At 73.4% G+C, this 110199-nt stretch carries 110 protein-coding genes, 1 tRNA gene and 1 riboswitch (2 of these 112 cut by a window edge); of the genes, 48 read left to right on the forward strand and 63 right to left on the reverse strand.

The window, feature by feature from the left end; translation table 11 throughout:
• A protein-coding gene (locus ACGFXC_RS28905; RefSeq protein ID WP_393717608.1) for a DNA repair helicase XPB crosses the window boundary here: on the forward strand, positions 1-1599 show its 3' portion. The gene continues 45 nt to the left of window position 1, outside the view; 1599 of the gene's 1644 nt are visible here — the last part of the coding sequence; its start codon lies beyond the left edge, outside the window; it ends in the stop codon at positions 1597-1599.
• Here the strand turns inward: ACGFXC_RS28905 and ACGFXC_RS28910 are convergent.
• Both ACGFXC_RS28910 and ACGFXC_RS28915 read right to left on the reverse strand, forming a co-directional pair.
• On the reverse strand, positions 1565-2446 hold the full coding sequence (locus ACGFXC_RS28910) for a glycosyltransferase family 87 protein (RefSeq protein ID WP_393717610.1): 882 nt from the start codon (positions 2444-2446) through the stop codon (positions 1565-1567). The genes ACGFXC_RS28905 and ACGFXC_RS28910 overlap by 35 nt on opposite strands.
• A gap of 65 nt (positions 2447-2511) precedes the next feature.
• A complete protein-coding gene (locus ACGFXC_RS28915) occupies positions 2512-2697 on the reverse strand; it encodes a hypothetical protein (RefSeq protein WP_393717612.1) in 186 nt (61 codons plus the stop codon).
• Positions 2698-3105: 408 nt separating this feature from the next.
• Here ACGFXC_RS28915 and ACGFXC_RS28920 point away from each other — a divergent pair, with 408 nt between their 5' ends.
• A complete protein-coding gene (locus tag ACGFXC_RS28920; RefSeq protein WP_393717833.1) occupies positions 3106-5079 on the forward strand; it encodes a HelD family protein in 1974 nt (657 codons plus the stop codon).
• A 424-nt stretch (positions 5080-5503) separates the two neighbouring features.
• Here ACGFXC_RS28920 and ACGFXC_RS28925 read toward each other — a convergent pair whose 3' ends face one another.
• Positions 5504-6190 (reverse strand): copper homeostasis protein CutC, encoded by a 687-nt coding sequence (locus ACGFXC_RS28925; RefSeq protein WP_393717613.1) that lies wholly within the window; start codon positions 6188-6190, stop codon positions 5504-5506.
• Between the two features lie 120 nt (positions 6191-6310).
• Between ACGFXC_RS28925 and ACGFXC_RS28930 the strand changes: the two genes are divergently transcribed.
• Both ACGFXC_RS28930 and ACGFXC_RS28935 read left to right on the forward strand, forming a co-directional pair.
• The gene (locus ACGFXC_RS28930; protein WP_393717615.1) at positions 6311-6976 is read left to right on the forward strand and encodes a hypothetical protein; all 666 of its coding nucleotides are present in this window, start codon (positions 6311-6313) and stop codon (positions 6974-6976) included.
• 119 nt (positions 6977-7095) lie between these two features.
• Positions 7096-8316 carry a Cmx/CmrA family chloramphenicol efflux MFS transporter gene (locus ACGFXC_RS28935; protein ID WP_393717835.1) on the forward strand — a complete coding sequence of 407 codons (1221 nt, stop codon included), beginning with the start codon at positions 7096-7098 and terminating at the stop codon, positions 8314-8316.
• A gap of 22 nt (positions 8317-8338) precedes the next feature.
• Here ACGFXC_RS28935 and ACGFXC_RS28940 read toward each other — a convergent pair whose 3' ends face one another.
• The gene (locus ACGFXC_RS28940; RefSeq protein WP_393717617.1) at positions 8339-8605 is read right to left on the reverse strand and encodes a DUF4031 domain-containing protein; all 267 of its coding nucleotides are present in this window, start codon (positions 8603-8605) and stop codon (positions 8339-8341) included.
• Between the two features lie 7 nt (positions 8606-8612).
• Positions 8613-8990: a hypothetical protein gene (locus ACGFXC_RS28945; protein WP_393717619.1), complete on the reverse strand. Its 378-nt coding sequence runs from the start codon at positions 8988-8990 to the stop codon at positions 8613-8615.
• 253 nt (positions 8991-9243) lie between these two features.
• Here ACGFXC_RS28945 and ACGFXC_RS28950 point away from each other — a divergent pair, with 253 nt between their 5' ends.
• From ACGFXC_RS28950 to ACGFXC_RS28960, 3 genes are read left to right on the forward strand one after another with little or no spacing between them, the layout of a single operon-like run.
• Positions 9244-10092, forward strand: a complete 849-nt coding sequence (locus ACGFXC_RS28950; RefSeq protein ID WP_393717621.1) for a MurR/RpiR family transcriptional regulator — start codon at positions 9244-9246, stop codon at positions 10090-10092.
• A gap of 11 nt (positions 10093-10103) precedes the next feature.
• The gene (gene murQ, locus ACGFXC_RS28955; RefSeq protein ID WP_393717623.1) at positions 10104-11087 is read left to right on the forward strand and encodes an N-acetylmuramic acid 6-phosphate etherase; all 984 of its coding nucleotides are present in this window, start codon (positions 10104-10106) and stop codon (positions 11085-11087) included.
• 39 nt (positions 11088-11126) lie between these two features.
• On the forward strand, positions 11127-12614 hold the full coding sequence (locus ACGFXC_RS28960) for a PTS transporter subunit EIIC (RefSeq protein WP_393717625.1): 1488 nt from the start codon (positions 11127-11129) through the stop codon (positions 12612-12614).
• A gap of 40 nt (positions 12615-12654) precedes the next feature.
• On the opposite strand, the gene ACGFXC_RS28965 is transcribed toward ACGFXC_RS28960, so the two are convergent.
• From ACGFXC_RS28965 to thrC, 9 genes are all read right to left on the reverse strand, one after another.
• Positions 12655-13968: a lipase family protein gene (locus tag ACGFXC_RS28965; protein WP_393717627.1), complete on the reverse strand. Its 1314-nt coding sequence runs from the start codon at positions 13966-13968 to the stop codon at positions 12655-12657.
• Between the two features lie 155 nt (positions 13969-14123).
• Positions 14124-15308 (reverse strand): S8 family serine peptidase, encoded by a 1185-nt coding sequence (locus tag ACGFXC_RS28970; protein WP_393717629.1) that lies wholly within the window; start codon positions 15306-15308, stop codon positions 14124-14126.
• A gap of 269 nt (positions 15309-15577) precedes the next feature.
• The gene (locus ACGFXC_RS28975) at positions 15578-17074 is read right to left on the reverse strand and encodes an alanine/glycine:cation symporter family protein (RefSeq protein ID WP_393717631.1); all 1497 of its coding nucleotides are present in this window, start codon (positions 17072-17074) and stop codon (positions 15578-15580) included.
• 88 nt (positions 17075-17162) lie between these two features.
• Positions 17163-17900, reverse strand: a complete 738-nt coding sequence (locus tag ACGFXC_RS28980; RefSeq protein WP_393717633.1) for a beta-glucanase — start codon at positions 17898-17900, stop codon at positions 17163-17165.
• 42 nt (positions 17901-17942) lie between these two features.
• Positions 17943-18566: a phosphoribosylanthranilate isomerase gene (locus ACGFXC_RS28985; RefSeq protein WP_393717635.1), complete on the reverse strand. Its 624-nt coding sequence runs from the start codon at positions 18564-18566 to the stop codon at positions 17943-17945.
• A 152-nt stretch (positions 18567-18718) separates the two neighbouring features.
• Positions 18719-20341 (reverse strand): chaperonin GroEL, encoded by a 1623-nt coding sequence (gene groL / locus ACGFXC_RS28990; protein WP_393717637.1) that lies wholly within the window; start codon positions 20339-20341, stop codon positions 18719-18721.
• 325 nt (positions 20342-20666) lie between these two features.
• Positions 20667-20873, reverse strand: a complete 207-nt coding sequence (locus ACGFXC_RS28995; protein WP_008743607.1) for a cold-shock protein — start codon at positions 20871-20873, stop codon at positions 20667-20669.
• A gap of 403 nt (positions 20874-21276) precedes the next feature.
• Positions 21277-21552 (reverse strand): MoaD/ThiS family protein, encoded by a 276-nt coding sequence (locus tag ACGFXC_RS29000; RefSeq protein ID WP_393717639.1) that lies wholly within the window; start codon positions 21550-21552, stop codon positions 21277-21279.
• A gap of 34 nt (positions 21553-21586) precedes the next feature.
• Complete coding sequence (gene thrC / locus ACGFXC_RS29005) at positions 21587-22876, reverse strand: threonine synthase (RefSeq protein WP_393717641.1); 1290 nt, start codon at positions 22874-22876, stop codon at positions 21587-21589.
• Between the two features lie 17 nt (positions 22877-22893).
• Positions 22894-23051: riboswitch (SAM riboswitch) on the reverse strand.
• Between the two features lie 195 nt (positions 23052-23246).
• Between thrC and ACGFXC_RS29010 the strand changes: the two genes are divergently transcribed.
• Together ACGFXC_RS29010 and ACGFXC_RS29015 are read left to right on the forward strand one after the other, a co-directional pair.
• Positions 23247-24197 (forward strand): glucosyl-3-phosphoglycerate synthase, encoded by a 951-nt coding sequence (locus ACGFXC_RS29010; RefSeq protein ID WP_393717643.1) that lies wholly within the window; start codon positions 23247-23249, stop codon positions 24195-24197.
• A gap of 62 nt (positions 24198-24259) precedes the next feature.
• Positions 24260-25729: a trehalose-6-phosphate synthase gene (locus tag ACGFXC_RS29015; protein WP_393717645.1), complete on the forward strand. Its 1470-nt coding sequence runs from the start codon at positions 24260-24262 to the stop codon at positions 25727-25729.
• On the opposite strand, the gene ACGFXC_RS29020 is transcribed toward ACGFXC_RS29015, so the two are convergent.
• Complete coding sequence (locus tag ACGFXC_RS29020) at positions 25702-26448, reverse strand: hypothetical protein (protein WP_393717647.1); 747 nt, start codon at positions 26446-26448, stop codon at positions 25702-25704. The two genes, ACGFXC_RS29015 and ACGFXC_RS29020, sit on opposite strands and share 28 nt — an antisense overlap.
• Positions 26449-26540: 92 nt before the next feature.
• On the opposite strand from ACGFXC_RS29020, the gene ACGFXC_RS29025 reads away from it, so the two are divergent.
• Positions 26541-27164 (forward strand): TetR/AcrR family transcriptional regulator, encoded by a 624-nt coding sequence (locus ACGFXC_RS29025; protein ID WP_393717649.1) that lies wholly within the window; start codon positions 26541-26543, stop codon positions 27162-27164.
• A 30-nt stretch (positions 27165-27194) separates the two neighbouring features.
• Here ACGFXC_RS29025 and otsB read toward each other — a convergent pair whose 3' ends face one another.
• From otsB to ACGFXC_RS29040, 3 genes are all read right to left on the reverse strand, one after another.
• Positions 27195-28052, reverse strand: a complete 858-nt coding sequence (gene otsB, locus ACGFXC_RS29030; protein WP_393717651.1) for a trehalose-phosphatase — start codon at positions 28050-28052, stop codon at positions 27195-27197.
• Between the two features lie 54 nt (positions 28053-28106).
• On the reverse strand, positions 28107-28343 hold the full coding sequence (locus ACGFXC_RS29035) for a DUF3263 domain-containing protein (protein ID WP_393717653.1): 237 nt from the start codon (positions 28341-28343) through the stop codon (positions 28107-28109).
• Positions 28344-28421: 78 nt separating this feature from the next.
• A complete protein-coding gene (locus ACGFXC_RS29040; RefSeq protein ID WP_393717655.1) occupies positions 28422-29726 on the reverse strand; it encodes an extracellular solute-binding protein in 1305 nt (434 codons plus the stop codon).
• A 211-nt stretch (positions 29727-29937) separates the two neighbouring features.
• On the opposite strand from ACGFXC_RS29040, the gene ACGFXC_RS29045 reads away from it, so the two are divergent.
• The 3 genes from ACGFXC_RS29045 (at position 29938) to ACGFXC_RS29055 (ending at position 33040) form a co-directional block, all read left to right on the forward strand.
• Positions 29938-30870, forward strand: a complete 933-nt coding sequence (locus ACGFXC_RS29045; RefSeq protein ID WP_393717837.1) for an ROK family protein — start codon at positions 29938-29940, stop codon at positions 30868-30870.
• On the forward strand, positions 30870-32021 hold the full coding sequence (gene nagA, locus ACGFXC_RS29050) for an N-acetylglucosamine-6-phosphate deacetylase (protein WP_393717657.1): 1152 nt from the start codon (positions 30870-30872) through the stop codon (positions 32019-32021). The genes ACGFXC_RS29045 and nagA overlap by 1 nt, the downstream gene beginning before the upstream one ends.
• 101 nt (positions 32022-32122) lie before the next feature.
• Complete coding sequence (locus ACGFXC_RS29055) at positions 32123-33040, forward strand: 1-phosphofructokinase family hexose kinase (protein ID WP_393717659.1); 918 nt, start codon at positions 32123-32125, stop codon at positions 33038-33040.
• Positions 33041-33059: 19 nt separating this feature from the next.
• Here ACGFXC_RS29055 and ACGFXC_RS29060 read toward each other — a convergent pair whose 3' ends face one another.
• Both ACGFXC_RS29060 and cdgB read right to left on the reverse strand, forming a co-directional pair.
• The gene (locus tag ACGFXC_RS29060; RefSeq protein WP_393717660.1) at positions 33060-34082 is read right to left on the reverse strand and encodes a CBM35 domain-containing protein; all 1023 of its coding nucleotides are present in this window, start codon (positions 34080-34082) and stop codon (positions 33060-33062) included.
• A gap of 68 nt (positions 34083-34150) precedes the next feature.
• Positions 34151-35878, reverse strand: coding sequence for a diguanylate cyclase CdgB (cdgB, locus tag ACGFXC_RS29065; RefSeq protein ID WP_393717662.1), 1728 nt, complete (start codon positions 35876-35878; stop codon positions 34151-34153).
• Positions 35879-36181: 303 nt separating this feature from the next.
• Here cdgB and ACGFXC_RS29070 point away from each other — a divergent pair, with 303 nt between their 5' ends.
• Positions 36182-36760 carry a flavin reductase family protein gene (locus ACGFXC_RS29070; protein WP_393717663.1) on the forward strand — a complete coding sequence of 193 codons (579 nt, stop codon included), beginning with the start codon at positions 36182-36184 and terminating at the stop codon, positions 36758-36760.
• A gap of 51 nt (positions 36761-36811) precedes the next feature.
• Here ACGFXC_RS29070 and arfB read toward each other — a convergent pair whose 3' ends face one another.
• Positions 36812-37237 carry an alternative ribosome rescue aminoacyl-tRNA hydrolase ArfB gene (gene arfB / locus ACGFXC_RS29075; protein ID WP_393717665.1) on the reverse strand — a complete coding sequence of 142 codons (426 nt, stop codon included), beginning with the start codon at positions 37235-37237 and terminating at the stop codon, positions 36812-36814.
• Positions 37238-37400: 163 nt separating this feature from the next.
• On the opposite strand from arfB, the gene ACGFXC_RS29080 reads away from it, so the two are divergent.
• Positions 37401-37976 carry a TerD family protein gene (locus ACGFXC_RS29080; protein ID WP_385314362.1) on the forward strand — a complete coding sequence of 192 codons (576 nt, stop codon included), beginning with the start codon at positions 37401-37403 and terminating at the stop codon, positions 37974-37976.
• 79 nt (positions 37977-38055) lie between these two features.
• Positions 38056-38571, forward strand: coding sequence for a GNAT family N-acetyltransferase (locus tag ACGFXC_RS29085; protein WP_393717667.1), 516 nt, complete (start codon positions 38056-38058; stop codon positions 38569-38571).
• A gap of 19 nt (positions 38572-38590) precedes the next feature.
• Here the strand turns inward: ACGFXC_RS29085 and ACGFXC_RS29090 are convergent, their stop codons facing one another.
• Together ACGFXC_RS29090 and ACGFXC_RS29095 are read right to left on the reverse strand one after the other, a co-directional pair.
• Positions 38591-40018: a M1 family metallopeptidase gene (locus ACGFXC_RS29090; protein ID WP_393717669.1), complete on the reverse strand. Its 1428-nt coding sequence runs from the start codon at positions 40016-40018 to the stop codon at positions 38591-38593.
• Between the two features lie 129 nt (positions 40019-40147).
• Positions 40148-40693 carry a heme-binding protein gene (locus ACGFXC_RS29095; RefSeq protein WP_393717671.1) on the reverse strand — a complete coding sequence of 182 codons (546 nt, stop codon included), beginning with the start codon at positions 40691-40693 and terminating at the stop codon, positions 40148-40150.
• Between the two features lie 1169 nt (positions 40694-41862).
• Here ACGFXC_RS29095 and ACGFXC_RS29100 point away from each other — a divergent pair.
• The 4 genes from ACGFXC_RS29100 to ACGFXC_RS29115 all read left to right on the forward strand — a co-directional run bounded on the left by ACGFXC_RS29100 (position 41863) and on the right by ACGFXC_RS29115 (position 45758).
• A complete protein-coding gene (locus ACGFXC_RS29100; RefSeq protein ID WP_393717839.1) occupies positions 41863-43011 on the forward strand; it encodes a sensor histidine kinase in 1149 nt (382 codons plus the stop codon).
• Positions 43008-43631, forward strand: a complete 624-nt coding sequence (locus ACGFXC_RS29105) for a response regulator (RefSeq protein WP_393717673.1) — start codon at positions 43008-43010, stop codon at positions 43629-43631. The genes ACGFXC_RS29100 and ACGFXC_RS29105 overlap by 4 nt, the downstream gene beginning before the upstream one ends.
• Before the next feature lie 471 nt (positions 43632-44102).
• Positions 44103-45173 carry a M4 family metallopeptidase gene (locus ACGFXC_RS29110; RefSeq protein WP_393717675.1) on the forward strand — a complete coding sequence of 357 codons (1071 nt, stop codon included), beginning with the start codon at positions 44103-44105 and terminating at the stop codon, positions 45171-45173.
• A gap of 81 nt (positions 45174-45254) precedes the next feature.
• Positions 45255-45758, forward strand: coding sequence for a hypothetical protein (locus ACGFXC_RS29115; protein ID WP_393717677.1), 504 nt, complete (start codon positions 45255-45257; stop codon positions 45756-45758).
• 57 nt (positions 45759-45815) lie between these two features.
• Here the strand turns inward: ACGFXC_RS29115 and ACGFXC_RS29120 are convergent, their stop codons facing one another.
• Entirely contained in the window at positions 45816-46538 is a 723-nt protein-coding gene (locus tag ACGFXC_RS29120; protein WP_393717679.1) for a pentapeptide repeat-containing protein, read from the reverse strand.
• 88 nt (positions 46539-46626) lie between these two features.
• Here ACGFXC_RS29120 and ACGFXC_RS29125 point away from each other — a divergent pair, with 88 nt between their 5' ends.
• Both ACGFXC_RS29125 and ACGFXC_RS29130 read left to right on the forward strand, forming a co-directional pair.
• Positions 46627-47619 carry a zinc-binding dehydrogenase gene (locus ACGFXC_RS29125; RefSeq protein ID WP_393717841.1) on the forward strand — a complete coding sequence of 331 codons (993 nt, stop codon included), beginning with the start codon at positions 46627-46629 and terminating at the stop codon, positions 47617-47619.
• Between the two features lie 50 nt (positions 47620-47669).
• Entirely contained in the window at positions 47670-48149 is a 480-nt protein-coding gene (locus ACGFXC_RS29130) for a hypothetical protein (protein WP_393717681.1), read from the forward strand.
• 253 nt (positions 48150-48402) lie between these two features.
• Here the strand turns inward: ACGFXC_RS29130 and ACGFXC_RS29135 are convergent, their stop codons facing one another.
• The gene (locus ACGFXC_RS29135; protein ID WP_393717683.1) at positions 48403-49293 is read right to left on the reverse strand and encodes an aminoglycoside phosphotransferase family protein; all 891 of its coding nucleotides are present in this window, start codon (positions 49291-49293) and stop codon (positions 48403-48405) included.
• Positions 49294-49311: 18 nt separating this feature from the next.
• The gene (locus tag ACGFXC_RS29140; RefSeq protein ID WP_393717685.1) at positions 49312-50007 is read right to left on the reverse strand and encodes a DsbA family protein; all 696 of its coding nucleotides are present in this window, start codon (positions 50005-50007) and stop codon (positions 49312-49314) included.
• 213 nt (positions 50008-50220) lie between these two features.
• On the opposite strand from ACGFXC_RS29140, the gene ACGFXC_RS29145 reads away from it, so the two are divergent.
• Positions 50221-51600: an NAD(P)/FAD-dependent oxidoreductase gene (locus ACGFXC_RS29145; protein ID WP_393717687.1), complete on the forward strand. Its 1380-nt coding sequence runs from the start codon at positions 50221-50223 to the stop codon at positions 51598-51600.
• A gap of 82 nt (positions 51601-51682) precedes the next feature.
• On the opposite strand, the gene ACGFXC_RS29150 is transcribed toward ACGFXC_RS29145, so the two are convergent.
• Positions 51683-51757 (reverse strand) — tRNA-Thr (locus ACGFXC_RS29150).
• Between the two features lie 208 nt (positions 51758-51965).
• On the opposite strand from ACGFXC_RS29150, the gene ACGFXC_RS29155 reads away from it, so the two are divergent.
• From ACGFXC_RS29155 to ACGFXC_RS29165, 3 genes are all read left to right on the forward strand, one after another.
• Entirely contained in the window at positions 51966-53060 is a 1095-nt protein-coding gene (locus ACGFXC_RS29155; RefSeq protein WP_393717689.1) for an ABC transporter ATP-binding protein, read from the forward strand.
• Positions 53061-53277: 217 nt separating this feature from the next.
• Positions 53278-53691 carry a hypothetical protein gene (locus tag ACGFXC_RS29160; RefSeq protein ID WP_393717691.1) on the forward strand — a complete coding sequence of 138 codons (414 nt, stop codon included), beginning with the start codon at positions 53278-53280 and terminating at the stop codon, positions 53689-53691.
• 53 nt (positions 53692-53744) lie between these two features.
• On the forward strand, positions 53745-54578 hold the full coding sequence (locus tag ACGFXC_RS29165) for an NDP-sugar synthase (RefSeq protein WP_393717693.1): 834 nt from the start codon (positions 53745-53747) through the stop codon (positions 54576-54578).
• 128 nt (positions 54579-54706) lie between these two features.
• Here the strand turns inward: ACGFXC_RS29165 and ACGFXC_RS29170 are convergent, their stop codons facing one another.
• The 6 genes from ACGFXC_RS29170 to ACGFXC_RS29195 all read right to left on the reverse strand — a co-directional run bounded on the left by ACGFXC_RS29170 (position 54707) and on the right by ACGFXC_RS29195 (position 61157).
• A complete protein-coding gene (locus tag ACGFXC_RS29170; RefSeq protein WP_393717695.1) occupies positions 54707-56245 on the reverse strand; it encodes a DoxX family membrane protein in 1539 nt (512 codons plus the stop codon).
• A 172-nt stretch (positions 56246-56417) separates the two neighbouring features.
• Positions 56418-57389: a 23S rRNA (guanosine(2251)-2'-O)-methyltransferase RlmB gene (gene rlmB / locus ACGFXC_RS29175; RefSeq protein WP_393717697.1), complete on the reverse strand. Its 972-nt coding sequence runs from the start codon at positions 57387-57389 to the stop codon at positions 56418-56420.
• Between the two features lie 113 nt (positions 57390-57502).
• Positions 57503-58906, reverse strand: coding sequence for a cysteine--tRNA ligase (gene cysS / locus ACGFXC_RS29180; RefSeq protein ID WP_393717699.1), 1404 nt, complete (start codon positions 58904-58906; stop codon positions 57503-57505).
• A 225-nt stretch (positions 58907-59131) separates the two neighbouring features.
• Complete coding sequence (gene ispF / locus ACGFXC_RS29185; RefSeq protein ID WP_393717701.1) at positions 59132-59638, reverse strand: 2-C-methyl-D-erythritol 2,4-cyclodiphosphate synthase; 507 nt, start codon at positions 59636-59638, stop codon at positions 59132-59134.
• Positions 59628-60374 (reverse strand): 2-C-methyl-D-erythritol 4-phosphate cytidylyltransferase, encoded by a 747-nt coding sequence (gene ispD / locus ACGFXC_RS29190; protein ID WP_393717703.1) that lies wholly within the window; start codon positions 60372-60374, stop codon positions 59628-59630. The genes ispF and ispD overlap by 11 nt, the downstream gene beginning before the upstream one ends.
• A gap of 300 nt (positions 60375-60674) precedes the next feature.
• The gene (locus ACGFXC_RS29195; RefSeq protein ID WP_003953493.1) at positions 60675-61157 is read right to left on the reverse strand and encodes a CarD family transcriptional regulator; all 483 of its coding nucleotides are present in this window, start codon (positions 61155-61157) and stop codon (positions 60675-60677) included.
• Positions 61158-61711: 554 nt separating this feature from the next.
• On the opposite strand from ACGFXC_RS29195, the gene ACGFXC_RS29200 reads away from it, so the two are divergent.
• Entirely contained in the window at positions 61712-62380 is a 669-nt protein-coding gene (locus tag ACGFXC_RS29200) for a DUF461 domain-containing protein (protein ID WP_393717705.1), read from the forward strand.
• 116 nt (positions 62381-62496) lie between these two features.
• Here ACGFXC_RS29200 and ACGFXC_RS29205 read toward each other — a convergent pair whose 3' ends face one another.
• Complete coding sequence (locus tag ACGFXC_RS29205; protein WP_042813788.1) at positions 62497-63177, reverse strand: response regulator transcription factor; 681 nt, start codon at positions 63175-63177, stop codon at positions 62497-62499.
• Positions 63174-64412: a sensor histidine kinase gene (locus tag ACGFXC_RS29210; protein ID WP_393717707.1), complete on the reverse strand. Its 1239-nt coding sequence runs from the start codon at positions 64410-64412 to the stop codon at positions 63174-63176. Before ACGFXC_RS29210 ends, ACGFXC_RS29205 begins: the two co-directional genes overlap by 4 nt.
• A 195-nt stretch (positions 64413-64607) precedes the next feature.
• On the opposite strand from ACGFXC_RS29210, the gene phoU reads away from it, so the two are divergent.
• Together phoU and ACGFXC_RS29220 are read left to right on the forward strand one after the other, a co-directional pair.
• The gene (gene phoU / locus ACGFXC_RS29215; protein ID WP_351825640.1) at positions 64608-65285 is read left to right on the forward strand and encodes a phosphate signaling complex protein PhoU; all 678 of its coding nucleotides are present in this window, start codon (positions 64608-64610) and stop codon (positions 65283-65285) included.
• A gap of 140 nt (positions 65286-65425) precedes the next feature.
• Positions 65426-65578 (forward strand): hypothetical protein, encoded by a 153-nt coding sequence (locus ACGFXC_RS29220; protein WP_351825638.1) that lies wholly within the window; start codon positions 65426-65428, stop codon positions 65576-65578.
• Positions 65579-65663: 85 nt separating this feature from the next.
• On the opposite strand, the gene ACGFXC_RS29225 is transcribed toward ACGFXC_RS29220, so the two are convergent.
• Together ACGFXC_RS29225 and ACGFXC_RS29230 are read right to left on the reverse strand one after the other, a co-directional pair.
• Positions 65664-66122 (reverse strand): hypothetical protein, encoded by a 459-nt coding sequence (locus ACGFXC_RS29225; protein ID WP_393717710.1) that lies wholly within the window; start codon positions 66120-66122, stop codon positions 65664-65666.
• Positions 66123-66368: 246 nt separating this feature from the next.
• Positions 66369-67127 carry a phosphoglyceromutase gene (locus ACGFXC_RS29230; RefSeq protein WP_393717712.1) on the reverse strand — a complete coding sequence of 253 codons (759 nt, stop codon included), beginning with the start codon at positions 67125-67127 and terminating at the stop codon, positions 66369-66371.
• Positions 67128-67289: 162 nt separating this feature from the next.
• Here ACGFXC_RS29230 and ACGFXC_RS29235 point away from each other — a divergent pair, with 162 nt between their 5' ends.
• A complete protein-coding gene (locus tag ACGFXC_RS29235) occupies positions 67290-68618 on the forward strand; it encodes an MDR family MFS transporter (RefSeq protein WP_393717714.1) in 1329 nt (442 codons plus the stop codon).
• A gap of 49 nt (positions 68619-68667) precedes the next feature.
• On the opposite strand, the gene ACGFXC_RS29240 is transcribed toward ACGFXC_RS29235, so the two are convergent.
• Together ACGFXC_RS29240 and mshA are read right to left on the reverse strand one after the other, a co-directional pair.
• A complete protein-coding gene (locus ACGFXC_RS29240; protein WP_393717716.1) occupies positions 68668-69162 on the reverse strand; it encodes a YbjN domain-containing protein in 495 nt (164 codons plus the stop codon).
• The gene (gene mshA / locus ACGFXC_RS29245; protein ID WP_393717718.1) at positions 69155-70537 is read right to left on the reverse strand and encodes a D-inositol-3-phosphate glycosyltransferase; all 1383 of its coding nucleotides are present in this window, start codon (positions 70535-70537) and stop codon (positions 69155-69157) included. The genes ACGFXC_RS29240 and mshA overlap by 8 nt, the downstream gene beginning before the upstream one ends.
• 213 nt (positions 70538-70750) lie before the next feature.
• On the opposite strand from mshA, the gene ACGFXC_RS29250 reads away from it, so the two are divergent.
• From ACGFXC_RS29250 to ACGFXC_RS29260, 3 genes are all read left to right on the forward strand, one after another.
• Positions 70751-71563: a class I SAM-dependent methyltransferase gene (locus ACGFXC_RS29250; RefSeq protein WP_393717720.1), complete on the forward strand. Its 813-nt coding sequence runs from the start codon at positions 70751-70753 to the stop codon at positions 71561-71563.
• Between the two features lie 214 nt (positions 71564-71777).
• Positions 71778-72890 (forward strand): NlpC/P60 family protein, encoded by a 1113-nt coding sequence (locus ACGFXC_RS29255; protein WP_393717722.1) that lies wholly within the window; start codon positions 71778-71780, stop codon positions 72888-72890.
• Positions 72891-73120: 230 nt separating this feature from the next.
• Positions 73121-74455, forward strand: coding sequence for a PP2C family protein-serine/threonine phosphatase (locus ACGFXC_RS29260; protein WP_393717724.1), 1335 nt, complete (start codon positions 73121-73123; stop codon positions 74453-74455).
• Positions 74456-74476: 21 nt separating this feature from the next.
• Here the strand turns inward: ACGFXC_RS29260 and ACGFXC_RS29265 are convergent, their stop codons facing one another.
• The 3 genes from ACGFXC_RS29265 to ACGFXC_RS29275 form a co-directional block, all read right to left on the reverse strand.
• The gene (locus ACGFXC_RS29265) at positions 74477-74812 is read right to left on the reverse strand and encodes a DUF2516 family protein (RefSeq protein WP_351825624.1); all 336 of its coding nucleotides are present in this window, start codon (positions 74810-74812) and stop codon (positions 74477-74479) included.
• A gap of 115 nt (positions 74813-74927) precedes the next feature.
• Positions 74928-75530 carry a hypothetical protein gene (locus ACGFXC_RS29270; RefSeq protein ID WP_393717726.1) on the reverse strand — a complete coding sequence of 201 codons (603 nt, stop codon included), beginning with the start codon at positions 75528-75530 and terminating at the stop codon, positions 74928-74930.
• A gap of 23 nt (positions 75531-75553) precedes the next feature.
• Positions 75554-75976 (reverse strand): helix-turn-helix domain-containing protein, encoded by a 423-nt coding sequence (locus tag ACGFXC_RS29275; RefSeq protein ID WP_393717728.1) that lies wholly within the window; start codon positions 75974-75976, stop codon positions 75554-75556.
• 191 nt (positions 75977-76167) lie between these two features.
• On the opposite strand from ACGFXC_RS29275, the gene ACGFXC_RS29280 reads away from it, so the two are divergent.
• Positions 76168-76506: a DoxX family protein gene (locus ACGFXC_RS29280; RefSeq protein ID WP_393717730.1), complete on the forward strand. Its 339-nt coding sequence runs from the start codon at positions 76168-76170 to the stop codon at positions 76504-76506.
• Between the two features lie 28 nt (positions 76507-76534).
• Here ACGFXC_RS29280 and ACGFXC_RS29285 read toward each other — a convergent pair whose 3' ends face one another.
• The 4 genes from ACGFXC_RS29285 to ACGFXC_RS29300 all read right to left on the reverse strand — a co-directional run bounded on the left by ACGFXC_RS29285 (position 76535) and on the right by ACGFXC_RS29300 (position 80214).
• Positions 76535-77464, reverse strand: coding sequence for a sigma-70 family RNA polymerase sigma factor (locus ACGFXC_RS29285; protein ID WP_393717732.1), 930 nt, complete (start codon positions 77462-77464; stop codon positions 76535-76537).
• Positions 77461-78255, reverse strand: a complete 795-nt coding sequence (locus tag ACGFXC_RS29290; protein WP_393717734.1) for a putative protein N(5)-glutamine methyltransferase — start codon at positions 78253-78255, stop codon at positions 77461-77463. Before ACGFXC_RS29290 ends, ACGFXC_RS29285 begins: the two co-directional genes overlap by 4 nt.
• Before the next feature lie 27 nt (positions 78256-78282).
• Positions 78283-79527 carry a GNAT family N-acetyltransferase gene (locus ACGFXC_RS29295; protein ID WP_393717736.1) on the reverse strand — a complete coding sequence of 415 codons (1245 nt, stop codon included), beginning with the start codon at positions 79525-79527 and terminating at the stop codon, positions 78283-78285.
• Between the two features lie 69 nt (positions 79528-79596).
• Complete coding sequence (locus tag ACGFXC_RS29300; protein WP_393717738.1) at positions 79597-80214, reverse strand: AmfC protein; 618 nt, start codon at positions 80212-80214, stop codon at positions 79597-79599.
• A 132-nt stretch (positions 80215-80346) separates the two neighbouring features.
• Between ACGFXC_RS29300 and dtd the strand changes: the two genes are divergently transcribed.
• The gene (gene dtd, locus ACGFXC_RS29305) at positions 80347-80772 is read left to right on the forward strand and encodes a D-aminoacyl-tRNA deacylase (protein ID WP_393717740.1); all 426 of its coding nucleotides are present in this window, start codon (positions 80347-80349) and stop codon (positions 80770-80772) included.
• 9 nt (positions 80773-80781) lie between these two features.
• Here dtd and ACGFXC_RS29310 read toward each other — a convergent pair whose 3' ends face one another.
• From ACGFXC_RS29310 to ACGFXC_RS29370, 13 genes are all read right to left on the reverse strand, one after another.
• The gene (locus tag ACGFXC_RS29310; protein ID WP_393717742.1) at positions 80782-81750 is read right to left on the reverse strand and encodes a YgfZ/GcvT domain-containing protein; all 969 of its coding nucleotides are present in this window, start codon (positions 81748-81750) and stop codon (positions 80782-80784) included.
• A 33-nt stretch (positions 81751-81783) separates the two neighbouring features.
• Entirely contained in the window at positions 81784-82209 is a 426-nt protein-coding gene (locus ACGFXC_RS29315; protein WP_393717744.1) for a Fur family transcriptional regulator, read from the reverse strand.
• Between the two features lie 67 nt (positions 82210-82276).
• The gene (locus ACGFXC_RS29320; RefSeq protein ID WP_393717746.1) at positions 82277-82849 is read right to left on the reverse strand and encodes an FABP family protein; all 573 of its coding nucleotides are present in this window, start codon (positions 82847-82849) and stop codon (positions 82277-82279) included.
• 283 nt (positions 82850-83132) lie between these two features.
• Positions 83133-83942, reverse strand: a complete 810-nt coding sequence (locus tag ACGFXC_RS29325; RefSeq protein WP_393717748.1) for a hypothetical protein — start codon at positions 83940-83942, stop codon at positions 83133-83135.
• Positions 83939-84760, reverse strand: coding sequence for a hypothetical protein (locus ACGFXC_RS29330; protein WP_393717749.1), 822 nt, complete (start codon positions 84758-84760; stop codon positions 83939-83941). The genes ACGFXC_RS29325 and ACGFXC_RS29330 overlap by 4 nt, the downstream gene beginning before the upstream one ends.
• On the reverse strand, positions 84757-85509 hold the full coding sequence (locus ACGFXC_RS29335) for a hypothetical protein (RefSeq protein WP_393717750.1): 753 nt from the start codon (positions 85507-85509) through the stop codon (positions 84757-84759). The genes ACGFXC_RS29330 and ACGFXC_RS29335 overlap by 4 nt, the downstream gene beginning before the upstream one ends.
• 115 nt (positions 85510-85624) lie before the next feature.
• Positions 85625-85888, reverse strand: a complete 264-nt coding sequence (locus ACGFXC_RS29340) for a DUF3099 domain-containing protein (RefSeq protein WP_393717751.1) — start codon at positions 85886-85888, stop codon at positions 85625-85627.
• Between the two features lie 132 nt (positions 85889-86020).
• Positions 86021-86311, reverse strand: coding sequence for a DUF1416 domain-containing protein (locus tag ACGFXC_RS29345; protein ID WP_351831391.1), 291 nt, complete (start codon positions 86309-86311; stop codon positions 86021-86023).
• Positions 86312-86348: 37 nt separating this feature from the next.
• Positions 86349-87194, reverse strand: a complete 846-nt coding sequence (locus ACGFXC_RS29350) for a sulfurtransferase (protein WP_393717754.1) — start codon at positions 87192-87194, stop codon at positions 86349-86351.
• Between the two features lie 203 nt (positions 87195-87397).
• Positions 87398-87487, reverse strand: coding sequence for an Ms5788A family Cys-rich leader peptide (locus ACGFXC_RS29355; RefSeq protein ID WP_350875872.1), 90 nt, complete (start codon positions 87485-87487; stop codon positions 87398-87400).
• Between the two features lie 155 nt (positions 87488-87642).
• Positions 87643-88359 (reverse strand): DUF2993 domain-containing protein, encoded by a 717-nt coding sequence (locus ACGFXC_RS29360; protein ID WP_393717756.1) that lies wholly within the window; start codon positions 88357-88359, stop codon positions 87643-87645.
• A 65-nt stretch (positions 88360-88424) separates the two neighbouring features.
• Entirely contained in the window at positions 88425-90065 is a 1641-nt protein-coding gene (locus ACGFXC_RS29365) for a hypothetical protein (protein WP_393717758.1), read from the reverse strand.
• Positions 90066-90075: 10 nt separating this feature from the next.
• A complete protein-coding gene (locus ACGFXC_RS29370; RefSeq protein WP_393717760.1) occupies positions 90076-90330 on the reverse strand; it encodes a MoaD/ThiS family protein in 255 nt (84 codons plus the stop codon).
• Between the two features lie 473 nt (positions 90331-90803).
• Here ACGFXC_RS29370 and ACGFXC_RS29375 point away from each other — a divergent pair, with 473 nt between their 5' ends.
• Positions 90804-91649, forward strand: coding sequence for a response regulator transcription factor (locus ACGFXC_RS29375; RefSeq protein WP_393717762.1), 846 nt, complete (start codon positions 90804-90806; stop codon positions 91647-91649).
• A gap of 24 nt (positions 91650-91673) precedes the next feature.
• Positions 91674-92696 carry a LacI family DNA-binding transcriptional regulator gene (locus tag ACGFXC_RS29380; RefSeq protein ID WP_393717764.1) on the forward strand — a complete coding sequence of 341 codons (1023 nt, stop codon included), beginning with the start codon at positions 91674-91676 and terminating at the stop codon, positions 92694-92696.
• Positions 92697-92712: 16 nt separating this feature from the next.
• Here ACGFXC_RS29380 and ACGFXC_RS29385 read toward each other — a convergent pair whose 3' ends face one another.
• Positions 92713-93207 carry a hypothetical protein gene (locus ACGFXC_RS29385; RefSeq protein WP_393717766.1) on the reverse strand — a complete coding sequence of 165 codons (495 nt, stop codon included), beginning with the start codon at positions 93205-93207 and terminating at the stop codon, positions 92713-92715.
• A gap of 114 nt (positions 93208-93321) precedes the next feature.
• Here ACGFXC_RS29385 and ACGFXC_RS29390 point away from each other — a divergent pair, with 114 nt between their 5' ends.
• From ACGFXC_RS29390 to ACGFXC_RS29400, 3 genes are all read left to right on the forward strand, one after another.
• Entirely contained in the window at positions 93322-94587 is a 1266-nt protein-coding gene (locus ACGFXC_RS29390; protein ID WP_393717768.1) for a S1C family serine protease, read from the forward strand.
• Positions 94588-94761: 174 nt separating this feature from the next.
• Entirely contained in the window at positions 94762-95496 is a 735-nt protein-coding gene (locus tag ACGFXC_RS29395; RefSeq protein WP_393717770.1) for a response regulator transcription factor, read from the forward strand.
• Positions 95493-96935 carry a sensor histidine kinase gene (locus ACGFXC_RS29400; RefSeq protein WP_393717771.1) on the forward strand — a complete coding sequence of 481 codons (1443 nt, stop codon included), beginning with the start codon at positions 95493-95495 and terminating at the stop codon, positions 96933-96935. Before ACGFXC_RS29395 ends, ACGFXC_RS29400 begins: the two co-directional genes overlap by 4 nt.
• On the opposite strand, the gene ACGFXC_RS29405 is transcribed toward ACGFXC_RS29400, so the two are convergent.
• Both ACGFXC_RS29405 and ACGFXC_RS29410 read right to left on the reverse strand, forming a co-directional pair.
• Positions 96915-97799 carry a phosphatidylinositol-specific phospholipase C gene (locus ACGFXC_RS29405; protein WP_393717773.1) on the reverse strand — a complete coding sequence of 295 codons (885 nt, stop codon included), beginning with the start codon at positions 97797-97799 and terminating at the stop codon, positions 96915-96917. The two genes, ACGFXC_RS29400 and ACGFXC_RS29405, sit on opposite strands and share 21 nt — an antisense overlap.
• 64 nt (positions 97800-97863) lie before the next feature.
• Positions 97864-98451 carry a TetR/AcrR family transcriptional regulator gene (locus ACGFXC_RS29410; RefSeq protein WP_393717775.1) on the reverse strand — a complete coding sequence of 196 codons (588 nt, stop codon included), beginning with the start codon at positions 98449-98451 and terminating at the stop codon, positions 97864-97866.
• A 143-nt stretch (positions 98452-98594) separates the two neighbouring features.
• Between ACGFXC_RS29410 and ACGFXC_RS29415 the strand changes: the two genes are divergently transcribed.
• A complete protein-coding gene (locus ACGFXC_RS29415; RefSeq protein WP_393717777.1) occupies positions 98595-99374 on the forward strand; it encodes an alpha/beta fold hydrolase in 780 nt (259 codons plus the stop codon).
• Between the two features lie 70 nt (positions 99375-99444).
• Here ACGFXC_RS29415 and ACGFXC_RS29420 read toward each other — a convergent pair whose 3' ends face one another.
• The gene (locus ACGFXC_RS29420; protein WP_393717779.1) at positions 99445-101256 is read right to left on the reverse strand and encodes a bifunctional metallophosphatase/5'-nucleotidase; all 1812 of its coding nucleotides are present in this window, start codon (positions 101254-101256) and stop codon (positions 99445-99447) included.
• A gap of 295 nt (positions 101257-101551) precedes the next feature.
• Between ACGFXC_RS29420 and mshD the strand changes: the two genes are divergently transcribed.
• The 7 genes from mshD to pstA all read left to right on the forward strand — a co-directional run.
• Complete coding sequence (gene mshD, locus ACGFXC_RS29425; RefSeq protein ID WP_393717781.1) at positions 101552-102481, forward strand: mycothiol synthase; 930 nt, start codon at positions 101552-101554, stop codon at positions 102479-102481.
• A gap of 158 nt (positions 102482-102639) precedes the next feature.
• The gene (locus ACGFXC_RS29430) at positions 102640-103155 is read left to right on the forward strand and encodes a DUF4232 domain-containing protein (RefSeq protein WP_393717783.1); all 516 of its coding nucleotides are present in this window, start codon (positions 102640-102642) and stop codon (positions 103153-103155) included.
• Between the two features lie 261 nt (positions 103156-103416).
• Positions 103417-105741 carry an RNA degradosome polyphosphate kinase gene (locus ACGFXC_RS29435; protein ID WP_393717785.1) on the forward strand — a complete coding sequence of 775 codons (2325 nt, stop codon included), beginning with the start codon at positions 103417-103419 and terminating at the stop codon, positions 105739-105741.
• Entirely contained in the window at positions 105722-106657 is a 936-nt protein-coding gene (locus ACGFXC_RS29440; protein ID WP_393717787.1) for a CHAD domain-containing protein, read from the forward strand. The genes ACGFXC_RS29435 and ACGFXC_RS29440 overlap by 20 nt, the downstream gene beginning before the upstream one ends.
• A 684-nt stretch (positions 106658-107341) precedes the next feature.
• Positions 107342-108484 carry a phosphate ABC transporter substrate-binding protein PstS gene (gene pstS / locus ACGFXC_RS29445; RefSeq protein WP_393717789.1) on the forward strand — a complete coding sequence of 381 codons (1143 nt, stop codon included), beginning with the start codon at positions 107342-107344 and terminating at the stop codon, positions 108482-108484.
• Between the two features lie 126 nt (positions 108485-108610).
• Positions 108611-109600, forward strand: coding sequence for a phosphate ABC transporter permease subunit PstC (gene pstC, locus ACGFXC_RS29450; RefSeq protein ID WP_393717791.1), 990 nt, complete (start codon positions 108611-108613; stop codon positions 109598-109600).
• Positions 109600-110199 carry the 5' portion of a phosphate ABC transporter permease PstA gene (pstA, locus tag ACGFXC_RS29455; protein ID WP_393717792.1) on the forward strand. Its footprint extends 483 nt past the window's final position, so 600 of the gene's 1083 nt are visible here — the first part of the coding sequence; the start codon lies at positions 109600-109602; its stop codon lies beyond the right edge, outside the window. Before pstC ends, pstA begins: the two co-directional genes overlap by 1 nt.

Genomic DNA, 110199 nt, shown 5'->3' on the forward strand with positions numbered 1-110199 from the left:
GAGGTCGACCACGAGCTCGCCGGGGCCGCGCGGCGGGCCATCGCGCCCTTCGCCGAGCTGGAGCGGGCGCCCGAGCACATCCACACCTACCGGATCACCCCGCTCGGACTGTGGAACGCGCGGGCAGCCGGGCACGACGCCGAGCAGGTCGTCGACGCGCTCGTGGAGTTCTCCCGGTACCCCGTCCCGCACGCGCTGCTCGTCGACGTCGCCGAGACGATGGCCCGCTACGGGCGGCTCACCCTGTCCAAGCACCCCGTCCACGGGCTGGTGCTGACCAGCACCGACCGGCCGGTGCTGGAGGAGATCCTGCGGTCCAAGCGGATCACCCCGCTGGTCGGGGCGCGGCTGGACCCCGACACGGTCGCCGTGCACCCCTCCGAGCGCGGGCAGATCAAGCAGACCCTGCTCAAGCTGGGCTGGCCCGCCGAGGACCTCGCCGGGTACGTGGACGGCGAGGCCCACGCGATCGACCTGGTCGAGGACGGCTGGGCGCTGCGCCCCTACCAGCAGCAGGCCGTCGAGGGCTTCTGGCACGGCGGTTCCGGAGTGGTCGTGCTGCCCTGCGGCGCGGGCAAGACGCTGGTCGGCGCCGGGGCGATGGCCATGGCGAAGGCGACCACGCTGATCCTGGTGACGAACACCGTCTCGGCCCGGCAGTGGAAGCACGAGCTGATCAAGCGGACCACGCTGACGGAGGAGGAGATCGGCGAGTACTCCGGCACCCGCAAGGAGATCCGGCCCGTCACGATCGCCACCTACCAGGTGCTGACGACCAAGCGGAAGGGCGTCTACCCGCACCTGGAGCTCTTCGACTCCAGGGACTGGGGCCTGATCCTCTACGACGAGGTCCACCTGCTGCCCGCGCCGGTCTTCAAGTTCACCGCCGACCTCCAGGCCCGCCGCCGGCTCGGTCTGACCGCGACCCTGGTGCGCGAGGACGGCCGGGAGTCGGACGTCTTCTCCCTGATCGGGCCGAAGCGGTTCGACGCCCCGTGGAAGGAGATCGAGGCGCAGGGCTACATCGCGCCCGCCGACTGCGTCGAGGTCCGCGTCAACCTCACCGACTCGGAGCGCCTCGCGTACGCGACCGCCGAGACCGAGGAGAAGTACCGCTTCTGCGCGACGACCGCGACGAAGCGCAAGGTCACCGAGGCGCTGGTGCGCAAGCACCAGGGCGAGCAGACCCTCGTCATCGGCCAGTACATCGACCAGCTCGACGAGCTGGGCGAGCACCTGGACGCGCCCGTCATCAAGGGCGAGACCTCCAACGCGCAGCGCGAGAAGCTCTTCAACGCCTTCCGCGAGGGCGAGATCAGCGTGCTGGTGGTCTCGAAGGTGGCGAACTTCTCCATCGACCTGCCCGAGGCGACCGTCGCCATCCAGGTGTCCGGCACCTTCGGCTCCCGGCAGGAGGAGGCGCAGCGCCTGGGCCGGGTGCTGCGTCCCAAGGCGGACGGTCACGAGGCGCGGTTCTACTCGGTGGTCGCGCGCGACACCATCGACCAGGACTTCGCCGCGCACCGGCAGCGCTTCCTCGCCGAGCAGGGCTACGCCTACCGGATCATGGACGCCGACGAGCTGCTGGCGAGCGACTGACCGGACGGCCGGCCCCCTGCTCCAGGGGCGGCCGGGGCGCGGGAACCCCTCCCTCGGCGGGCGGCGGGGTGCGCGGTCCCGTTCCCGGGCGGCCGGGGACGGGACCGGGATCGCGGCCGGGGCGCCGGGCGAGCGCCCCGGCCAGCACGGACAGCAGGGGTACGCACCACACCCACAGGTGCGACCGGTCCAGCAGCAGGGCGGGCCCGGTCGCCGGGAGGTGGCGGGCCCAGAAGTCCGCGGAGGCCTGCGGCAGGACGAGCAGGCCGAGCAGGGCGGTCCCGGCGAATCCGGCCAGCGCGGTCAGCCCGGCCCGGACGCGGCCGGTCACCAGCAGGTACGGGACGAAGACGGCCGGGGTCAGCGTGATCCCGGCGGCGACGCCCAGCGCGAAGCCCTTGCCGAGCGCGAAGCGCGGCCGGCCCAGGTCCCAGAGGGCGAGGCAGGCCAGCGCCAGGTTGATCTGGCCGGGCAGCGGGCTCTGGAACAGCGGCTCCAGCCAGAGCCCGGCGATGGTCAGGGCGAGCACTCCGCCCGGCCGGGCCCGCAGCCGGCCCAGCCGGCAGGAGAGCAGGATCAGCAGGGCGAGCAGGCAGCCGGTCCCGAGGACGAGGACGGCCTTGAGCACGGCGGCCGGCAGCCAGGAGGCCGGCGTGAGAAGGATCGCGGCGAACGGCGGGTAGGCGGCGGGCGGCTGCCACTCGGCCCCGGAGAATTCGCGCAGCAGGGCATCGGCGGCCGGGATGCGCCAGACGACGCACAGCACGCCCAGCACCAGCAGCGAGCCCGTGACCAGCACTCCGACCAGGGGCGACGGCGAGCGGCGGGGAGCGGGGCTGCGGGTCACGCGCGTGACCCTAGTGGATCAGCACCCGGCCGGCACCGGGATCAGGCCACGCGCCGGGGCGCCGGTCAGCGGCGTATGACGCCCGCGTCCTCGGAGTACTCGCCCAGGACGACCACGCTCACGGCGGTCGCGGTGAAGACCTTGGCGGCGCGCAGCACATCGCCGAACCGGTAGCGCGGACGGGTTGCGGAGGTTGCGGTGGCGCCGCTCGGGCGGCCGCCCTGGATCGGGGTGAAGGTTGCGGTGCTCATGTATCCATGGTGCGTTCGGCGGCCCGGATCCACATCGCCCTGCGGACGGAACCGCACGGCCCCCGGCCTCCTCCTCCCGGCCCATGCGGACCCCTACGGGCACCCCTGAGGTCTGACACCCCCCGGTATGACACCCGTACGGAGGTCCCTGCCGCCCCGGGACCCGCGCCCGGTATTCCGTTCGCGGGGAGCGGCCCCGCTGACTACAATCTCCGCTCTTGCCGCCTCCCGTCGCCCCATCGGGGAGAGCCTCCCGCCGGACGGAAACCGGCGGGCATCCGTTGCCGCACAGCTGGAGGCAGTCCCGTGCCCGCGCACGCCCCCGACACCACCCCCGACGCCGCCGCGACCGGCCCCCTGGACCGCGAACGGGCCCACCTGAGCGCCTCGCGCTCCGCCCTGCGCGCGATGCGCGAGGACGTGGAGGCCCTCGACATCCGCGACGTCACCGCGAACTGGGTCAACGCGGCCGTCCTGCAGGCCCAGATCGACGACCGCATCAAGGCCCTCGCCGACCTCTCCCACACCCCGCTCTTCTTCGGCCGCCTCGACTACCTGCACGCCCCGGGCGCGGAGCTGGCCGAGGGCGCCGGCGGCGAGCAGTTCTACATCGGCCGCCGCCACGTCCACGACGGCGACGGCGACCCCATGGTCATCGACTGGCGCGCGCCCGTCTCGCAGCCCTTCTACCGCGCCTCCAAGAAGGACCCGCAGGACATCGCCCTGCGCCGGCGCTTCGGCTACACGGCCGGCGAGCTGACGGCCTACGAGGACGAGCACCTCAGCGATCCCGCCGAATCGGCCGCCGTCAGCAAGCTCCTCCAGCAGGAGATCGAGCGTCCCCGCGTCGGCCCCATGCGCGACATCGTCGCGACGATCCAGCCCGAGCAGGACGAGATCGTCCGCTCCGGACTGTCCGGATCCGTCTGCGTCCAGGGCGGCCCCGGCACCGGGAAGACGGCCGTCGGCCTGCACCGCGTCGCCTACCTGCTGTACGCGCACCGCGAGCGGCTCGCCCGCACCGGCACGCTGGTCATCGGCCCGAACCGGTCCTTCCTCCACTACATCGAGCAGGTCCTGCCGGCCCTGGGCGAGCTGGAGGTGAAGCAGGCCACCGTCGACGACCTCGTCGCCCGCGAGGGCCTGGAGGTGCGCGGCACCGACACCGCGCCGACCGCGGTGATCAAGGGCGACGCCCGGATGGCCACGGTCCTGCGCCGCGCGGTCCGCTCCCACGTCACCGAGCCGTCCGAGCCCCTCGTGGTGGTCCGCGGCTCGCGCCGCTGGCGCGTCCCGGCGTACGAGCTCGCCGAGATCGTCGCCGAACTCCAGAACCGCGAGATCCGCTACGGGGCGGCCCGCGACGCCCTCCCGCAGCGCATCGCGCACACCGTCCTCGTCCGCATGGAACAGGCGGGGGAGGCGCCCGACGACCGGGTGCAGGACGCGGTGGCGCGCAACGCCGCGGTGAAGGCGGCCGTCAAGGCGGTCTGGCCGCTGCTGGAGCCGGCGAAGCTGGTCCTGCGCCTGCTGTCCGACCCGGAGTTCCTGGCCGCGCACGCGGACGGCGTCCTCACCGCCGACGAGCAGCGGCTCCTGCTGTGGCCCAAGCCCTTCCGCGGCGTGAAGGCGGCGAAGTGGTCGGCGGCGGACCTGGTCCTGATCGACGAGGCGGCGGACCTGGTGGAGCGCACCCCCTCGCTGGGCCACGTCGTGGTCGACGAGGCCCAGGACCTGTCCCCGATGCAGTACCGGGCCGTGGGCCGGCGCTGCACGACCGGCTCGGCGACGGTCCTCGGCGACCTCGCGCAGGGCACCACCCCGTGGGCCACCCGCAGCTGGGACGAGGCGCTGGCGCACCTGGGCAAGCCGGAGGCGGTGCTGGAGGAGCTGACCGCGGGCTTCCGCGTACCGCGCGAGGTGATCGCGTACGCGTCCCGGCTGCTGCCGGCCATCTCCCCGGGGCTGGCCCCGGTCTCCTCGGTCCGTGAAACGCCGGGGTCCCTGGTGGTGAAGGAGTCGGGGGACCTGACGGCCGACGTCGTCGCCGCCTGCCGGGACTCCCTCGCGCACGAGGGCTCGATCGGCCTGATCGCGGCGGACGCCCGGATCCCCGGCCTCGCCGAGGCCCTGCTGGCGGCGGGACTGCCGTACCTGGCGCCCGGCGAGGAGACGACGGCGCACGCGCGGCTGACGCTGGTGCCGGCCTCGCTGGCGAAGGGCCTGGAGTACGACTACGTGGTGCTGGACGAGCCCGCCGCGATCGTCTCCGGCGAACCGGACGAACGCACCGGCCTGCGCCGCCTCTACGTCTGCCTCACCCGCGCCGTCTCGGGCCTGACGGCCCTGCACACGGCCCCCCTCCCACCCGCCCTGGCCTGACCGGCGGCAGTCACAGCCCCGCGCCCGGCCCCGGGCCCGGGGCCGGCCACAGGCCCGGGCCGGGCACGGGCCTGCCACAGGCCCAGACCGGACACACGCCCGGACCGGACACGGGGCCGGCCACACGCCCGGACCGGACGCGGGGCCGGACTCCCGGGCCTTCGGGCCGGGCCGGGGCCAGGCACGCGCCCGAGCACGGGGCCAGGGCCGGACACAAGCCGGGGCCGGACACGGCCCCGAGCCGGGCACGAGGCCGGACTCCCGGGCCTTCGGGCCGGGCACGCGCCCGGACACGGGACCGGACACGGGACCGGGCCGGACACGGGACCGGGCCGGACACGGGACCGGGCCGGACACGGGACCGGGCCGGATACGGGACCGGGCCGGGCACGGTCTGCGCGCCGGGCGGACCGCCGGAGACTGCCTAGGCCAGCGCCTCGCGCCACCGCGCCACCGCCGCCGCCGAGACCGGCCGGCCCCAGCCGTCGGGCCGCGCCGCGCCGCCGATGTGGAAGGCGTCGACGCCCGCCGCGCGCAGCTGCGGCAGGTGCGCGAGGGTCAGCCCGCCGCCGACCAGGATCCGTGCCCCGTACCCCGGCTCGCCCGACCGCGCGGCCTCCGCCAGCAGCACGGGCAGCCCGTCGGCGACTCCGGCCGCCGACCCCGCCGTCAGGTAGGTGTCCAGCCCCGGCAGGTCCGCCAGGGCCTTGCGCAGCTGGTCCCGGTCCGCGGCCCGGTCGACGGCCCGGTGGAAGGTCCACCGGCAGCCTTCGAGCTCCGCGACGAGCGCCTCGACGGCCGCCAGGTCGGGGCTGCCGTCCGGGTTCAGGAACCCGAGGACGAACTCGGTCGCCCCCTCGGCCCGCAGTTCCCGCGCCGTCGCGGCCAGTCCGGAGACGTCACCGGCGGCGAACCCGTCCGTCCTGCGGAGCATCACGCGCAGCGGGATGTCGACCGCGGCCCTGATCGCCGCGAAGGTCTCGCGCGAGGGGCTGAGCCCGTCGGCGGCCATGTCGGTGACCAGTTCGAGTCGGTCCGCCCCACCGGCCTGTGCGGCGACCGCGTCCTGCACGTCGAGGGCGATCACCTCCAGGAGCGCACGATTGCTCATTCGATGCCGTCCTTATGTTCCGGTTGTTCGGGTATGGAAAATAGGTCTAGTCCAATATTCAGGGTACGGGCCCGCACCCGCCCTTCACCAGCGACATCACGCCACCCCCACAATGTGCGCATGAACACAGACCCCGCGCACCGCGACACCACCGGTCTGCACGCCCGCTGGCGGGCGACCGTCACCGCCGCCGGCGCGAGTGCGGACCTCGACCCCGGCCCCTACGCCGACCGCCTCCTGGCCGCCTGGGCCGAGCCCCAGCGCCGCTACCACACCACCGGCCACCTCGCCGACGTCCTGGCCCGGGCCGACGAGCTCGCCCCGCACGCCGCCGACCCCAGCGCCGTCGAGCTCGCCGCCTGGTTCCACGACGCCGTCTACCGTCCCGACCGCTCCGAGAACGAGGAGCGCAGCGCCGCCCTCGCCGAGCGCGCCCTCCCCGAGCTCGGCATCGGCCCCGCCCGCACCGCCGAGGTGGCCCGCCTGGTGCGGCTCACCGTCACCCACGACCCCGCCCCCGGCGACACCAACGGCGAGGCCCTGTGCGACGCCGACCTCGCCGTCCTGGCCGGCTCCCCGCAGCGGTACGCCGCCTACGCCGCCGCCGTCCGCGCCGAGTACGCCTTCGTGCCCGACGAGGACTTCCGGGCCGGGCGGGCCGCCGTACTGCGCCAGCTCCTCGGACTGCCCCGGCTCTTCCGGACCCCGTACGGCGCCGCCCACTGGGAAGCCCCGGCCCGCCACAACCTCGCCGCCGAGCTCGACGCCCTGACCGCCCGGCCCTGAGCGCCCGGCCCGGCCCGACCCGGCCCGGCCCGACCTGACATACGACGGCCCGTCCGGGAATGCGTCCGCGTTCGCGGTGGTTTGTGAATGTCATGCCCGCAGCTTCCGCACGCCCCCGCATGCCCGTGGCCGTCTACATACTCGGCCTGTCCGTCTTCGCGCTCGGCACCAGTGAGTTCATGCTCTCCGGGCTCCTGCCGCCGATCGCCGAGGACATGGGCGTCACGATCCCGCAGGCGGGGCTGCTGATATCCGCGTTCGCGATCGGCATGGTCGTCGGCGCCCCGCTGCTGGCCGTCGCCACCCTGCGCCTGCCGCGCCGCACCACCCTGATCGCGCTGATCACCCTCTTCGGCCTCGGGCAGGTCGCGGGCGCGCTGGCCCCCTCGTACGGGCTGCTCTTCGCCTCCCGCGTGGTCTCGGCCCTCGCCTGCGCCGGGTTCTGGGCCGTCGGCGCGGCCGTCGCCATCGCCATGGTCGACAAGGACCAGCGGGCCCGCGCCATGGCCGTGATGATCGGCGGCCTCTCCATCGCCAACGTCCTCGGCGTTCCGGCGGGCGCCTTCCTCGGCGAGCAGTTCGGCTGGCGGGCCGCCTTCTGGTCGGTCGGCGTGGCCTCGGCCATCGCCCTGGCCGGGATCCTGGCGCTGATCCCCAAGATCCCGCTGCCCGCCGAGAAGCCCCGCCTGGGACGCGAGCTGCGCATCTACCGCGACGGCCAGGTGTGGCTGGCGATCGGCATCACGGCGCTCGCCGCGGGCGGCGTCTTCTGCGCCTTCAGCTACCTGTCCCCGCTGCTCACCGACGTGGCCGGGCTGGACTCGGGGTGGGTGCCGTGGATCCTCGCGCTGTTCGGCGCGGGCGCCCTGGTGGGCACCACCGTCGGCGGCCGGATCGCGGACGCGCACCTCTTCGGGGTGATGCTCTGGGGCATCACCGCCTCCACGCTCTTCCTCGCCGCGCTGGCGCTGCTGGCCTCCGTACAGGTGGCCGCCGTCGCCCTGTCGTTCCTGCTCGGCGTCTCGGCGTTCGCCACCGCCCCGGCCCTCAACGCCCGCATGTTCAACGTCGCCGGAGCCGCCCCCACCCTCGCCGGAGCCACCACCACCGCCGCCTTCAACCTGGGCAACACCGGCGGCCCCTGGCTCGGCGGCACCGTCATCGACTCGGGCCACGGCTTCGTCAGCCCCGCCTGGGCGGGCGGCGCCATGACCCTGGCCGCCCTCGCCCTCACCGTGATCGCCCTGCGCCTGGACCGCCGTACGCGGCCCCGCGCGACCCGCGTGATCGCCTCGGGCTCCGCCGCCCCGGCCCCCGCCCCGCAGCCGGCCGAGGCGTAGCCCCCGGCCCGGGCCGCCCCGCTCAGGCCGGGCGGCCCTTGGGCCGGCGCAGCCCCGCGTCCGTCAGCCGCCGCACCAGCTCCTTGCTGCCGATCTCCACCGCGCCCGCCCCGACCGCGTCCGCGTACCGGTGCGCGGGCACGTCGTAGTGGTCCCGCTCGAAGGCCCGCGCCGGGCAGCCGATGGCCGCCGCGAAGGCGTGCAGTTCCTCGTACGAGACGTCGCTGACCAGGTGCGACCACATGCGGCCGTGCCCGGGCCAGACCGGCGGGTCGATGTAGAGCGTCACGGGCGGCTCACCGGCCCGGGTGGAAGACGGGCCCGAGTCCCCCGACGGCCGCCACCCGCACGCCCGCCTCCGAGCACACCCAGTGCGGATCGGGCCCCAGCTCGGGCTCCACGTCCAGCGCGTGCGGCTCGCCGTGCCCGCACACCGGGCACAGCGGCCAGCGCCCGTACTTCTCCAGCAGGGCGTCCTTCACGTCCTGCGCGACGAGTCCGGCGAGGTAGTCGACGCCCTCGGGCCACTGCTCCACCCACCACCGGCGGTGGGTGACGGAGTCCTCGACGAGGGAGACGACGTCGGCGTCGGCGACCTCACCCGCGGCGAGATCGGCGAGAACGAGTGCGCGGGCGACGTGCAGCGCCTGTTCCAGGGGGGTCGGGGTGTCCATGGCCTCATTGTGGACCCGCACCCCCCGGCCGGCGAAGACCCCCTTCCCCGGGGCCGAAGGTCCCGGGGAACACGGGCCCCATGGCGTCTTGACCGACCGCCCCGCCTGAAAATAGGTTTCAGGCGTGAGGAAGAACGCGAAGGAAATTTTCAGCGCCGCGGGAACGGGCCCGGCCTCCGCCCCCGCGGACCGACCGGCTCCCACCCCCGCCCCCGCCGCCCTGCGCGCCCGCGTGCGCAGCCTCGGGCCGTCCATGACCCCCTCCGTGCAGGCCGTCGCCGAAGCCGTGGCCTCCGATCCGGCCGGCTGCGCCCAGCTCACCGTCTCCGCCCTCGCCGAGCACACCGGCACCAGCGAGGCCACCGTCGTGCGCACCGCCCGCCTCCTCGGCTATCCCGGCTACCGCGACCTGCGCCTGGCCCTCGCCGCGCTCGCCGCGCAGCAGGAGTCGGGCGCGGCCCCCGCCGTGACCGTCGACATAGCCGTCGACGACCCGCTCGCCGACGTCGTCGCCAAGCTGGCCCACGAGGAGGCGCAGACCCTCGCCGACACCGCCGCCGGGCTCGACCTGACCCAGCTGTCCGGCGCCGTCGGCGCCCTCGCCGCGGCCCGCCGCACCGACATCTACGGCGTCGGCGCCTCCGGGCTCGTCGGCCAGGACCTGGCGCAGAAGCTGCTGCGCATCGGCCTGATCGCGCACGCCCACAACGACCCGCACCTCGCCGTCACCAACGCCGTCCTGCTGCGCCCCGGGGACGTCGCCGTCGCCGTCACCCACTCCGGCAGCACCGGCGACGTCATCGAGCCGCTGCGGCACGCCTTCGAGCGCGGCGCGACGACCATCGCCGTCACCGGCCGCCCCGCCAGCCCCGTCTCCCACTACGCCGACTTCGTCCTGGCCACCTCCGCCGCCCGCGAGACGCAGCTGCGCCCGGCCGCCATGTCGAGCCGCACCAGTCAGCTCCTCGTCGTCGACTGCCTGTTCGTCGGCGTCGCGCAGCGGACGTACGAGACCGCCGCCCCCGCCCTGGCCTCCTCCTACGAGGCCCTCGCCCCCCGGCACTCCGCCACCGCCCCCACCAGCAAGCGCACGACCCGCTAGGAGCACCGCCCATGACCGCGTACGCCGCCCTCCGCGCCCAGCTCGACACGCTCACCACCGAGGCGTTCCGCCCCGAGCTGGCGGAGATCGACCGGCTGTCCACCCTGGAGATCGCCCGCCTCATGAACGCCGAGGACGCCACCGTCCCGGCCGCCGTCGCGGGGCAGCTGGAGACGATCGCCGCCGCCGTCGACGGGATCACCGTACGCATGGCCCGCGGCGGCCGGCTCGTCTACGCGGGCGCCGGCACCGCGGGCCGGATGGGCGTCCTGGACGCCAGCGAGTGCCCGCCCACCTTCAACACCGACCCGGCGCGGGTCGTCGGCCTGATCGCGGGCGGCCCCTCCGCCATGGTCAAGGCCGTCGAGGGCGCCGAGGACTCCGCGGAACTGGCCGCCGAGGACCTCGCCGCGCTGGGCATCGGCCCCGACGACACCGTCATCGGCATCTCCGCCTCCGGCCGCACCCCGTACGCGATCGGCGCGGTCGAGGCCGCCCGCGCCCGCGGCGCGCTGACCGTCGGACTGTCCTGCAACCCCGGTTCCGCGCTGGCCGCCGCGGCCGAGCACGGCATCGAGGTCGTCGTCGGCCCCGAGCTGCTGACCGGCTCGACCCGGCTGAAGGCGGGCACCGCGCAGAAGCTCGTACTGAACCTCATCTCGACGGTGACGATGATCCGCCTCGGCAAGACGTACGGGAACCTCATGGTCGACGTCCGCGCCTCCAACGAGAAGCTGCGCGCCCGCTCCCGCCGCATCGTCGCGCTCGCCACCGGGGCCCCCGACGCGGAGATCGAGGCCGCGCTCACCGCTACCGGCGGCGAGGTGAAGGACGCCATCCTCGTCATCCTGGGCGGCGTCGACGGCCGAGCCGCGGCCCGCCTGCTCACCGCCGCCGACGGCCACCTCCGCGCCGCCCTCGCCCAGGCCCAGGCCCCGGCCGGAGCCGCGGACGGTGGCCCGGCCGCCGCCACCGCCGCCCCCGGCTCCCGCTGACCCGCCCGCATCCCGCCCCCTACCCAAGGCGACACCACCATGTCCACTGACAAGAACCGCGCCACAGCCGCCGCGATCCTTCCTCTGGTCGGCGGTCCGGACAACATCACCTCCATCGCGCACTGCATGACCCGCCTGCGGATCGGCCTGCGCGACCGCACCCTCGTCCAGGAGGAGGCCCTCAAGGCGGTCCCCGCGGTCATGGGCGTCGTCGAGGACGACACGTACCAGATCGTCCTCGGCCCGGGCAGCGTCGCCCGCGTCACCCCCGAGTTCGAAGCCCTCGTCGAGGAGGGCCGCTCGGCGGCTCCGAAGCCGGTCACCGCCGAGGAGCTCGCGGCGCAGGGCGCGGCCCTCAAGGACGCCCGGAAGGCGAAGAACTCCACCCCCTTCAAGCTGTTCCTGCGGCGCATCGCGAACATCTTCGTCCCGCTGATCCCCGCGCTCATCGGCTGCGGCATCCTCGCCGGCCTGAACGGCCTGCTCACCAACCTGGGCTGGCTGCCCGCGCTCGTCCCGGCGCTCGCCGCGATGGCCTCCGGGTTCATGTCCCTGATCGCCGTCTTCGTCGGCTACAACACGGCGAAGGAGTTCGGCGGCACCGCGATCCTCGGCGGCGCGGTCGCCGCGATCATCGTCTTCCCCGGCGTCGCGAAGATCGACGCGTTCGGGCAGCAGCTGTCCCCCGGCCAGGGCGGCGTCCTCGGCGCGCTCGCCGCGGCCCTGCTCGCCGTCCAGGTCGAGAAGTGGTGCCGCAAGTGGGTCCCCGAGGCGCTGGACGTCCTCGTCACCCCCACCCTCACGGTGCTGGTCTCCGGCCTCGTCACCCTCTTCGGCCTGATGTTCGTCGCCGGTGAGGTCTCCACCGCCATCGGCACCTTCGCCAACTGGCTGCTCGCCACCGGTGGCGCCTTCGCCGGACTCGTCCTCGGCGGGCTGTTCCTCCCGCTGGTCATGCTGGGCCTGCACCAGGCCCTCATCCCGATCCACACCACCTTGATCGAGCAGTCCGGCTACACGGTCCTGCTGCCCATCCTCGCCATGGCGGGCGCGGGCCAGGTCGGCGCCGCCATCGCCGTCTACCTGCGGCTGCCCCGCAACGGTTCGCTGCGCGCCACCATCAAGTCCGCGCTGCCCGCCGGGTTCCTGGGCGTCGGCGAACCGCTCATCTACGGCGTCTCCCTGCCGCTGGGCCGCCCCTTCATCACCGCCTGCGCGGGCGGCGCGGCGGGCGGCGCCTTCGTCGGCCTCTGCAACCAGCTGGGCGTGAGCTTCGGTTCGACGGCCATCGGCCCCTCCGGCTGGGCGCTGTTCCCGCTGCTGGACGGCAGTGCCGGGATGGGCGTGACCGTCGCCGTCTACGCGGGCGGGCTCGCGACCGGCTACCTCGTCGGCTTCGCCGCGACCTACTTCTTCGGCTTCACCCGGCAGATGCTGGAGGACCTCAACACCGATGCCGAGCCCGGCCCGGCCGGCGGAGCCGGGGCCGGCGCCGCCGGACCGGCGAAGGAGCCGGTGCCGGCGTAGCCGTGGCCGGCGCGCCGGGCCGCCCCCGCGGCCCGGCGCCTCAGCAGTTGGACGGCGCCGTACGGCCCGCGAAGCGGTCCGCGATCCAGGTCAGGTACTCGCTCCGGGCCACGAACGGGATCGTCTGGTGCGTAGCGCCCTGGTACTTCGTGTACTGGACGGGCTGGCTGAAGCCGCAGGCCCGCTTCACGTACTCCGTCGTCGAGTTCGGGTTGATGACGGTGTCGGCCGTCCCCTGCATGACGAGGACCGGCGCCACCCCCGGCGCGTAGCCCGGGGTGTTCTCGTGGAAGCGCTCGTACCAGGCCCGCGGCACCTCCAGCACCGGCTTGAAGAGGGTGCCGAGCTGTCCGGCGTTGCCCACGTTGTTCTGGATGACGTCGGAGAAGTGCTCGATGCACGCCACCCCGTCACCCTGGAGGGCGTCCAGTCCGGCCGGCCTCAGCACGTCCGGGGCGCGCAGCTCCGGATAGGCGGCGAGGAAGCCCCGGTAGACGTTGACGCGCAGCGCCGCCTGGTGGGAGGGGGAGGTGGCGTCGGTGGGGCCGGGCAGCACCAGCCCCTCGAACTCCGGCCCGATGTCGGCGGCGGGGGCCAGCCCGGCGACGCCGACCAGCCTGGTCTCCGGGGTGTACCGGCGCACGTTCTGGCCGATGAACATCGCCGCGCCGCCGCCCTGCGACCAGCCCAGCACCGCGGTCTTGTCGTTGGCGTGCGCCAGCTCGATGTGGCGGGCGGCGCGCACGGAGTCCAGGACGTTGCGGGATTCGGTGGCCCCGACGACGTACTGGTGCACGCCGGGGGTGCCGAGGCCCTGGTAGTCGGTGCCGACGACGACGTCGCCCGCCGCGAGGAGGTCGGTGAGCGCCGGGACGCCGACGTCGATGCCCCACGGGCTCCCGTACGTGAAGTAGTCGACCAGGTCGACCGCCGGGTCCGGCACGGCGGAGGGGGCGCACTCGCGCGGTCCGCCGACGGTGCCGTGTGCCCAGGCCACCACGTTGCGGCCCTGGCGCGGCGCCGCCCGGTCGGGCCAGGCGACGATGCCGGACACGGCGACGGGCCTGCCGTCGCCGAGGGTGGAGAGGTAGAGGATCCGGCAGGCGCGGGCACCGCCGGGGGCCTGCACGCGGCGGGCCCAGATCAGGTCGCCGTGCTCGCCCTCGGGCAGCGGCGACGGCGGGTCGTAGAACCGCTCGCCCTCGGGCCCGAGCGGTACGCCCGGCGCGCACTCGGCCCGGCCCCGGCCGCCGTCCGGGTTCCCGGCGGGGGCGGCCGTGGCGGCGGTGCCGCACCAGCCCAGTACGAGGGCCGCCGCCACGGCCGCGGCGATCCCCGATACCCGTCGTCTCATCCTCGGTCCCGTCCCTTCGTCGGCCGATGTGCTCGGCGCCGGAGCAGAGACTAGGGAGATTCACCCCATTTGTCACACATGATGATGTTTCATATGTGCGGTGTCGCACGGCCGCCGGGCCGCGCGGCACCGCACCCGGGCGCCGGGGCCGGAGCTCAGAGACCGTTGGTGAACAGCAGCTGGTTCGGGCTGTTGTCGCTCAGGTTCTCGATGACGTCCTTCGTGGACTTGTCCGAGAGGAAGTTGTGGATCTCGGCCGGGAGGGCACTGGGGTGCTCGGCCTTGTAGAGGGCCGCCACACCGGCGACGTGCGGCGCGGCCATCGACGTGCCGTTCATGACCGTGCTGCCGCCGCCGAGCTTCGCGGAGGTGATCTCCTGGCCCGGGGCGTAGATGTCGAGGCACTCGCCCCAGTTGGAGAAGTCCGTCTCCTCGTCGAAGCGGTTGGTCGCGCCGACCGTCACCACGCGCGCGGCGGAGGCGGGCGAGACCCGGCAGGCGTCCCGGTTGTCGTTGCCCGCCGCGATGACCGGCAGCACGCCCCGGTCGGACACGGCCGTCACGGCGGCGTTCACGGACTCCAGCCGGTCCCCGCCCAGGGAGGCGTTCAGGACCGCCGGCTGGTGGGCGTTGCGCGCCACCCAGTCGAAGCCCGCGATGATCCCCGACCAGGCGCCCCGGCCGTCACAGCCGAGGACGCGGACGCTGACCAGGCTCGCCTTGCGCGCCACCCCGTACGTCGCGCCGCCGACCGTGCCCGCGACGTGCGTGCCGTGACCGTTGCAGTCCGCCCCGCCCCGGCCGTCACCGATCGCGTCGAACCCGCGCACCGCGCGGCCCCCGAAGTCGGGGTGCGCGAAGTCGATGCCGGTGTCGACGATGTACGCCGTCACCCCCTGGCCGCTGCCGTGGGCGCTGAAGTTGTTGTCGAGCGGCAGGAAACGCTGGTCGATCCGGTCCAGCCCCCACGAGTGGGCGGGCGACATCGCGCCGGCCTCCTTCTGCGGGGCCGGCGGGGCGCTCACCCGCGCGTCCTGGTCCACGGAGAGCACGCCGTACGCCTCACGGACGGCCTTCAGCTGCTTGTCGCCGAGGTTCGCGGCGAACCCGTTGATCGCTTCGCCGTAGGTGAACTTCGGCGCCAGGCCCAGCGTCTTCGCGAACTCCGCCGGACGGAAGGACTTGGCCAGCGTGACGATGTAGCTGCCCGGAATGGCGTTCGCGGAGGTGTGCAGCGGTGCCGGGGTGGGCTCCGGAGTGTCGGCGGAGGCCGTACCGGCCGCCACGGGGGTCAGGGCGAGGACGGCGGCGGTGGTCAGGCGCGCGGCGAACAGACGCATGGGGGAGCTCCCTGAAGTGCGTGTGGATCGGCGTGGGTGAGCCGCACCCGTCACCGGGGAACGGGTCCCGGGGGGGGCGCGGCCCTCCGCTTCATCGGGTTCCTTGCGGAGCCGACTTGAGCCGCCCACCGCCGCCTGGCCGACCCCCCGCCGCCGCCGGGCCCGGTCCGCCGCGCGCACTGCGGAAACGTCTCTTCAGCTCCGGCGCCCCACGCGGGGCCACCGCACGCACTCCCGCCAAGTCCACCCGTACGGGCGACCGGTGCGCGCTACGCCGACGGCGCCGACCGCGCCCCGGCGCCCGCCCCGACGGCCCCGGCCCCCGCCCCCGCCCCGGCCGCCGGGGCCCGGACCGGGTCCCAGCACTGGACCCCCCGCAGGCCGGGCATCCGGTCCCGGGTGAAGACGGGGTCCAGACCGGCCCGGCGCTGGACCAGGTAGTCCTCCAGCAGCCGGAAGGCGATGGCCGACAGCGGCAGGATCGCGAGCAGGTTGACCAGCGCCATCAGCCCCATGAAGACGTCCGCGATGTTCCACACCACCGACACCGAGCCGAGCGAGCCGAGGACGACCGCCGCGAGCACGAGCACCCGGTAGCCGGGCAGGACCCAGCGCCTGCGGGTGATGAACTGGATGTTGGTCTCGCCGTAGTAGTAGTTCCCGACCATCGAGCTGAAGGCCAGCATGAAGACGACCACCGTCAGCACGTGCCCGGCCCACGCCCCGAGGGAGCCGCCGAGCGCGGTCTGCGTGAGGTCCGCGCCCTGCCGGCCGGACAGCTCCGGGTTGGTCACCAGCACGATGAAGGCGGTCATCGTGCAGACGAGGAGGGTGTCGAAGAAGACGCCGAGGGACTGCACCAGCCCCTGCTTCACCGGGTGCGAGACCTCGGCCGCCGCGCCCGCGTTCGGGGCGGAACCCAGACCCGCCTCGTTGGAGAACATCCCGCGCCGGATGCCCTGCTGCACCGCCGCCCCGAGACCGCCCGCCGCCAGCTCGCGCAGCCCGAAGGCGCCGCCCACGATGTCGGCGATGACGCGCGGGAACTCGGTGATGTTGAGCAGCACCACGGTGACGCCGAGCAGCAGGTAGACCACGGCCATCACCGGGACCAGCACGGTGGTCACCGAGGAGATCCGCCGGACCCCGCCGAACACGGCGAACCCCAGCAGCGCCGCGAGCAGCACGCCGGCCGCCGGACCGAACCAGGCCGTGCCGGCCTCCGGGAGGGAGCCCGCCGCGACGGACGTGATGGTGTTGGCCTGCACCGCGTTGAAGACGAAGCCGAAGGTGAGGGTGATCGTCACCGCGAAGAGCACGCCGAGCCAGCGCTTCCCGAGGGCCCGCTGCATGTAGTAGGCCGGTCCGCCCCGGTAGGCGCCGGTGGCGCCCCGGACCTTGTACAGCTGGGCGAGGGTCGACTCCACGAAGGCGGAGGCGGCGCCGATCACCGCCATCACCCACATCCAGAACACCGCGCCCGCGCCGCCCAGCGTGATGGCCGTCGCGACACCGGCGATGTTGCCGGTGCCGACGCGGGCCGCCGCCGAGATGGTGAACGCCCCGAACGAGGACACCTGCTTGCGGCCGTCGGCGCGCGGCGGGGTCTTCTCCTTCACCACGCGGAACATCTCGGGCAGCAGGCGCAGCTGCACACCGCGGGACCGGACCGTGAAGTACAGGCCGGCACCGACCACCAGCGGGATCAGCAGGTAGGTCCAGAGGTGGTCGTTGACGGTGACGACCAGGGTGTCCAGGGTGTCCATGCACCGAAGTCTCCCGGGGCCGAAGGCCCCCCGACAGGGACCTTGGTCCGCTCCGGCCGGGCCCGAAGGCCCCCGTGCGCGCCGCCCGTCAGGCCCGCAGCACCCGCAGCCGGGACACCTCGTAGGACATGCGGGTCAGCTCCGGGCCGGGCGCCGGGTGGTAACGGCCCGCGGACACCGAGAGGTTGACGATGAGGTACGCGTACCAGCCGCGCCCGACGCCCCGCCGGTCGGCGAAGACGCGCCTGCCGTTGACCCACCAGACGACGGAGCTGCGGCCGAACTCCACCTTCAGGTCCACCCAGGCACCGGGCCGGACCGACGGATCGCGGTGGTAGCGGTGCGCCTCGCGGACGTGGTTGGACAGCTCCAGCAGGTCGGGGTTGTCGGGGTGGTACTCGAAGACGTCGATCTCCTGGCCGCCGTCGCGCCAGGTCCAGATCGCGGGCCAGGCCCCCGTCTCCAGCGGCAGCCGCACCCGGGCCTCCAGCACGTCACCGGTGCGGACGGTGAACCCCTGGTCGCTGCCCTCGGTGGTCAGCAGCCCGGTGTCCCAGTCGCCGTCGGGGCGCAGGGTGGCCAGGAAGGTCCCGCCGCGGCTGTAGGCGGGGTCGTCGGTGAGGTGGTCGAGCTTGTTGTCGCCCGGGTTGACCGGGCCGCCGTCGGGATAGGCCCAGGAGCGGCCGGCCACCCACTGGGCGGTCGAGGTGAAGTCGGCGGTGAAGACGGGGCTGAGGCGCGGGGCGAGCACGGGCAGGCCCCCGCCGCCCCCGGGGGCGAGGCGGCGGGTCAGGCGCCGCAGCCATCCGAGCGTTTCCGGTTCCATGGGGCGGTTCTGCCCGCCCGGCGGCGCCCCACACCGCCGTTCTCACTGAGAGTAATCGTACGATCGCGCTGCGGCGATGAAGGCGCGGATCAGCTCGGGGGACTTCACCCCGCGTTCGGCCTCGACCCCGCTGGAGACGTCGACCCCCCAGGCGCGGGTCGCGGCGAGGGCCTCCCGGACCGTGTCCGGGGTGAGGCCGCCGGCCAGCAGCCAGCGCCCCTCGGGGGCCGTGAACTGCGCCGACCCCCAGTTCCAGGGCTTTCCGGAGCCCGGGTCGGGGGCGTCGAGCAGGAGCAGATCCTCGCCGTACTCGCCGCAGCGCCGGACGTGCTCGGCGGTGGCCCGCAGCAGGGTGCGCCCGGGGGCGCGCAGGGTCGTGTAGTACGCGGGTTCTTCGTCCCCGTGCAGCTGTACGCCGCGCACGCCACTCTCCTCGGTGAGCCGGCGCACCTCCTCGACGTCCTGGCCGCGGAACACTCCGACGGTCAGCACGCCCTCGGGCACCCGGGCCACCAGGTCGCGGGCGGCACCGGCCCCGATGGTCCGGGGGCTGGCGGCGGCGAACACGAACCCGACGGCGTCGGCCCCGGCCGCCACGGCCACGTCGACGTCCCGCGCGGTCTTCAGCCCACAGATCTTGACGAACGGTCCACTGCTTGCAGTCATGCTCCGAGTCTTCCAAACCGGTCCCCATCGCGGCGATACGTCCCGCCCACCGGGCACCCGGCCCGCGGCCCGGGCCCGCCGGGAACGCCCGAGGGCGGCACCCCGGTCGGGGTGCCGCCCTCGTTCGAGAACAGCCGATCAGCCGGGGCCGATCAGAAGTCCATGTCACCGCCCGGCATGCCGCCGCCCGCGGGGGCACCGGCCTTCTCGGGCTTGTCGGCGATGACGGCCTCGGTCGTCAGGAACAGCGCGGCGATCGACGCGGCGTTCTGCAGCGCGGAGCGCGTGACCTTCGCCGGGTCGATGATGCCCTCGGCGATCATGTCGACGTACTCGCCGGTCGCGGCGTTCAGACCGTGGCCGACGGCCAGGTTGCGCACCTTCTCGACGACGACGCCACCCTCGAGACCACCGTTGACGGCGATCTGCTTGAGCGGGGCCTCCAGCGCGAGCTTGACGGCGTTGGCGCCGGTCGCCTCGTCGCCGGTGAGCTCGAGCTTCTCGAAGACCGAGGAGGCCTGGAGCAGGGCCACGCCACCACCGGCGACGATGCCCTCCTCGACGGCCGCCTTCGCGTTGCGGACGGCGTCCTCGATGCGGTGCTTGCGCTCCTTGAGCTCGACCTCGGTCGCGGCGCCGGCCTTGATGACGGCCACGCCGCCGGCCAGCTTCGCGAGGCGCTCCTGGAGCTTCTCGCGGTCGTAGTCCGAGTCGGAGTTCTCGATCTCGGCGCGGATCTGGTTGACGCGGCCCTGGACCTGGTCGCTGTCACCGGAGCCGTCGACGATGGTCGTCTCGTCCTTGGTGATGACGACCTTGCGGGCGCGGCCGAGCAGGTCGAGACCGGCGTTCTCCAGCTTGAGGCCGACCTCCTCGGAGATGACGGTGCCGCCCGTGAGGATGGCGATGTCGCCGAGCATGGCCTTGCGGCGGTCGCCGAAGCCCGGGGCCTTGACCGCGACGGACTTGAAGGTGCCGCGGATCTTGTTGACGACCAGGGTCGACAGGGCCTCGCCCTCGACGTCCTCGGCGATGATCAGCAGCGGCTTGCCGGACTGCATGACCTTCTCCAGGAGCGGCAGCAGGTCCTTGACCGAGCCGATCTTGGAGTTGACGATCAGGATGTACGGGTCGTCGAGGGACGCCTCCATACGCTCCATGTCGGTGGCGAAGTACGCCGAGATGTAGCCCTTGTCGAAGCGCATGCCCTCGGTGAGCTCGAGCTCCAGACCGAAGGTCTGCGACTCCTCGACGGTGATGACGCCTTCCTTGCCGACCTTGTCCATGGCCTCGGCGATGAGCTCGCCGATCTGGGTGTCGGCGGCGGAGATGGAGGCCGTGGAAGCGATCTGCTCCTTGGTCTCGACGTCCTTGGCCTGCGCCAGCAGGGCGGCGGAGACGGCCTCGACGGCCTTCTCGATACCGCGCTTGAGGGCCATCGGGTTGGCACCGGCGGCCACGTTGCGCAGGCCCTCGCGGACGAGCGCCTGGGCGAGAACGGTGGCGGTGGTCGTACCGTCGCCGGCGACGTCGTCCGTCTTCTTGGCGACTTCCTTGACCAGCTCGGCGCCGATCTTCTCGTACGGGTCCTCGAGCTCGATCTCCTTGGCGATGGAGACGCCGTCGTTGGTGATCGTGGGGGCGCCCCACTTCTTCTCAAGGACGACGTTGCGACCCTTGGGGCCAAGGGTGACCTTGACGGCGTCGGCGAGCTGGTTCATGCCACGCTCGAGACCGCGCCGGGCCTCCTCGTTGAACGCAATGATCTTGGCCATCTGAAGTGGTCCTCCCGGACAGGGGTGGATTGCTCCGGACCGCGCCCGCGCCCGCGACGGACGGCCTGCGGAGCCGGCGGTTCCTTCCCGCCGGACCCGTCGGGCCTCACCGACCCGGTCCTCGTCTTTAGTAGCACTCTCACCTGGAGAGTGCTAACGCCAATGATTAGCACTCGACCCCCGCGAGTGCAAGCGGCTCCGGATGATCCGGGACGGCTTCCGGCCGTGCGGCGGGGCCGCACAACGCACGAGGGGCCCGCATCCCGTGTCCGGGATGTGGGCCCCTCGTGGTGTCTGTGCGTCGGTGGTCGATCGCGCTGGGGACTCAGCCGGCAGCGAGCTTGACCATGTCCGCCTGCGGACCCTTCTGGCCCTGCGAGATCTCGAACTCGACCCGCTGACCCTCTTCAAGGGTGCGGTACCCGTCCATCTGGATGGCGCTGTAGTGGACGAACACATCCGCACCACCGTCGACCGCGATGAAGCCGTAGCCCTTCTCCGCGTTGAACCACTTGACGGTGCCCTGAGCCATGCCTAACTCCCCTATTACTGGCCCTTGCGCGGGTCCGCACTTCGCGGACCCGGGTCAGAAGTTGCGCCGGAACGCCTCGACCGCGGCTGAATGTATCCGCACCGGTGCTGTCTGCGACAGGTCATTCCGACGAGAATTCTGGACACCGGGAAACATTGAAATAGAGTGAAAATTTGGCATATTGCCGGGCAACTCGGGCCCGGCAATCCTCGCCAAAGACCCAAAGGGCGCACCCATGTTGACTCAATGTCAACCCTCGCCGGCCCCGTTCATATGCGGCGGGCAAGAACGGCGGAGGGGACTTCCCCAACCTTACCGCGCCCAATCAAGCAGAATTGCCCCCTCCGCTTATGAGCGGAGGGGGCAATTCACTTTACGTCCGGCGCCCGGAGGGGCAGGAGCGTCAGCCGCCCGCGACGGCCGGGATGATCGAGACGCCGGCGCCGTCGGGCGTCGCCGCCTCCAGGCCGCCCTCGAAGCGCACGTCGTCGTCGTTGACGTAGACGTTCACGAAGCGGCGCAGCTTGCCCTGGTCGTCCAGGACCCGGGCGGCGATGCCGGGGTGGCTGCGCTCCAGGGACTCGATGACCTCGGCCAGGGTCGCGCCCTCGGCCGGGACCTCGGCGACGCCGCCGGTGTAGGTGCGCAGGATGGTGGGGATGCGGACGTTGACGCTCATGGCGCTACCGCCTTTCCGGGATGCGGGGGAAGGGTCAGGCCAGGCCGGCGGCGCGGAACGCGTCCAGGCTGGGGCGGATGGTGGCGCTCTGGCCGCTGTCGGCGGCCACCGCCTCCAGGGTCTTGAGGCCGTCACCGGTGTTCAGGATCACGGTGGTCAGCGACGGGTCGAGCTGCCCGTTCTCGATGAGCTTCTTCGTCACGCCGACGGTCACGCCGCCCGCGGTCTCGGCGAAGATGCCCTCGGTCTGCGCCAGGACCTTGATGGCCTCGACGACCTGGGTGTCGTCGACGTCCTCGACGTAGCCGCCGGTGCGCCGCGCGATGTCCAGGACGTACGGGCCGTCCGCCGGGTTGCCGATGGCGAGGGACTTGGCGATGGTGTCCGGCTTCTGCGGGCGGACCACGTCGTGCCCGGCCTTGAAGGCGGTGGACACCGGGGAGCAGCCCTCGGCCTGGGCGCCGAAGATCTTGTACGGCTTGTCCTCGACCAGACCGAGCTTGATCAGCTCCTGCAGACCCTTGTCGATCTTCGTCAGCTGGGAGCCGGACGCGATCGGGATGACGATCTGGTCGGGCAGCCGCCAGCCGAGCTGCTCGCAGATCTCGTACGCCAGGGTCTTGGAGCCCTCGCCGTAGTAGGGGCGCAGGTTGACGTTGACGAAGCCCCAGCCCTCGCCCAGCGGGTCGCCGATGAGCTCGGAGCAGAAGCGGTTGACGTCGTCGTAGTTGCCCTCGATGCCGACCAGGTCGCCACCGTAGACACCGGCCATGACGACCTTGCCCTGCTCCAGGTCGTGCGGGATGAACACGCAGGAGCGGAAACCGGCGCGGGCGGCCGCGGCGCCGACGGCGCCGGCCAGGTTGCCGGTGGAGGAGCAGGAGAGGGTGGTGAAGCCGAAGGCGCGGGCCGCCTCGACGGCGATGGCCACGACGCGGTCCTTGAAGGAGTGCGTCGGGTTGCCCGAGTCGTCCTTGACGTAGAGCTTGCCGGTGACGCCCAGCTCCTTGGCCAGGTTCGCCGCGTCCACGAGCTTGGTGAAGCCGGGGTTCAGGCTGGGCTTGGAGGCCACGTCCGCGGGGACGGGCAGCAGCGGTGCGTAGCGCCAGATGTTGTCCGGACCGGCCTCGATGGCCGCGCGCAGGGCCTCCGGGTCGCCGAGCGGCAGGTCGTAGGCGACTTCGAGCGGGCCGAAACACTCGACGCAGGCGAAGACGGGACCGAGCTCGAAGCGGGTTCCGCACTCGCGGCAGGAAAGGCCGGTGGCGGGTCCGAGATCGACGGATCCGAGGTTGGCGGAAGTGGCGACAGTCTGTGCAGCCATGACGGCGAGGCCCTTTCTCCTCATCTTCCCCATGGCGCACTTCGCCATGAGACGGAATTGGCACCTTCCCGAGCCGGGGACCTCGCGGGAGTGCGTCGAAAACGCATCGCGAGAACCGACTGGAGGGTTGCCGGGGCTTCAACGGGCCGTGTCCCTCTGCCCCTCTGGATGAGCGGTATGGCACCGGCACACGCGCTCTATGGCGCGCCGGTGCGTTTGTGCGCGGGGACCCCCGGCATGCGGTGGTCCTTCGCGTTGTTCAAGACTGTAACCGAAGGCCCGGGTGGTTGAGACAGCCGTCCGAACGGCGAGATGGATCACATTTCGCCCCAAAACAACGAGTGACGCCGACAGGCAGGGAGTGCTGAGAGTGCTGGATGAGGTGGAGCGCTGGCTGGCAGACCGCTCCTGGTCCGCCGCCGACCGACCGCTCGACCAGCTGCTCGACCGGAAACGGGCGGCCGGGACGACGGTCAGCGTGGTGCTGCCCGCGCTCGACGAGGAGGCCACGGTCGGGCAGATCGTCGAGGTGATCCGGCGCGATCTCGTCGACGGCCTCGCGACCCCCCTGGTGGACGAGCTGGTCGTGGTCGACTCCGGGTCCGTCGACCGTACGGCGCAGGTGGCCGCCGAGGCCGGCGCCCGGGTCGTGCACCGGGACGCGATCCTGCCGCGGATCCCGGCGCTGCCCGGCAAGGGCGAGGTGCTGTGGCGCTCGCTGCTCGCGACGACGGGCGACGTCGTCTGCTTCGTCGACGCCGACCTGCGGGACTTCTCCGCGTCCTTCGTCTCCGGGATCGTCGGGCCGCTGCTGACCGATCCGCAGGTGCAGTTCGTCAAGGCCATGTACGACCGCCCGCTCGGCGACGCCCCGGGCCAGGGCGGTCGGGTCACCGAGCTGGTGGCCCGCCCGCTGCTGAACCTGAACTGGCCGCAGCTGGCCGGGTTCGTCCAGCCGCTGGGCGGCGAGTACGCCGTACGGCGCTCGCTGCTGGAGCGGCTGCCCTTCCCCGTCGGCTACGGCGTCGAGCTGGGCCTGCTGGTGGACGCGCTGCACACGGTCGGCCTCGACGCGCTGGCCCAGGTCGACGTCGGGGTCCGGCTGCACCGGCACCAGGACGGGCGGGCGCTGGGCCGGATGGCCGCCGCGATCTACCGCACGGCCCAGCTGCGGCTCTCGCGCGCGCACCTCGTACGCCCCGAGCTGACGCAGTTCGAGCGGGGGCCGGACGGGTTCGTGCCGCGCACCTACCCGGTGGACACCGAGGAGCGGCCGCCGATGGCCTCGATCGCCGAGTACGCGCGCAGCCGGGTGGCCTGAGCGGCCGGAGATGTGGCGTACGGCTCGGTTTGAGCCGGGGCGGGCCGGGCTAGGTTCGCGGCATGGCTTCTCAGGTACTCGTCGCCGCGAACCGCGGCCCGCTCTCGTACGCCCTCTCCGACGACGGCACGCTCAGCGCCCGGCGCGGCGGTGGCGGGCTCGTCTCCGGCCTGTCGGCGGCCCTCGCGAAGCAGCCGGAGGCCCTCTGGATCTGCGCCGCGCTCTCGGACGCGGACCGGGAGGCGGTGCGCCGGGGGACCTCCGAGCCCGGCGTCCGGATGCTGGACATCGATCCCGCGACCTACGACGGCGCGTACAACGGCATCGCCAACTCGGTGCTGTGGTTCACCCACCACCACCTCTACGACGTCCCGCGCGAGCCGGTCTTCGACGCGGCGTTCCGCCGCCACTGGGAGGCGTACACCGCCTACAACCGGGCCTTCGCCGGGGCGCTGGCCGAGGAGGCCGCCGAGGGCGCCCGCGTCCTGGTGCAGGACTACCACCTGGCGCTGGTCCCGGGGCAGCTGCGCGAGCTGCGCCCCGACCTGCGGATCGCGCACTTCACGCACACGCCCTGGGCGTCGCCGGAGTTCATGGAGATGCTCCCGGACGACGTCCGCTCCGAGCTGGTGTGGGGCATGCTCGGCGCGGACCAGCTGGGCTTCCACGCCCGGCGCTGGTCGGAGAACTTCATCGCGGGGGCGCACGCGAACGACGCGACCGGGGTCGCGGAGCCGTCCCCGGCCCCCGGCGCCGGCCGGGAGGGCGGGGTGGCGCACCGCAGGAAGCGCGCCGACGGCGGCGGGGACGGGCCGGAGCGGTTCACCGAGGTCCGCCGGTATCCGCTCGGCGTGGACGCGGAGGACCTGCGGGCGCTCGCGCACCGGCCGGCCGTGGACGACAAGCTGGCGGCGCTGCGGGCGGAGACCGAGGGCCGCCTGACGATCGTCCGCGTGGACCGCACCGAGCTGTCGAAGAACATCCTGCGCGGCCTGCTGGCCTACCGGGAGCTGCTCACCACGCACCCCGAGTGGCGCGAACGGGTGGTGCACCTGGCCTCCGCGTACCCGTCGCGGCAGGACCTCAAGGCCTACCGGGACTACACGGCCTCGGTGCGGGAGCTGGCGGCGGAGATCAACGAGGAGTTCGGGACGGCCCACTGGCAGCCGGTGCTGGTCTCCGTCGAGGACGACTTCGCGCGGTCCCTCGCCGCGTACCGGATGGCGGACGTGGCGCTGGTCAACCCGGTGCGGGACGGCATGAACCTGGTCGCGAAGGAGATCCCGGTGGTCTCGCAGGAGGGCTGCGCGCTGGTGCTGTCGACCGGGGCGGGCGCCTACGAGGAGCTGAAGGACGACGCCGTCACGGTGAACCCGTACGACGTCAGCGCGACGGCCCGGGCCCTGCACGAGGCCCTGGCGATGCCCCGCGAGGAGCGGGCGGAGCGCACGAAGCGGCTGGCGGCGGCGGCGACGGCGCTGCCCCCGGCGGCCTGGTTCGAGGCTCAGCTGGAGGCGCTGGCGGGGGCCTGAGCGGAGGAGCCGGCGGCGGGGGCGGGGGCGGCGGCGGGGGCGGTGGTGGGGCGTCCCGGCAGGCACAGGGCGAGGGCGCCCAGTACGAAGCCGTAGCAGGAGACCAGGCCGTGGCCGTTGGCCTGGGCGAACCAGAGCGCGAGGCCGAGGACGGGCACGCCGGCGGCGAGCAGCAGCTCCTTGCCGGCCGCCGCGTCCGCGGTCCCGGCGCGGCGGGCCCGCAGGGCGCGCACCAGGAGGGCGGCTGCGAGGGTGGCACCGAGGAAGTAGGTGGCGCCCGAGCTGCCGGCGAAGTTGCGGGGATCGGCGTCGTGGTGGCCGCCGAGGCCGAGCAGCGCGTCGGCGCGTTCCGGCAGCAGGACGCCGGCGAGGAAGAGGACGAGGGTGCGGGGCCCGCCCCAGTACCAGTCGGCCAGGGCCGCCACGGCGGCGAGGGTGGCGATGTTCCACGCGCCGCCGAGCAGGCCGCCGTTCTGCATGAAGACGGCGGTGACGACCCGCCACCACCCGTTCTTCGCGGGGTCGTCGTCGAGCGCGTCCATGGCACCGGACCAGCACAGCTGCGCGAGGACCCCGGCGAGGGCGAGGGCGGTCAGGCCCACCGCCGCCCAGGGGACGCGGCGGCCGCGCAGCGTGCCGCGGCCGAGCAGCTCCAGGCCGCCGTTGAACATGATCACCATCAATGCCGCCGTGGTCGCGTTGAACACGAGTGCGCCCATCGCCGCCACCCCCCTCCGGTCGTCGTGGGATGACAGTAGCGCCACCGGAGCAGACTTTCAAACAGTGTTAGAAAAACCCGTAGACTGGTCCCGTGAAGCTGACGAAGGAACGCATCATCGACGCGGGCATGGCGGAGTTCGCCGAGTCCGGCTACCAGGGCCTGTCCATGCGGCGGGTGGCGCAACGGCTCGACGCGAAGGCGGGCAGCCTCTACTACCACGTGCCCGGCAAGGCCGACCTGGTCCGGCTGATGGCCGACCGGGTGGCCCGCGAGGCCTACGACGCGGGGACCGCCGCGCTGGCCGCGCTGGACCCGGGCGCGGGCTGGCAGGAGCGGGTGGAGGCACAGACCGGGACGCTGCGCGCGGGCATCCGGCGGCACGCCGGGGGCGCGGTGATGTTCGCGGACAGCCCGAAGGTGCTCAGCACCGGGGCGCTCGCGGTGATGGAACGGCTGCTGGAGACCCTGCGCGCGGCGGGCGTCCCGGACGGGCCGGCGGCCGTGGGCGCCGACACCCTGCTCAGCCACCTCACGGGCTACGTGCTCCAGGAGCAGAGCCAGTCACCGGCGGCGCAGGCCGGCCCGGAGCAGGGCGCCGCGCTGGTGGCGCGCTTCCCGCTGACCGTGGCGGCCGCGTCGGCCTACGGGGAGGACGAGAAGTTCCTGCTCGGCGTCCGCCTGATCTGCGCGGGCCTGGCCGCGCAGATCCCCTAGGGGCTGTCGCGCGACGGCCCGCCGCGCGGGCTACTCCTGCGGCAGGGCGGCGGCCAGCCGGGCGAGGAAGGCGGTGACGGCGGCCGGGCCCGGCAGGACCAGGTCGGCGCGGGAGGCGAGTTCGGGGACCTCCGCCGAGCCGCTGCACACCAGCAGCCCGGGCAGGCCGTCGGTGCGGCGCTTCTCGACGGCCGCGAACGCCGCGAGGTCACCGAGGTCGTCGCCCGCGTACAGCACCGCCTCGGCGCCGCGTTCCTCCAGGAACGCGTTCAGGGCGACGCCCTTGTCCATGCCCGGCGGGCGCAGTTCCAGGACGGCCCGGCCCGGCTCGACCATCAGTCCGTGCCGGGCGGCGAGCTCCGCGAGGGGCTCCCGCAGGGCCTCGAACGCGGCCTCCGGGTTCTCGGCCCGGCGGGTGTGGACGGCCAGCGCCCGGCCCTTCTCCTCGATCCAGGTCCCGCGCCACGCTCCGATCGCGTCGAGGAACCCCGGCAGCTCGGCCCGTACGGCGGCCACGCCGGGATGTTCGGCGGGCGCGTGCACCAGGCCGGAGACGGCGTCCCAGCGCTCGGCCCCGTAGTGGCCGAGGACCACGAGGTGTTCGAGCCCGGGCACTCCGGCGAAGCCGCCGTAGCGGACGGCGACCCCGGCCGGGCGGCCGGTGACGACGGCGACCGCCTCGACCCGGGGGGCCAGCGCGGCGAGCGCCGGTACGGCGTCCGCGTGGGCCCGGGCCTGGTCGGGGTCGGCGACGATGTCGGCGAGCGTGCCGTCGAAGTCCAGGGCGACGACGGCCCTGCGCGGCGCACGCAGGAGGGCTTCGAGTCCCTCGCGTCCGGCCGCGGTGGCGGGCACGGGCATCGGCAGGTCGTGCGGATGGCTCCCCATACCGACGACCCTACCGGCGCCGCCCCGGCGCGCCCACCCCTTCCCGGGGAGCGGCTACCTGCGGGCCCGCTGGGCCGCGCGGATGCGGCGGAGCCGGTTGACCGTGCCCGGGGCGTGGGCGAGCGCCCGCGGATCGTCCATCAGGGCGTTGAGCAGCTGGTAGTACCGGACGGGGGTGAGGCCGAGGCCCTCCCGTATCGCCCGCTCCTTGGCGCCGGGCCCGGGCCAGGTTCGTCCCTCGTACGCGAGCACGGCGGCCTCCGTGGCCGTCAGCAGCCCGTCGTCCGTCATACGGCCAGATTAACGCCGCGCACCGACAGCCGCCGGGGGCTCCCCGGGCGGGCCCGGCGGGGCGCGCCCGGGGAGCCGTCAGCGCTCGTTGTCGGCCTTCCGCGCGGTCGACGCGATGTCCTCCAGCACCTTCGCGGGCTGGCCGCCCGGCTGTACGACCTTCCCGATGTTCTGCTTGACGTCCTCGCTGACCCCGGCCCAGGACTTCTTGCCGACCGGGTAGAGGCGGGCGGTCGGCAGGGCGGTCAGGAAGGTCTTCAGCTGGGCCGCCGAGCCGCCGCTGGCGGCCTCCATGGCCCGGTAGCCGCTGGTGGTGACCGGCAGCAGGTCGTACTTGTTGGTGAAGGCGGTCACGTTCTTCGCGGAGTACAGGTGGTCCAGGAACTTCCCGGACTCGGCCTTGTGGCCGTTCTTGAAGGCCATCACCCAGTCCGCGACGCCCATCGCGGAGTGGTCGGTGCCGTCCACGGTCGGCATGGGCACCATGGCGAACTTCACGCCCTTGCCGGCGGCCTGCTTGATCAGCGTGGGGTGGCCGTTGAGCATGCCGACCTCGCCGCGGGTGAAGGCGTCGAAGGCGGCCTGGCGGTCCAGCTTGCCGGGCTCGACCGGGCCGGTCAGGCCCTGCCCGACCATCTTGTCGCGCAGGAACTCGAAGGACTTCACGTTCTCCGGGGAGTCGATCGCGTACGCCTCCTCGTTGTCGGTGTAGCCGCCGCCGCCCGCCAGCATCCACATCATCGACTCGGCCTGGGCCTCCTCGCGGCCCAGCGGCACCGCCATGGGGGTGGGCACGCCCGCGGCCTTGAGCTTCTTGGCGGCCGCCTCCAGGTCCGCCCAGCTCTTGGGCTGCCAGGACCCCGAGCCGTCCTTGGGGATGACCCCGGCGTCCCCGAGCAGCTTCGTGTTGTAGAAGAGCAGCCGGGTGCTGGCCACGAAGGGCATGCCGTACTGGACCCGCTTGACCTTGCCCGCGTCGGCGAGCGGCCCGAGGAAGTCGGCCTCGGTGGTGACGGAGAGCAGCTCGTCGGCGGTGTAGAGCTTGCCGGCCTCGGCGTAGTCGGCGTAGGCGCCGATCTGGGCGATGTCGGGGGCCTTGCCCTCCTTGACCATCGCGGCGACCTTGGCGTCGACCTCGGACCAGGAGTAGACGCTGACCTCGACGTGGACGCCCGGGTTGTCCTTCTCGAAGGACGCGGCGAGGTCCTTCCAGTAGGCCTCGGAGGAATTCTGCGGATTGTCGCCGTAGTCGGCCGCCACGACCCGGAGGGTCACCTCGTTGTCACCACCGAGACCCGGGACGGCTCCGCAGCCCGTCAGCGTCACGGTGGTCAGGCACAGCGCGGCCCCGGTTGCGGCCAGGCTCAGGTAACGGCCCTTCACGGTTCTCGATCCACCCCTTGTTGTACGTACGATGCGACGTAAGGTCTACACCACTTTGGCGACTGCACCACATCCCGCGGCGGCCCCGCGCCGGGACTGTGTCCGGACCGTGTCCGGGCCCGGGTCCCGAATTTGTATGGCAGCGCAACAATCCCCCCCAATGGACTAGACCTTTCCCTCCCGAGCACGCGAGACTGTCTCTGTGAAACCCGTGAAACACGTCATCGCCCTCGATGTGGGCGGCACCGGGATGAAGGCCGCCCTCATCGCCGAGGACGGCACCCTGCTGCACGAGGCGCGCCGCGCCACCGGCCGCGAGCGGGGCCCCGAGGCCGTCGTCGAGACGATCCTGGACTTCGCCGCCGAACTGCTGCGGCTGGGCCCGGAGCGCTTCGGCGCGGCCGCCTCGGCCGCCGGAGTGGCCGTCCCCGGCATCGTCGACGCCGAACGGGGCACCGCCGTCTACGCCGCCAACCTCGGCTGGCGCGACGTACCGCTGCGCGACCTGCTCGGCGCCCGCCTCGGCGGCATCCCCGTCGCCCTCGGCCACGACGTGCGCACCGGCGGCCTCGCCGAGGGCCGCATCGGCGCCGGGCGGGGCGCCGACCGCTTCCTGTTCGTCCCGCTGGGCACCGGCATCGCCGGAGCCATCGGCATCGCCGGCCGCATCGAGGCGGGCGCCCACGGCTACGCGGGAGAGATCGGCCACATCGTGGTCCGCCCGGGCGGACCCGCCTGCGGCTGCGGCCAGCACGGCTGCCTGGAGACCCTGGCCTCGGCCTCCGCCGTCTCCCGCGCCTGGGCCGCCGCCTCCGGCGACCCCGGGGCCGACGCCGCCGACTGCGCCAAGGCCGTCGAGTCCGGTGACGCGCGCGCCCGCGAGGTGTGGCTCGCCGCCATCGGCGCGCTCGCCGACGGGCTCGTCACCGCGATCACCCTGCTGGACCCGCGCACCCTGATCATCGGTGGCGGGCTGGCCGAGGCGGGGGAAACCTTGTTCACACCACTTCGGACGGCCGTCGAGGAGCGCGTGACGTTCCAGCGGCTGCCCGAGATCCTTCCGGCCGCCCTCGGGGACACCGCCGGATGCCTGGGCGCAGGGCTGCTCGCCTGGGACCTACTCGCCACGGAGGTACCTGCCTGATGTCCGGAAGCGCACACAGCACCGTTCTCTCCGGCGCCCGGGTGGTGCTGCCCACCGGGACCGTCGCGGGCGGACGGGTGATCGTCGAGGGCGACCGCATCGCGGGCAGCGCCCACGAGGGCGCCGAGGTCGTCGACCTGTCCGGGCACTGGATCGTCCCCGGCTTCGTGGACATGCACAACCACGGCGGCGGCGGAGCCTCCTTCACCTCCGGCACCGCCGAGGAGGTCCTCCGGGGCGTACGGACCCACCGCGAGCACGGCACCACCACCCTCATCGCCTCCACCGTCACCGGCGACCTGGACGAACTGGCCCGGCGCGCCGCCCTGCTCGCCGAGCTCACCCAGCAGGGCGAGATCGCCGGCATCCACTTCGAGGGCCCCTTCATCAACCCCTGCCGCAAGGGCGCCCACAAGGAGGACCTGCTCCGCGACCCCGACCCGGCCGAGGTCCGCAAGCTGGTCGACGCCGCGCACGGCGCCGCCCGCATGGTCACCCTCGCGACCGAGCTCCCGGGCGGCCTGGACTCCGTACGGCTGCTGGCCGAACACGGGGTCATCGCCGCGATCGGCCACACGGACTCCACGTACGAACAGACGCGCCAGGCCATCGACGCGGGCGCCACCGTCGCCACCCACCTCTACAACGCGATGCCCGGCCTGGAACACCGCGCGCCCGGCCCGATCGCCGCGCTGCTGGAGGACGAACGGGTCACCGTCGAGCTGATCAACGACGGCACCCACCTGCACCCGGCGATGCTGGAGCTGGCCTTCCACCACGCGGGCGCCCACCGCGTCGCCCTGATCACCGACGCCATGGACGCGGCCGGCTTCGGCGACGGCACCTACCACCTCGGCCCGCTGGAGGTGGAGGTCAAGGACGGCGTCGCCCGGCTCGTGGAGGGCGGCTCCATCGCCGGCTCCACCCTGACCCTGGACACCGCGTTCAAGCGGTCGGTGACGGTGGACCGGCTCCCGGTGGAATCCGTCGTGCAGGCCATCTCGGCCAACCCCGCGAAGCTGATCGGCCTCTACGACCAGGTCGGCTCGCTGGAACCCGGCAAGTACGCCGACCTGGTCGTCCTCGACGCCGCGTTCGACGTCAAGGGCGTCATGCGGCGCGGCGAATGGATCGTCAACCCGCTGTCCTGAGCGGCCTTCCGGCTGGACGGCGACGCCGGCGGGCCCTCGGGACTGGGCCCGCCGCCCGCTTTTTGGCATGATCCCGGCATTCACCGAGACCGGGGCTGGCCATGATCCTCACCGTGACGCTCAACACCGCACTCGACGTCACCCACCGGGTGCCGCGACTGCTCCCGCACGCCTCCCACCGGGTCACCGGCGTCGCCGAACGCCCGGGCGGCAAGGGCCTGAACGTCGCCCGCGTGCTCGGCACGCTCGGCCACCCGGTGACGGCCACGGGCTTCGCGGGCGGACCGTCCGGCGCGCTCGTACGCGAACTCCTGCGCGCCGCCCCCGGGGTCACCGACGCCCTGCTCCCCTGCGCGGACCGCACCCGGCGCACCCTGGCCGTCGTCGACGAAACCACCGGCGACACCACCCAGTTCAACGAACCCGGCCCGCAGATCACCGCCGCCGAATGGGCCGCCTTCCAGGCCCGCTACGCCGAACTCCTCACCGGAGCCCGCGCGGTGGCGCTGTGCGGCAGCCTGCCCCCGGGCGTGCCGGTCGGCGCCTACGCCGTCCTCGTACGGGCGGCCCGCGCGGCCGGCGTCCCCGTGCTCCTCGACACCGGCGGCGAAGCCCTGCGCCGCGGGGTCGCCGCCCGGCCGGAGATCATCAAGCCGAACGCCGCCGAACTGGCGGAGCTCACCGGCTCCCGCGACCCGCTCCCCGCCACCCGCGACGCCCGCCGCCGGGGCGCCCGCGCGGTGGTCACCTCGCTCGGCCCGGCCGGACTCCTCGCCGCCACCCCCGAGGGCACCTGGCAGGCCGTCCCGCCCCGCCGCCTGGCCGGCAACCCCACCGGCGCCGGCGACTCCGCGGTGGCGGGCCTGCTGTCCGCCCTGACGGAGGGGCTCGACTGGCCGGCCGCCCTCACCCGCGCCACGGCCCTGTCGGCCGCCACGGTCCACGCCCCGACGGCGGGCGAATTCGACCCCCGCACCTACGCGGAGGTACGGGGGTCGGTTCAGGTCACGCCGCTCTAGGCGGTGGCGCCGGGCGGGATCAGCCCTGTTCGAGCCAGAGCTGGTCGATGTTGATCTCGCACTGGTTGCCCGTCTCGCACGAGATCTTGACGCTGTTGGTGCCCTTCTTCAGGTCCACCAGCGAGTAGGTGTTCGTCCAGCCCTTGTCCCACTCGCCCGGCTTGGCGAGGGCGAAGTTCTTCATGTTTATCGGGCGGGTCTGCTTGTCGCCGTTGACCGTCAGCGTGGTGCTGGCGTCCTTGCCCGGCACGCCGTAGGTCATCTTCAGCTTGTACTTCCCGGAGGCCGGGACGTCCAGCGTCCAGGTCACGGCCGCGCCGGTCTGGTTGAAGTTGCCGACGTACTGGCCGCCCGAACTCTTCGCGCCCGGCACCCCGGTCATCAGCGTGGCACCGCCCGTGAGGGCCATGCCGGAGCCGGAGGCGTCGGCCTTGGGCAGCGGCGTCTGCGAGGGCCGCGGGGAGCTGCTCGGTTCCGCGGAGCCCTCGGGCTGCTGCGGCGCCGGGGTCTGCTGGCCCTGCTGGCCCGCCTGGTCCTTCTTCTTGTCGTCGCCGTCATTGCCGAAGGCGAGCGCCGCGCCGATGCCGATCGCGACCGCCGCGACCACGGCCACCGCCGCGATCAGCAGCCCCTTGCGGCTGGACCCGCCGCCCCCGCCGCCGGCGTGACCGCCGCGGCCGCCCGGGAGCGGGACCTGCTGGGTGTACTGCTGCTGCGCGGGCACGCCGTAGCCGCCCGCCTGCAGCGCCTCGGGGGCCTGGTACTGGGCCTGGTACGCGGCCTGCTGCTGGGGAACCTGTCCCCGCTGGCCGCCGTAGGTCCGCTCGCCGACCGTACGCACCTGGTTGTACGAGGTACGGGGGACGCCGGGCTGCGCGCCGGCCTGACCACCGCCCGTCGGGCCCGGGTAGCCGTATCCACCGCCCGAGGCGGTCGGGGCGGCACCGGCGGCCTGGCCGTCCGCGTAGAGGTAGCCGAACGGATCGTCGTCCTCGGGCTGGTTCGCCCCACCGTGCGGGCCGTTGTTCGCGGGCGTCGTCATCGCAGGTCACTCCTTTCGACCCACGGGAGCCTACCCCGAACACGTGCGCCCACGGGCGGCCGATCAGACTACCCGGCCCGCCGGTGCGCCTTGGAACGGGACCTTTTCTCGATGTACATCCGCTGGTCGGCGGAGCGCAGCACCTCGTCCGCGGACATCCCGCAGCTGGCCCAGCCGATCCCGAAACTCGCCCCTACGCGGACCGCGCGCCCGTCCACGCGGATCGGCGGGATGATCGCGCCGCGCAGCCGTACGGCGAGGTCGGCGGCGTCGGCCGCGCCCAGTCCGTCGGCGAGGACGACGAACTCGTCACCACCCAGCCGGGCGACGGTGTCACCGTCCCTGACGCAGGTCGTGAGCCTGCGGGCGACCTCGATCAGGACGGCGTCGCCGGTGTGGTGCCCGAACCGGTCGTTGATCGACTTGAAGCCGTCGAGGTCGCAGAAGAGGACCGCGAGCCCCTTCGTCCCGTCGTCGACGTCCGTGGCGGGCGCCACGGTGTGCACGTGGTGGTCGTACGGGCCGTCCGCGTGGGCCGTGAAGGCCCCCGCGAACTCGAAGGACTCCGGCCCCGGCGCCGTCCCGGCAACGGGACGGCCGTGGTCGGGGCCCTCGTGGCCGCCGGGCCGAAAGCCGTGCTCGCCCGCACCACCCCCCGCCTCCGGCCGCGGTTCGAAGGCCGCGTCGAGCGCCTCGACGGCCGTGGCCCGCACCGACTGGGGCCGCCGGCACAGCCGGGCGCCGAGCCGGGAGCGCAGTTCGGCGCTGTTGGGCAGGCCGGTGAGGGAGTCGTGGCTGGCCCGGTGCGCGAGCTGGAGCTCGTGCCGCTTGCGCTCCTCGATGTCCTCGACGTGCGTGAGCAGGAAGCGCGGTCCGTCGGCGGCGTCCGCGACGACCGAGTTGCGCAGCGAGACCCAGACGTACGTGCCGTCGCGCCGCCCCAGGCGCAGCTCGGCCCGGCCGCCCTCGGCGGAGGTCCGCAGCAGGGTGCCGATGTCCTCGGGGTGGACGAGGTCGGAGAAGGAGTAGCGGCGCAGCACCGAGGCGGGCCGGCCCAGCAGCCGGCACAGGGCGTCGTTGGTGCGCAGCAGCCGGCCGTGCTGGTCCCCGCCCATTTCGGCGATGGCCATCCCGCTGGGGGCGTATTCGAAGGCCTGGCGAAACGACTCTTCGCTGGCCCGCAGCGCCTGCTGCTCGCGTTCCAGCCGGACGAGGGCCCGCTGCATGTTCGCCCGCAGCCGCGCGTTGCTGATCGCAATCGCGGCTTGGAAGGCGTACATCTGGAGCGCTTCGCGCCCCCACGCACCGGGCCGGCGGCCGTTGCGCGGTCTGTCCACCGAAATGACACCCAGAAGTTCCCCGGCCGTCGCATACATCGGGGCGTACAGCCGGTCCTCGGGGTGCCACTCGTCTTCGAAGCGCGGGTCGGGGCCGTCGGTGTGCCACTGGGGCACGTCGTCCTCGATCAGGACCCAGCCCTCGGTGTGCGGGATGAAGCGCAGGCCGTCCCAGTCCTCGCCCATCGTCAGCCGGCGGTCCCAGGAGGGACGGGAACCGACGCGGCCGGTGATCAGGGCCTCCGCGGCCGGGTCGCCGGCGAAGGCGGCGACGACGAGGTCCCCGTCAGGACGTACGAGGTTGACACAGGCGAGTTCGTAGCCGAGGCCGCGCACGATGCCGTCCACGACGGTCTGCAGGGTGTCCGCCAGGCTGCGCGCGGTGTTGAGCTCGGCCACCACCTGGTGCAGCTGCCGCAGGGTCGCAAGACGGACGTACGGCTCCGACTCGGTCTCCATTGCTCGCTCTCCCCGAGACCTCGACAGCAACTCCAGGTTTGTCATCGGCGTTTCGTTGCGGTGTCCCGTCCACTGAATCACAGTGAGCTGTGCGGCAGGTACACAGGGTCAACAAATCTTGCTCTCTGTGACTCAAGTCACATGAGATGAATAACGAGGCACTCTGGACGGGCCGTTGAGTGGGAGCGCTCCCCCCTCTTCCCGTGAGCAAACGATACGCCCGGGCCTAGTCCCGGGGGCGGGGACGCGGCTCGGACCAGCGCCCGATGTGCGCCGCACGGGCGCACAACTAGCGTTCGGACCGTGCCGAAGACGACCCTGACGACTCCCGTGACCCCCGTACCGTCCGCCACCCCCCATGCTGAGGGGGTGAGCAACGACGAGTTCCGCGCCGCCATGTCCCGGCTGGCCGCGGGAGTGTGCCTGATCACCGCGCATGAGCCCGCGTCGACCGCCGACGGGCCGCGCGGCGAGGACGTCGGCATGACGGCCACCGCCTTCATGTCCGTCTCGCTGGACCCGCCGCTGGTGCTGGCCAGCCTGCGCGAGGGCTCGCGGATGGACGACCTGCTCGCGGAGCAGCCGCTGTGGGCGGTCTCCGTCCTCGCGGACTCCCAGCTCCAGATCGCCGGGCGCTTCGCCATGAAGAACCGGATCAGCGACCGGCTGCTGTTCGAGGGCCTGCCCCGGGTACGGGGACCGGTCAGCGGGGCACCGCTGCTGACGGGGGCGCTGGCCACGCTGGAGTGCCGTACCGAGTCCCGCGTCGAGGCGGGCGACCACACGCTGGTCATCGGCCGGGTCCTGAGCGCCGCCGTGCCGGCCCCGGACGCACCGCCGCTGACGTACTTCCGCGGCCGCTACCGCCACCTCGCGCCGTAGCGGGGCAGGGCGGCCGGGGGCTGCCGGCCGGGGCTGCCGGGCCGGGCGGGGCTACCAGTCGCGGCCGGTACGGCCCCGCTTCGTCTCGCCGCGGGCCTTCTTCTCCCGCAGCCGGCGCTCGTTGATGCCCCGGGGGATCTTCGTGGCCCGGCGCGCCTTCGGCGGCGGGGCCGTGGCCTCCGCCAGCAGCGAGGCCAGCCTGACCAGGGCCATCTCCCGGTTGCGCAGCTGCGAGCGGTGCTCCGAGGCCCGTACCGTCACCACCCCGTCCACCAGCCGGGACGCCAGCCGCTCCAGCGCCCGCGCCTTCCACACCTCGGGCAGCGCCTTGGTCGCCGCCACGTCGAACAGCAGCTCCGCCCGCGAGTCCGAGGTGTTCACGTGCTGGCCGCCCGGCCCGGAGGAACGCGAGAAGCGCCAGGCGAGCTCCCCCTCGGGGAGCACGACCGAACCGCGGATGACATGGGGACCAGGCATGCCCCTATGATCGGCCCCCGCCGACGCCCCCGTCACCCCGATTTCGGGCCCGCCGCCGGCCCCGCGGAACCTACCGGCCCCCTCCCCGCGTTATGGAGGTCAGCAGTAACTTGGCCACGACCACGCAGCGCGGTCATGTGACGAAGAAGGGACACCAGTCAAAATGGCAGTAAGCCTGTCCAAGGGCGGCAACGTCTCGCTTTCCAAGGAGGCCCCCGGCCTCAGCGCCGTCACGGTCGGCCTCGGCTGGGACACCCGCACCACCACCGGCGTCGACTTCGACCTGGACGCCTCGGCCATCGCGGTCAACGCGACCGGCAAGGTCGTCTCCGACGGCCACTTCGTGTTCTTCAACAACAAGACCACCCCGGACGGCACCATCGTCCACACCGGTGACAACCGCACCGGCGAGGGCGCGGGCGACGACGAGGCCATCAACGTCAACCTCGCCGGCCTGCCCGCCGACGTGGACAAGATCGTCTTCCCGGTCTCGATCTACGACGCCGAGTCCCGCAGCCAGAACTTCGGCCAGGTCCGCAACGCCTACATCCGCGTCGTGAACCAGGCCGGCGGCGCCGAGATCGCCCGCTACGACCTCTCCGAGGACGCCGCCACCGAGACCGCCATGGTCTTCGGCGAGCTCTACCGCAACGGCGCCGAGTGGAAGTTCCGCGCGGTCGGCCAGGGCTACGCCTCCGGCCTCACCGGCATCGCCCAGGACTTCGGCGTCAACGTCTGAGACCCCCGTCCGGCGGCCCGCCGCTGGTGAAGCCCCCCTCCCCGTGGCCGGGGAGGGGGGCTTCGCTACCGTTCGACGGGTGATCCTCCAACCGCTCGTCCCCGTGGACGGCGCCCTGCCCGGCCCGGTCCTCACCGAGGTCGCCACCCTCTACGCGACGAACCGCGCGTTCTTCGAACTGAGCGGCGACTTCCCCGACCCGGCCCGCATCACCGTCGAACAGGTCGCGGCCGCGCTCGCCGACGAACTCGCCACCGACGGCTCCGAAGTCCTGCTGGCCCGCTCCGCCGGCCGCCTCGTCGGACTCGCCGTCACCCTCGCCCACCACCCGGACCCGGCCGCCGCCGACCCGGACCCGTGGATCGGCCTGCTCCTGATCGACTCCACCGCGCAGCGCACCGGCCACGGCCGCACCGTGGCCACCCTCGTCGAGGACCGCTTCCGCGCGGCGGGCCGCACCGGCCTGCGCATCGCCGTACTGGAGGGCAACGCCTCCGGCCTCGCCTTCTGGCGGGCCCAGGGCTACACCCTGCTGCGCCGCGCCCCGGACCGCGAACACGGCCGTCCCTGCCAGGTGATGCGCAAGGCCCTCTGACCCCGCGGGCCCCGGTCGCTCAGCCGGCGGCGGGGGCGAGGGCGGGGCGGCCTTCCCCGTACAGCCAGACGTCCCACACCCCGCGCAGGTCGTGGCCCGTGCGCCGCTGCGCGTAGGCGGTGAAGTCGGCCGTGCTCGCGTTCCCGTGCCGGTGGTCGGCGGCCCAGCCGCGCAGCAGGTCGAAGAACTTCGCGTCGCCCACCTCCTGCCGGATCCGGTGCAGGACCATCGCCCCCCGGTAGTACACCGGGTCGTCGGAGATCTGGCCCGGCCCGGGCGGGGAGGCGGGCGCGAAGGCGTCCCAGTCGCCGTCGGCGTGCGGGTCGACCGCGGTGTCACCGGCCAGGAAGGCGTCGAAGCGGCGCTGCGCGCTCACCCCGCCCCGGTCCTCCGCCCACAGCCACTCGGCGTACGTCGCGAAGCCCTCGTTGAGCCACATGTCCTTCCAGGACTTCGGCGAGACCGAGTCGCCGAACCACTGGTGCGCCATCTCGTGCAGGACCAGCTCCTCGTCGGGCGCGCCCGAGTAGACCGGCTTCGTCTGCGTCTCCAGGGCGTAGGTGAGGGTCTGCGGCGGCATCACGATCGCACCGGCCGTCCCGAAGGGGTAGGGGCCGAACTTCGCGCTCCCCCACTCCACGATCTCCCCCAGCCGCGCCAGCGCGGGCGCGCTGCCCGCGACCTCCCCGGGGGCGACGGCGTCGTAGACGGCGACGCCCGAGGCGGTCCGGCCGGTCGTCACCTTGAACTTCCCGACGGCGACGGTGGCGAGGTAGCTCGCCATCGGCTCGGCGCTGTGCCACGCGAACTCGGTCTGTCCGTCCGCCACTTCCCGCCGGGAGCGCAGCTCGCCGTTGGACACGGCCTCGTAGCCGTCCGGGACGGTGACGGTGATGTCGTACGTGGCCTTGTCACCGGGGTGGTGGTTGCCGGGGAACCAGCCCATCGACCCCACCGGCTCACCGACGGCGACCGCGCCGTCCGGGCCCGCGATCCAGCCCTCCTTGGAGCCGTCCGGATCGATGACGGGCTTCGGGCGTCCGGAGTAGTCGATCTCCGTACGGAAGACCTCGCCCTTCCTCAGGTCCTTGGCCGGGCGGACCGTCAGCTCGTTCCCGGTCCGGTTGAAGCGGGCCCCGGCGCCCTGCACGTCCACGCCCTCGACCTTGAGGCCGCTCAGGTCGAGGTTGAAGGAGCTGAGCCCCTGCTCGGCGCGGGCGGTGATGACCGCCGTGGCGTGCAGCAGCCCGTCGGCGGGGTCGTAGGCCAGGTCGAGGTCGTAGTGCTCGACCTGGTACCCGCCGTTGCCCGCCCGGGGGAAGTACGGGTCCCGCACCCCGGACGCCCCGGGCCGCCCCTGCACCGTGGCTCCCGTACACCCCGCGGTGAGGCCGAGGAGCAGGGCGAGCACGGGGGCGGCGAGACGGACGAGGGCACGGTGTTCCACGCCCCCGATCCTAAGCGGGCCCCCTGGAGGAGGGGTGGTGCACGGCGTGGGCGGGACGGCCGCCGGTGCGGCCGCCCCGCCCACGGGACTGCGGAGCTCCTGCGGAGCTCCTGCGGAGCTCCTGCGGGACTACTTGCCGAGGGCGTCGGCGCCGGCCTTGGCGAACTTCTCGTCCAGGTCGCCGCTCGGGGCGCCCGCCACGCCGACGCCCGCCACCGGGGCGCCCTTGGCCTGCACCGGGACGCCGCCACCGAGGAAGAGGGTGCCGGGGATGTCCTTCAGGTTCGGGGTCTGCGCGAGGCGGCCCACGAGCACCGAGGTCGGGGCGTTCCAGGACACGGCGGTGAAGGCCTTGCGCTCGGCCGACTCGTAGGACTGCGGGCCCGCGCCGTCGCCGCGCAGGGTGACGATGGTGTTGCCGTTGCGGTCCACCACGGCGACGGTCACCTTCTGGTTCTCCTTCGCCGCCGCCTGGAGCGCGGCCTGCGCGGCGCGGGTGGCGGCGTCGACGGTGAGGTGCGTCGAGGTGGTGAAGTTCCGGTCGTCGTCCTTCTTCGCGGCCGCCTGGACGGGAGCGGAGGCCGGGGTGGCGCTCGCGCTGACGGCACCGAAGGTACCGGCGCCGAGGGCGAGGGCGAGGGCGGTACCGGTGAGGACGCGGGTACGGGTGTTCATGGCTGCTGCTCCTGAGGGTCGTCGGTCGGTCGTCGGCTCGACTCGCTGCTCCAAGCCTCCGCCGAGATCCGCCCCCGCCCCGTCCCCGTACCGGCTCCCGCCGCCGACCGCACCGGCTGACCCGGGGGTCAACCGATCGGCCGATGCGGTGGCCCTGGCCGGGCGGTTCTCCTGGGACCACCCCACCCCCGCCGGCCCGGCCCGCCCACCGACCCCAGTCCCGGCACCCCCAACCGAACCACCCGGACCGACGGGCCCATGCGGACCGACCGGCCCGTGCGGACCGACCGGACCGTGCCGGCCCACCGGGGGCCGTGCGGACCGACCGGGCCGTGCCGGCCCACCGGACCGTGCGGACCGACCGGACCATGCCGACCCGCAGACCGTGCGGGCCAACCCGACCGGGCACGGACCGTGCGGACCGGCCAAGCCGTGCAGGCCAACCAGACCACGCAGGCCGTGCGGCCATGCGGGCAGTGCGGGCCGACTGGGCCAGACCGGCTCACCGGGCCGTGCGGACCGACCGGACCGTGCCAGCCCACCGGACCGTGCGGACCGACCAGAGCGACCGGACCGACCGGACCGTGCAGGCCAGCCCAACCGGGCACGGACCGTGCGGACCGACCGGACCGTGCCGGCCCACCGGACCGTGCGGACCGACCAGAGCGACCGGACCGACCGGACCGTGCGGGCCAACCCGACCGGGCACGGGCCGTGCGGACCGGCCAAGCCGTGCAGGACGACCAGGCCCTACGGGCCGCGCGCGCCGACCGAGCCCGGCGGTTCGTACGGGCCGCACGGCCGACCGGGTCGGCTGGGCCGAGCAGGCCCACCAAGCCGGGCGGGTCCGACCGGACGGGGCAGGCCCTACGACCCGCGCAGGTCCGGGCCGGCCGACAGGGCCTGCGCGGGCCACACGGCCGGGCGGGCCAGCGCGGGCCGGCCGGGCCTGCGCGGGTCGTACGACCAAGCCCGTACCGGGCCGGGCAGGCCCAGGCGGCACGGTCCGTCCAGGCCGGGCGACCCGCCCGGGTCGGGCCCGGGCGACGGCCCGGCCCGGGCAGCGGCAAAATGGACATCGCCCCCACCACCCCAGGAGTCCCGCCGTGAGCCACCCCCCGCGGCCCCGCCCGACCGCCTCGGACGACACCCGCACGCTGGCCACCGTCATGCACACGGCGTTCTTCCTGCTCCTCGGCGCCTCCGTGGCGCGCTTCCTCCTGCGCCACCCCGGCGAACCCCGCACCCCCTGGGTCATCGCCCTCAGCATCGCCCTCGCCCTGCTCTACGTCCTCGGCCCCGCCGTCGGCGCCACCCGTACCCCGCCCACCGCACCCGCCCCCACCACCCTGCGCCGCAGGCTCTGGCTCGGGCTCGTCGTCGCCACCTGGGTGGTCCTCGTCGTCCTCGCGCCGAGCTTCGCGTGGTGCGCCGTCCCCCTCTTCTTCACCGCCCTGCGCACCCTGCGCCCCCGCGCCGCCGTGGTCCTCGTCGCGCTGCTCACCGTCTTCGTCGTCGCCGCCCAGCTGCGGCTCTCCACCGCCTTCGACCCCAACCTCCTCCTCGCCCCGCCCGCCGTGGCCGCCCTCGCCACCGCCGTCTTCGTCCACATGGAACGCCAGGCCCAGGAGCAGCGCGCCCTCATCGACGACCTGATCCGCACCCGCCGCGAACTCGCCGCCACCGAACGCCGCGAGGGCACCCTCGCCGAACGGCAGCGGCTGTCCATGGAGATCCACGACACCCTGGCCCAGCACCTGTCGAGCCAGCAGATGCTGCTCCAGGCCGCCGACCGGACCTGGGAGAGCGACCCCGGCACCGCCCGCTCGCACGTCCGCACCGCCACCGGCATCGCCGCCCGCGGCCTCGCCGAGGCGCGCCGGCTCGTCCACGACCTGGCGCCGCCCGAACTGGAGAACGGCGCCGGCCTGCCCGACGCGCTGCGCGCCCTGGACGCGGGCCCGGACATCGAGGTCCGCTTCCACCTGGAGGGCGCCCCGGCCCCGCTGCCCGACCGCGCCGAATCGGCCCTCCTGCGCATCGCGCAGGGCGCCCTGGCCAACATCCGCGAGCACTCCGGCGCCCGGACCGCCGCGCTGACCCTGAGCTTCCTCGGCGACCAGGTCGTCCTGGACGTCGCGGACGACGGCGACGGCTTCACCGAGTCCCGCACCGCCCCCGGCGCCCCCGAACGCGGCCACGGCCTCCCCGCCATGCGCGCCCGCGTGCGCCAGCTCGGCGGAACCCTGACCATCGAATCCACCCCGGGCGAGGGCACCGTGCTCTCGGCCGCGATCCCCCTGGAGCCCACGGGATGACGACGATCCTCCTCTGCGACGACCACGTGGTGGTGCGCGCGGGACTCCTCGCGCTGCTCGGCAGCGAACCGGACATCGAGGTGCTCGGCGAGGCGGGCAGCGGCGAGGAGGCCGTCGCGCTGGCGGCGAAGCTCCGCCCGGACGTGGTGCTGATGGACCTCCAGCTGGGCGAGGGCATCGACGGCGTCGAGGCCACCCGGCGCATCACGGCCCTGCCGGAGCCGCCGCACGTCCTGGTCCTCACCACGTACGACACGGACGCCGACATCACCCGGGCCATCGGCGCGGGCGCCACCGGCTACCTCCTGAAGGCGGAACGGCCCGAGGAACTCTTCGCCGCCATCCACTCGGCGGCGGCGGGCCGCACCACCCTCTCCCCGCCCGTCGCCAGCCGGGTGATGGCCCACATGCGCGGCACCCGGCCCACGCTGACGGACCGCGAGCTGGACATCCTGGGCCAGCTGGCCCGCGGCCTCGGCAACCGCGACATCGCCCGCGCGCTCTTCATCAGCGAAGCCACGGTCAAGACCCACCTGGGCCGCATCTACGACAAGCTCGGCGTCGACACCCGCGCGGGCGCGGTGGCCGTGGCCAAGGAACAACGCCTGCTCCCGTCCTGACGCACCCCTCGCCCCCGGCCCCGGCGGGCCTCCATCGGCTTCGCGCCGCTGCGCCGGACTCCGTCCCCCGGCCCCCCGCCCCCGGCCGGGCCCGTGTGCGCCGCTGCGCGGGGCGGGGTCCCCTGTCCGCCCTTCCACCGTTCCCCGGGCTCCGCCCGGACCCGTCACCACACGGCGCTCCGCGCCCGCGCCTCAAACGCCGGCGAGGCTGAAAGGCCCACACTCCACCCCCGCCGGCGTTCGCGGCGCGGCGTCCGGGGCGGAGCCCCGGGAACCGGGCGCAGCCACGACAGCCGCCCCCGACCGGCACCACCACCCCCGCCGGCGTTCGCGGCGCGGGCCGGCCCGGGGGTTGGCGGGATCCGGACACGCAGGCCCGGTCTTCGGACAACCCCGCGTCGCAGCCCTGCCGCACCCGCCACCCCCGATGGCACGCTCTCTCGCGCCACCCCCCACCCCGAAGGAGCCCCCGTGACCCCCCGCCCCGGCCGGACGGCCGCCACCATCGCCGCCGCAGCCCTCTTACTCGGCGCCACCCTCGCCGCCGGCACGGCCACCGCGGCCCCCACCGCCACCGGCACCGGCCGCAGCCAGTACTCCGGCACCGTCCCCCTCGGCACCACCCCCTCGGGCGCCACCTACCAGCTCCGCGACCCCGCCCGCGGCAACCAGCGCACCCTCGACGCCCTCAACCAGACCACCGGCCCCGGAGTCCTCTTCACCGACGCCGACAACACCTGGGGCACCGGCAACCCCGCCAACCGCCAGACCGCAGCCGTCGACGTCCACTACGCCACCGCCGTGACCTGGGACTTCTACCGTGCCGCCTTCAACCGCGACGGCGTCCGCGGCGACGGCGCCGGCACCACCTCGCGCGTCCACTACGGCAACAACTTCGGCAACGCCTTCTGGAGCGACGGCTGCGCCTGCGTCTCGTACGGCGACGGCGCCACCCCCGGCCGGCCGCCGACCTCCCTCGACGTCGTCGGCCACGAGCTCGCCCACGGCCTGACCTCCGCCACCGCCGGTCTCCTCTACAGCGGCGAACCCGGCGGCCTCAACGAGGGCACCTCCGACATCCTGGCCACCGCCGGAGAGTTCTTCGCCCAGAACAAGTCCGACCCCGGCGACTACCTCCTCGGCGAGCGGGTCTACGACGGCCCGCCCCGCCGCATGGACCGCCCGAGCGCCGACGGCAGCTCCCGCGACTACTGGTCCGCCGACCTCGCCACCCTCGACCCGCACGCCTCCTCCGGCCCCGCCCGCCACTTCTACTACCTGCTGGCCGAAGGCAGCGGCCCCAAGGTCATCAACGGAACCGCGTACGACTCCCCCACCTACGACGGCTCCAAGCTCCTCGGCATCGGCCGCGACAAGGCCACCCAGATCTGGTACCGGGCCCTGACCCTGCACATGCGGTCCACCACCGACTACGCCGCGGCCCGAACCGCCACCCTCCAGGCCGCCGTCGAGCTCTACGGTGCCGCCGGCCCCGAGGTCACCCGCGTCGCCGCCGCCTGGAAGGCCGTCAACGTGGGCTGACCCGGGCGGCCCCGTGCCGACCCGGGCCGGTCCGGCGGCCCCCGGCGCCGGGAGGGGCGCACCCGTGACACCATCAAGGACGTGCTCGACATCGGCTACTCCCTCTCCCGGCGCTTCCCGGACCCCCCGCAGACCGACTACCGCTCCGCGGACGTCCGGACCCTGCGCCACGACCTCTTCTGCGGCGACGTCTACCTCGCCGACACCGACAAGGACCGGGAAGTGTCCACAGCCTGGGGATGGGTCCCGGTGCTCGACTTCGCCTGGGCCCTGTGCGACATCGTCGAGCAGCTCGACGCGGACCCCCGCGGCAGCCGTTCCGCCCACCGCCAGTACGCCGAGCTCGACTTCACCGAGTCCGCCGACCGCATGCTCTTCGAGCGCCGCTTCGGCTGGGTCGACATCGAGGCCGACTGGATGGCGCCCGAGGAGGAGCCGCTGACCTTCGGCCACCGGCTGCTGCGCCGCGAGGCCCGCGACTTCCTCCACGACCTCATCGCCGATCTCATCGACATGCACGACGGCCTCGCCGACAACCCCGTCATCTGGACGCTCCAGTCCCGCTTCCCCCGCGTCCCCGCCTGACCCCGAAAACCAAGGAACCCGGCAACCAAGGAACCCGGGAACCCGGCAGGCCCGCCGCTACCCCACCACCCGCACCCCCAGCTGCGCCGCCAGCGCCGGAGCCAGCTCGAACAGCTGGGCAGGGCTGATCACCGCCCCCGCCAGGGCCTCCACCCCGCGCGCGATCCCCAGCTCCGAAGCCTCCCGCAGGTCGACGTCCGTCATCCGGGCCCCGGTGAAGTCGGCGCCCCGCACCACGCACCCCCGGAACTCCACCCGCTCCAGCACCGCGCCCCCGAAGTCCGGCTCCACCAGCACGCAGCCCTCGAAGACCACGTCCTTCAGCCGGGCCGACCGCAGGTTCAGGTAGTCGATCTTCCCGCCCCGTACGAGGACCCGCTCCAGCACCGCCCCGTGCAGCTGCACCCCGCCCAGGCGCGGCTCCAGCAGCTCCACGTCCCGCAGCGAGGCCCCCGACAGGTCCGTACCCACCCCGCGGACCCCGTCCAGCAGCGAGTCCAGCACCCGCGCCTTCGCCAGCCCGGCCTCGTCCAGCGCGCACCGGCGCAGCGCGCAGTCCATGAAGCGCGCTCCCACGCCCTCCTGCCCGGCCAGGTCGAGGTCGGCGAACTCCAGCCCGTCGTAGTCCCCGTCCGGCTCCAGTTCACCGCCCTCCCACGCCACCAGCCCCGGCAGCCGCACCTGCGGCCGCCGCGCCGCCTTCACCGCCGACGCCGCATCCGCCGTCCGCCCAACTGCCCGCCCCGCCGTCGCCCGCTGCCGCTCGTTCCGTGTCGCCATCCCCCCATCGTGGCGCACGGCGGTGACAACGGCGGCCCGCCCTTGACCTCAACCCCGCTTCAGGTCCGAGGCTTGCCGCATGGACACCATGCGCGCCATCCGCCTGCACGCCTTCGGCCCCGCCGAGAACCTCTCGTACGAGACGACCCCCCGCCCCGTCCCCGCCCCCGGCCAGGTCCGCATCGCCGTCGCCGCGGCCGGCGTCCACCTCCTCGACGTCAGCCTCCGCAACGGCGTCGAGGGACCCCCCGCCCCCCTCCCGGAGCTCCCGACCACCCCCGGCCGCGAGGTCGCCGGCACCGTCGACGCCGTCGGCCCCGGCACCGATCCCGCCTGGCTCGGCCGCTCCGTCGTCGCCCACCTCGGCTTCGCCCCCGGGGGTTACGCCGACTGCGCCGTCACCGACGCCGCCCGCCTGCACCCGGTCCCCGAGGGCCTCGACCACGCCCAGGCCGTCGCCATGATCGGCACCGGCCGCACGACCCTCGGCATCCTCCAGTTCGCCGGCCTCGGCCCCGGCTCCACCGCCCTGATCACCGCCGCCGCCGGCGGGATCGGCACCCTGCTCGTCCAGTACGCCAAGAACGCCGGCGCCACCGTCGTCGCCCTCGCCGGAAGCCCCGCGAAATGCGCCCTGGCCATGGCGAACGGCGCCGACCTCGCCGTCGACTACACCACCGCCGACTGGGCCGGCGCCGTCCGCGCCCACCACCCCGACGGCGTCGGCGTCCTCTTCGACTCCGTCGGCGGGGCCACCGCCCGCAGCGCCCTGGGCCTGCTCGCCCCCGGCGGCCGCCACCTCGTCTACGGCTGGTCGGGCGGCCCGCTCGACCTGACCGACGCCGAACGCGACGGCCTCGCCGCCCGCGGCATCACCAGCCGGAGCGTCCTCGGCCCCGCCATGCTCGAAGCCGTCGGCGCCCCGGACCCGCTCCGCGTCCTGGAGACCCGCGCCCTCGCCGAAGCCGCCGCCGGCCGGCTGCGCCCCGCCGTGCGCCGCTACCCGCTGGCCGAAGCCGCGGCCGCCCACCGCGCCCTCGAAACCCGCGCCACCACCGGCAAAGTCGTCCTGGAGCCCTAGACCCCGGCATTCCCCGAACCAGCGCCGTGTTCATGCCCCCGGTGTCATAGTTGGATCTTGTGTGGACAACTCTTGCGCCGCTCGTCGGCGTTCTGCTCGGCGGGGTCATGTCGATGCTGGGGCAGCGCTCGGCAGGACGTGCCTTGGAGCGCGGCGAGGCACGCCGCAGTGTTCGTGAACTTGCCGAGGCGCGCCGCAATGAACGTCTCACCCACCTCATCGGATTTCTGTCCGCGGTACAGGAAGCCGAACGAGTCGCGGTGGATCGGTATCACCACAACCTGGCTGACGAGCAGTGGCAGGCCCGGGCAAGGCAGGTCCTCGACAGGATGTGGGTGACGCAGAAGACGATCCACGTGCTGTGCGCGTCCGAGGTCAGCGAAGCGGCACGGAGCCTCGCGTTCGCCGTGCAGGAGGTGATCAGGAAGGGCCCCGAAGATCCTGGGGAGCCGCAGGATGAGAAGGTCTGGGCGCACATACGTCCGAGCCGACAGGCATTCCTCGATCTCGTGCGCGGCCAGCTCAGTTGAAACCCCGGGGAGGGATTCGGCAGCTGCCGTGAGCGGCTGCCGGGGCGGGCCTCGCATCCGTCGAGGAGCCCGCGAAGCGGATGACGCTCGCCGCACGATGAAGGGCGGAGCCGGTGCTGCTCGTCCCGGGGCAGCACGCCACCCGACAGGCCCCTTGGTCCATCGACCAGCTGATCACGGTCACTTCGGAATGTGGCGGGCCCGCACCCGGCGCCACCGCCCCGGCGCGGTCCGACCGCGCTCCCCGCCCGCCTCACCTCCCCAGCAGCACCCCGGCCACCGCCACTTCCGGCTGCGGCAGCCGCGCCTGTCCGTCGTCCAGCTCCCACAGGCAGTTCTGCACCACCCGCCCCAGCGTCCACGCCCGGGCCCGCTCCCGGTCCAGCCCCACGACCTCCGCCAGCAGATCGAAGCGCCATCCCACGTCCCCCTCCCGGAACGCGTTGACCAGCGAGGGCAGCAGCTCGAACCCCGGGTCCCCCGACAGCGGCTTCGGATCGATCGCCAGCCACGGCTCCCGCGCCCCGGCCAGCACGTTGCCGAAGTGCAGGTCCCAGTGCAGCAACCGGTCCCCCGGCTCCCCCGCCACCTCCGCCAGCGCCGCCGCGCAGTCCCGCAGCAGCCGCCGCTCCCCCGCGTCCCCCAGCCGCCCCACCGCCTCCGGGACCCGCGCCAGCATCCCCGCCGCGACCTCGCCCAGTCCCCGCAGCCCTTCCGGTGCCCGGACCGCCGTCAGCCGCGCCAGCAACTCCCCCACCACCAGCACCGCGGCGCGCGCGTCCCGCTCCGCGAGCGCCGAGAGGTGGCGCCCCGCGTCCAGCCGCTCCAGCAGCAGCGTCCCCGTCGGCCCGTCCCACTCCAGCAGCCGTACGCACCCGCGCCCGTCCCAGGCCCGCAGCGCGAGCGGCTCCCCCGCGGTCTCCTCGTCCGCCGCCAGCAGCTTCAACGCCGCCTCCGTGCCGTCCGCCCGCACCACCGGCAGCACCAGGGCCGTCATCCCGTGCATCGCCGGGCCCGTCACCCGCAGCCCCCACCGCTCCAGGAACTCCGCCACCCGCACCGGCAGTCCCTCGATGAACTCCCGCCCCGCCACACCCCCGTACCGCAGCTGTACCTCGACCAGGCCGTACGGAATCTCCACCATGGCGCCGACCCTACGCAGCTACCCCCCGATCCCCGCCCCACCGAGGACCCGCGCGAACGCGGCCGCGTCGAACATCGACCCGTCCTTCGCCCCGACCGGCTTCCCGTCCACCAGCACCGCCGGCGTCCCCTCCATCCCGGTCGCCTCGAAGGCCCGCTCGGCCTCCCCGGCCCACCCCGTGTACGTCCCCTCCGCGACGGCCCGGTCGAAGGCGGCCCCGCGCAGTCCCGGCACCCGGTCGGCGATCCGCAGCAGCAGCTCGTCGGTGAACTTGCCCTTCGGCTGGCTCGCGAAGACCGCCGCCTGGTACTCCGCGAACTTCCCGGCGTCCACCGACGCCCGCAGCGCGTTCACCGCCCTGACGGAACCGCTCGCCCCGCCGCGGTCCAGGAACGAGGCCAGCAGGTACTCGATCCGCACCTTCCCGGCGTCCGCCAGCTTCAGCAGGGTCTCCCCGCCCGCGGCCTCGAACTTCGCGCAGTAGCCGCACCGCGGATCCACCAGCACCTGCACCGTGCGCGGCGCCCCCGGCCGGCCCACGACCACCTTCGCCCCGTCCACGACGGCCGGCAGCTCCGCGAGCCGGTCCGCGATCGGGCTCGTCCGCACCTCGGCGGCGGCCGCGTCCGTACCCGCCCCCGACCCGGACGTCCCGCCCGCCCCGCAGCCGGCCACCGCTCCGCCCAGCAGCGCCGCCGCCGCGACCGCCGCCACGAGCCGTCCCGCGCGCCCCGCCCTCCGTACGCCCACTCCCACCGGAAACCCTCTCCATCAACCACTCATACACCACAAAATCACACAAACACTCTCCGCCACCCTATGCGCGCGCCACCTCCCGCACAGGGGCCATAGGGCCTGTCAACGGCCCCCGGGACACGACACCCCGCCCCTGGACACCCCGCGAAGACCCCGTGTAGCAACTCCCCCATGACGATCAACGGCGGTATCTCCTTCTGGTACGCGACCGACCCCACCGCTCCCCGGCCACCGCGCACCCCCCTCACCACCGACGCCACGGCAGACGTCGTCATCGTCGGCGGCGGCTACACCGGCCTGTGGACGGCGTACTACCTCAAGCGCGCCGCCCCCGACCTCCGCGTCACCGTCCTGGAGCAGAAGTTCTGCGGCTACGGCGCCTCGGGCCGCAACGGCGGCTGGCTCTACAACGGCATCGCCGGCCGCGACCGCTACGCCGCCCGCCACGGCCACCAGGCGGCCCAGCGCCTCCAGCGGGCCATGAACGAGACCGTCACCGAGGTCATCAAGACCGCCGCCGCCGAACACATCGACGCCGACGTCCACCAGGGCGGCGTCCTCGAAGTCGCCCGCACCCCCGCACAGCTCACCCGTCTCAAGGCCTTCCACGCCGCCGAAACCGGCTTCGGCGAGAGCGACCGCGTCCTGCACGACGCCGCCGGCACCCGCGCCCTCATCGACATCGCCGACGCCGTCGGCTCCAGCTGGACCCCGCACGGCGCCCGCATCCACCCCCTCAAGCTGGTCCGCGGCCTCGCGGCCGCCTGCGAACGCCTCGGCGTGGTGATCCACGAATCCACCCCCGTCACGGAACTCGCCCCGCGCCGCGCCGTCACCCCCTACGGCACCGTCCGCGCCCCGTACGTCCTGCGCTGCACGGAGGGCTTCACCGCCGCCCTCAAGGGCCAGCGGCGCACCTGGCTCCCGATGAACTCCTCGATGATCGCCACGGCCCCGCTGCCGCCGTCCGCCTGGGAGTCGCTGAACTGGTCGGGCTCCACGCTCCTCGGCGACATGGCCCACGCCTACATGTACGCCCAGCGCACCGCCGACGGCCGCATCGCGATCGGCGGCCGGGGGGTCCCGTACCGCTTCGGCTCGCGCACCGACCACGACGGCCGCACCCAGCCGGCCACCGTCACGGCCCTCACCGACCTGCTCTTCTCCTTCTTCCCCCAGCTCACCGGCACGCCGATCACCCACGCCTGGTCGGGCGTCCTCGGCGTCCCCCGCGACTGGTGCGCCACCGTCACCCTGGACGCCACCACGGGACTCGGCTGGGCGGGCGGCTACGTCGGCTCCGGCGTGGCCACCGCCAACCTCGCGGCCCGCACCCTGCGCGACCTCGTCCTCGGCGAGAGCACCGAACTGACCGGCCTCCCCTGGGTCCAGCACCGCGTCCGGCGCTGGGAGCCCGAGCCCCTGCGCTGGCTCGGCGTACACGCCCTCTACGCCGCCTACCGCGAGGCCGACCGCCGCGAAGCGGCCACCCACCGCCCCACGACCACCCCCCTGGCCCGCCTGGCCGACCGCATCTCAGGCCGCACCTGACCCACCGCCCACCCCGCGCGGGACCCCCCTCCGCACACGCCGAAGGCCCCGGACCAAAAGGATCCGGGGCCTTCGCGCGCGGAGCCCCCTGTCGGATTCGAACCGACGACCTACGCATTACAAGTGCGTTGCTCTGGCCGGACTGAGCTAAGGAGGCGGGGCCGCACTCACTCTACACAGCGCTCGATTCGGGGGGCCATCACGTTCCGGGCCCCCCGGAAGGGGGGCGGCGGGGGGATCCGGGGGCTCCGGGGGCTGACAGGAGGCGTCCCGGCGGGTAGCGTCGGGCCCAGTCCGGTCAACTGGACTAGACCTTCCACTCGGATCGTCCGGCACGTTCCTGCCGGTAGAAGGGATACACCACCATGGCTTCTGTCACCTTCGACAAGGCGACCCGCCTCTACCCGGGCGGCGACAAGCCCGCCGTCGACCAGCTGGAGCTGGAGATCGAGGACGGCGAGTTCCTCGTCCTCGTCGGCCCCTCCGGCTGCGGCAAGTCCACTTCCCTGCGCATGCTCGCGGGCCTGGAGGACGTCAACGGCGGCGCCATCCGCATCGGTGACCGCGACGTCACGCACCTGCCGCCCAAGGACCGGGACATCGCGATGGTGTTCCAGAACTACGCGCTGTACCCGCACATGACCGTCGCCGACAACATGGGCTTCGCGCTCAAGATCGCCGGTGAGGACAAGGCCACCATCCGCCGCAAGGTGGAGGAGGCGGCCAAGATGCTCGACCTCACCCAGTACCTGGACCGCAAGCCCAAGGCGCTCTCCGGCGGTCAGCGCCAGCGCGTGGCGATGGGCCGCGCCATCGTCCGCAAGCCGCAGGTCTTCCTCATGGACGAGCCGCTGTCGAACCTCGACGCCAAGCTCCGCGTGTCGACCCGCACGCAGATCGCCGCGCTCCAGCGCGACCTCGGCATCACCACCGTCTACGTCACCCACGACCAGGTCGAGGCCATGACGATGGGCGACCGCGTGGCCGTCCTCAAGGACGGTCTGCTCCAGCAGGTCGACACCCCGCGCAACATGTACGACCGGCCGGCGAACCTCTTCGTGGCCGGGTTCATCGGCTCGCCCGCCATGAACCTCGTCGAGGTGCCGATCACCGACGGCGGCGTGAAGTTCGGCGAGAGCGTCGTCCCGGTGTCGCGCGAGGCGTTGTCCGCCGCCGCCGACGCGGGCGACCGTACGGTCACCGTCGGCGTCCGCCCCGAGCACTTCGACATCGGTGACACCGGCGGCCTCTCCGTCACCGTCAACGTCGTCGAGGAACTGGGCGCGGACGGCTACGTCTACGGCAGCACCACGCTCGGCCTGGAGAAGGCGACGCAGGACATCGTGGTGCGCGTCGGCGGGCGTCAGGTGCCCGAAAAGGGAGCGACCCTGCACGTGGTGCCGCGCGCCGACGAGATCCACGTGTTCTCGACCTCCTCGGGCGTACGACTGTCCCGCTGAGGTTTCGGACCGGCGCGCCGCGAACGCGCGCGAGGAGGGGCGTCCCGCCAAGGGGCGCCCCTTCCGCGCGAGTTGCCCACGGCCTCCGCACGAACCCCGGCAGACCGGTCCATTCGGCCGCACCCGTCAACCCCGGATTCGAAAAGCCACGTCGAACCGTCCCCCGACCGGGTGACTAAATGTCGCCAAATCCTCACCGAGCGCTACTCTCGCCCTCGTGACCCACACTGCCCGCCGTATCGGCCGTTCCCTCGCCCTGGTCCTGCCCGTCGTCCTGGTCCTGTCCGGAACCCTCGCGGTCACCATGGTCCCGTGGGCGGACAATTCCCCTTCCCAGATCCTGACCGCCTCCGCCGAGGACGTCTCGGTCCCCGCGAAGCCGCGCGCCGCACAGGACGTGCTGCGCGAAAAGCTGCTCGGTGAAATCCGGCAGGGCGAGGACCCGGGCGACGTCCTGACGCACCTCCAGCAGGAGGTCGACAAGCGGCCCTCCCTCGCCGAGCACTGCGTGGGCATCGCGCGGGCGTTGGGCCGGGCGGCCGTGGACGCCTACGGGCCGACGAAGGCGCAGTCCTTCGCGCGTCCGGTGTGCGACACGGCGTACGCGTCCGGCGTCGCCTCGATGGGCTGACGTCCGCCGCGCCTGCCTCCGCCGGGGCAGGGGCCGTCCTTACGCTGACGGCCATGAGCGACGTTCCCCCCGCACCGCCCGTACCGCCCGCATCCCCCGCACCCCCCGTACCGCCCGCATCCGCCCCGTCCGCCGCTTCGGCCCAACCCACCGACCGCGCAGCCGCGTTCCCCGCACCGCCCGCCCAGGCCGTCGTCCTGGCGGGCGGCCAGGGTTCGCGGCTGCGGCCGTATACGGACGACCGCCCCAAGCCGATGGTGGAGATCCCGGGAACGGGGCTGCCGATCATCGGGCACCAGCTGGCCTGGCTGGCCGCGGAGGGGGTCACCGACGCCGTCGTCTCCTGCGGGCACCTCGCGGAGGTGCTCCAGGAGTGGCTGGCCGGGGCCTCCTTGCCGCTGCGGGTGACGACGGTGGTGGAGGAGGAACCGCTGGGACGCGGCGGCGGCCTCAAGTACGCCGCCCGGCACCTGCCTTGCGCCGACCGGCCGTGGTACGCGACCAACGGCGACGTGTGGACGCGGTTCCCGCTGCGCGAGATGGCCGCCTTCCACGAGGAGCGGGGCGCGCTGGCGACGCTGGCACTGGCGCGGCCGCGGATGCCGTGGGGGGTGGTGGAGACGAACGAGTTCGGGCAGGTGCTGGACTTCATCGAGGCACCGCCGTCGCCGTACCCGGTGAACGCGGGGGTCTACGTCTTCGCTCCCGAATTCACCCCGCTGCTGCCGGACTTGGGGGACCACGAGCGGACCACGTTCCCGCACCTGGCGCGCGAGCGGCGGCTGGCGGGCTTCCCGCTGCCGCAGGGGGCCTACTGGCGGGCGATCGACACGGCGAAGGACCTGACCGAGGCGGCCCGGGAGTTGGCGGCCCAGAACCCCGCCTGAGCCACCCTTCCCGCCCCCGGTACGCCTCCTCGCGCCCCGGTACGCCGGAGGGCCCGGCGCGCTCGTGGCGTGCCGGGCCCTCGGGGCGGATGCGGGACGGTCAGCGGTCGGCGGTCAACGGTCAGCGGTCAGCCGAGGAGCCCGCCGACGAGGCCGGGCTTCTTGGCCGGGGTGTCCCCGCCGCCGCCCCGGTTCCCGGAGGAGGAGGCGGGCGGCTGCTGCGGGCTGGACTGCTTGGGGGCGCTGCTGCGCGGGGTCTGGCCGCTGCCGCCGCCCCTGGTGGAGGTGCTGGGGGCCCCGGAGCCGGTGCCGGCGCTCTCCCGGGCGGTGGTTCCGCCGCCGGTGCGGGAGGGCTTCGCGGCGGGACTGGCGGAGGCGGTGGCGGAGGGACTGGCCTGCTTCGAGGGCTGCTGGCGGGCGGGCTGCCCGGGCTGCTTGGCGGGGGCCTGCGGCAGCGGGCTGCCGGGCAGGTAGTTGCTCGGGGCCTGGCCGGGGCCGGGCACGGTGACGACGGTGCTGGAGCGGACGGCCCCGCCGAGGAGGGAGCCGATGATCAGGGTGAGCCCGCAGACGACGGTGGCCATCACGGCACCGCGCCGCAGGACCCGGCGGCGCAGCCGCCAGACCTCGCTGCGCGGCCCGAGGGTGCGCCAGGCTTCGCCGGCGAGGCGTCCGTCGAGGGAGTAGACCGGGGCCCCGGCGATGATCAGCGGGCTCCAGGCGGCCAGGTAGATGATGTCGGGGGCGTCGTAGGCGGGGACGGTCTTCCAGCTCACCGTCATCAGGAGCGCGGCGGAGAGCAGGGCCCCGATGCAGGCGGCGAAGCGCTGCCACAGGCCGAAGACCGTCAGGACGCCCACGATGACCTGGAGGAAGGCCACGCTGAGCCCGGCCCCCACCGGGTGGGCGAGGGCGAAGTCGCGCAGCGGTTCGGCCAGCGCCCAGGGGTGCAGGGTCTGGAGCCAGGTGACCATGGAGCCGCGTTCGCCGCCGTCGAAGTAGACGGGGTCGCAGAGCTTGCCCATGCCCGCGTAGACGGAGATGAAGCCGAGGAAGACGCGCAGCGGGAGCAGCACGACCCCGAGGTTCATCCGGCGGCCGGGGTAGTAGGAGGCCTGGGCCCGCGGGTCGGCCGGTCCGCGCCGGGCGTCGGGGCCCGTCTCGGGGCCGGAGTAGCGGCCCCCGTCGTACTCGTCGTGGGGCAGGTCGCGCACGGCGGCGAGGGAGCGGGTCTCGTCCGGGTCGCCGTAGCTGCGCTGGCCGATGACGGTCGGGGTGGCGAGGGTGTCGTCGGCGAGGTCGTTGGCCAGGTCGACCCGGGGGATGGTCTGGGTGGTGCCGCCGTCGTACTCGTCGTGTCCGCGGCCGGCCTCCCGCACGGCCTGGAGGAGCCCGCCCATGGCCGCGGCGTCGCCGGGGGCGGCCTTGCCGCTCCAGACGACGGGGGCCCGGCGGCGGGTGGCTCCGGCGGCGGCGACCACGGCGGCGCCGAGTACGGGTGCGCGGCCGGGGGCATTCGCGGGCTTGGAACGCGCGCTCGGGCTCGGTGCGAGCCGCACGCGGAAGCTGGCGTGGTTGACGATGACCTGTGCGGGGTCGCACGGCACCTTGACCATGCTCAGCGCGGGCTGGTCGTCGAACCCTGACGTTCTGGTGTCCACACTCATCTAACCGAGTGATGGGTGTTTAGGACACTGCCTTGACAGCAGGGATCTGTCCGAGACCCGTCAAGATCAAGTCACCCCGCCCGGAGGGGGCGGGGTGACACGCTCACGGGTCACGTCCGATGAGCCAAGTGGATCAAGCGGACCGCACCGCCGTGCGGGCGGCCCGTACGGATCAGACGCGGCCGGCGTCGGCGCGGCGGCGGGCGGCCTCGTACAGGACGACGCCCGCGGCGACACCGGCGTTCAGCGACTCGGCGCCGCCCGGCATCGGGATGCGGACGAGGTAGTCGCAGTTCTCGCCGACGAGGCGGCCGAGGCCCTTGCCCTCGGAGCCGACGACGATGACGACCGGCCCGGCCAGCTCGGCGAGGTCGTTGACCGTGTGCGTGCCCTCGGCGGCGAGGCCGACGATGGTGATGCCGGCCTTCTTGTAGTCCTGGAGGGCGCGGGTCAGGTTGGTGACGCGGGAGACCGGGGTGCGGGCGGCGGTGCCGGCCGAGGTCTTCCAGGCACCGGCGGTCATGCCGGCGGCGCGGCGCTCGGGGATGACCACCCCGTGCCCGCCGAAGGCGGAGACGGAACGGACGATCGCGCCGAGGTTGCGCGGGTCGGTGACCCCGTCGAGGGCCACGATCAGCGGGTCCTCGCCGTTGTCGTACGCGGCGGCCGTGAGGTCCTCCGGGTGCGCGTACTCGTAGGGCGGGACCTGGAGGACCAGGCCCTGGTGGTTGAGCCCGTTGGTCATGCGGTCGAGCTCGGGGCGCGGGGCTTCCATCAGGTTGATGTTGCCGCGCTCGCCGGCGAGCTTGAGGGCCTCGCGGACGCGCTCGTCGTTGTCGATGAACTGCTGGACGTAGAGGGTGGTGGCGGGGACGCCGTCGCGCAGGGCCTCGAAGACCGGGTTGCGGCCGACGACCATCTCGCTCGTGCCCTTGACGCCGCCGCGGCGCGGGGCCGGGCGGCGCTTGGCGGCCTGGCGGGCCATCGCGTTGCTGATGCGGTTGGCCTTGTGCTTCTTGCGGTCCTCGGCCTTGGGCGTGGGGCCCTTGCCCTCCAGGCCCTTGCGCCGCTGGCCACCGCTGCCGACCGTGGCGCCCTTCTTGTTGGACGTGCGGCGGTTCCTGCGCTGGCTGTTCCCGGCCATGACCTCTACCTGTTTTCGTTGGTGCTGCGATATGTACGTATGAAGAGTGTGCCGCCCGGATCGCCGGGCGGCACAGTCGGACTGCTCCGGCGGGCCCTGTCGGTCGTACGCGCCTAGCGCGGGCCGAGGGTCCAGCGGGGTCCGGTGGGGCTGTCCTCGATGACCAGGCCGGACTGCTGGAGCTGGTCGCGGATGGCGTCGGCGGTGGCCCAGTCCTTGCGGGTCCGGGCCGATTCGCGCTGCTCCAGGACCAGGCGCACGAGGGTGTCGACGGCGCCGTGGAGGTCCTCGCCCCGGTCGGCGGCCTCCCCGGCCCAGTGCGGGTCGAGCGGGTCCAGGCCGAGCACGCCCAGCATGGCCCGTACCTCCGAGAGGCGGGCGATGGCGCCGTCCTTGTCGTCGGCGGCCAGCGCGCTGTTGCCCTGGCGGACGGTGGTGTGGACGATGGCGAGCGCCTGCGGGACGCCCAGGTCGTCGTCCATCGCCTCGGCGAAGGCCGGCGGCACCTCGCCCGCGGGCTCGACGGGGCCGCCCGCCTTCTCGATGACGCGCTGGTAGAAGCCCTCGATGCGGGCGAAGGCGGACTCCGCCTCGCGCAGGGCCTCCTCGCTGTACTCGATCATCGAGCGGTAGTGGGGGGTGCCGAGGTAGTAGCGCAGGACGATCGGGCGCCACTGCTTGACCATCTCGGAGACGAGCACCGAGTTGCCGAGCGACTTGGACATCTTCTCGCCGGACATGGTGACCCAGGCGTTGTGCACCCAGTACTTCGCGAACTCGTCGCCGAAGGCCTTGGCCTGGGCGATCTCGTTCTCGTGGTGCGGGAAGATCAGGTCGAGGCCGCCGCCGTGGATGTCGAAGGCCTCGCCGAGGTACTTGTGCGCCATCGCGGAGCATTCGAGGTGCCAGCCGGGACGGCCGCGGCCCCAGGGGGTCTCCCAGGAGGGCTCGCCGGGCTTGACGGACTTCCACATCGCGAAGTCGCGCGGGTCGCGCTTGCCGGTCTCGCCGGTGGACTCCGGCTGGCGGATGTTGTCGAGCTCCTGGCGGGAGAGCGAGAGGTAGCCCGGGAAGGACTTCACGTCGAAGTAGACGTTGCCCTCGGAGGCGTAGGCGTGCCCGCGCTCGATGAGCCCGCGCATCATCTCGATCATCTCGGGGACGTGGCCGGTGGCACGCGGCTCGTAGCTGGGCCGCAGGCAGCCGAGCGCGTCGTACCCGGTGTTGAAGGCCAGCTCGTTGTCGTAGCCGATGGACCACCACGGGCGGCCCTGGTCGGCGGACTTGGCGATGATCTTGTCGTCGATGTCCGTGACGTTGCGGATGAAGGTGACGTCGTAGCCGCGGTGGGCGAACCAGCGGCGCATGATGTCGAAGTTGAGGCCGGACCGGATGTGCCCGATGTGCGGGGCGGCCTGCACGGTCGCGCCACAGAGGTAGATCGAGACGCAGCCCGGAACGAGCGGGGTGAAGTCACGGATCTGCCGGGCGCTGGTGTCGTACAGGCGAATAGTCACGGCATCCAGGGTAGTGGGCCTCTAGCAGTGCCCCGCGACCCTTTCGGCACCCGGGGCCGGGTTTGTTGCCGGCGGGTCCCGCGACGGGGTCCCGTACGGGCGGTTTTCCCGTTGTGGCCGCCGCGCGGAGGGGCCGGCCCTCGACCGCCCCGCGAGGCTCCCCCGGCCCGCCCCCGACGCCGGGACCGGGCCGCGCTCGCGGCTCCCGGTCCCGGACCGGGCGCGTCAGGCGCGGTAGACGAGGGCCGTGGCGATGGCGGCCAGCCCTTCGGCGCGGCCGGTCAGGCCCAGCCCGTCGGTGGTGGTGCCGGAGACGGAGACGGGGGCGCCCGCCGCGGCAGCGAGCGCCTTCTGCGCTTCTTCGCGCCGCTTGCCGACCTTCGGGCGCACGCCGATCACCTGGACCGCGATGTTGCCGATCTCGAAGCCCCCGGCGCGCACGATCCGGGCCGCTTCCGCCAGCAGGGTGACCCCGGAGGCGCCGGACCACTCGGGGCGCGAGGTGCCGAAGTGGGCACCGAGGTCGCCGAGGCCGGCGGCGGAGAAGAGCGCGTCACAGGCGGCGTGGGCGGCGACGTCCCCGTCGGAGTGCCCGGCGAGGCCGTCCTCGCCCTCCCACAGCAGCCCGGCGCACCACAGCTCGCGCCCGGCCTCGAAGGCGTGCACGTCGGTGCCGATCCCGACGAGCGGCATCGTCGGCGCCCCGGCGGAACCTGCGGAACTAGTAGGCATCGGTGGCCCTCCTGCGGGCGAGTACGGCCTCGGCGAGGACCAGGTCGAGCGGACGGGTGACCTTGAAGGCCTCTTCGTGGCCCGGGACGACCACGACGGTGACGCCGGTGCGTTCCACCATGCCGGCGTCGTCGGTGGCGCCGTCGCCGCTCACCGCGATGGCCGCGTGCGCGCGCAGCAGCGTCGCGAGGTCGAAGCCCTGCGGGGTCTGCACGGCGCGCAGCCGGGCCCGCTCGGGCGTGGCGACGACCGGCTCGGGCTCGCCGGGCGCGCCGGGCTCGACCTCCTTGACGGTGTCGGCCAGCGGCAGGGCGGGGACGACGGCGGGGGCGCCGCCGCGCACGGCCTCGATGACGGAGTCGACGGTCTCGACCGGTACGAGCGGGCGGGCCGCGTCGTGGATCAGTACGGAGGTGACGTCGGCGGGGAGCGCGTCCAGACCGGCCCGTACGGACTCCTGGCGGGTCTCCCCGCCGGGGACGACCAGGATCTGCGTGCGGTCGGGCAGGGCGTGCTCGTCGAGCAGGTTGCGCACCTCGGCGGCGCCGTCGGGCGGGGCCACGAGGACGACGAGGGAGACCGCACGGGAGCGGGCCATGGCCCGGACCGCGTGGATCAGCATCGGTGTCCCGCCGAGGGCCCGCAGGGCCTTGGGGGCACCGGGGCCGAGGCGTACCCCGCGGCCGGCGGCCGGGATCACCGCGGCGGTGCGGTGGGGGCGCGTTGGGTCAGACATCAGTAGGAGCTCCGGGCCAGGTTTGTGACTTCGGCCCACATGGGTATGGCCTGAAGGGTGCCGGGTGCGACGCCCTCGCCCCTTCCGTGACGACCGGTCGAGCCGGCTGCCCGGACCCGGCACGCCAGGTGGTGGGGATGCGGACCCAGTGGTGGGGAAGCGGATCCAAGTGGTGGGGAAGCGGATCTACGGGTCCAAAGAACATGGGTGCAGACATGCCGCAGCGCCCGGCAACAGCCCTCTCGTGGAGGAGAGGGCTTGTCATCGGGCACCGCGGCACACTGTGGTTCGGTTCGGGCGTCAGGACGCGAGAACCTCGTCGAGGAGGGCCTCGGCCTTGTCCTCGTTGGTGTTTTCGGCGAGCGCGAGCTCGCTCACCAGAATCTGGCGCGCCTTCGCGAGCATGCGCTTCTCACCCGCGGAAAGCCCGCGCTCACGCTCACGACGCCACAGGTCACGCACCACTTCGGCGACCTTGATGACATCGCCAGAAGCGAGCTTCTCCAGATTTGCCTTGTAGCGCCGGGACCAGTTCGTCGGCTCTTCTGCGTACGGTGCGCGGAGCACCTCGAAGACCCGGTCCAGCCCGTCCTGGCCGACTACGTCGCGAACACCGACGAACTCCGCATTGTCCGCAGGCACACGAACCGTCAGGTCGCCCTGGGCGACCTTGAGCACCAAGTAGGTCTTGTCCACGCCTTTGATCTGGCGAGTTTCGATGGCCTCGATCAGCGCGGCCCCGTGATGGGGATAGACCACGGTGTCGCCAACCTTGAACGTCATGTGACAGGTACCCCTTCCGTGGCTATCCAGGGTAACACGAGAACTGACTGTTATGAATGGCGTTTTCGCAGGTCAGGGCACATCTCGGGGCTTGACAACAGCGACACGATCGTGCTGCGAAGGGCTTCCGGAAGGGGGTATTCGCAGGTCGGAGCCGCTGCGCGGACCAGCCGAATCGACCACGCTACACCTGGCGAAGGAGCTCACGAGTGTGACGTACGTCCCGTTTTGCCGGGTTGAGACGCCCGAAACCCGCGTACTCCGTTCGACTGGCGGGCACCCGTACGGAGCGGGTTCCGGCCCAATCCCGAATTGATCACCGGACGGCGTTCGAGGGAATCCCGGAATTGATCACCGGGAGGCGTCCGGCGGGTTATGCGAATGCAAGATCGCGGGAGCGCCGCAGCCGGGCGCACCCGCTGCGGAGGGTCGGGTGCGGGGGCGGGGCGGCGGCTCGGTAACCTAAGCGCGCTGACACACCCTTAGGGCGGCTTTACCTCGGCCGTCCCGAGAGCCCACCCTCCTGTCCGTACGTCCTAGGAGTTGCCGCAGCCGTGAGCCGCAGCCTTCGACGCGGCGCCCTCGCCGCTACCGCCGTCGTGTTCTCGATCGCCTCGCTCGCCGCGTGCGGTGCCGGCAACGACGCGCAGACTCTAGAGATCAAGCCGGACAACGCCGCCGTCACCAAGGGCGACATCAAGGTCCAGAACGCTCTGGTGATCACCCAGGGCGAGAAGGGCAAGAAGGGCCCGGCCGCGGTCTCCGCGACCCTCTTCAACGCCGGCGACGCGCCGCAGACCCTGGACGGGATCACCCTCGCGGGTGGCAAGTCCAAGGTCGTCCTGAAGGGCGCCGAGGGCTCCGGCAAGGTCACCGTGCCCGCCGGCGGCTCCGTGGTACTGGGCGGCAAGGGCAACGCCTCCGCCGTGATCGAGGGCGGCAGCTCCGCCGTCGAGCCCGGCAACGCGCAGGAGGTCGTCTTCCAGCTGAGCCGCACCGGGGACGTCGGCATCGCCGCCTTCGTCGTCCCGGCCGCGGGCATGTACGCCGGTTTCGGCCCGACCGAGGCCCCGGCCCCCGCGGCCGCGAGCCCCTCGGGCTCCCCGTCCGGCACGCCGTCGGGCTCCCCGTCCGGTTCCCCCTCGGGCGCCCCCTCGGGCGCCGCGGGCGCGAGCCCGTCGGGCACGCCGTCCGGCTCCGCGTCGCACGGCGCCGGCCACTGACACAGGGCGCAGACGCAGGACGCACCGACTGAGGGAGGGCCCCGACCGCACGCGGTCGGGGCCCTCCCTTCATGTCCGGGGCCGAAGGCCCGGGCGGACGCCCGGGCCGAGGCGGCTTACGGCTCGAACTTGTAGCCGAGGCCGCGCACCGTGACCAGGTAGCGCGGGGCGCCCGGGTCCGGCTCGATCTTGGCGCGCAGGCGCTTGACGTGGACGTCGAGGGTCTTGGTGTCGCCGACGTAGTCCGCGCCCCAGACCCGGTCGATCAGCTGCATGCGGGTGAGCACGCGGCCGGCGTTGCGCAGGAGCATCTCCAGCAGGTCGAACTCCTTCAGCGGGAGGTCCACCTTGGCGCCGCCGACGGTGACCACGTGCCGGTCCACGTCCATCCGTACCGGACCGGCCTCCAGCGCCGCCGGGGTGACCTCCTCCGGCTCGCCGCGGCGGCGCAGGACCGCGCGGATGCGGGCGACCAGCTCGCGGGAGGAGAAGGGCTTGGTGACGTAGTCGTCGGCTCCTATCTCCAGCCCGACGACCTTGTCGATCTCGCTGTCCTTGGCGGTCACCATGATCACGGGGACGTTGGAGCGGCCGCGCAGCTGCCGGCAGACCTCGGTGCCCGGCAGGCCGGGCAGCATCAGGTCCAGCAGGACGAGGTCGGCGCCGTTGCGCTCGAACTCGTCGAGCCCGTCGGGCCCCGTCGCGGCGATCGCGACCTCGAAGCCTTCCTTGCGGAGCATGTAGGACAGGGCGTCGCTGAAGGATTCCTCATCCTCGACGACGAGCACTCGGGTCACGGAAGGACCTCCGGGGCAGGGATGACTGGTTCTGGGTCAAGCGGGGGTGGGGCGGTTGCGGGGGTCTTCGCCGGCGCCGGCGCGGCCGCCTCGGGGAGCTTCAGGGTGAACGTGGAGCCCTGGCCCTCCGAGCTCCATACGGACACCTCCCCGCCGTGCGAGGCCGCCACGTGCTTCACGATCGCCAGGCCGAGCCCGGTTCCTCCCGTGGCGCGGGAACGGGCCGGGTCGACCCGGTAGAAGCGCTCGAAGACGCGCTCGCGGTCCTTCTCCGGGATGCCGATGCCCTGGTCGGTCACGGCTATCTCGATCAAGTCTCCCCCCGGCGCGGCCACCCGGCGCGCGGCGATGCCGACGCGGGTGCGGGCCGGGCTGTAGTTGACGGCGTTCTCCACCAGGTTGCCGAGGGCGGCCGCCAGCTGCCCGCGGTGACCCCATACCCGCAGGTCGGCGGTGCCGCCGGCGGCCATGGTGATCTGCTTGGAGGTCGCCGTGTGGCGGCACCGGTCGATCGCCTCGGCCACGAGGGTGTCCACCCGTACGGGCTCGGCGTCCTCCAGGGCCTCGTCGTTCTGCACCCGGGAGAGGTCGATCAGCTCCTGCACGAGGTTGATCAGGCGGGTGGACTCGATCTGCATCCGGCCCGCGAAGCGGGTGACCGCCTCGGGGTCGTCGCAGGCGTCCATGACGGCCTCCGAGAGCAGGGAGATCGCTCCCACCGGCGTCTTCAGCTCGTGCGACACGTTCGCGACGAAGTCGCGGCGGACCGCCTCGATGCGGCGGGCCTCCGTGAGGTCCTCGACGAGCAGGAGCACCAGACGGGAGCCGAGCGGTGCGACGCGGGCGGAGACCGCGAGGGCCTCGCCGCGGCCGGTGCCGCGCCGGGGCAGGTCGAGCTCGATCTGGCGTATCTCGCCGTCCCGGCGGGTGTCGCGGGCCATGTGGAGCATGGGCTCCACGGCCAGCTTGCCGCCGCGGACCAGGCCGAGGGCATATGCCGCCGAGCTGGCCTTGACCACGGCGTCGCCCTCGTCGAGGACGACGGCGGAGGAGCGGAGCACGGAGAGGACCGTGTCCACTCCGGGCGGGAGCACCGCGTTGATGTCGGGGCGCATGGAGCTCCGGGTGGGGCGGGCCTGGTCGCGCTCGCTCCAGCGGAACGCCAGCATGGCGATCACACCGGTGCACAAACCGGCGATCGCTGCAGCTGCGGCGACCGCCGCGTTCACGTCCATGCGTCCAGGTTAAGCAGGGTCGAGGACACTTCCACAGCCGTTCGGGTGGCAGCCCGAACACTCGTCGCCCAGAGTTCACCCTGGCGACGGGGTTGATTCACTTGTGATGCCGGAGTCGGACGCCTCTGCGTCCGAACGTGTAAACGTGGGGCAATCGGCCACGCAGTAGCGAGTAGCAGGCAAGAGAGGGACACCATGCGCGACGCGTACCACGAGGAACTGGACTCGATCGGAGAAAGCCTGGTCGAGATGGCCCGGCTCGTAGGTTCCGCGATCGGGCGGGCGACGACCTCCATGCTGGACGCCGACCTGAAGCTGGCGGAGAGCGTCATCGCCGCCGACCAGAAGGTGGACGACCTCCAGCACGACCTGGAGGCCCGTGCCATCGCGCTGCTGGCCCGCCAGCAGCCGGTCGCGACCGACCTGCGCATCGTGGTGACCTCGCTGCGGATGAGCGCCGACCTGGAGCGCTCCGGCGACCTGGCGCAGCACGTGGCGAAGCTGGCGCGGCTGCGCTTCCCGGACACGGCCGTGCCGCGCGACCTGCACGCGACGATCCTGGAGATGGGACAGCTGGCGCAGCGCCTGATGGCGAAGGCCGCCGAGGTCATCATCACGAAGGACGTGGACCTGGCGCTCCAGCTGGAGCAGGACGACGACGAGATGGACCAGCTGCACCGCACGCTGTTCCAGCACCTGATGGACGACCGCTGGAAGCACGGCATCGAGACCGCCGTCGACGTGACCCTGCTGGGCCGCTACTACGAGCGCTTCGCCGACCACGCGGTGTCGGTGGCCAAGCGCGTGGTGTACCTGGTGACGGGTGAGCACGCGGACGAGCTCCAGCAGCCGACGCAGGTCGACGGCGTCTGAGGGCGCCCGCGGGGCCCGCGGGCGGCGGGGGCGCCGACGAGCCCCAATGCGCCGTTGACGCGCCGGTGTGGCTGGGCATGAATGAGGCGGGGGCGCTCCGTCTGCAGGGCGTCCCGTACGTGCGCCCACGAGGAGGATCCATGCCCGATTCCCCCGTCCCGCTCACCCCGGAACAGGAGCAGCAGCAGTCCCGGCCGGAGCCCCTGCGACTCCCGCTGCTCGCGGCCTGCGGCTGCGGTTCCGGCTGCGGCTGCGGCTGCCAGTCCGGTGCCCCCTGCCAGTGCGGCGGCTGACCCCGCCCCCGGAAGCACGCCCGAAGGGCCCCGCCCGGCCGATCCGGTCCGGCGGGGCCCTTCGCCGTGTGCGGGTCCGTGCCGGTCAGTCGCCGGTGTTGGTGGCCCAGACCGGCTGGTTGTTGCTGTTGTAGACGACGACGTTGCCGTCGTCCTGGACGGACAGGTAGTGGCCCTTGTGCCAGGTGCCGGCGGCCCAGACGGGGTTGCCGTTGCCGTCGTAGACGACGAAGTTGCCGTCCTCCTGGAAGACGGCGCTGCTGGCCTTGGGCCAGACGCCCGGCGCCTGCCAGGCCGCGTGGCCGTCCTTGTAGAGGACGAAGTTGCCGTCGCCCTGGACGCGCAGGACGGTCCGGCCGTTGCCGGAGGTCCAGGCCTGGTTCTTGTGGAGGGTGGAGCCGCCGTAGAAGTGGGCGTCGCTGCGGGCGGCGGAGGCCGCGGCGGCGGGCGCGGACGCGGCGTCGGCGGCCGGGACGGAAGCGAGGACGGGCAGGAGCGCGAGGGCGAGCGCGGGGAGGCCGCGCCGCACGAAGTGCTTGATCATGACACGGAGTTGTAGCCGGGCCGCGTGCCGGCCGGACAGCGCAGAAACGAAGCACTCACCCGTCCGGCCCACCACCTTCAGTGCCGAAACGCCACTGCGCCCCCACCCAGCCCCACCCTCCCCCACCCCAAACCAACGATTTCCCCCCACCCCGACCCAAAACCGCCCCCACCCCCACTCGGGCAGCGAAAAGCCCCCCGTCCGCCGGGAAGCGGCGGGCGGGGGGCTTCGGCGTGGGTGGGGTGGTTACTTCTTGCCCTGGTTCTTGACGGCTTCGATGGCGGCCGCGGCGGCGGTCGGGTCGAGGTAGGTGCCGCCCGGGTTCAGGGGCTTGAAGGAGGCGTCCAGTTCGTACGCGAGCGGGATGCCGGTGGGGATGTTGAGGCCCGCGATGTCGGCGTCGGAGATGCCGTCCAGGTGCTTGACCAGCGCGCGCAGGGAGTTGCCGTGCGCGGCGACCAGGACGGTGCGGCCCGCGAGGAGGTCGGGGACGATGCCGTCGTACCAGTACGGGAGCATGCGGACGACGACGTCCTTCAGGCACTCCGTGCGGGGGCGGAGCTCCGGCGGGATCGTCGCGTAGCGCGGGTCACCGGACTGGGAGTACTCGGTGCCGTCCTCGAGGGCCGGCGGCGGGGTGTCGTAGGAGCGGCGCCACAGCATGAACTGCTCCTCGCCGAACTCGGCGAGGGTCTGGGCCTTGTCCTTGCCCTGGAGGGCGCCGTAGTGGCGCTCGTTCAGGCGCCAGGAGCGGTGGACCGGGATCCAGTGGCGGTCGGCGGCCTCCAGCGCGAGCTGGGAGGTGCGGATCGCGCGCTTCTGGAGGGACGTGTGGACCACGTCGGGGAGGAGGTCGGCGTCCTTCAGGAGTTCGCCACCGCGGACTGCCTCCTTCTCGCCCTTCTCGTTGAGATTGACGTCCACCCAGCCGGTGAACAGGTTCTTCGCGTTCCACTCGCTCTCGCCGTGACGGAGGAGGATCAGCTTGTACGGTGCGTCGGCCATGCGTACGAGCCTAATGGACGGCCCGGGGCGCTCGCGCGCGGTGCGGGACGGGCCCGAGGGACCTTCGATTGACGTCCGGCGTCAATCCAGTGGCGGTGGCGGGGGCGTCCTCGTAACGTGCGGGAAGCAGCAGAGACGCTTACACCGCCGGGGGGATTCCTTATGTCCGTTGCCAGTATGAGACGGGCCGCCCGGGAGAGCGTGTCGGGTCTGCCGAGTGCCTTCTGGTGGCTGTGGGCGAGCACGCTCGTCAACCGGCTCGGGGCCTTCGTCGCCACATTCATGACCTTGTACCTGACCCTGGACCGGGGCTACTCGGCCTCCTTCGCGGGACTCGTGGTCGCCCTGCACGGGCTGGGCGGCGTGGTGTCCTCGCTGGTGGCCGGGGTGATGACCGACCGGCTGGGGCGGCGGCCGACGATGCTGGCCGCGAACGTGTCGACGGGCCTGTCGGTGGCGCTGCTGGGCTTCATGGAGCATCCGGCGGCGATCGCGGCGGTGGCCCTGCTGGTGGGCATGACCTCGAACGCCTCGCGGCCGGCGGTCTCCGCGATGATGGCGGACATCGTCCGGCCGGAGGACCGGGTACGGGCCTTCGCGCTGAACTACTGGGCCATCAACCTCGGCTTCGCGATCAGCTCGGCGGTGGCGGGCCTGGTGGCGGAGTACAGCTACCTGGCCGGTTTCCTCGGCGAGGCGGCGCTGACCCTGCTCTGCGCGGTGCTGGTGTTCCTGAAGCTGCCGGAGTCGCGGCCGGTGAAGGACGCGGCCGCGGAGGCGGCGGCCGGGCCCGAGGTCCGGCTGGGGACGGTGCTGCGGGACGGGCGGTTCATGGGCGTCGTCGGGCTTTCGTTCCTGATCTCGCTGATCTTCACGCAGGGCTCGGTGGGGCTGCCGGTCGCGATGGGCGCGGCGGGCTTCTCGCCCGGTGACTACGGGCTGGTCGTCGCGGTGAACGGGGTCCTGATCGTGGCCCTGCAGATCCCCGTGACGCGGTTCATCGAGCACCGGGACCCGCAGAAGCTGCTGGTGGTCTCGGCGCTGCTGGCCGGGTACGGGTTCGCGATGACGGCCTTCGCCGGGCCGCTGTGGGCGTACGCGCTGACCGTGCTGGTGTGGACGCTGGCGGAGATCGTGAACTCCCCGACGCAGATGGGACTGGTGGCGCGGCTGTCGCCGGTGCACGGGCGCGGGCGCTACCAGGGGATGTACACCATGTCCTGGGCGGTGGCCGCGCTGGTGGCGCCGCTGATGGCCGGCTTCGTGATCGACCACCTGGGCGCGGCCTGGCTGTGGGCGGCGACGGGGGTCCTGGGGACGATGGCGGCGCTGGGGTACTGGCTGCTGATGCGGGGGCTGCCGGCGAGCGGGCCGGGAACGGCGGTGCTCAGCGGCAGCGGCAGCGGCGGCGCACCGGCCACCGCGGAAGCGGAAGCGAAGCCGGTGGCGGCGGCAGCGGTGGCGGCCGGCGCGCGGCCGGTGGAGGCCTGAGCGGAGCCCGCGGGGGCGGCCGGGCAGGTCCCGGCGCCCGTCCGGCGCGTCAGGACGACGGGCGCGTCAGGTGCTTGAACGCGTCCAGGTTGCGGGTGGACTCGCCGCGCGAGACGCGCCAGTCGTACTCGCGCCGGATGGCGCCGGCGAAGCCGAGCTCCAGCAGGGTGTTGAAGGCGCCGTCCGCCGCTTCCAGGACGGTGCCCAGCAGCCGGTCGAGGTCCTCCGGGGTGATGACGGACAGCGGCAGCCGGGCCGTGAGGTAGACGTCGCCGAGCGGGTCGACGGCGTAGGCCATTCCGTAGAGCTTGAGGTTGCGCTCCAGCAGCCAGCGGTGGACGCCCGGCTCGTTCTCGTCGGGATGGCGGATGACGAAGGCGTTCACCGAGAGGGAGTGGCGGCCGATGCGGAGCGAGCAGGTGGTGCTCAGCTTGCGGGTGCCGGGGAGCTGGACGACGTAACTGCCCGGCTCGGGGCTCTCCCAGCTCAGCTCGGCGCCGGCCAGCGTGGACTCGATGATCGCGGCGGTGTCAGCGTCAGCCATGGTGGGAGCGTACGCGACGGCGGTGATCGTGCATGGCTGCGGTGTACACGTCAGCCGTGCCGCTGGCGGCGGTGTCCCAGCCGAAGAACTGCGCGTGCCGCGCGGCCTCGGCGCCCATGCGGTCGGTGAGGCCGGGTTCGTCCACGAAGCGGCGCAGTTCGCGCGCGTAGTCCACCGGGTCGTGGCCGGGTACGAGGATGCCCGTCACCCCGTCGTTGACGGCGACGGGCAGGCCGCCGACCGAGGCGGCGAGGACCGGCGTGGCGGTGGCCTGGGCCTCGATCGCGACGAGCCCGAAGGACTCGCTGTAGGACGGCATGACCAGGACGGACGCGGCCCGGAACCAGTCGGCGAGCGCGTCCTGCCCCACCGGCGGGTGGAAGTGCACGAGGTCGGCGATGCCGAGCCGGGCGGCGAGCTTCTGCAGCCCCTCGGGCTTGGCGAGGCCGCTGCCGCTGGGGCCGCCGACGACGGGGACGAAGAGGCGGGAGCGCAGCGAGGGGTCGCGGTCGACCAGTTCGGCGACGGCGCGCAGCAGGATGTCGGGGGCCTTGAGGGGCTGGATGCGGCCCGCGAAGAGCGGGATCACGGCGTCCCGGGGCAGGCCGAGGCGGGCACGGGCGGCGGCGCGGCCGTCGCCCGCGGTGAAGCGGTCGAGGTTCACGCCGGGGTGGACGACGGCGACCTTGCCGGGGTCGGCCTCGTAGTGGCGCACGAGCTCGTCGGCCTCTTCGGCGGTGTTGGCGATGAGCCGGTCGGCGGCGACGACGATCTGGGTCTCGCCGATGACGCGGGCGGCCGGCTCGGGGGCGTCGCCCTCGGCGAGGGAGGCGTTCTTGACCTTGGCCATGGTGTGCATGGCGTGGACGAGCGGGACGCCCCAGCGTTCGGCGGCGAGCCAGCCGACGTGGCCGGAGAGCCAGTAGTGGGAGTGGACGAGGTCGTAGTAGCCGGGGCGGTGGCCGGCCCAGGCCTGCATGACGCCGTGGGTGAAGGCGCACAGCTGGGCCGGGAGCTCCTCCTTGGCGAGGCCTTCGTACGGGCCCGCGTCCACGTGCCGTACGAGGACCCCGGGCGCGAGCTCGACGACGGGCGGCAGCCCGCCGGTGGTCGCGCGGGTGAAGATCTCGACCTCGATGTTGATCGCGGCGAGGCGCTTGGCGAGCTCGACGATGTAGACGTTCATGCCGCCGGCGTCGCCGGTGCCGGGCTGGTGCAGCGGTGAGGTGTGCACGCTGAGCATGGCCACGCGGCGCGGCTTGCGGTGGTGGCCGACGGCCGGCAGGCGCAGCCGGGGCTGGTCGTGGCGGGGTCCGCGGGCAGCGGCGATGCGGCCGCTGATGCTGCCGCCGAGACGGGACACGTACTGGCTCAAGGGAGCTGTTCCTCTCGCTCGGATCGCGTCGCTGTGATCGCGTGGACGACGGGCTGGGCAGCGCACACGGGGTGGCATGGCTGCGGGAGCGCGGTCGGCGCCCTGCTAGGAGTGCAACCCGGATGGCGGTCCCGCGCATTCCGGGGAAGCGGAACTTCCTGGTCGGAAGACCGGTTTTTTATCTTGCCGGGCCCGTCGGCATACGCTCGGCGCATGGTCTCCCGCAGCGCTCAGCCGCCCCCGAAGCGCCCTGTCGGCACCGTGACGCGCGGGACCACCAACCCGAACCGGCTGCGGCGCATGGACCGCTGGATCGCCGCCGCGCACGGGGCCCGGCTGCGCCGGGAGGAGGCGCCGGTCGCGGTGGACCTCGGGTACGGGGCGGCGCCCTGGACGGCGGTGGAGCTGCTGGCGCGACTGCGGGAGGCGGCCCCGGGGGTGCGGGTGGTCGGCATCGAGATCGAGCCGGCGCGGGTGGCGGGGGCGAAGCCGTACGAACGGGACGGGCTGAGCTTCCGGCACGGCGGTTTCGAGGTGCCGCTGGACGGCGGGCAGCGGCCGGCCCTGATCCGGGCGGCGAACGTGCTGCGGCAGTACGACGAGGAGCGGGTCGCGGAGGTGTGGCAGCTGCTGTGCGCGCGGCTGGCGCCGGGCGGGCTGCTGGTCGAGGGGACGTGCGACGAGATCGGGCGCCGGCACGTGTGGGTGGCACTGGGGCCCGAGGGGCCTCGGACGGTGACCTTCGCGACCCGGCTCGGTTCGCTGGAGCGGCCCTCGGACCTGGCGGAGCGGCTGCCGAAGGCGCTGATCCACCGGAACGTGCCGGGCGAGCCGGTGCACGCGTTCCTGCGCGACTTCGACCGGGCGTGGGCGGCGGCGGCCCCGTACGCCTCGTACGGGGCGCGGCAGCGCTGGATCCGGACGGCGCGGGCCCTGGCGGGCGACTGGCCGCTGGCGGACGGGCCGGTGCGCTGGCGGCAGGGGGAACTGACCGTGCGCTGGGAGGCGTTGCGCCCGGCGGGATGAAACTCGGGGAACGGGGAACCGGTTGCGGGGGATGACCGTTGAGTCGTCAGGGGTGGGCGAGACGTGGGCGGTCGGGACCGGGGGCGGCATCCGCAGGGTGTTGGAATTCACCGAGTCGTGGCACCATCCCGGAGACAGTGCCAAGTTACTGATGAATAGTCAGATCTGATGCCGGATGGGGCGTCGGATGTGACTCGGGGCGCCTGGGGGAGCCATGGGGACCGCGAAGCGAGCGTCGTCGCGCGTGCAGGGAGTGTCCGCGCTGGCGCTGTTGTGCGCGATGGCGGTACTGACGGCCCCCGGGCTCGCCGCGGGCAGTGCGTTCGCCGCTCCGGGCACGCCGGCCGGTCCGGCGGCCCCGGCCGCTCCGGCGCCCGCGCCGGAGCCGGAGGGCAAGTCCCTGGAGCAGGTCCGCAAGGAGATCGAGGACCTCTACCGGCAGGCCGGCACCGCGACGGACGCGTACAACCTCGCGGTGGGCGAGACGAAGGCGCAGTCCGAGCGGATCGTGGAGATCGCCAAGCTGGTGGTGGCGGGCCAGGACCGGATCACGGGCCTGAAGGACCGCGCCGGGGCCGCCGCCCGCGCCCAGTACCGCTCGGGCGGACTGCCGCCGGGCGCCGCGCTGGCCCTGAGCGACAGCCCGTCCGCGTACCTGGACGGGGCGGGCCGGCTGCGGCAGGGCGAGAAGGCGACCACCGATCTGCTGTCCGAACTGAACCGCACCCAGACGGACTTGGAGCGGTACGCGAAGGACGCGGGCGCGCTCTGGCAGAAGATGGAGGAGAACCGGGTCAAGCAGGAAGCCGCCAAGAAGGAGATCGAGGACAAGATCAAGGCGGCGGAGGCCCTGGAGAACCGGTTGGCGGCCGAGGAGAAGGCCCGGCTGATCCAGCTGGAGCAGGAGGCCCAGTACAAGGCCCAGACGGCGTGGCTGTCGTCGGGCGCGATGAAGGACGTGAAGGGCTCGGCGACGGACGCCGGCAAGCGGGCCGTGCAGTTCGCCACCGCGCAGATGGGCAAGCCGTACGAGTGGGGGGCCGAGGGGCCGAACTCGTTCGACTGCTCCGGGCTGACCTCGCAGGCGTGGCTGGCGGCGGGGCGCGGGATCCCGCGGACCTCGCAGGAACAGCTGCGGCTGCTGCCGAAGGTCGCGCTGAAGGACATGCGTCCCGGCGACCTGATCATCTACTTCGACGACGCGAGCCACGTCGGGATGTACGTCGGCGACGGCGCGATGGTGCACGCCCCGCGGCCGGGGCGCAACGTCACGATGGCGGGCGCGGGCTCGATGCCGATCAAGGCCGTGGTCCGCCCCGACGCGTAGACCCCGGCCGGACACCGAGGCGGCCCGGCTGCGGGTGCCCGGGAACCCGGCCCGGATCGCGGTGGTCCCGGGGGTCTCGGTGGACGGGACGGGCGTTCGTCCGGGGGTGACGTTGGTCATCCCGGGGTTTCGGTTTTCCCCCGCGATAAGGGCATATGACGGAGGCCCTCCCCCTCACCCGTCCCGCCGCCCATTCCGCTCGCCGCCACCCGCCAGCTAGGGTCTGGCGCATGAGCGCACCCTCGGGGGGAGGGAAGGAACCGGAGACGACGATGCCCGCACCCGTACCGCGGCAGAGGGAGATCCCGGCCGTGGAGAGCGGAGCGGCGGCAGCCGCCGCGGCCGCCACAGCCCCCGCCGCCACAGCCACCGCCGCCACAGCCACCGCCACCGCACCCCAGGCGTCGCTGACCCTGCTGGTGATCGAGGACGACCCGGCGGGCGGCCTGACCGTCCCCGAGATCCTCGACGCCGACGGCCACCGCATCCGCCTGCGCAGCGCCCGCAACCTCACCGAGGCCGCCCGCCTGCTGACGCCCGACGTGCACTGCGTCCTGCTGGACCTCGACCTGGTCCTGCCCGGCGAGGCCGACGCCCTCGCCGCCCTGCGCCAGGTCCTGCGGATCGCCCCCCGGCACGCCGTCCTCGTCCTGACGGCCGAGGCCGACGCCGAGCGCGCCGCCGAGGCCGTCCGCGTCGGCGCCCAGGACTACCTCTTCCGCGACGAGCTCGACGGGCGACTGCTGAGCCGCGCCATCCGGTACGCCGTGGAGAGAAAGCGGGCGGACATCGCCCAGTACAAGCTCGCAGAATCGAAACTGCGCGCCCAGGAGAACGCCCGCCTGGAACGGGGTCTGCTGCCCACTCCCCTGCTGGAGGGCTCCGACCTGCGGTTCGCCGCCCGCTACCGGCCCGGCCGCAGCCGGGCCCTGCTCGGCGGGGACTTCTACGACACCGTCCGCACCCCCGACGGCACCGTCCACGCCATGATCGGCGACGTCTGCGGTCACGGCCCCGACGAAGCGGCCCTCGGCGTCGAGCTGCGCATCGCCTGGCGCGCCCTGACCCTGGCCGGCCTGTGCGGGGACGACCTGCTGGCCACCCTCCAGGAGGTCCTGGAGGTGGAGCGGCCCTGCGAGGAGATCTTCGCGACGCTGTGCACGGTGGACATCTCCCCGGACGGCCGACGCGCGGGCCTGTGCCTGGCCGGCCATCCGGCCCCGCTCATATCCAGGCCGGGCCGCCCCGCGCAGCTTCTCCCCTACGAGAACAGCGGCCCGGCGCTGGGACTGCTGCCCCGGGCCCGCTGGCCCCGCCGCCAGGTCGACCTGGGCGGCACCTGGAGCCTGATGCTCTACACCGACGGCCTCATCGAGGGCCGCATCGGGGAGGGCCGCGAACGCCTCGGCCAGGACGGCATGGTCGAGATGATCAACCGCCACCTCGACCGCGGTCTGAGCGGGGAGGGCCTGCTGGAGGCCTCCGTCACCGAGGCCCGCCGCCTCAACGGCGGCGAGCTCACCGACGACGTGGCCGTGGTCCTGCTCTCCCGCGCGGCGGGCTGACGGAGCAGCCCCCCGCGCCGGTCAGCGGCCGCCGTTGTAGGGGCCGTACGGTCCGTCGCTGCTGCTGCCGCCCCGGCGGGGGCCGCCGGAGACCTGCTTGAGGGCGGGGCGCACGTCGACCATGAACACGATGGTCGCCACGAGGCCGGCGATCTGCAGGAACAGCATCCCGAGGAAGAAGTCCACCAGGACGGTGACGCCGAGGACCACGCACCAGAAGGTCTTGGTCTGCTTGTCGGCGGCCCGGTAGGCGTCCTCGCGGGCGATCACCGCGAAGACCAAGGCCACGACGGCGAGCGCCAGCATGGCGTAGCCGAGCAACGGGAGCACCCCGTTGTTGAACCCCTGCATCAGCATCGTCTCGACCGCCTTCTCACCTCGGGCACACCTGACTCCACGCTACCGTCGCAGCCGCTTTCCGAAACGGCAACGAACCGGGCACCGCGCTGGTGCCCGGCCCGTTCTCCCCCGGTCAGCTCCCGTCGCCGGCCGGGACGGTCGCCTTCTTGGCCGCGCCACGGCGGGCGGCGCTCTTCTTCGCGGGCTTCTCGCCGTCCACGCCGTCCACGGACGCCTCGGCGGCCGGAGCGGGCTCGGCGGCGGGCTCCGGGGCAGCTGCGGGCTCCGGGACGGCAGTGGGCTCGGGCTCCACGGCGCCGGCGATGTCCACGATCTCGTCCGCGACCTCGCCGCGCCAGGCGCGCACGGTCTGCTCGCCGTGCTCGGCGACCTTGTCGTACGTCTCCTTGGCCCGGACGGCGTACTCGGCGGCCACGCCGACCCCGCGCAGCGCCAGGTCCTGGGCGGTCTCGCCCAGCTTCTTGGGGTCGATCGCCCCGAAGACCTCGGCGACCTTCGAGGTGACGGCCTCCTGGGCGACGCGCGCCCGGTCCTGGACGGCCTTCGTGTCGGTGTTCTTGACGGCCTCGATGCGGGCGGGGGCCTCGGCGCGCAGCTGCTCGATGAAGCCGGGCACCTTCTTCGCCTGCTGGACGGCGAGGTCGGCGGTGCCGGCGGCGAAGTAGAGGGGGGTGGGGTCGGTGAGGGTCTTCTTCAGGTCATCGGCGATGGCCATGTGCTGGTCCTCCCGGATCACAGTCAGTTCGTAGGGGGCACCGCGGTGTCGTCGGAGCCGGGGCCGGTCGCGTCGGCCTCGGCCTCGGCAGCCTCCGCCTCCAGCGCGTTCTCCCTGCGGAACGCGTCGTAGATCTGGAGCAGCACCTGCTTCTGCCGCTCGTTGACCGACGGGTCGGAGAGGATGACGGCCCGCGTCTCCACCTCGTCCCGGTCCCGCTCGTCGAGGATCCCGGCCTGCACGTACAGCGTCTCGGCGGAGATCCGCAGCGCCTTGGCCAGCTGCTGGAGGATGTCCGCGCTCGGCTTGCGCAGCCCGCGCTCGATCTGGCTCAGGTACGGATTCGACACCCCCGCGGCGTCGGCGAGCTGCCGCAGCGAAAGCTGGGCCTGCCGCCGCTGTTCACGGAGGTACTCGCCGAGGTTTCCGACGTTGAGCGATGCCATGCCCCGATCCTGCCGGACCCTGCTAACTATTGCAAGCGCCCGCTTGCAATAGCTCCCACACCCACCGCGGCTGAAGTTCCCGGAAGAATTTCCGGGAAGGCTGTCACACCTGCGCGGCGGCGCGGGTCACAGGGGTGCCGGAGCGGCGGGGAACGCCCCGCGGCCCGCGCCCCACCGCCGAGGAGCACGCCATGTCCACCACCGCCACCGTCCTCACCCTGGTCGCCGCCTTCATGGCCGCCTTCTCCGGCGTCTCGATGCTGCGCGGCGCGTCCTTCGTCGTGGAGCCGCTGGTCGCGTACGGGGTGCCGGCGTCCTGGTGGACGCGGCTCGCCGCGGCCAAGATCGCCGGGGCCCTCGGCCTGCTCGCCGGGTTCCTCGTACCGGCGGTCGGGGTGGCCGCCGCGATCGGGCTGGTCGCGTACTTCACCGGGGCCGTCATCACCGTCCTGCGGGCCCGCGCCTACGCCCACGTGGCCTTCCCGATGATCTACGCGGCGCCGGCCGTCGCCGTCCTCGCCCTGGTCTGAGCGGGGCGGCGACGGCCGGAGCCACGGCTCAGCCCTCCCGGTCCGCCAGGGCCGACAGGTCGAGCTCCGCCAGCCTGGCCGGGTCGGACAGGACGTCGATCGCGACGATCCGCCCGCCCACCACGGTGAAGGCCATCACCGACACCGCCCGCGCCCGCGGGACCACCAGGACACCGGCGGCGCCGTTGACGAGCACCGGACGGACGAACGGCGACAGCGGGCCGAAGGTGACCGCCTGGCCCGCGACCGTCCGGGCCCCGGTGAGCACCACGGTGAGCCGGCCGCCGGCCCCGCCGTCGGAACGCAGCACCACGTCGGGGTCGAGGACGGCGACGAGCGCCTCGAACTCCCCGTCCCGCGCGGCGGCGAAGAACGCGTCGACGGCCTCCCGCTGCCGGGACGGATCCGGATCGGGGGCCGGTGCCTGCCCGCGCACCCGGCGACGCGCGCGACTGGCGAGCTGGCGGGTGCCGACGACGGACTTCTCGACGAGCGGGGCGATCTCCTCGAACGGGACGGCGAACATGTCGTGCAGGACGAACGCCAGCCGCTCCGCCGGCGCCAGCGACTCCATCACCACCATCAGCGCCAGCCCCACCGAATCGGCGAGCAGCACCTCCTGCTCCGGATCCACGCCCCGCTCGGGGCTGATGACCGGATCGGGGATCCGCGTCTCCAGCTGCTCCAGCGGGTCCTCGCGGCGCTGTGCGCGCGAGCGCAGCAGGTTCAGACAGACCCGCGCGACGACGGTCGTCAGCCAGCCGCCGAGGTTGTCGATCCCGTCCGCGCCGGTGCGCTCCAGCCGCAGCCAGGTCTCCTGGACGGCGTCGTCGGCCTCGCTCATCGAGCCGAGCATCCGGTAGGACACGGCCCGCAGCCGGGGCCGGTGTTCCTCGAAGCGCTCCGTCAGCGCGACCGCGGCGGACGGCACCGGGTCCTGCCCGGTACGGGCCGTCACAGCCCGGCCGTCGCGATGACCACGGTCGCGTACAGCTCCTCGGAGCCGGCCGCCCGGACCGCGAGCCCGGCCCCCGTCAGCGCGGACGCCGTCAGGGGCGACTGCCGGGCGCTGGTCTCGATCAGCAGGTGTCCGCCGGGGGCCAGCCAGGCCGACGCCCCCGCCGCCACCCGGCGGTGGACGTCCAGGCCGTCCGCGCCGCCGTCGAGGGAGACCAGCGGCTCGTGGTCGCGGGCCTCGGACGGCATCAGCCCGATCTCCTCCGTCGGCACGTACGGGGCGTTGACCACCAGCGTGTCCACGCGCCCCCGCAGCCGCTCGGGCAGCGCCGCGTACAGGTCGCCCTCCCACACCGCGCCCCCGTACGGGGCCACGTTGCGCCGGGCGTAGGCCAGCGCGCCCGGGTCGATGTCGGCGGCGTGCAGTTCGACCCCGCCCGGCACCCGGTCGGCGACGGCCGCGCCGAGGGCGCCGACCCCGCAGCACAGGTCGAGGACCACGGCGCCGGGCCGGGTCAGCGCCACCGCCTCCTGGACCAGGAACTCGGTGCGGCGCCGCGGGACGAAGGCCCCCGCGCCCACCTCCATCCGCAGCCCGCAGAACTCCGCCCAGCCGATCACGTGCTCCAGCGGTTCCCCGGCCACCCGGCGGGCGACCATGCCCGACAGGTGGCCGTCATCGGTGGCGGCCCCGGCCAGCAGGTCCGCCTCTTCCTCGGCGAAGACGCAGCCCGCCGCGCGCAGCCGTTCCACGATCGTCAACACGTCACTCGTTCCCCTCGGTCCCCTCATTGCTCACGACAGTGTGCCGACGGCCGGTCAGAAGACGTCCGGGCACCACGGCCTGCGCGCGGTGCGGAACACCGCGTCGGCCAGCTCCACGGCCCCGGGCCGCTCCCCCGTCAGCCGGCCGAGCGCGGCCAGCCGCACCGCGGAGGCCTCGCCCAGGTACAGCGAGCCCAGCGCGGACACGTCGAGCCGCAGGTCGGCCGGCTCCTCCGTACGGCAACACGTGCCGCTGCCCGCGTCCAGCCGGTAGCGGCCGCCCGCCGGGCCGTGCTCGTCCGCCACCTCCAGCACGAGCACCCCGGGCACGGCGTACGTCCGTGCGCCGAGCGCCCGTACGACGTCCAGCACCCGCACCCACAGGAAGTCGGCGGCCGTCACCGTCGCGGCCGCGCGCGGGTCCGCCAGCAGCTCCGGCAGGAGGTCGTCGGGGGCGCGGAAACCGGTGCGTATCCGCAGCACCCAGTCGATGGAGCACAGGAAGTGCCACAGCGCCCGCTCGGCCTGCGGGGTGGGGGCGATCAGGTCCGTCACGGTCAGGGTCTGCCGCGGCAGCTTCGCGTCGGTCCAGTGGTCGTCGGAGCGGTAGGCGACGAACCCGGCCGCCTCGCCCCCGGGCGTGCGGTACACGGCGAACATCTTCGGCCGGTACGGACGGTGGGAGTACTGCACCTCACCGGTGGCCAGCTCCCACCAGCGGGCGTCGCGGCCGACCACGCCGTGCCGGGAGGCGCGCAGCCGCTCGTGCAGGGCGGGGCCCACGCGCCGCGCCTCGGCGGCGTCGACCAGGTCGATGCGGCCGCCGTCGGCGGGCAGCGGCCGGTGCCGGTCCAGGCCGGTGCGCGCGACGTCGACCTCCCATTCGACGAGGGAGGTCGCCGGGCCGAAGCCGTAGCGCCCGTAGATCGGGTACTCGGCGGCGATCAGCGTCGACAGGACGTCCCCGCGGGCGTGGGCGGCGGCGAGTTCGCTCGCCATCATCCGGGTCAGCAGGCCCTGGCGGCGGTGGGTGGGCAGCACGGCGACGTTGGAGAGCGCGCTGCACGCGACGGCCGCCCCGCCGGGCACGGTCAGCTCCTGGGCGAAGGAACGGAAGGTCGCCACGCAGCGTCCGGTGACGGGGTCGAACCCGCCCAGGATCCTGGCCGGGTCGCCGTGTCCGGCGCGCAGCGCCACATCGGATGCGGTGGGGGTGTGCGGGGCGAGGAATCCGGTGCTGAGGGTGTGCATCCAGTGGGGGAGTTCGGTGGCGGCGATCGGCCGGACGTCTGCACTCATAACCGGCCACGCTAACGGCCGCACCGCGACGGGTCGCCCCAATTTCCGCCGGGCAGCCGGGCCGCCGCGCTACGCCAGCAGGTCGTCCACCTGCGCCTCGCCCTCGCGGTAGCGGCGGGTGATCTCGGCGCTGGAGTCGTCCGCCGTGCGCTGGAGCTGTTGTCTGCGCCGCGAGACCTGCTGCTCGTAGCCGATCAGCCGGCCCATCGCGTCGTGCAGTTCGGCGTCCGTGCGCGCGTCCAGGTCCGACAGTTCCACGTCGGAGAGCATCTCGGCGGCCAGCAGCCGGAACTCCTCGCTGTGCGGGGTGCCGAGCGTGACGTGGCGGGCGGAGGCGCTGCGGCTGGACGGGGCGTCGGCGAGGATCTCCGAGAGCCGGTCCACCACCGGCGCCTCGGGGTCCGTCCGGCGGGCGAGTTCGGCGCGCAGGATGTCGATGCGGCCGTGCAGGAGCCGGCGCACGTAGCTGAGGTCGGCCTCGTCGCGCTGCGCGTCGCGGCGCAGCGCGCGCAGCTCGGGCAGGCCGAGCGCGGTGGCGGGGGTCAGCGGCCCGACGGGATCGCCGGTGCGCTGCGCGGGCGGCCGCGGCACGGCCGGCGGCGCGGGCGGCGCGGATGGAGCCGATCCCGCGGGCGCAGGTGCGGATGCGGATGCGGGTGCAGGTGCGGAGGTACCAGGAGTGTTCATGCGTTCGTGTCCGTCCCCTCGACCGGTGCTGGGGGCACCGCCTGCGTGCATGGTGCCACTCTCCGTGGTGTGGACGCAGTCCCACTCCACCCGATCGGCCCCGGACGGGTGCACGCCTGGTACACAGGTGGTATGCGAGCAGTGGTGCAGAGGGTGGACGGCGCGAGCGTCGTGGTGGCCGGCGAGACGGTGGGCGAGATCGTCGGCGAGGGGCTGTGCGTGCTGGTGGGGGTGACCCACGACGACACCCCCGAGAAGGCGGCGCTGCTGGCGCGCAAGCTGTGGTCGCTGCGGATCCTGGAGGCGGAGAAGTCCTGCAGCGACATCGGGGCGCCGCTGCTGGTGATCTCGCAGTTCACGCTGTACGGGGACGCCCGCAAGGGCCGCCGCCCCACCTGGAACGCGGCCGCGCCCGGCCCGGTGGCCGAGCCGCTGGTCGACGAGGTGGTGGCGCAGCTGCGCTCGCTGGGCGCGACGGTGCAGACGGGCCGGTTCGGCGCGCAGATGCGGGTCTCGCTGACGAACGACGGCCCGTTCACCGTCGTCATCGACATGTAGCCCGGCGGGCTACGGCGCCACCACGACCTCCTGCGCAGCGGCCGTGCCCCCGGCCAGCAGCGGAGCGTCCACGGGCACGTTCCGCTTGACCAGGGCCAGGGCGATGGGGCCGAGCTCGTGGTGGCGCACGGCGGTGGTGACGAAGCCGAGCTGACGGCCCTCCTCGCCGTCCGCGGCGAGCCGGACGGGCGCGCCGTGCGGCGGGAGCAGCACCTCGGAACCGTCCAGGTGCAGGAAGACCAGGCGGCGCGGGGGCTTGCCCAGGTTGTGGACGCGCGCGACCGTCTCCTGGCCGCGGTAGCAGCCCTTCTGGAGGTGCACCGCGGTGCCGATCCAGCCGAGCTCGTGCGGAATGGTGCGGTGGTCGGTCTCCTGGCCGAGCCGGGGCCGGTGGCCCTCGACGCGCAGGGCCTCGTAGGCCAGCAGCCCGGCGGCGGGGCCGTGCCCGGCGGCGAAGGCCTCCAGGCCGTCCCGGGGCAGGAACACGTCGCGGCCGTACGCGGTCTCGCGCACGGCGTACGTTCCGGGCAGCTCGGCGATCGAGCCGGCCGGGAGGTGGACGACGGCGAACTCGGCGGTGCGGTCGGCGACTTCGACGCGGTAGAAGAACTTCATCGCCTCCAGGTAGGCGATCAGCGCCTCCTGGGTGCCGGGCTCGACGTGGGCCCAGACGCTCTCGCCGTCGTCGACGAGGTAGAGCGCGTGCTCGATGTGCCCGTTGGCGGAGAGGATCAGCGCCTCGGTGGCCTGTCCGGCCGGGAGCTCGCTGACGTGCTGGGTGATCAGCAGGTGCAGCCAGCTCAGCCGGTCCGGGCCGGTGACGGTGACGACCCCGCGGTGGGAGAGGTCGACGAAGCCCCGGCCGCCGGCGAGGGCGCGCTGTTCGCCGTAGAGCTCTCCGTAGTGGGCGGCGACGCCCTCGTCACGGCCTTCGGCGGGTACGGCACCGGGAAGATGGAGCAAGGGGCTGCTGGTCATGGCACCAAGCGTACGACCCCGCCGCCGGGGGCCCTAAGGGCACTTGGCGGCGCACTGCTCGCACAGGCCGAAGATCGCGAAGTGCTTCATGTCCGTCTCGAAGCCGAAGGTGGCGCGCAGCTTCTCGGTGAATTCGGCGGCGACATCGAGGTCCGCCTCGATCACGCCGGTGCACTCGCGGCAGACGAGGTGGATGTGGTGATGCCGGTCGGCGAGGTGGTAGGTGGGCGCGCCGTGCCCGAGGTGGGCGTGCGAGACCAGCTTCAGCTCCTCCAGGAGCTCCAGCGTCCGGTACACGGTGGAGATGTTGACCCCGGAGGCGGTCTTGCGCACCTCGACGAGGATCTCGTCGGGGGTGGCGTGTTCCAGGGCGTCGACGGCTTCCAGCACAAGCTGGCGCTGCGGTGTCAGCCGGTAGCCGCGCTGCCGCAGGTCGCTCTTCCAGTCGGTGGTCACCACCCGGCCAGTGTAAGCGCGGGAAGGGGACCGCGGGCGAGCCCGTGGTCCCCTTCCTTTCCCGGTGGGCTCAGCGGAAGAAGGCGATGCCGTCCTCGGGGAGCTCGGGGAGGTTGCGCGCCATGTCCGCGATCTCCTCCGGGGTGACGACCTTCTTGAGCTGGGCCGACATGTACGGGCGCAGCTCGACGTCGGGGGTGGCCTTCTCGCCGACCCACATCAGGTCGCTCTTCACGTACCCGTAGAGGCGCTTTCCGCCGCTGTAGGGGCCGGAGGCGGCCGTGCGCGCCACCGCGTCGGTGACCACGTCGATCTGGGGCTTCTGGTGGGCGAGGTCGCCGTACCAGACCTCGACGACGCCCTGGTCGCGGACCATGACGATCTCGACCTTGCGGTCCGCGTCGATGCGCCAGAAGCCCGACTCGGACTCCAGCGGGCGCACCTTGTTGCCCTCGGCGTCGAGGACCCAGGTGTGGGAGGTGTACTCCAGGAAGTCCCGGCCGTCGTGGCTGAAGACGACTTCCTGGCCGAAGTTGCACTTCTCCTCGCCCGGGAAGTCGAAGACGCCCGCGCCCTCCCAGTTTCCGAGGAGGAAGGCGAGCGGGACGAGGCCCGGGTTCAGGTCGGACGGGATCTGGATCATGATGGGAGGCTCAGGCGATCTGTGTGAGGGGTTCCGGGGCGGTCGGCCGGTCGGCTGCTAGCGCTGACCCTGGTACAGCTTCTTGACGGCCAGGCCGGTGAAGGCCATGACGCCGACGCAGACCAGGACCAGCAGAGAGGTGAAGACTGCCTCAAGCACGGGGTGCTCCTCGGAGGATTCGGGGCGGTGTACGGACCGGTCCCCCAGCCTACTGGCCCGGGAACCGGCGCACCCTATGAGGTAGGCCGTACCGGGGCGGTACCGCCCCGGTACGGGCGGGCCGTCAGCGCAGCAGCTGGTCCTGGAGGATCACCGCCTGGTGCAGGGGGACGGCGGGGGTCCCGCCCGCGCGGCTCTGGAGGATCACCGCCCGGACGTCGCCCGAGCCGACGCAGCCGGCCCGGATCTGCTCGTCCCCGAAGGGCACGGACTCCTCCATGACCTTCACGCCGTCGGAGGACGGGGCGTCGTGCGCGACCCGGGCCCTGCCCCAGAGGTCGTCCGTCTCCATCCGGTTGACGCCGTTCAGGTTCATGTCGGCGCCGCAGCCGGTGAAGGTGTCGGCGAAGCCGGACGCGGTGAAGCGCAGCAGGTAGACCCGGGTCCGTACGCCGTCCGCGGTGGTCCAGCCGCGGCCCACGATCTGGCGCAGGCCGTTGTCGGTGAACCCCTGCTTCATCTTCTGGCGCGCGGTGGCCCCGTACTCCTCCAGGAAGGTGTCGACGGCGATCACGGAGTCCTTCTCCGGCTTCAGCGCGGGATCCGGGGAGGAACCCGTCGGGGCCGGGAGGAGCAGCTGGGTCAGACCGGCGTAGTGGATGCCGTCCGGGTTGTCCTCGGCGAAGGGCAGGGCGGCGCCGGGCGGCAGGGCGGGCTTGGCCAGGGCCGGGTAGCTCCAGCGCCCGTCGCCGCGGGTGGCGAGGCCCGGCAGGTCGGTGCGCTCGGGCTGGAGCATCCCGTACGCGGCCCCCGTGCCGGCGGCGGCGAAGACGAGCACGGCGGCCGTCCAGCGCAGGGCGGCGCGCAGCGCGCGGCGCGGGGCGGGCGCGGGCCCGGGGGCGGCTTCGGGGGCGGTGGCGGTCTGCTCGGTCACACGGACTCCCCGGGGGACTTCACGCGGGTCAGCTGGTCCTTGAAGAACCCGGCGGCTTCGGATGTCGGAAAGTTCTTCTTCGGCCCGGAGGCGCGGAAGCTGACCATGACGTCGCCCTGGACGCCCACACAGGTGAGGGAGTCGAGCTTCGGGTCCCTCGGGTCGCCCACCGCGCTCAGCGCGCACCGGGCGTCCGGGAACCCCTCGACCCTGGGCGCGTCGCGGTCGTCGCCGAGCGCGTCCATGAACGTCTTGGACACCTCGGTGAAGCCCTGGACGGCCTTCGGGTCGGCCTGCACGAGCTGGATCTCCAGGACCAGCGCGGGCCCTTCGAGCCGCTTCCAGGTGCGCCCCGCCAGGCCTCCCAGCCTGAGCCCGGCGAGCACCTCGTCGCGCTTCGCCCGCTCCGAGGTGGACAGGCCCCCGCGGGCCTTCTTGAACCCCTCGGTGGCCTGCTCCCCGCTCACGGCGAAGTCGTTCCCGTCGCCGCCCAGGTCGGGGCCCGGCTCGAAGCCGGGTCCGGGACGCTGGAGCAGCTTGGCGGAGAGCGGGGTCGGGGGTACGTTCGCCGGCGCGTCCGGCTTCGGTGCGGTCTTCCCGGCGGGCACCCAGTAGGCGGTGGGGGCGCCGCGGTCGGCACCGGAGACCGCCGCGTACGCCCAGACGCCACCGCCGGCGAGCAGGACCAGGGCCGCGGCGGCGGCGATGAGGGCCGGCGGCCCGCCGCGCCACCGGGCGCGCGCGGGCGCGGGGGCGGAGGCGTCCAGGGGGGCGTCGGCGGGTGCGTCGGCCGTCGCGTCGTCCGTCACGTCGGTCACAGTCGCTCCAGCTGTCGCTTGGCCAGGTCGGTGACGGCGCCCTCGGCGATGTCACGGGCCCGCTTGTCCGCGTAGTAGACCAGGACGACGGTGTCGCCCCTGCGGGCCACCGCCCGGGCTTCGCGGATCGGCAGGTACCCCGGTTCCTGGCTGGTCTTCGAGTACACCCACGCCCGCCCGGCCTCCGGGGAGACCCCGGGGAGGGACACGCCGCCGTTGCCCGCGTACTTGGCCTCGGGCAGGTACGCGGCCTGCCCCTGCTGGAACCCGTCCGCGCCGGAGAAGTCCTTGAACTGGACCAGCTGGACCAGCACGTCGATGTCGCCCTGCACCCAGTGCGCCGAGGCGGCCCGGCGGAAGCCGTCCTTCTCCATGACGCGGAACAGCAGGTCCGGCTCCTCGAAGTCGGCCGTGAAGGCGTCGATGCTGTCGTAGCCCCGGTCGAGGGCCTTCGCGTCCGCGGGCGGTTCGACGAGCAGGTCGACGAGGTCGCCGTCCGTCGCGTGCCAGCGGTTGGCGTTGACCGACCTGCGCGTCGTGGCGTCGTCCGCGGCGAGCGCCCGGGGGGCCGGCAGCTCCTGCTGGGCCAGCGGCGCCAGCGGCGTGGGGGCGCGGTGGTACTGGACCGCGTAGCCCGTGGCCGTGCCGGCGACGGCTCCGAGGACCAGGGCGGCCACGATCAGGAGGGGCGTGCGTCCCCGGCGGCGCGGCGCTCCGCGCAGCTCGGGGAGGGGCGGTGCGTGTTCCAAAGGGGTCCCCCACAGGACTGGAGGCGCGGGTTCGGTTACCCGTGCACACCGAAGACACCCTTGGTCCGCGAGGCGTTGTACGGATCTTTATTACGGTCTTATATCCGGCTCGGATTCAGTCCTCGTGACGCCGTTTTCCGTCCAGTTCGTCCCACCACTCGTCCGACTTCGGGTCGCCGGAGGGGTCGTCCCACCAGCGGTCGTCGGGGCCCCGGCGGTTCGCGACCATCGCGGCGACCGGCGGGATGACCATCGCGACCACGCACAGGGCCACCGCCGCCGCGACCGAGAACAGGCGCACGAAGGACCAGGCGGAGACGAAGAGGAACAGGCATCCGCCCATGAGCAGGAAGTAGGCGCGCCGGCGCCGGGCGTACATACCTCCAGCGTAGGCCCGAACGCCCGGCGGGCAAGGGCGTGGACGGCACGAAGGGCCGCACCCCGGTCCAGTGGCGTCCAACCCCCGGGGGTGCGGCCCTTCGGCCGGTTCAGCGGTGTGCGGTCGTGGGGCTCAGACCGCGATGGCGACGTCCGTCACGCCGCCGGCCTCGGCGACCACTACGGCGCGGTCGGCCTGGGCGCCCGGCACGAGCGCGCGCAGCGTCCAGGAGCCCTCGGCCGCGTAGAAGCGGAACTGGCCGGTGGCGGAGGTCGGGACCTCCGCGGTGAACTCGCCGGTCGAGTCCAGCAGGCGGACGTATCCGCTCACGGGCTCGCCGTCCTTGGTCACCTGGCCCTGGATCGCGGTCTCACCGGGCTTGAGCGTCGCGAGGTCGGGCCCGCCGATCTGTGCTCCACACATGTTCTCTGTCCTGTCCTAGAGAGGTACTGCGGCCGTCTTACTTGTTGGCGCCGAGCTCGATCGGCACGCCGACGAGCGAGCCGTACTCGGTCCACGAGCCGTCGTAGTTCTTGACGTTCTCCTGCCCCAGGAGCTCGTGCAGCACGAACCACGTGAGCGCGGAGCGCTCACCGATGCGGCAGTAGGCGATGGTGTCCTTCGCCAGGTCGACCTGCTCGGCCTCGTAGAGGGCGGTGAGCTCGTCGTCGGACTTGAAGGTGCCGTCGTCGTTGGCGTTCTTCGACCACGGGATGTTGCGGGCGCTCGGCACGTGGCCGGGGCGCTGCGACTGCTCCTGCGGGAGGTGCGCCGGGGCGAGCAGCTTGCCGGAGAACTCGTCGGGCGAGCGGACGTCGACCAGGTTCAGGGAGCCGATGGCGGCCACGACGTCGTCGCGGAAGGCGCGGATGGAGGTGTCCTGGGCCTTGGCCTTGTACTGGGTGGCCGGGCGGTTCGGGACGTCCTTGCCGTCGACCAGGTCGCGGGAGTCGAGCTCCCACTTCTTGCGGCCGCCGTCGAGGAGCTTGACGTCCTGGTGGCCGTACAGCTTGAAGTACCAGTAGGCGTAGGACGCGAACCAGTTGTTGTTGCCGCCGTAGAGGACGACGGTGTCGTCGTTGGAGATGCCCTTGGCCGAGAGGAGCTTCTCGAAGCCCTCCTGGTCCACGAAGTCGCGGCGGACCGGGTCCTGGAGGTCGGTCTTCCAGTCGATCCGGACGGCGTTGGTGATGTGGTTCTTGTCGTACGCGGACGTGTCCTCGTCCACCTCGACGACCACGACGTCGGCGTCGTTCAGGTGGGCCTCGACCCAGTCGGCGTCTACGAGGACGTCGCTGCGGCTCATGGTGTTCTCCTCCGGGGCAGTGTGCGGCGGGGCTGTGCTGGTGCTGCTGCGGGGCTGTGCGGTACGGGTGCGTACGTGCCGTTCCGGGTGGCGCGCCCGGGTCCTGCGCGGGGAGGCGACAGGGGGCACGGGGCGGGAAGCGGGGCGGTCACGCCGCGACGGAAGGCCGTCGTCCGGCGGGTGGAGCGGGAAGGCTCACACCGCTACATGGAGCGACAGAGCATGGCGGCGACGCGACACAGGTCTACTGCCCGCCGCTTCGTGAGATCCGCCTGCTGATGCTTCATAGCCATGGATCGTAGGGACGAATCGGCCGCCCTGTCACCGGTGTGTCATATGGCGAGACAGGATCGTCCGCATGGTGGGATACGAAAGCCCCGGACGGCCGCCTGGCGGCCTCCGGGGCTCTGCGTGCGGCCCGTCCATCTGCGGATCGGACCGTGGCGTCTCACGATCCGGCCAGCACCACGTCCGAGCCGTTCAGCGTGAGGTGGACGCCGGCCTCGTCCGAGGTCAGCGCGGTCAGCCGCAGCCCGGAGGGCAGGCCCTCGTCGATCCGGCGGTCGAAGTCGGTCCGCTTGCGGATCGCGCTCTCGATCCCGGGAAGGCCCTCGCCGGGCACCGAATCGGCCCGGACGCGGACGACCTTGCCGCCCTTGGAGTCCTTCGCGTCCACCAGGGCGACGGTCGCCACCACGTCGCGGGTCAGGCTCCGGCCCAGGAACTCCAGGGTCGCGGTCACCTTCACCTTGCCGGGCGCACCGCCGTAGGTGAGGGTCACCCCGCTCTGCGAGGCCTCGGTGAGGTCCGCGTAGGACATCAGCGCGGTGCCCTCGGCCCGCTTGGCGGTGCCGCCGGTGTAGCCGTCGTTCAGCTTCACCTCGTGGAAGCTGGCGTCGATCTGCGTCAGCCGCGTCTTGCGGCCGTCCGCCTCCGCCTCGATGCCCTTCAGCTGCAGGTCCACCTGATCGAGGTCGTGGCTGAGCGCCTGGGTCAGGAACGGGAAGCCGTGTATCTCGACCTCCGCACTGCCCGCCAGGCCCTGGCGGGAGCGGACCTCCTCGGCCAGCCGGTTCTCCGCGTAGCCGACCGCCCAGCGGTCCACCCCCACGAACAAAGCTCCCAGCACCACTGCGACGATCACCAAGAAACGCAGGAAACGCAACGGACCCTCCCCCTACTCTTCGGTACGTGCGTTCTAGTGGACCACGGTCCGCCGTGAGGACGCCGTCAGCCCACCACCCGGCCGATCAGGTAGACGGCGGGAGCGGCCGCCGCCAGCGGCAGCGCGACACCGGCCGTCATGTGGACGAACTTCGACGGGTAGTCGTACGCGGCCACGCGCAGCCCGATCAGCGCGCACACCCCGGCGGCCAGGCCGAGCAGCGCCCCGCCCGCCCCCATGCCGGTCAGTCCGCCCACCGCGATGCCCGCACCGGCCGCGGCGGCCAGCGAGACGCCGACGGAGGGCATGGTCGGCAGCGGCAGGGCCCGGGCGAACACGGCGACGGCCACGGCGGCGGCGCCGACGCTCACCGCCCGCCCGTCGGCGGCCAGGTAGCCGGCGCACACGATGGCCAGGGCGGCGGAGGTCACCGAGGCCATCAGCCCGTACATCCGCTCGTCGGGGTCCGCGTGGCTGCGCAGCTGGAGCACCAGCGTGAGCAGCACCCAGGCGCCGAGGGTGCCGATGATCGCGCCGGGGCCGTTCGGCCGGCCCACCGCGAGCACCGCGGCGTCCGCGGCGAGGGCCCCGAGGAAGGCGAGGGCGATGCCCTGGCGGGCCGGCCACATGCCGTTGAGGCGGAACCAGCCGGCCGCGGTGAGGCCCTGGAGGGCGATCAGCGGCAGGAGCAGCCCGTACTGGCCGAACGCGGCGGCCCCGGCCATCAGCAGGCCGAGGGCGGCGGTCAGTATGGCCGGCTGCGGACCCGGGTCGATGATCGGCGAGCGGCCCTCGGCGCGGGCCTGCGCGGGGTCGACCGCGCGCAGGGTGTTCCCGCCGAGGGTGGGCGGGGAGTAGTCGGCCCCGGACGCCGGCTGCGGCGCGTCGGCCTGCGGTGCGGCCGGCACCGGGGGCAGGTACGCGGTCCGCTCGGCGGCCGGTTCGGGAGCGGCGGCCCAGCCCTGCGGGGCGGCGGGAGCCGCGCCGGGGGCCGGGGCCTGGGCTTCCTCGCGGAACCACGCCTCGGGCGCGGCCTGCCGGTCCCGCACGGGCGGCAGGTAGGCGGTCTGCTCGGCGGCGGGTTCCTGCACGGGCGGCAGGTACGCCGTCTGCTCGGCGGCGAAGTCCTGCACCGGAGGCAGGTACGCGGTCTGCTCGGCCCCCGCGCCGGGCGCCGCCGGAGCCTGCTGCCAGGGCGCGGCCTGGGACCACTGCTGCTCGCGCACCGGCGGCGGGTAGGCGGTCTGCTCGGCGGCGAAGTCCCGCACCGGAGGCAGGTACGCGGTCTGCTCGGCCCCCGCGCCGGGCGCCGCCGGAGCCTGCTGCCAGGGCGCGGCCTGGGACCACTCCTGCTGGACGGGCTGCTGGACGGGCTGCTGAACCGGCGCCGGGTCGCGGACCCAGCCGTCGGGAGCCGCCTGCTGCGGCTGCCCGGCGGAACCGGCGGAACTCTCGCCGCCCGGGCCGGACGGCCACGGCACCTGCCCCGGCGCCTCGTCGCGGAACCAGCCCTCGGGCGCCACGGGCTGCCCGGGGACGGGGTCCGGCGCGGCCTGCGGGGCCCGGGGCGCCGGCGGCTGCACCGGCTGGTAGCTGGTGTCCCAGGTGTCGGACTGCCAGGTCTGGGTCCCGTACGGGTCCTGCTCCTGCTGCTCCTGCGGTTCCCGGCGGTGTCGCCGCGGCCGCTGTTCTTCGGGAGTGCTCATCGGTCCCCGCTCACCCGCCCGCGAACGGCGGGAGCACCTCGACGGTGCCCCCTTCGGTCAGCGGGACGGCATCGTGCGGGCGCTTGCCCACGGGCTCTTCGTTCACGAGGAAGGAGCATCGCAGGAGGACCCGGGTCAGTTCACCCGGGTGGCGTTCCCGCGCGGCGTCGAGCGCCTCGGCCAGGGTGCGCGCCGCGTACGGCTCCTCCGCCGTCCCGGCCGCGGCTTTGGCCGCCGCCCAGTAGCGGATGGTTCCCGTTGCCACTGCAGCTCCTATCGTCGGCTCCGTCGGCTCTCTACCGCCGGCCTCCATGATGACCCCTCCGGGTCACCGCCCGGGCGTGCGTCAGCACGCCCCGGGTGCGCCCGGAGACTCCGCCGGGGGTCCACCGATCCGGTGAAACCGGGGCATACGCAGGGGGAAGGCGTGGGAAGAACCACAGAATGCGGTGCGCAGCGGCCCTCGGCCCCCAAAGGGCCGGTGGGCTATTCTGGCGGTGTAGAGGATCCGGGCAACGTAGCCCCCGGGTCCTTTTGTGCTTTCAGCACGTTGAACGGAACGGGAACAACGGTGTCCATCCGGACCCCAGGGCGCGGGGGACGGGCCGGAGACCAGGCCAGTCGTACGAAGCAGTACCACGCACGTCCTCGACGGGACCGAGGAGGAACCGACGTGATGGACCAGCGAACCGTGCACCCGCACGTGCACGACCACCCGACCCGGGCAGGTGGTCGGGCATGAGTTCTCTCCTGCTGCTGACCAACGCCCTGCAGCCGTCCAGCGAGGTGCTGCCCGCACTCGGCCTGCTGCTGCACAACGTACGGGTCGCCCCCGCCGAGGGGCCGGCCCTGGTGGACACCCCCGGCGCCGACGTGATCCTCGTCGACGGCCGCCGCGATCTGCCGCAGGTGCGGTCGCTCTGCCAGCTGCTGCGGTCCACCGGACCCGGCTGCCCGCTCCTCCTGGTCGTCACCGAGGGCGGCCTGGCCGCCGTCACCGCCGACTGGGGCATCGACGACGTCCTCCTGGACACCGCCGGACCGGCCGAGGTCGAGGCGCGGCTGCGGCTGGCCACCGGCCGCCAGCAGCTGGGCTCGGACGACTCCCCGATGGAGATCCGCAACGGGGACCTGTCGGTCGACGAGGCGACGTACAGCGCCAAGCTGAAGGGCCGGGTCCTGGACCTGACCTTCAAGGAGTTCGAGCTGCTCAAGTACCTCGCCCAGCACCCGGGCCGGGTCTTCACCCGGGCCCAGCTGCTCCAGGAGGTGTGGGGCTACGACTACTTCGGCGGCACCCGCACGGTCGACGTCCACGTACGGCGGCTGCGCGCCAAGCTCGGCCCCGAGCACGAGTCGCTGATCGGCACGGTCCGCAACGTCGGGTACCGCTTCGTCACGCCGGAGAAGGTGGAGCGGGCGGCCGCGGAGGCCGCCGAGCGCGCCGCCGAGCGGGCCGCCGCGAAGCTGACGGTGGCCGGTGCCACCGGCCCCGACCAGCGCGGCGGGCAGGGGGCGGGGCTCCCCCGGACGGAGGAATCCGCTGTGACCATCCACTCGGCCGGACGCCCTGCCCAGAGGTAGGTCACCCCGCGTAGACTGCCGCGCGTGGCCAAGGTGACGCGGGATGACGTGGCACGACTTGCGGGTACGTCTACCGCCGTCGTGAGCTACGTCATCAACAACGGACCCCGGCCGGTTGCCCCGGCCACGCGCGAGCGTGTCCTCGCCGCGATCAAGGACCTGGGCTACCGCCCGGACCGGGTCGCCCAGGCGATGGCGTCACGGCGCACCGACCTCATAGGCATGATCGTCCCGGACGCGCGCCAGCCGTTCTTCGCGGAGATGGCGCACGCGGTCGAGCAGGCCGCCGCCGAGCGCGGAAAGATGGTCCTGGTCGGGAACTCCGACTACCGGGACGAGCGCGAGGTCCACTACCTGCGGGCCTTCCTCGGCATGCGGGTGTCCGGGCTGATCCTGGTCAGCCAGGGCATGAGCGAGCGCGCCGCCTCCGAGATCGAGGCGTGGGACGCCCGGATCGTGCTGCTGCACGAGCGGCCCGAGGCCATCGACGACGTCGCCGTGGTCACGGACGACATCGGCGGCGCGCAGCTCGCCACCCGGCACCTGCTGGAGCACGGCCACGCGTACGTCGCCTGCATCGGCGGCGTCGAGAACACCCCGTCGGTGGGCGACCCCGTCGCCGACCACGTCGAGGGCTGGCGGCGGGCCATGCTGGAGGCGGGCCGCTCCGTCGAGGGCCGGCTCATCGAGGCCCCGTACAACCGCTACGACGCCTACACGGTCGCCCTGGAGGTCCTGGCCCGGCCCGACCGGCCGACCGCGATCTTCTGCGCCACGGACGACCAGGCCATCGGCGTGCTGCGGGCCGCCCGCGAGCTGCGCATCGACGTCCCCGGGGAGCTGGCCGTGGCCGGTTTCGACGACGTCAAGGAGGCGGCCCTGACGGACCCGCCGCTGACCACGATCGCCTCGGACCGCCCGGCGATGGCCCGTGCGGCCGTGGACCTGGTGCTGGACGACTCCCTGCGCGTGGCGGGCTCCCGCCGCGAGCGCCTCAAGCAGTTCCCCTCGGCCCTGGTCGTCCGCCGCTCCTGCGGCTGCCGCTGACGGCCCGGCGGCCGGGTCAGGGCCAGGCCATCGCCCGGAAGGCCAGCACCGTCAGGGCCCACAGGGCGGCGACGCCGGCCGGGACCGCCACCGCCCCGAGCGCCCATCGCGTTCCCGGGCCGCGGCCCGGGGTGGCGAAGGCCGCGGCGAGCAGCAGCAGGGGCGAGGGCAGCAGCAGGAACTCCCCGTAGCCGAAGGCGGCGACCAGCGCGAAGGGCAGCAGCAGGACGCCGACGGCGAGGCAGGCCCGGGAGAACGTCCGGGCGGCGGAGCCCATCAGCAGCGGGACGGTCACCAGCAGGCCGGTCGGCAGGGCGAGCGCCCCCACGGGGGTGGCCAGGCCGAGGGCCGTCGCCGCGACGGCGGCCAGGGCCCACGCCCGCGCCTGCCGGCAGGCTCCCTCCGGGCCGGCCGGCGCCCCGCCCGCCGTGCCGGTTCCGTCCGCCCCGTCCGTTCCGTCCGTTCCGTCCGCCATGACCGCCCCCGCCCGCAGCTGCTTGAACGCGTTCAAACTAGCATGCGAGCCCTCCCCGCCCGCGCGCCTTATATCGGGCATACACGGTTCTGTCGGGCTTCTCAGCCTGGACTCAGGAAGCTCTCATGATCCGCGGACACAGTCAGAGACATGACCGACAGCTTCCGCCGCGAAGGCGAGTACCCGCAGGAGAACCGGCCGGCCCAGAACCCGCCCTTCGGCGAGGACTGGCAGCGCGGTCGCGACCGGCTGGCCCACGACACCGGGGCGTCCGCGTACCCCCCGCCGCCCGCCTACCCGCCGGCCGCGCCGCCGGCCCAGGCCCCCGGCTGGCACGAGGCGCACCGGCCGGCGGTCGTCCAGGGCGAGACCGTACCGGCCGCCCACGGCAACGGCGGTGAGGGGAACGGCGGTGGCTGGAGCACCTGGGGTTCGGCCGCCGAGGCCGCGCCCGCCGCGGCGCCCGCCCCCGCGCCCCGCGCCAGGCGGCCCGTCGCGCTGCTCGCCGCCGTCGCCCTCGCGGCGGCCGTGGTCGGCGGCGGAACGGCCGCGGCCGTGCAGCAGTTCCTCGGCCCGAACGCCCCGGGCGGCGGCGGTGTGAACGGCACCAACGTCTCGCAGTCCAGCAACGGCACCGTCTCGGGCGTCGCCGAGCAGGTCAGCCCCTCCGTCGTGCGCATCGACACCCGCACCGGCTCCGGCCAGGGCACCGGCTCCGGCATCGTCATCACCGCGGACGGCGAGATCGTCACCAACAACCACGTGGTGAGCGGCGCCTCCGAGATCCAGGTGACGATGAGCGACGGCAAGAAGTACTCCGCCAAGACCGTCGGCACCGACCCGGCCAAGGACCTCGCCCTGATCAAGCTCCAGGGCGCGAGCGGCCTCAAGCCCGCCAAGCTCGGCGACTCCGGACAGGTGCGGGTCGGCGACCAGGTCGTCGCCATCGGCTCCCCCGACCGCCTCACCGGCACCGTCACCAGCGGCATCGTCTCGGCCCTGGACCGCGAGGTGAACGTACCGAAGTCCGAGCAGCGCCAGCAGTCCCCGCAGCGCGGCCAGGGCGGCGACGGATGGCCGTTCTCCTACGACGGCCAGCAGTTCAACGGGAACACCGGCTCGGACACCACCTCGTACAAGGCCATCCAGACGGACGCCTCCCTCAACCCCGGCAACTCCGGCGGCGCCCTCGTCAACCTGAACGGCGAGATCGTCGGGATGCCCTCCGCGATCTACTCCCCCTCCAGCGACGGCTCCACCGCCGGGAGCGTCGGCCTCGGCTTCGCCATCCCGGTCAACACCATCAAGGCCGACCTGGACTCCCTGCGCAAGGGCGGTACGGGCGACGCGGGCGGCTCCGGCGGCGGCGCCGACAGCGGGTCCTCCGGCGTGGGCGGCTTCGGCACCTCGTACTGACCCCGGAACGCACCCCCGGCCCGGGGCCCGGGCACCGGCCGGAGCCCGGGCCCGGGCCGGTCCGGGCCGGTCCGCGCCGCTCGCGTGCGACGCTGGAGGCAGACCTCCGCGGGAGCGGCCCCGCATCCCGCCCCGCACGTCCACCGGCCACGAACACCATGGGGGGACCCAGCCATGAATCCCGCCGAAGGCGACCAGCAGCGCATCCTCGTCGTCGACGACGAACCGGCCGTCCGTGAGGCCCTGCGCCGCAGCCTCGCCTTCGAGGGGTACGGCACCCGGACCGCCGTCGACGGCCTCGACGCCCTCGACCAGGCGGCCTCGTACGCCCCCGACCTGATCGTCCTGGACATCCAGATGCCCCGCATGGACGGCCTGACCGCGGCCCGCCGGCTGCGCGCCGCCGGCTCCACCACCCCGGTCCTGATGCTGACCGCCCGCGACACCGTCGGCGACCGCGTCACCGGCCTCGACGCGGGCGCGGACGACTACCTGGTCAAGCCCTTCGAGCTGGACGAGCTCTTCGCCCGGGTCCGCGCGCTGCTGCGCCGCAGCTCCTACGCCGCCCCCGCCGCCGGGGCCGACCCGGCCGGGGACGTACTGACCTTCGGCGACCTGCGCATGGACCTCACCACCCGCGAGGTCGTCCGGGCCGGGCGCCCGGTGGAGCTGACCCGGACCGAGTTCACCCTGCTGGAGATGTTCCTCGCGCACCCGCGCCAGGTCCTGACCCGCGAGCAGATCCTCAAGACCGTGTGGGGCTTCGACTTCGAGCCCAGCTCCAACTCGCTGGACGTGTACGTGATGTACCTGCGCCGCAAGACCGAGGCGGGCGGCGAGGCGCGCCTGGTCCACACCGTGCGCGGGGTCGGCTACGTCCTGCGCGCCGGCGAGGGCGGGCCCGAGTGAGCCCGTCCGCCAGATTCCGCGCGCTGCCGCTGCGGTCCCGGCTGGCGCTGCTGGTCGCGGTGGCGGTGGCGGTCGCGGTGGCGGCCGTCGCCGCCGTGTCCTGGGTGATGGTCCGCACCCAGCTGCGCGACCAGCTCGACCAGTCCCTGATGTCGACGAACGTCAGCGCGCAGGTGGCGCGGACCCTGCGGGAGGGCTGCGTCGTGCAGCCGCCGAAGCCCACCCAGCAGATCGCCGGGAACCTGAGCGCGACCGTGCAGATCGTGCTGTCCGACGGCACCCGCTGCTGGGTGAGCGGGCAGAGCGACCTGCCCGTGACCGCCGCCGACCGCGACGTCGCCTCGCAGGAGCAGGCCCGGCCCGTGCTCCACGACGTGACCACCTCCGACGGCACCGACATGCGCGTCTACACCCTCCAGGCCAATCCGGGCGGTCCCGCCTTCGGGGTCTCCATCGCCAAGCCCCTGGTCGACGTCGAGAAGCCGCTGTCCACCCTGGCCTGGGTCCTGGTGCTGGTCGGCGCCCTCGGCATCGTCGGCGCCGGAGCCGCCGGGCTGTGGGTGGCCCGGACCGGGCTGCGGCCCGTCGACGAGCTGACCGGGGCCGTCGAGCACATCGCCCGCACCGAGGACCTGACCGTACGGATCCCCGACGAGGGCGACGACGAGATCGCCCGGCTGTCGCGCTCCTTCAACTCCATGACGGCCGCGCTGGCCTCCTCCCAGGAACGCCAGGCCCAGCTGATCGCGGACGCCGGCCACGAGCTGCGGACCCCGCTGACCTCCCTGCGCACCAACATCGAGCTGCTCGCCCGCAGCGAGGAGACGGGCCGGGCCATTCCGCCCGACGACCGCCGCGAACTGCTCGCCTCCGTCAAGGCCCAGATGACGGAACTGGCCGCGCTGATCGGGGACCTCCAGGAGCTGTCCCGTCCCGACGCGGTCCCGCACGGCCCGCTCGGGGTGGTGGCCCTGCACGACATCGCCGGATCCGCCCTGTCCCGGGCCCGGCTGCGCGGTCCGGAGCTGGTGTTCACCGCCGCGCTGGAGCCCTGGTACGTACGGGGCGAGGCGGCGGCCCTGGAGCGGGCCGTGGTCAACGTGCTGGACAACGCCGTGAAGTTCAGCCCGCCCGGGGGCGCCGTCGAGGTCTCGCTGCGGGCCGGCGAGCTGACCGTGCGGGACCGCGGTCCGGGCATCCCGGCCGACGACCTCCCGTACGTCTTCGAGCGGTTCTGGCGCTCCCCGTCGGCCCGCGCCCTGCCCGGCAGCGGGCTGGGGCTGTCGATCGTGGCCCGTACGGTGCAGCGCGCGGGCGGCACCGCCGCGCTGCGGGCCGCGGCCGACGGCGGGCCGGGCACGGAGGCGGTCCTGCGCTTCCCCGGTGCTCCGACGCCGCCGCCCGCGCCCGCGACCGCGTCAGTTGTGCCGGATCAGTGAGGCGACCAGGCCGGAGCGGGTGTTCGGGAAGTCCAGGGGGACGATGCCGAGCCCGGTGCGGCCGGCCAGCTCCGAGCCGTCGACGAAGGAGTGGACCTGCGGGTTGAGCCGGTCGGAGTTCCAGCGCGGGGGCATGTAGGCCGCGGTGCTGACGTAGTTCACGAACAGCTTGCCGGGCTGCTGGACGGCCTTGCGGAACTGGTTCTCGATCCGGCCCCGCTTGGCGAAGGGCTCGGTGTTGTAGTCGTCCTGGACGTCGAAGACGTTGCCGTCGGCGTAGCGCAGGCCGGGCAGGCCGCCGTTGTCGGCGAGGAGGACCACCTTGCCGCGGGCCTGCCCCAGGGAGGCGGGCAGGGTGTCGGCGATGCGGAACAGCGGGCGCCAGCCCCGGTTGTCGAGGTAGTCGTCGAAGACGGCCCGGAAGGTGGCGTCGCTGTCCTCGGAGTACTCCTGCTTGACCCGCATGAGCACGGTCTCGGAGGGGTGCGCGGCGAGGAAGTTCCAGCAGGCGACCAGGACGTCCCCGAACATCAGGTCCTGGAAGAAGGCCGCGTGGTGGATGGCGAAGGACCCGCCCGTGACCCGGCAGCGGACGTCGAGGAAGCGGATGCCGGAGTCGAGCTGCGCCGCGATCGAGGTGTTCTGGCAGGCGACGTAGAGCCCGCCCTTGGTGGCGCCCGAGTCGTGGGTGCCGGGGATCGTCATCCGCTGGAGCGGGGTGGAGTCGGCGAGGCCCGCCATCCAGTCCTGCGTGCCGAGGGCTCTCGCGGAGGCGGGCGGCGCGGTCGCGAGGCCCATCAGCGCGGCCGCGCCCGCCGCCGTCGCCCCGGCCAGGAAAGTCCGTCGATCCAATGCCATGCCCATGCCAATTCGCCCCTTCGCCGATCCGGTGTCGGCACCGGATTATGGCGTGCGGGGGCGGCCGTGACTACCCGTCGGTAGCAGCGGGTTCCTCCAGCAGCTCCACCATCCTGCGCAGCCCGCGGACCAGTTCCTCCCCGGTCGGGGCCTGCCCGGGATCGGTCAGGGCCTGCACCATCACCCCGCTGAGCAGGGCGAGGTGGACGGACCCCAGGGCGCGCACGTCCTCCTGCGCGACCTCCTCCTCGGACACCCCGGCGAGCTGCGCGGCGACCATGCGCCGGGAGCCGCGCTGCCCCTGCGCCAGCACCGCGAGCAGCTCGGGCGAGGTCTGGGCGTGCACGAAGGCCTCGATGTTCGCGATCCAGAGCCAGCGCATGTCGAGGAAGTCCCGGCTCTTGCGGTCCCAGGTGTCGGCGTAGCGCTCCTCGCGGGTCCCGCCCGTCCCGGCGAGCCGGCCGGAGCCGGCGGCCCATTCGTCCATGGCCTCGAACAGTGCCTGATTGAGCAGCACCTCGCGCGATCCGAAGTGGTAGCCGATCGCCGCCATGCTCACCTTCGCCGCCGAGGCGATGTCGCGCACGGTCGTGCGCGCATAGCCCTTCTCCTGCAGGCAGCGGCGCGCTCCGGCGAGCAGGTCCTCGCGATTTCCCATGCCGGGATCGTATCCGCGTCCACCTTTTTGGGCGCACGCGCAATACATATGTATTGCGCGCTTGCCCAAATCCTGGCAGGCTTCAGCACGTCACCGCAGGACACGCACGGACACACACGGACACACACGGGGAGAGCGGAACCATGCGCCACACGCTGACGATCGACGACCGCACGCTGTCGTACCTGGACTTCGGCGGTCCGGGCCGCCCGCTGCTCGCCCTGCACGGGGGCATGTCCGAGGGCCTCGCCTTCGCCGGCCTCGCCGCGGCGCTGGGCGACGCGTGGCGGGTCATCGCCCCCGACCAGCGCGGCCACGGCGACTCCGGCCGGGCCGGCGACTACCGCCGCGCCGGGTACGTCGAGGACGCCGTCGCGCTGCTCGACCACCTCGGGCTCGACGCCCCCGTCGCCCTCCTCGGCTACTCCCTCGGCGGACTCAACGCCGTCCACCTCGCCGCCGCCCACCCCGGCCGGATCTCGGCGCTCGTCAACATCGACGCCGCCGTGGAGGTCGACCCCGCGGACGGGGCGTGGACGGAGTTCCTCCGCAGCATGCGCTACAGCGCGCCCACCCGGGAGGAACTCCTCGCCGCGGCGGGGCCGGTGGGCGCCGCGTTCGTGGAGCAGGCGCTGCGCCCGCTGCCCGACGGGGGCTGGCGGCTGCCCTTCCACCCCCGGGACATGCTCGACTCCGTCGAGGCCTGCCGCGGCGACCACTGGGACGCCTGGCTCGCCGGCACCTGCCCCGCGCTGCTGGTCCACGGCACGCGCAGCACCTCGCTCCGGCAGGAGCAGGCCGACGCGATGACCACCCGGCGGCCCGGGACCACGTACGCGCCCCTGGACGGGGACCACTTCCTGCCCTTCACCGACCCGGACGGGGTCCACACGGCGGTGGGGAAGTTCCTCGCGTCGCTGTAGCCGGGAACGCCGCGGGGGCGGCGGGCCGTCGGCCCACCGCCCCCGCGGGTGATGTGTTGCGCTTCCGCCGTTACTTGACGACCTTGATCCGGTCCGCCGCCGGCGGAGCGATCGGGCTGTCCGCCGAGGACTTCGCCAGCAGGGCGTTGAAGGCCTCCAGGTCGGGGACGCCGACCAGCTTGTTCTTGTGGTCCTTCAGGACGGTGAAGCCGTCACCGCCGCCCGCGAGGAACTCGTTCATCGCGACCCGGTAGGTCTTCGCGGGGTCGATCGCCGCACCGTTCAGCCGCACCGAGTCCACGACGATCCGGTCCGCGCCCGAGCGGGTCATGTCCAGGGTGTAGGTGAAGCCCTTCGAGACCTGGAGGATCTTCGGGTTCGGGCCGTTGACCGTACCGCTGACCTGCTGCTGGAGCGCGGTGACCAGCTGCGCGCCGGTCAGGTCCACGACGTTCATCAGGTTGTTGAACGGCTGGACCGTGTAGGACTCGCCGTACGTCACGACGCCGTCGCCCTCGGCGCCCGCGGCCTTGTACGCCAGGTCGGCACGGATGCCGCCCGGGTTCATGATCGCCAGCTGCGCGCCGCCCCGGTCGGCCGGAGCCGTCGCGTCCAGCTGCGCGTCGGCGATCAGGTCGCCGAGCGGCTTCTCCGGCGCCTCGGAGCCGCGGCCCGCGATGTCGGCGGAGATGAAGCCCATGGGACGGCTCGCGACCGGAGCGGCCAGGGCGTTCCAGCGGGTGATCAGCTCGGTCATGTCCGGGGCCTTGGGCAGGTCGCGGGAGACGAGCTTGTTGACCGGCTTGGGCGCGCTGACCGGCGTACGGACGATGTCCTTGGTCTGCCGGTCGTAGGTCAGCGTGGTGTCCGTGAACAGCCGGCCGTACGAGGCGGCCGAGGTGACCGTGCGCGGATTGCCCGCCGGGTCGGGGATGTTGCAGGAGTACGCCTGGTGCGTGTGGCCCGTCACCAGCGCGTCGACCTTCGGGTCGACGTTCTTGGCGATGTCGACGATCGCGCCCGAGATCCCGGCGCCGGAGCCCGCGTTGCAGTCGTAGTTGTACGCGCCGTCCGCGGGCAGACCGCCCTCGTGGATCAGCGCGACGATCGACTTCACGCCCTGCTTGTTCAGCTCGTCGGCGTACTTGTTGATCGTCTCGACCTCGTCGCCGAACTTGAGGCCCTTGACCCCGTCGGCGGTCACGACGTCCGGCGTGCCCTCCAGGGTGACGCCGATGAAGCCGATCTTCACGTCCCCCTTCTTCCAGATGAAGGTGGGGGACATCAGCGGACGCTTGGTCTTCTCGTCCGTGACGTTCGCCGCCAGGTACTGGAACTCGGCGCCGGTGTACTCCTTGCCGTACTCGGAGCAGCCGTCGACCGGGTGGCAGCCGCCGTACGCCATGCGGCGCAGCTCGGTCTTGCCCTCGTCGAACTCGTGGTTGCCGACGCTGGAGACGTCGAGCTTCAGCTTGTTGAGCGCCTCGACGGTCGGCTCGTCGTGGAAGAGGCCGGACAGCATCGGGCTGCCGCCGATCATGTCACCGGCCGCGGCGGTGACGGAGTACTCGTGGCCCTTGCGGGCGTCGCGCAGCGCGGTCGCGAGGTATTCGACCCCGCCCGCGGGTATCGACTTGGTGGTGCCGTCAGCCTGACGTTCGATCACCGTGCCGGAGGAGCCCTGCGGGGCCTCCAGCGTGCCGTGGAAATCGTTGAACGACAGCATCTGTACGTCGACGGTGCGGCTCGGGGCCGCACCGCCGCCACTCGCGGCACCGGCCGGCAGAGCGGCGGCGACCAGTGCTCCGGCCCCGGCGGTGAGGGCGAGGGCGGAGAGGGTCAACCGGCGGGCCGTGCGGTGCCGTTGTGGCTTCGCTGACATTTGTTCCCCTTTGTGGACAGCGAGACAACTTGGGAGGTCCGCCGCAGCCTATGGTCAACGCGCGTAGCACGACAGGGGGTATCGGGTTGCGAGCTGGTTACGCGCGGGGGCCCGCGACCGGCCGGGGAGCCGTCGCCGGCCGGTCGCGGACGCGTCGAGGATGCGTCCCGGACGCGTCCAGGAGCGGCCGGGAGCCGCCGGGAAAGCACGGCAAACCACGGGAACGCGCCGGGAACCTCCGCCCACCCGCACCGCGGGACGCCCCGTCCCCCGGCCGCGGTCGTAGGCTCGGGGCATGACTGACGCAGCAGCGGCCCAGGAGCCGGGACGGCAGATTGAGATCCTCGACGAGCTGACGGAGGAACAGGCCGTATCCGTACTGGCCCTCATCCACGAAGCGGCCCGCACCGACGGCACCACCGCCGTCTCCGAACAGGGCCGCCTCCAGCTGCGCGGCGGCCCGCGCGAGGGGATCCGCCACTTCCTCCTCACCGCCGACGGACGGCTCACCGGATACGGGCAACTGGAGGACACCGACCCGGTTGAGGCCCCCGCCGCCGAGCTCGTCGTGCACCCCGCGCTGCGCGGCCGCGGCCACGGCCGGGCGCTCGGTTCCGCCCTGCTGAACGCCTCCGGCAAGCGGATCCGGGTGTGGGCGCACGGCGGCAAGTCCGCCGCGCGGCACCTCGCCCAGGTGCTCGGCCTGACCCTCTTCCGCGAACTGCGCCAGCTGCGGCGGCCCCTGGGCGAGGACGCCGCCCCGCTGCCGGAGCCGCCCCTGCCGCCCGGCGTCACCGTGCGCCCCTTCGTCCCCGGCGAGGACGACACCGCCTGGCTCGCCGCGAACGCCGCCGCCTTCGCCCACCACCCCGAGCAGGGCTCGCTGACGCAGCGGGACCTGGACGACCGGATCGCGCAGCCGTGGTTCGACGCGAAGGGGTTCTTCCTGGCGGAGCGCGACGGCGAGCTGGTCGGCTTCCACTGGACGAAGGTCCACGCGGAGGAGCGGCTCGGCGAGGTCTACGTGGTCGGCGTCCGCCCGGGCGCCCAGGGCGGCGGCCTCGGCAAGGCGCTCACCGCCATCGGCCTGCACCACCTGGCCGCCGCGGGCCTGCCGACGGCGATGCTCTACGTGGACGCCGACAACCCGGCGGCCCTGGCGGTCTACGAGGGCCTCGGCTTCACCACCCACGAGGTGGACCTGATGTACCGCACGGAGAGCTGAGGACGCGGGCGCGAGATCGTCACGGCGGTACCGGGACGACCGGTACCACCGTGACGATCTCGGGACATTCCCGGCGCCACCGGCGGGGAACAGGTCGTAGCGACCGTGGTTCCGGCGCAGCACGCCCCCGGGGCCGTCGAGCAAGCCAAGGAGCTCCCATGCGCACCCCCCGCACGACCGCCGTCGCCCTCGCCGCCGTCCTGCTGGCCGCCGCCGCGGCCCCCGCGGTCGCCCAGGCCGCCCCGGCCGCACCGGCGGCGCGGGGCGGCGGCGCCCCCTCCGCCTGCCGTCCGGCCAACCACAAGGCCGAGATCACCGCGGCGCCCGCCAGCGCGGGCCACCACCACTACCGCGTCACCCTGACCGCGCCGCGCGGGTACGACTCCTGCCGCCTGGCCGGCTCCCCGGCCGACGTCCGGTTCTCCCGCCACGGCGCGCCGTCCCCCGTCACCGCCGGCCACTACGGCGACCAGCACACCGCGGTCACCTTCGGCCCCGGCCACCCGGTGCACTTCGACGTGCAGGTTCCCGACGACGCCCGCCAGGTCCCCGCGGACGAAGTCTCCTTCACGCTCCGCGCCCCGGACGGAGCGATCCCCGGCACGTCCTTCGCCGAGGGCATGATGGAGGTCGCCCCCGGCACCCTCGTCGGCCCGGTCCTCCCGGGCGCCTGACCGCCCCGGGCCCGCCCCGGCCCGGCCGGGACACCAGACCCCCGGACGGGCCCCGCGCGCCGGAGCACACCCCCGGGCGCGCCCCGGGAGCCGCCGTCGCCCGGCCGGGGGAACCGTGCGCCAGCCTGACCCTGGAAGCCATACGCCATTAACCGGGCATTCAGACACGCTTGCCAGTCTCCGGACATGCAGCCCCGACTCCGACTGACGGCCGACACTTCCGACGCGCCTGTCTTGCCCCGTGCGCGGAAGAATGGAGTCATGAGCCACCAGCCGAGCGCGAGCCCCGCGGGCCCCACCGAGGTACCCGCCCAGCACCCGTCCCCCGCAGCCCCCGCCTCCGCCCTGACCCGCCCCACGGGCCAGACCCCGGCCCAGGTCAAAGCGGAGGCCCAGGCCCAGACGGCCCGCACCAGGGCCCGCATCGGCTCCATAGCCGCCCACCGGCCCCACGTCGACCTCGACCCCGACCTGGACGCCGATCTGGACGCCTACGAGGACAAGGACGAGAGCGGCGAGCTGCCCGCGAACCGCTTCCTCGACCGGGAGCGCAGCTGGCTGGCCTTCAACGAGCGCGTGCTGGAGCTTGCCGAGGACCCGAACACCCCGCTGCTGGAGCGCGCCAACTTCCTCGCGATCTTCGCGAGCAACCTCGACGAGTTCTTCATGGTCCGCGTCGCCGGCCTCAAGCGCCGCATCGCCACCGGTGTCGCCACCCGTTCGGCCTCCGGCCTCCAGCCCCGTGAGGTGCTGGACCTGATCTGGACCCGCTCGCGCGAACTCATGGCCCGGCACGCCGCCTGCTACCAGCAGGACATAGCCCCGCAGCTCGCCGAGGAGGGCATCCACCTCATCCGGTGGCCCGACCTCACCGAGAAGGAGCAGGCCCGCCTCTTCACCCTGTTCCGCAACCAGATCTTCCCGGTGCTCACCCCGCTGGCCGTGGACCCCGCGCACCCCTTCCCGTACATCTCGGGGCTGTCGCTGAACCTCGCCGTCGTCGTGCGCAACCCGGTCAGCGGCCACCGGCACTTCGCCCGCGTCAAGGTGCCGCCGCTGCTCTCCCGCTTCCTGGAGGCCTCCCCGCAGCGCTACGTCCCGCTGGAGGACGTCATCGCCGCGCACCTGGAGGAGCTCTTCCCCGGCATGGAGGTGCTCGCGCACCACATGTTCCGCGTGACCCGCAACGAGGACCTGGAGGTCGAGGAGGACGACGCCGAGAACCTCCTCCAGGCCCTGGAGAAGGAGCTCATGCGGCGCCGCTTCGGCCCGCCCGTGCGCCTGGAGGTCGAGGAGTCCATCGACCCCGGCGTCCTGGACCTCCTCGTCCAGGAGCTGAAGGTCTCCGCCGCCGAGGTCTACCCGCTGCCCGGCCCGCTCGACCTGACGGCCCTCTTCGGGATCTCCTCCCTGGACCGGCCCGAGCTGAAGTACCCCAAGTTCGTCGCCGGCACCCACCGCGACCTCGCCGAGGTCGAGTCCGCCTCCGCGCCCGACATCTTCGCCGCGCTGCGCGAACGCGACGTCCTGCTCCACCACCCGTACGACTCCTTCTCCACCTCCGTACAGGCCTTCCTGGAACAGGCCGCCGCCGACCCGGACGTCCTCGCGATCAAGCAGACGCTCTACCGCACCTCGGGCGACTCCCCGATCGTCGACGCCCTGATAGACGCCGCGGAATCCGGCAAGCAGGTCCTCGTCCTCGTCGAGATCAAGGCCCGGTTCGACGAACAGGCCAACATCAAGTGGGCGCGCAAGCTGGAGGAGTCCGGCTGCCACGTCGTCTACGGACTGGTCGGGCTGAAGACCCACTGCAAGCTCTCGCTGGTCGTCCGCCAGGAGGGCGACACGCTGCGCCGCTACTCCCACGTCGGCACCGGCAACTACCACCCCAAGACCGCCCGCCTGTACGAGGACCTCGGCCTGCTCACCGCCGACCCGCAGGTCGGCGCGGACCTCTCCGACCTCTTCAACCGGCTGTCCGGCTACTCCCGGCGCGAGACCTACCGCCGTCTGCTGACCGCACCGAAGTCCCTGCGCGACGGACTGATCTCTCGCATCGACAAGGAGGCCGAGCACCACCGGCTGGGCCGCCCGGCCTACGTCCGGCTCAAGATGAACTCGATCGTCGACGAGGCCCTCATCGACTCCCTCTACCGGGCCGCCCGGGCAGGCGTACCGGTCGACATCTGGGTCCGCGGCATCTGCGCCGTGCGGCCCGGCGTGCCGGGGCTGTCGGAGAACATCAGGGTCCGCTCGATCCTCGGCCGCTTCCTGGAGCACTCCCGGGTCTTCGCCTTCGGCAACGGCGGCGAACCCGAGGTGTGGATCGGCAGCGCCGACATGATGCACCGCAACCTCGACCGCCGCATCGAGGCACTGGTCAGGGTCGCCGACCCCGCCCACCGCGCGGCCCTGGACCGGATGCTGGAGACCGGCATGTCCGACGACACCTCCTCCTGGCACCTGGGACCGGACGGCGAATGGACCCGGCACAGCACCGACGCCGAGGGCCAGCCGCTGCGGCACGTACAGGAGATGCTCATAGACGCCCGGAGGCGCCGGCGTGGCTCAGCCAAACCATGACCCGACCGCAGGTGACGTGCTCGGCGTCTACCTGCGTTCCCAGGCCACCGCGTTCCTGCGGGGACTGCGCGTGCACGAGGAGAGCGGGTCCGACGCGGCGGAAAGCAGCGAAGCGGCGCGCGGCCTGCGGGGGGCCGCGCGGCGCATCGCCGGCTCGCTGAGCACCTTCCGGGTGGTGACGGAGTCCGCCTGGGCGGACTCCCTGCGCACCGAGCTCGTCTGGCTGTCCTCGACGCTGGCCGACGAGCACGCGTACGCCGCCCGGCTGTCCCGCCTCATGGAGGCCCTGCAGCGGCTGTCGGCCGCCCCCGAGGTCCCGGCACCCCGGGGCACGGCCGGGGCGCTCACGGTGGGCTCCGCGCGGGCGGGGGCCCTGCTGGAGCGGCAGCTCACGCTGGCCCGCACCCGGGCCCACTCGGCGACCCTCCAGGCCCTCGGCTCGTCCCGCTTCCACGCGGTGGCGGACGCCGTCGCGGTCCTGGCCTCGGAGGTCCCGCTGGACGCCGTCGCGGCGCGGGGGAAGGTCGGGGAGGTCCTCGTCCCGCTGGCGGCGGTCGCCGGCGGGCGCCTGGACGAGGCCCTGCACGCGCTGCCCGACGCCCGCGACAGCACCCCGTACTCGGCGCACGAGGACGGCGCCTGGCACGAGGTGCGCCGGCTCCTGCGGGTGCACCGGTACGCGCGGGAGGCGCTGGGCGAGGACGTGGGCCGGCTCGCCGCGGCCGGCGAGGCCCTCGACCGGCACCGGGACGCCTCCGAAGCCGCCACCGCCTCGGCGACGGCGGCCCGCACCCCCCGCATCGCCCCGGCCACCGCCTACGCCCTCGGCGTCCTGCACGCCGACCAACGTCACGCCGCCCTGGCCGCCCGCCTCTCCTTCCACCACCTCTGGCACCCCCTGCCGGCCGCGCTCTGACCTCTCTGACGCCCCGCTCGCACACCTCGGCCCCGGCGGGCCACGCTCCTGAACGCGCCGCTCGCACACCTCGGCCCCGGGGGGCCACGCTCCTGAACGCCCCGCTCGCACACCTCGGCCCCGGCGGGCCTCATCGGCTTCGCGCCGCTGCGCCGGACTCCGTCCGCCGGCCCGCCGGGCGGGGGCGGTCCCCCGTCCCCCGCGTGCGGGCACCTACACCGCCGCGCGGGGCGGGGCCGTACCCGCCCGGGCACACGTGCGCCGCTGCGCGGGGCGGGGTCCCCTACCCGCCCTTCCACCGTTCCCCGGGCTCCGCCCGGACCCGTCACCACACGGCGCTCCGCGCCCGCGCCTCAAACGCCGGCGGGGCCGAGCCCCGGGGGGGGGCGAAAACCGGCCACCCCAGCGACGGCCAGGAGAAGGTCACGGGCGGATAACGGGCGGATAACGCCCGATTACGTCCGGGTACAAACCACCCCATCCACACCGGGCCGTCCGCCACGGTTCACCCCCCGTTCACCAAGCGCGGTCGACGGCTTCACCTGTTCTGCCTAATTTCAGTACTGCAAGGTGCGAGCCGCTTCGGAAACGAAGGCGGCGGCCCCGCGCAACCCCGTAGTCCTCTTCGCACGCCGCCCCGAAACCAGAAAGCGGCCGGCGGCTCCTCGGAAGGAACACCCGAAAGTGAAGCTTCAGCGCAAGAACCGGCTTCGTGCCTCCGCCCTCGGGGCCCTCGTCGTGTCCGGCGCCCTGGTCCTCACGGCGTGCGGCTCGGACGACAACACCAACACCGACGCCGGTGGCAGCAGCCCGAAGGCCTCCGCCCCCGCCCCGGGCGACATCAAGTGCGACGGCGCCAAGGGCAAGCTCCTCGCTTCCGGCTCCTCCGCGCAGAAGAACGCGGTCGACCTGTGGGTGAAGAACTACATGGCCGCCTGCTCCGGCGTCGAGGTGAACTACAAGTCCTCCTCCTCCGGTGAGGGCATCGTCGCCTTCAACCAGGGCACCGTCGGCTTCGCCGGTTCGGACTCCGCGCTCAAGCCCGAGCAGGTCGAGGACTCGAAGAAGGTCTGCACCGGCGGCCAGGGCATCAACCTGCCGATGGTCGGCGGCCCGATCGCCCTCGGCTTCAACGTCGCCGGCGTCGACAAGCTGAACCTCGACGCCGCCACGATCGCCAACATCTTCAACGACAAGATCAAGAAGTGGGACGACGAGGCGATCAAGAAGCTGAACCCCGGCGTCACGCTCCCCTCCACCGCCATCCAGGCCTTCCACCGCTCCGAGGACTCGGGCACCACCGAGAACCTGGGCAAGTACCTCAAGGCCGCCGCCCCCGACGCCTGGACCTACGAGGCCGCGAAGAAGTGGCCGGCCCCCGGTGGCCAGGCCGCCTCCGGCTCCGCCGGTGTCGCCTCCCAGGTCAAGGCCGTCGACGGCGCGATCGGCTACTTCGAGCTCTCCTACGCCAGCTCGCAGAGCATCAAGACGGTCGACGTCAACACCGGCGCCGGCACCCCGGTCAAGGCCAGCGCCGAGAACGCCTCGAAGGCCATCGCCGCCGCCAAGATCGCCGGCACCGGCTCCGACCTGGCCCTGAAGCTCGACTACACCACCAAGGCCGAGGGCGCGTACCCGATCGTCCTGGTCACGTACGAGGTCGTCTGCGACAAGGGCAACAAGGCCGAGACCCTGGGCACCGTGAAGTCCTTCCTGGACTACACCGCCTCGGACTCGGGCCAGAAGGTCCTCTCCGACAACGGCTACGCCCCGATCCCGGCCGAGATCAACGCCAAGGTCCGCGAAGTCGTCAAGTCGCTGTCCTAGTAGTCACCCGAGGTCCGGTCCGCCCCCCGTCCGGGGCGGACCGGACCCGGGAACCTCCCCCTCCACCCGGGGGGATCCGGTGCACCGCCGCCAGGGGGCCTGCCCCCCACACAGACCGGAAAGACCATGGCTTCCACCACACCCACCCAGATAGACCAGGCTCCGCCTGTCTCCAAGAGCACGAGGTCCACCGGCCGCGCCGGTGACAAGGTCTTCGCCGGGCTCTCCAAGGGCTCCGGCATCCTGCTCCTGGTGATCATGGCGTCGATCGCCGTCTTCCTCACCTACCGCGCCAGCATCGCCCTGTCGAAGAACGAGGGGAACTTCCTCACCACCTTCGACTGGAACGCGTCCGCCAGGCCCCCCGTCTTCGGCATCGCCGTCCTGCTCTTCGGCACCGTCGTCAGCTCGATCATCGCGATGGTCATCGCGGTTCCGATCGCCGTCGGCATCGCCCTGTTCATCTCGCACTACGCGCCGCGCAAGCTGGCCGCCCCCCTCGCCTACGTGGTCGACCTGCTCGCCGCCGTGCCGTCGATCGTCTACGGCATCTGGGGCGCCCTCTTCCTCGTGCCACAGCTGAACGGGCTGAACCTCTGGCTCGACGAGTTCCTCGGCTGGACCTACGTCTTCGAGAAGACCCAGGTCGGCGTCGCCCGCTCGCTCTTCACCGTCGGCATCCTGCTCGCGATCATGATCCTGCCGATCGTGACCAGCGTCAGCCGCGAGGTCTTCCTCCAGGTCCCGCGCATGAACGAGGAAGCCGCCCTGGCCCTCGGCGCGACCCGCTGGGAGGTCATCCGCATGTCGGTGCTGCCCTTCGGCCGCTCCGGCGTCATCTCCGCCTCCATGCTCGGCCTCGGCCGCGCCCTCGGCGAGACCATGGCCGTGGCCACCGTCCTCTCCCCGAGCTTCCTCATCTCGCTGCACGTCCTGAACCCGGGCGGCGGCACCTTCGCGCAGAACATCGCCGCGAAGTTCGACGAGGCCAACGAGTTCGGCCGCGACGCCCTGATCGCCTCCGGCCTGGTCCTCTTCCTGCTCACCCTGCTGGTCAACGGCGCCGCGCGCCTGATCATCGCCCGTCGCAAGGACTTCTCGGGGGCGAACGCCTGATGAGCCACGCACTCCAGGACCAGCGCCCCGTCGGGGCCCGCAAGTCCGCAGCCCCCACCAGCCTCACCCGGGGCGGTCTGCCCCGCTGGGCCCCCGCCGGCATCGGCGTCCTGTCGATCGCCCTCGGTACCGGCATCGGTGCCGTCGCCGGCCTCGACAGCAAGATCCAGTGGGGCCTGCTCGCCGCGCTGCTCTTCGTCGTCATCACGTACACCGCCAGCGCGGTCATCGAGAACCGCCGCCAGGCCAAGGACCGCGTCGCCACCTCCGTCGTGTGGGTCTGCTTCGTCCTCGCCGTCATCCCGCTGCTCTCGCTGCTGTGGACCACGGTCAGCCGCGGCCTGAAGGTCCTCGACGGGGCCTTCCTCAGTCACTCGATGAACGGCGTGACCAGCTTCGACCAGGGCGGCGGCGTCTACCACGCCCTGCTCGGCACGATCGAGCAGGTCGCCCTGGCCACCCTGATCGCGGCCCCCATCGGCCTGCTGACCGCCGTCTACCTGGTCGAGTACGGCAAGGGCTCGCTCGCCAGGTCCGTCACCTTCTTCGTCGACGTGATGACGGGCATCCCCTCCATCGTCGCGGGCCTGTTCATCCTC

The sequence above is a fragment of the Streptomyces sp. NPDC048507 genome, assembly GCF_043199995.1.
GTDB lineage: Bacteria > Actinomycetota > Actinomycetes > Streptomycetales > Streptomycetaceae > Streptomyces.

Bases quoted from the DNA above. Each gene is read 5' to 3' on its own strand.
- ACGFXC_RS28915 (WP_393717612.1), bottom strand. From the start codon at position 2,697: ATGAGCACCGCAACCTTCACCCCGATCCAGGGCGGCCGCCCGAGCGGC.
- ACGFXC_RS28920 (WP_393717833.1), top strand. From the start codon at position 3,106: ATGCGCGAGGACGTGGAGGCCCTCGACATCCGCGACGTCACCGCGAAC.
- ACGFXC_RS28925 (WP_393717613.1), bottom strand. From the start codon at position 6,190: ATGAGCAATCGTGCGCTCCTGGAGGTGATCGCCCTCGACGTGCAGGAC.
- ACGFXC_RS28930 (WP_393717615.1), top strand. From the start codon at position 6,311: ATGAACACAGACCCCGCGCACCGCGACACCACCGGTCTGCACGCCCGC.
- ACGFXC_RS28935 (WP_393717835.1), top strand. From the start codon at position 7,096: ATGCCCGTGGCCGTCTACATACTCGGCCTGTCCGTCTTCGCGCTCGGC.
- ACGFXC_RS28945 (WP_393717619.1), bottom strand. From the start codon at position 8,990: ATGGACACCCCGACCCCCCTGGAACAGGCGCTGCACGTCGCCCGCGCA.
- ACGFXC_RS28950 (WP_393717621.1), top strand. From the start codon at position 9,244: ATGACCCCCTCCGTGCAGGCCGTCGCCGAAGCCGTGGCCTCCGATCCG.
- murQ (WP_393717623.1), top strand. From the start codon at position 10,104: ATGACCGCGTACGCCGCCCTCCGCGCCCAGCTCGACACGCTCACCACC.
- ACGFXC_RS28960 (WP_393717625.1), top strand. From the start codon at position 11,127: ATGTCCACTGACAAGAACCGCGCCACAGCCGCCGCGATCCTTCCTCTG.
- ACGFXC_RS28965 (WP_393717627.1), bottom strand. From the start codon at position 13,968: ATGAGACGACGGGTATCGGGGATCGCCGCGGCCGTGGCGGCGGCCCTC.
- ACGFXC_RS28970 (WP_393717629.1), bottom strand. From the start codon at position 15,308: ATGCGTCTGTTCGCCGCGCGCCTGACCACCGCCGCCGTCCTCGCCCTG.
- ACGFXC_RS28975 (WP_393717631.1), bottom strand. From the start codon at position 17,074: ATGGACACCCTGGACACCCTGGTCGTCACCGTCAACGACCACCTCTGG.
- ACGFXC_RS28980 (WP_393717633.1), bottom strand. From the start codon at position 17,900: ATGGAACCGGAAACGCTCGGATGGCTGCGGCGCCTGACCCGCCGCCTC.
- ACGFXC_RS28985 (WP_393717635.1), bottom strand. From the start codon at position 18,566: ATGACTGCAAGCAGTGGACCGTTCGTCAAGATCTGTGGGCTGAAGACC.
- groL (WP_393717637.1), bottom strand. From the start codon at position 20,341: ATGGCCAAGATCATTGCGTTCAACGAGGAGGCCCGGCGCGGTCTCGAG.
- ACGFXC_RS28995 (WP_008743607.1), bottom strand. From the start codon at position 20,873: ATGGCTCAGGGCACCGTCAAGTGGTTCAACGCGGAGAAGGGCTACGGC.
- ACGFXC_RS29000 (WP_393717639.1), bottom strand. From the start codon at position 21,552: ATGAGCGTCAACGTCCGCATCCCCACCATCCTGCGCACCTACACCGGC.
- thrC (WP_393717641.1), bottom strand. From the start codon at position 22,876: ATGGCTGCACAGACTGTCGCCACTTCCGCCAACCTCGGATCCGTCGAT.
- ACGFXC_RS29015 (WP_393717645.1), top strand. From the start codon at position 24,260: ATGGCTTCTCAGGTACTCGTCGCCGCGAACCGCGGCCCGCTCTCGTAC.
- ACGFXC_RS29020 (WP_393717647.1), bottom strand. From the start codon at position 26,448: ATGGGCGCACTCGTGTTCAACGCGACCACGGCGGCATTGATGGTGATC.
- otsB (WP_393717651.1), bottom strand. From the start codon at position 28,052: ATGGGGAGCCATCCGCACGACCTGCCGATGCCCGTGCCCGCCACCGCG.
- ACGFXC_RS29035 (WP_393717653.1), bottom strand. From the start codon at position 28,343: ATGACGGACGACGGGCTGCTGACGGCCACGGAGGCCGCCGTGCTCGCG.
- nagA (WP_393717657.1), top strand. From the start codon at position 30,870: ATGTCCGGAAGCGCACACAGCACCGTTCTCTCCGGCGCCCGGGTGGTG.
- ACGFXC_RS29055 (WP_393717659.1), top strand. From the start codon at position 32,123: ATGATCCTCACCGTGACGCTCAACACCGCACTCGACGTCACCCACCGG.
- ACGFXC_RS29060 (WP_393717660.1), bottom strand. From the start codon at position 34,082: ATGACGACGCCCGCGAACAACGGCCCGCACGGTGGGGCGAACCAGCCC.
- cdgB (WP_393717662.1), bottom strand. From the start codon at position 35,878: ATGGAGACCGAGTCGGAGCCGTACGTCCGTCTTGCGACCCTGCGGCAG.
- arfB (WP_393717665.1), bottom strand. From the start codon at position 37,237: ATGCCTGGTCCCCATGTCATCCGCGGTTCGGTCGTGCTCCCCGAGGGG.
- ACGFXC_RS29080 (WP_385314362.1), top strand. From the start codon at position 37,401: ATGGCAGTAAGCCTGTCCAAGGGCGGCAACGTCTCGCTTTCCAAGGAG.
- ACGFXC_RS29095 (WP_393717671.1), bottom strand. From the start codon at position 40,693: ATGAACACCCGTACCCGCGTCCTCACCGGTACCGCCCTCGCCCTCGCC.
- ACGFXC_RS29100 (WP_393717839.1), top strand. From the start codon at position 41,863: ATGCACACGGCGTTCTTCCTGCTCCTCGGCGCCTCCGTGGCGCGCTTC.
- ACGFXC_RS29105 (WP_393717673.1), top strand. From the start codon at position 43,008: ATGACGACGATCCTCCTCTGCGACGACCACGTGGTGGTGCGCGCGGGA.
- ACGFXC_RS29120 (WP_393717679.1), bottom strand. From the start codon at position 46,538: ATGGCGACACGGAACGAGCGGCAGCGGGCGACGGCGGGGCGGGCAGTT.
- ACGFXC_RS29125 (WP_393717841.1), top strand. From the start codon at position 46,627: ATGCGCGCCATCCGCCTGCACGCCTTCGGCCCCGCCGAGAACCTCTCG.
- ACGFXC_RS29135 (WP_393717683.1), bottom strand. From the start codon at position 49,293: ATGGTGGAGATTCCGTACGGCCTGGTCGAGGTACAGCTGCGGTACGGG.
- ACGFXC_RS29145 (WP_393717687.1), top strand. From the start codon at position 50,221: ATGACGATCAACGGCGGTATCTCCTTCTGGTACGCGACCGACCCCACC.
- ACGFXC_RS29155 (WP_393717689.1), top strand. From the start codon at position 51,966: ATGGCTTCTGTCACCTTCGACAAGGCGACCCGCCTCTACCCGGGCGGC.
- ACGFXC_RS29165 (WP_393717693.1), top strand. From the start codon at position 53,745: ATGAGCGACGTTCCCCCCGCACCGCCCGTACCGCCCGCATCCCCCGCA.
- ACGFXC_RS29170 (WP_393717695.1), bottom strand. From the start codon at position 56,245: ATGAGTGTGGACACCAGAACGTCAGGGTTCGACGACCAGCCCGCGCTG.
- rlmB (WP_393717697.1), bottom strand. From the start codon at position 57,389: ATGGCCGGGAACAGCCAGCGCAGGAACCGCCGCACGTCCAACAAGAAG.
- ispF (WP_393717701.1), bottom strand. From the start codon at position 59,638: ATGCCTACTAGTTCCGCAGGTTCCGCCGGGGCGCCGACGATGCCGCTC.
- ispD (WP_393717703.1), bottom strand. From the start codon at position 60,374: ATGTCTGACCCAACGCGCCCCCACCGCACCGCCGCGGTGATCCCGGCC.
- ACGFXC_RS29195 (WP_003953493.1), bottom strand. From the start codon at position 61,157: ATGACGTTCAAGGTTGGCGACACCGTGGTCTATCCCCATCACGGGGCC.
- ACGFXC_RS29210 (WP_393717707.1), bottom strand. From the start codon at position 64,412: ATGGACGTGAACGCGGCGGTCGCCGCAGCTGCAGCGATCGCCGGTTTG.
- phoU (WP_351825640.1), top strand. From the start codon at position 64,608: ATGCGCGACGCGTACCACGAGGAACTGGACTCGATCGGAGAAAGCCTG.
- ACGFXC_RS29220 (WP_351825638.1), top strand. From the start codon at position 65,426: ATGCCCGATTCCCCCGTCCCGCTCACCCCGGAACAGGAGCAGCAGCAG.
- ACGFXC_RS29225 (WP_393717710.1), bottom strand. From the start codon at position 66,122: ATGATCAAGCACTTCGTGCGGCGCGGCCTCCCCGCGCTCGCCCTCGCG.
- ACGFXC_RS29230 (WP_393717712.1), bottom strand. From the start codon at position 67,127: ATGGCCGACGCACCGTACAAGCTGATCCTCCTCCGTCACGGCGAGAGC.
- ACGFXC_RS29235 (WP_393717714.1), top strand. From the start codon at position 67,290: ATGTCCGTTGCCAGTATGAGACGGGCCGCCCGGGAGAGCGTGTCGGGT.
- ACGFXC_RS29240 (WP_393717716.1), bottom strand. From the start codon at position 69,162: ATGGCTGACGCTGACACCGCCGCGATCATCGAGTCCACGCTGGCCGGC.
- ACGFXC_RS29250 (WP_393717720.1), top strand. From the start codon at position 70,751: ATGGTCTCCCGCAGCGCTCAGCCGCCCCCGAAGCGCCCTGTCGGCACC.
- ACGFXC_RS29255 (WP_393717722.1), top strand. From the start codon at position 71,778: ATGGGGACCGCGAAGCGAGCGTCGTCGCGCGTGCAGGGAGTGTCCGCG.
- ACGFXC_RS29260 (WP_393717724.1), top strand. From the start codon at position 73,121: ATGAGCGCACCCTCGGGGGGAGGGAAGGAACCGGAGACGACGATGCCC.
- ACGFXC_RS29265 (WP_351825624.1), bottom strand. From the start codon at position 74,812: ATGCTGATGCAGGGGTTCAACAACGGGGTGCTCCCGTTGCTCGGCTAC.
- ACGFXC_RS29270 (WP_393717726.1), bottom strand. From the start codon at position 75,530: ATGGCCATCGCCGATGACCTGAAGAAGACCCTCACCGACCCCACCCCC.
- ACGFXC_RS29275 (WP_393717728.1), bottom strand. From the start codon at position 75,976: ATGGCATCGCTCAACGTCGGAAACCTCGGCGAGTACCTCCGTGAACAG.
- ACGFXC_RS29280 (WP_393717730.1), top strand. From the start codon at position 76,168: ATGTCCACCACCGCCACCGTCCTCACCCTGGTCGCCGCCTTCATGGCC.
- ACGFXC_RS29290 (WP_393717734.1), bottom strand. From the start codon at position 78,255: ATGAGGGGACCGAGGGGAACGAGTGACGTGTTGACGATCGTGGAACGG.
- ACGFXC_RS29295 (WP_393717736.1), bottom strand. From the start codon at position 79,527: ATGAGTGCAGACGTCCGGCCGATCGCCGCCACCGAACTCCCCCACTGG.
- ACGFXC_RS29300 (WP_393717738.1), bottom strand. From the start codon at position 80,214: ATGAACACTCCTGGTACCTCCGCACCTGCACCCGCATCCGCATCCGCA.
- dtd (WP_393717740.1), top strand. From the start codon at position 80,347: ATGCGAGCAGTGGTGCAGAGGGTGGACGGCGCGAGCGTCGTGGTGGCC.
- ACGFXC_RS29310 (WP_393717742.1), bottom strand. From the start codon at position 81,750: ATGACCAGCAGCCCCTTGCTCCATCTTCCCGGTGCCGTACCCGCCGAA.
- ACGFXC_RS29320 (WP_393717746.1), bottom strand. From the start codon at position 82,849: ATGATCCAGATCCCGTCCGACCTGAACCCGGGCCTCGTCCCGCTCGCC.
- ACGFXC_RS29340 (WP_393717751.1), bottom strand. From the start codon at position 85,888: ATGTACGCCCGGCGCCGGCGCGCCTACTTCCTGCTCATGGGCGGATGC.
- ACGFXC_RS29345 (WP_351831391.1), bottom strand. From the start codon at position 86,311: ATGTGTGGAGCACAGATCGGCGGGCCCGACCTCGCGACGCTCAAGCCC.
- ACGFXC_RS29350 (WP_393717754.1), bottom strand. From the start codon at position 87,194: ATGAGCCGCAGCGACGTCCTCGTAGACGCCGACTGGGTCGAGGCCCAC.
- ACGFXC_RS29355 (WP_350875872.1), bottom strand. From the start codon at position 87,487: ATGGCTATGAAGCATCAGCAGGCGGATCTCACGAAGCGGCGGGCAGTA.
- ACGFXC_RS29365 (WP_393717758.1), bottom strand. From the start codon at position 90,065: ATGAGCACTCCCGAAGAACAGCGGCCGCGGCGACACCGCCGGGAACCG.
- ACGFXC_RS29375 (WP_393717762.1), top strand. From the start codon at position 90,804: ATGAGTTCTCTCCTGCTGCTGACCAACGCCCTGCAGCCGTCCAGCGAG.
- ACGFXC_RS29390 (WP_393717768.1), top strand. From the start codon at position 93,322: ATGACCGACAGCTTCCGCCGCGAAGGCGAGTACCCGCAGGAGAACCGG.
- ACGFXC_RS29395 (WP_393717770.1), top strand. From the start codon at position 94,762: ATGAATCCCGCCGAAGGCGACCAGCAGCGCATCCTCGTCGTCGACGAC.
- ACGFXC_RS29405 (WP_393717773.1), bottom strand. From the start codon at position 97,799: ATGGGCATGGCATTGGATCGACGGACTTTCCTGGCCGGGGCGACGGCG.
- ACGFXC_RS29410 (WP_393717775.1), bottom strand. From the start codon at position 98,451: ATGGGAAATCGCGAGGACCTGCTCGCCGGAGCGCGCCGCTGCCTGCAG.
- ACGFXC_RS29415 (WP_393717777.1), top strand. From the start codon at position 98,595: ATGCGCCACACGCTGACGATCGACGACCGCACGCTGTCGTACCTGGAC.
- ACGFXC_RS29420 (WP_393717779.1), bottom strand. From the start codon at position 101,256: ATGTCAGCGAAGCCACAACGGCACCGCACGGCCCGCCGGTTGACCCTC.
- mshD (WP_393717781.1), top strand. From the start codon at position 101,552: ATGACTGACGCAGCAGCGGCCCAGGAGCCGGGACGGCAGATTGAGATC.
- ACGFXC_RS29430 (WP_393717783.1), top strand. From the start codon at position 102,640: ATGCGCACCCCCCGCACGACCGCCGTCGCCCTCGCCGCCGTCCTGCTG.
- ACGFXC_RS29435 (WP_393717785.1), top strand. From the start codon at position 103,417: ATGAGCCACCAGCCGAGCGCGAGCCCCGCGGGCCCCACCGAGGTACCC.
- pstC (WP_393717791.1), top strand. From the start codon at position 108,611: ATGGCTTCCACCACACCCACCCAGATAGACCAGGCTCCGCCTGTCTCC.